This window comes from Lascolabacillus massiliensis, assembly GCF_001282625.1.
GTDB lineage: Bacteria > Bacteroidota > Bacteroidia > Bacteroidales > Dysgonomonadaceae > Proteiniphilum > Proteiniphilum massiliensis.
Genome location: NZ_CTEJ01000002.1, coordinates 233186 through 348528, shown reverse-complemented (window position 1 = coordinate 348528; position 115343 = coordinate 233186). Strand labels below are relative to the sequence as shown.

Here is a 115343-nt window from a genome sequence, read left to right as displayed (position 1 = left end):
GCCTCTAGTCTCCATGATTTCGGGTCACGCTCAGGAGCATCATTACCTGAAGTCATCTCGTAGCGTGTCACAATTGCCGGTTCATTAGTCCTGAACATCATCCATGGAGTTCTGCTGTTACCAGTCAGATATTTGGATTTAATATTTCCGTCAACCAACATGGCAATACCTTCACCTCCACCGGTGTTAAACTGGTCAGATACCTCACCACCAAGAGCAGTTATGTTGATAATAACAGGCTGCACCTCAATGTTAGCCTCTCTGCCAAGTGTTATCTCGTCAATTGAAACAAGATTACTCATGATTGGCCATACGGTGGTTTCGTATGTAAACTTGTAAGGTCCAGGAGGCAGGAACTCAACAGGCAATCCCAGGTCAGCAACAGGAATTGAAAGATCGTTGAAGGTAACGTACTCAACAGAACCTGTAGATGGGTTTGTTTTAATTACCTGATCTGTGATATCAATTACACCTTCTGCATCAAAACCGTTTGGTCCTTCAACCGCATAGTTGATTTTACCTGAGAATCTCATCATAATATTCGATAAACCGATAAAAGAGAGAACCTGCTCATTGTTTTTAGACTCAACAACAATGGTTGGAGGTGTAAGCGACTCAACAAACTCTGCCGATATAGGGAATGCAGTTACTGATGTTGGAACCGATAAGTTGCCATTATTATCCATTGTATAAACAGTAAACTCATAACCGGTACCTGCTGCAAGTCCATCAATCGATACCGAGTCAACCAGCTGATCATAAACTATCTCTGTCTGATCAGCTCCGTAAATAATTTTAATCTTTTTACTCTTCTGATCTCTTGGATTGTCCCAGGCAAGAATTACTCTCTCGTAGCCCGGGTACACTCTCAGACTGTCAATCTTTCCGGAGTAGTTGTATTCTCCGAGATATTGCTTGTAATTATCATCCATGCTTTCACAGGCATAAAAGCCAATCATGGAAATCAATAATAGGGTAAGTATATATCTTAGTTTCATATTTATCATATTTTTATAATGTTACTCCCATCCGGGGATTGGTCCTGTAAGCACTTTATCATCCTCAATAATTGAGCCGTCAGCTTCAGTTCCGAACAGGGTAATCTCTGACATACATCCTGAGTTACCGTTGCCAAACTGCTTGATTGCTTTAAAGCGGAGATAACGGAAGTTCTTAGTGAAACGTGGGTTGTCAGGATAGAACATAAATTCATGTCCTGCTCTTGCCTCATTATTTGCTTCAATAACAGAAGCCGGTTTCACTATACGATATCTGCCAACATATTCCCAATCATCAAGAATACCATCAGAAGCGTCCTGGTCGTTACTTACCCAGATCTCGAAGATCTCAACATTCTCACCGGTGTAAAGCATGCCCCATGCATTACGCTGCCAGATTTTGAAGCGGCTTGCTTTGATCTCTCTACCCATATCAATGTAGTAAGAGAAAGGATAACCTATCTGACCTGTGTTGAAGTAGTTCAGGTTAAGTACAGGCTCATAGTCATACTCATTATCCCAGAATTTCTCGATACGCCCTTCCACGTGCGACATAGGAGCATTCTTCAAACTGTCATTCTGGTAAAGTCTGTCATACTCAGGGAACGGTCTTTGATTAAATGGATTATCATCACTGCTGTAATCCCACTTGTTGCCATACAGAAGCTGATCGCGCAAGAATGCCCACTGATCCTTAGAAATTGGAGCATCGATAAGCGGGGTGATCTGACCGAAATCCACTGCTTCAGTCTCATTACCATATGTGTCTTTGATGTGTACACTTACAGTATGAGGAACACCTGTCAGGTTCTCGATTACAAATCGGTCCTTCTTCAGGTTTGAAGAGTAGATCTGATTCACATCCTTATCTCCAACTTTCACGTTAACTAAAATCTGTACAGTAAGCTGCTGATCATTGGTCCAGTCAACCACAAGAGAAGAGAATCCAGGCTGTACAGTTACAGTCTCAAGGATAGCAGCAGTTGTAGGAATAAGAGGAGTAACATTCATTACAACCGGTTCAGAGTGATTATTATCTCTGTCAACAGAGAACAGCTTCACCTGATATTCCTTTACACTACCAAGACCTTCAATAAAAAGAGTGTCAGCATAAACACTGCTTGTCTTTGAAATTACCTCTCCATTATCAATCTGATATTCCCCCCTAACATAGAGGAAGTCCTCATCTTCTGGAATTGTGTAAGTAAAGTAACCACCACCATTCAGCGGTGTAAACTGCACATCCTTTATCTGAGCAGGCGGAGTCATATCACCACTGGTAGCTTCATCCTGGCAACTATTCAAGAGTGGCAGCAATGCCAGGACAAAAAGTATTGTTATGTTATAAATATATTTCATATTGTTATATTTTATTTGTGCTGTTTTACCATCCCGGATTTTGTACTAAGTTTGGATTTCTGTTCAAATCCCACAATGGAATTGGCATTAAATAATCACGAGGCGTTTGCCAAACACGGTTTTGTAAGGTCATAAGGATATAGAACTGTTCAGGGTCAACACCTGTAGTGTTCCATCCTTTCACCGGAGAGTTGAAATATCTTCCGGCCTCTTTCCATCTTGTTACATCAAAGTAGCGTTTTCCTTCGAAGCTAAGCTCGATTGAGCGCTCAGTATGTATAATGTCGCGAAGACCCTCCTTGGTTGTATGTTTGCCAACGTTTCTTACTATTGATGGATCACTCCATACATCCTCTATATCAGGCAGACCAGCTCTTCTTCTGATTTTGTTAAGAGCATCGTATGCAGGCTGGCCGGGACCGTTAAGCTCATTATATGCTTCAGCATACATCAGATAGAGGTCGGAAAGCCTAAATATCGGATAAGGATATTTCACCACACGTGCCCAGTGGCCGGTTCCGGATTCAGGATGCACAAGCTTCTTAACACCAACACCAGTCCAGTAGAAGTCGGTCGTATGATGAGCACCTCTACCGCCGGGGAACTCGTTATAACGCATCTTTACATCATTTGCGATGTCATGAGTACGCCAGATACTGCGGTCAACAGCCAGCCATGCATAAAAGCGAGGCTCTCTGTTAAGATGAAGTTTGATAGTTTTCTCACCATCCTGCATATAACCCTTATGATAAGTATCATTAGGAACAGTAGTAATTTCCAGTCTGCCATCATATTCATAAGTAATGTCATCCTCAATTGGAACACCATTCTTTGAATAGAAACGCTCTACCATTCTGTAGTCAGCCCCCAGCCACTGCCAAGCATAACCAGCCTGTGTTGGGTCGGCAACCGAACGCATATTAGTTGCATGAGCAAAACCACCCTGACCTTCATAATCAAGTCCTGAATAACCCCAAATTACCTCATCATTCCAAGGCTCAACAATTGAGAATCTTTCATTATAAGCATACTGAATGATTTCTGAAGTAGCGAAATTATCAACATCCCAGAATTTAGGAGTACCCTTGTATTCATAAAGCTTCTTACCGTTTGCTTCAGCAATTTCAATAGCTTCAGTTATTGCGTCAAGTGCATCTTTCCATTTAGATTCGTCATACTGCATCGGGAAGAGCAGCTCACCATTAATACCCTTGAAGTTACTATAGAACTCAGAGTTGCCATTGAAAAGCGGACTTGCTCTTGTAAGCAGTACCTCAGCCTTGATAGCCTTAGCAATCTGCTGATCAACCTGACCAAGGAAAGAAGCATCTCTTGAGATAGAAAGATCACCTTCGGTAAGTACCTCATCTATAAGGCCAACAACATAATTAAAGCAAGAGTCTATGGATTGTCTTTCCTGTCTTACATCCTCCACACTTGAATATGGTTCAAGATTCTCATCAGCAATAACGATTGGTCCATAAAGACGAGTAAGATAATAGTGATAATAAGCCTTAAGAATCTTAACCTGTGCAATCCAGTCCTTCTTCTCCCTTGGAGTCAGGTCAGGCACATCTTCAATATTCTGCAGAAAGATATTACATACCCTGATACCTTCGTAAAGACTATTTGCACCGCCTCCACCTGCCCAGTAGTTAAGTATAGGATCATTAGAGTTATTCAGTCCGCGCATCAATTTAATACCACGGTTTATACCTCTGTTATTTGCATAATCACTGTCGAGACGACCAAGCCACTCATCTCCTGCAAGTGACATGGACTCATGTATCTTTTCGTAATTAGGCATATATCTGTAGCAGGTAGAGAGAGCATTCAGAGCCTTATCCCTGTTTTCGAAGAGACTCCCAACCTCCACTGTGTTATCGGGCACAACGTCAAGGAAATCGCACCCCGTGAAGAGCATCGATATGCCTATTAAACAAATTGTAAATATTTTATATTTCATAATCTATTAAACTTTAAATCTTTATGGTTAAAATGAAACAGTTAAACCAACACTGTAAACCTTCTGAAGAGGATAATTAAACCCTTCACCACCCATTTCAGGATCCCATAATTTGAAATCCGACAAGTTAAACAGGTTCTGACCAGCAAGATATAGTCTCAAGCTTTCAATACCTGTGCTTGGGAAGAAATTCTTAGGCAATGTATAACCAAGCTCAGCATTCTTCATACGTAGGAAACGACCGTTACGGATCCACCATGTAGAGTTGGAAACGTTGTTATTGTCGTTATAAGAAGCAGAAAGTCTTGGCCAGAAAGCCTTAGCAACCGGGTTGTTAGGATTCCAGTGGTCGTCAGCGATATACTGCATAGCATTGCGCTGTTCAACAAAAGGAGCAATGTTATTAGGATTTATAAAGAAAGAAACCCTGTCCTGTCCCTGCATAAAGAATGACAAGTCGAAGTTCTTATATCCTCCTGAAAGACCAAAACCATAAGTGATTTCCGGTACAATAGGATAACCGATATGCACCTGGTCGTCAGAGTTTACTCTACCGTCACCGTTAATATCCTTATACTTGATATCACCTGCACGTACAATACCTCCAAGTTCCTGTCTTGGTGAGTTAGCCACGTCAGCTTCGTCAATAAACAGACGCTCTGCAATATAACCTTTCCATGTGTTGATAGGCCAGCCAATATTGCTCAGATATGACCAACGATATTCAGGTTCTTCATTCTCAATTATTTCGTTGTGTGCATATGTAAAGTTAAAGCGGCCGCTTATCCAAAGATCCTTGTTGAATGAGTGGTTTAGGTCGATAGATCCATCCCAACCGGCACTTTTTACCTCACCCACGTTACCATACACGTTGCTGGTAAGACCCATTGTCTCAGGTAAGTTAGCCCTTGCCTGATAGATCTGCTCACGATTTTCAGTAAAGTACTCAACAATAACTTTCAGAGCTCTGTTTTTGAACAGGTCCATTTCAAAACCAACATTCTGTTTTACAGCAATTTCCCATGTAATCTGTGGGTTTGCATATCTGTTAATGTTGAAGCCACCATAGCTTGAGTTGAAATTGCGTCCCCATCTGTAACCCCATGAACCCGGGTCGATATCAGAAAGGAAGAAGAATCTGTCCTCAGGACCGGCAATCTGGTCGTTACCCACCATACCAAGAGAGTATTTTAGCTTGAACATTGGCATAACGTCCTGCAATGGCTCCCAGTACGACTCGTTAGAAAGAATATAACCAACACCCATAGCAGGGAAGATACCCCAGCGGTGATCGCTTGCAAACTTCTCAGAACCGGTATAGGTTAAACTCATCTCAGCAAGATACCTGTCGTCGAAACCATAGTTAAACCTTGCTCTCATACCCTGTAGTCGCTGTGGAAGCGTACGCTGAATAGATCCGGGATTACCACTTGTGTTCTTGATCTCCTCCTGAGTATAGATAAGAAGACCGCTCACATCATGCACACCGGCAAATCTGCGGGCATAGGTTAAACCACCCTCAAGATAAAGTCTGAATACACCATCTCTCCACTGTTCAGGATCACCAAGAGCGTCAGTACCCCTGCGAACTTCCTGAAGTACATAAGTGTCATTAAATGCATCATAGTTCTTGATATTATACAGATAAGGAGTGTAGCTTCTCTTGCTTTCGTGATAAGAATCACTCTTGATAGAAACCTTACCTCTTGCCATCAAACCTTCTGTAAGCGCATCCAGGTTCTGATCCAGTGAGAACTGTGAAGTAATTCTACCAGTAGATCCATCCTTGTAACCTCTAACCATCTGTGCAAAAGGGTTCATCATAGAACCTGTAGCGTCAGATCCGAAAAGAGTGTGCTTCACATATGCGTGATCCTCATCTGGCAGATAGAACTTAGGGAACTCAACAGGGTTAGAGTTCATAACACTCTTGAATACATCATCAGTATTGTCAAGTGGTCCTGTATAATTCTCAAAAATAGAGTTCATATTGATATCAAAGACAGTAGTTGGCGTCAGGTCCATAGTGATGTTTGCCAATATGTTAAATCTGTCGATATCAATATTGTTCTTAAAGTTGTTCAGACGGTTGTTTTTCAGGATACCCTCCTCCTTATTGTATGAAACAGCAAGGTAGTATCTTACTACTGAACCCCCGCCCGAAACATTAAAGTTGTAATACTGGTTGAAGGCATTAGAATTAAACATCTCGTCATACCAGTTGATATTTGGGTAGGCATACTCATTTAGCCCTTCCATGGTATTCTGAATCTTCTGAGCATTGTAATAAGGCTCCAACAGAGGGTTGTCATTAAACTGTGCCTGGTTGTACAGGTTCATATAAGTTATACCATCAACAGTTTTCTGAACCTTGGTAGGAGTAGAAAGTCGCCCTTCTACCCTGAAAGAGATCTTTGGCGCACCTGCCTGACCTTTTTTGGTTGTTACCATGATAACACCGTTAGCACCCTTTGATCCGTAAAGAGCTGCCGAGGTAGCATCCTTTAATACGGAGAACGATGCAATGTTGTCAGGGTCAACGCGTGCCAGTGCATTTGCGTCAACTTCAAAGCCATCAAGAAGGATAAGTGGACTGCTTGCGTAACCAAAAGTTGTAACACCACGCACAAAGAACTGAGCGTTATCAGCACCCGGCTCACCACTTCTCTGGTAAGAGATTACACCGGCAAGACGACCGGCCAGTGCTGTTGTAAGGTTACTTGAAGGAACCTTTAGTTCGGAAGGACTGATGGTTTCAATTGATGAAACCACACTCTCTTTCTTCTGTGTGGCAAATGCAGTTACAGTTACCTCGTCCAGCATCTCAACATCCTCGAGTAGCTGTACATTGTAAATTGTACCTGAACCAACCTCAATCGTTACAGTTTTCATTCCCAGAAACTGAAAACGTAGTTCTTCACCAGTGGCAGCTTCTATAGTGTAAGCGCCATCAACATCAGTAATCACTCCTCCCTGCCGGCTTGGAACCATTACGGTGACACCCGGTAGAGGATCGTTATTACCATCAACAACAACGCCCGAAATAGGTCTTCTGTTTTGTTGTACAGACTGAACATCAACAGCCGAAGAATTACTGCTGCGTGCTACCGTATTCATTGAGAACAATGAAACCGCAACACATAAAGCAATAATTTTAGGTGTTTTCAAAGTTTTAATTTTACTCATAAAATCGCATTTTACTTTTTTCAATGTTTGTAATTAATATATTAGATTAGAACCTGATTTTTTGACAATTGTAAGTTTTTTAATATGGGTTATTCAGTTGTATTGCGCATTATAATTTGGTTTATTCAATGATTTTCACTTCTTTTGTGTTAAATCGATCACAAAATTATAGAAAAAACATGTTATAAATAAAGAAAAATTAGACGTTTAACATTTAAAATAGATGAATTTGAAATGTCAAAAAACAAAGTAGAATATAAAATGCTATTAATTAATTATATACTATTATAAGAATTAAATTAAAAATTCCACGATGAAAACTAAAAAAAATGCCCTTTACGTACTGTTTGCACTAATACTTACCGGTCTGATTTCCTGTAACCATGGGTTTGATGATTGTACAAATACCATTTATATCAAAAATAACAGTGCCAAATCCATATATGCTGTAAGCACTCTGAAGAAAGATTTCTTTAATTTTAACCCTACAAATGAAAATTATAAAGATGACTTCATGATAGAGCCAGGTGAGACAATAAAAGTTAAAATTGGCATAAAACTACAGTGTTGGGAGCAGACACTTGAGCAGACCGGTGGATATGTGTACATATATGTATACGATGCTGAATATCTTGAAAATCCCGATGTTAGGTGGGAGGATGCACAGAAAAACCATATCAAGTTATATACCCTCAATGTGAATGACCTTCGGGATATGAAGTGGGAAGTAAAGTATCCTTAACAGTTTAAAATCTCCTAATTTTATATATACTATCACTATAAAATATAAATAATATCAATATTAACAAAATATCCTGCTTAGTTAATATACATTTGTGTATTAGAGGTGTTCATATAGAATAAAGAGGTATATCGGTACAAATCAATAAGTTCAATTGTGATGCGACAATATTACAATATAGTATTGGCTGCTGCTGTAACTGCAGTATTAGCACTCTTGTTTTTTAATATCTTTTCTGACAGGTATAAAGAGAGAGAGTATAATAGTTCGTTTGAGTGGCCTGAGGGTAAGAAAATGGGACTGAGTTTAACTTTCGATGATGGTCGCAACTCCCAGATAGATAAAGGAATTCCACTATTCGACAAGTATGGAGTGAAAGGAACGTTCTATGTATCCACACAAAATATCATTGGTAGGACAGAAAAGTGGAGAAGGGCTGCAGCCAACGGTCACGAAATTGGAAACCACACCCTTTCGCATCCCTGCACAGGTAATTTCACTTGGACCATGGGCTATGAGCTGGAGTACTTCACGCTTGACAGAATGAGGGACGAACTGGAGGCCGCAAGTGAAATAATCAGGGACTCGCTGGGTGTTCTTCCGGTTTCGTTTGCATATCCGTGCGGACAAACATTTGTTGGCAGTGGAATAGAGACAAAGAGCTATGTACCTCTTGTAGCCACAATGTTCCAGACCGGCAGGGGATGGCTTGATGAAGGACCAAACGACCCTATGATATGCGATATGGCCCATCTCCTTGGAATGAACATGGATGGCATGTCGTTCAGGGAAGTAAAACGAATGATCGAGTTTGCAAAAAGAACCGGCAAATGGCTGATACTGGTTGGTCACGAAATGGATGTCAAAGGCGATCAGACCACCTATCTCTCAACCCTCGACGCCATTTGCAAGTACGCTACAGATCCAGCCAACGAGATATGGATCGACAATGTACAGAACATCGCATCATACATTTCAGAAAAGCGTAACGATATAATCGTAGCAAAAGCCCTCCATGAGGAGTTTATTACAGAATAAAAAAAGTCTGTCTACAGCAATTATAAACAGGCTTTTCAGCTTAATCACAAACCCCGTCGATTGAGCAGCTCTGACCCTTTGTAACCTCAATCTTGATTTCTGGATTAGCCTCCCTCCATTCCTCATAAGCTTTCTCCAGCGTCTGCAGGAACGCCTGAGGCGGTTGAGCGCCAGAAACAGCATACTTACGGTTAAACACGAAAAACGGAACACCTGTAACACCAATAGCTCGCGCCTCCTGAATATCCTGTCTCACCATATCTGAATACCTCTCATCACTCAGCGAGCTCCTTATTTCAGTCTCGTTAAGTCCCGCCTCCTTACCCAGTTCCAGCAACGTATCATCATCAGCAATATTCCTTCCCTCAGTAAAAAAAGCCCTGAACAGACGCTCCTCAGCAGCATCACCCAGTCCACGCATTTTAGCAAGCTGAAGCACCCTGTGAGCCTTAAACGAGTTAACCATAACCGCTCTGTCGAAATCATATTCCAGTCCCACGCCCTTCGCCATCTGAGTAACATTATTCAGCATACCCTCAACCTGCGGTCTGCCCAACCCCTTACTCACCATAAGATAATCGGTATAGTTTGAGTCCTGAACCTCCGGTAACGAAGGATCCAGCTGAAAACTCTTCCACTCCACCTCAATTCCGTTCTTATTGCTGAACTGCTCAAGGGCAGTCTCAAAATTTCTTTTGCCGATGTAACAAAACGGGCACATCACATCGCTCCATATTTCAATTTTCATATTGATATCTCTTATATTTATTTATTAGCTATGTTTAGAAACAAATTTAACACATCACGAGCAAACTGCAGCTATATAGTTGGAACAGATGCAATCTCCTGCTATATTTGTGATAGATCACAACCAGCCCCACGATTACCTTTCGGTTAACCTTATAGAGTTTGTCTTGACAACATAATTTGTATCAATACAGATAAACAGACTTTCTGCCGTACATAACAGGTACATCGGCCATACCTGGTCCGTACCAACATCATATCTTCTTCAATGCAACTTCATATCCACATTAATAATTTATGAGGATGGACTGGATAATGTAGGTATGAGCAAACCATATCCAAGAAAGACGAAAAGATACTTGATTTAGAGAAGCAGGTTGCTTACTTAAGACGTAGGATATGGGGCAAGTCCAGTGAACGCTTTATAAAAGAAGATCCCCGTCAACGCATGATCGACTTTGAAGGTATAGACCTTTTGCCTGAAGAAAAAGAACTTGCAGAAGCAGCTAAAGCAGATCTAGAAACCTTCAAAGAAAGACGTGTAAAAGAGCGTGTAAAAAGAAAACCTGTACGCAAATCTTTACCTGAGGGTCTTCCACGAGTAGAAGAGCATCTTTATCCCGATGAGGTAAAAGACAGCGCTGATACATTGACAGAGTTAGAACCCGAGATAACTGAAGTTATGGAGTATGAACCCGGAAGATGCTGGGTAAGGAAGATTATACGTCATAAATATGTTGTAAAAAGCAAAACTGAACAGGATTACCAGAAGTCTTCTTCTATTATAACTGCACCACTTCCTGCAAAATACCAACCAATTGCACGCAGTTATGCAGGAGCATCACTCTTGGCGGAACTGATGATAAACAAGTACGTTAATCACCTTCCTTTTTATCGTCAGATACAGATGATGAAGCAGATGGGTGTAAATCTTCCGCCACCAACGGTGAACGATTGGTTCAAGGATACGGCCGACTTGTTGAGACCATTATATTACCGGCTTAAAGAACTTGTCCTTGCTACCGACTATATCCAGGTTGATGAGACCACTGTTCCTGTAATAAACAACGAGAAGCATAAATCCGTAAATGGATACATGTGGATGGTTCGCTCTGCAATGGACAAGCAAGTCTTCTTCCATTATGACAACGGTTCAAGAGCACAGAAGGTAGCATTATCCCTTTTGAAAGACTTCCGAGGTGTAATGCAGACTGACGGGTACAGTGTACTTTCGTGACTGTATGGTATATGTGCTGAGTCATATTCACGTTTATGATGAAGATTACACAGTCCTATACTCCGATGCCGGCTGCATGGACAAGTGGACCAAAAAGAAGAGATTAACCCAGCCCTGCAATCGCTTATTGATGAGTTTGGGTTGGAGGAGGTGTAATAGCTATCTATCTAAACATTATAAATTACAACTGAATAAAAGAAATTACTTTATATTTTGACGTAAGGTGTCAAAATGATTGCTTTGCTTTGCATTTAGGGTAGATAAATTACTGCAAAGGTCATAGATGTGAGAACACTAATAGCAATCGAAAATTCAACATTATGAAGAAGTTTAGAGTCTTATTTATTTCAGTATTTACATTATTTATTACTGGTTGTGAATCTTCTATTGATACTTTAAACAATCAAATAGAAGGGGAAATAGAATATGAAATAAAAGAGGAGAAAGAGGTAAAATAAGAGAAAGAAGAAAATCACACTAAAGGTAGTTCTATTGAAGATTGGGAGGTAGATGCTGATTCGACGGTTTATGAGTTGAAGCCGAGCGGGAAGGGGGTAGTTTAAAAATAAATATGTAGTTTGTTTTACACAACCCATTTAAAGGTGATTTTTATTTCATTCTATTTATAATTTTAGTTAACTTTGGTTTTTTAACATAATTAGATTTGTTGACTAAAGAAAGATTTAATGAATCATAATCAAAACAAGTTTCGTAAACACCCCCTGATTTCGTAAGGATATACGAATGTTATATTTCAGGTATTTACGAAAGTGGTATTTATTGCGTAAATAACACGTTACCAACAATTTTAAAATAAACCATCATGTACATTAAAGCAATCGAAACAGTAGACCAGTTTACTAGACCAGTTCACACGATAACAAGAACTTACGGTGGACTTGTTTCGCCTGGGACGTCAACAATTTTTTTTGTTAATGAAGAAGGTGTAGCAATTACATGCAAACACGTATTAAATATTATTGCACAGGCAGACCCTGTCAATATTCAGTTTAATAATTTCAAAACAGAACGTGACAAGTTGGCAAAAGATGGAAAATTCAAAAAAAATCTATTGGGACTTGAGTTGAAATATAAGTACAAGAAAGAAACTACAGTTCAAATTAAAAATAGCTTCGTCAATTCGGTGGACGTAATTGGTAATATCAAATACCATGCGCATCCAACACTTGATTTAGCTATAATTATTTTTGAAGGTTTCAAACAGAAATTCTATAATTCTTATGCTACTTTCGTAAAAGACCCTAATAAGATAAAACAAGGAAAATCTTTATGTAGACTTGGTTATCCATTTCCAGAGTTTAATAATTTTCAACATAATCCTGCGACTGATGATATTGAATGGACGAATACAGGTAATCCAAATTCTCCAAAATTTCCTTTAGACGGTATCATAACAAGATTTGGTGGTGACGGTAATCAAATAATTTCAATAGAAATGAGTACACCAGGACTTCGTGGACAAAGTGGCGGACCATTATTTGATTCAGAAGGTTTAGTTTACGGTATGCAGTACATGACAAGTCACCTTCATTTAGGCTTCGATATAAAAGACAAAGAAATAATTCATGAAGGAAAAAAGACCAAAGTTTCCAATTACCCTTTTTTGCACGTTGGTCATTGCATTCATGTGGACAGAATTAAAGAATTTTTAACTCAACACAATATAAAATTTTACGAAGAACAATAAAAACTGTTGGTAACATCATGTATAAAACATTGGGGTTTAAGCGGTTGCTTGAATGTTTCTGCCCCGCATCAGCTTTTGTGTCGGTAGACAGTGACGACGCCCGCAATCCCCAACGTTTCATACATGTGACCGTTAGGCGCAATAAGATACCTTAAATAACACTAAAATGACGAACTACATAAAATTTTTCGCTTTCATACTTTTTGCATTCTTTGTGACCTTTTGCAAAGCTCAAGAAGTCATATCAGAGTGGACTGAAAAGTCAGAAAAACTACATCTTCAAAACCGCCAAGACACTGCAACATGGGACGCAGAACTGCTACGAAGAGATATAGAAAGTAACAAAGAGAGGATAGCTAAGCCGATAAGATATGGCGCGTTTCCGGTACCTAAATATGAGTTGCTTGGAAAAGATAGTTTCAAAGGAATAGGTAATGGTGGAAACTTCACAGGTATTGATGTCAATGGCAAAAAAGTTATTTACTCCTATTTTTTAGTAAACAAGAATACCTTAACTCAAAAATTCATTGGGGACAAACCAAATGAAGTTTTTTTTACAATCGTAACCTTGACCGATTTCATTGACACAGTTAATTATACTCATGCAGGGGTGCAAATCATTTCAAGAAATAATCCTGATTACATTGGGCAAGGTTTTTTCAAGACAAAAACTGATGAAATAGATTATATCGCTTTTCTTACTGCAAATAGAGACGAATACGCCATTGTGAACATGCGACTTTTCAACTTAAAGAATGGCAGAATAATTTTAATAGCACCGCAAAAAGATGGCTCACTACGGTCAATGCAATTAGAAACGCCCATTTTGAGCGACAAAGAACTGTCAGACTACATTAATAAAATCTTACAGCAAGACAACGTGAAAATTTTCTTTAACAACGGCAACAATATATAACATGCGCCTAACATTGTATAAGAGCAATAGCAGGGAAGTGGTTAAGTCAAAGTTTGTGCATTTAATAAACTTTGGTGGGCGGACAAATAATTGCTTCGAAATCTGCTACTGCTCTTATACTTGACCGTTGGCCGAAACGGAATCAACATGATTTTAAAAGTAATTACTGAATATTAAATATACATTGATAAAACAATTCCAAATGAACAAGAGACACTCCCTGATTCTTATTAGCCTGTTAATTATTAGCGGTATTTTGGCAGTGGATATAACGGTTTGATTTGTGCCAGTGATATCGGTCTATGTATGCCAGTGTTTTCGGTTCAAACCGGTTCTTCGTCAAATTAGGTGCAGATTATCCTGAGTTGGAAAGAACGTAAGCATTCGGTCTCGTCCGTATTTTTTTGCAAGTTTTCTTAGATTCTTCCAAAAAACCTTTCAAAAACTTGTAAAACATTCGGAGACGATTCGGAGTTTTTAGGAGATTTTTCGTAGATGGTTTAAAGGAAGCAGTTCAGCAAGGTCCATTGTGTAGTCCTGATCATAATCGTGGATATGACTCAGCACATATACCATCCAGTCACGGAAGTTTACATCTGCAGCTTTGCAGCATCCAAGTAAAGAGTATATAACTGCAGCATCTTCTGCAGCGTCATGATTTCCGCAAAACAGGTAATTCTTCCTGCCAAGCGCCAGACCCCTCATACTGTTTTCAGCAAGGTTGTTATCTATGTGATACGGGCATCCAGATGATAGCGACTTAACCTGTGATAGATGTCATAGCAGTTTTGTAAGAAAGGTTCTTATCATCAGCCTCCCTTTCAACTTCGTATAGAAGTCCGATTTGCTCAAGAGCATACTCAGCTCTTTCTCTATCATTTTTTAGTGACTCTTCAAACTTCCGTCTGGCATGAGCCCAGCAACCAAGGGGCAGTACATCTTTCTTGGATATGGTTTGCTCATACGAGGTTTTTAATGCATCAACATCTGTTCGATCTTCAAGCTTACCTTTTAGAAGCATATTCTCCTGATATAAACGGTCGCATTTCTCCAAGAGGAGTTCTAAGAGCTCGTTGGGATTTTCTTTGTTTTCTTGCATCATTAATCTGTTAGATAACGAGAGTAAATAAGTTTGTTCAGCCCACCATGCTCCATGTGCAGGGCCTTCAAACTGGTGCAATGACGATTCAGGAAGATGAAAACATCTCCGCTTCGTACGCTTTGTCCCATCTGATCCGTGACCAATCCGCTTAAAGTGTAAAAACCTTTACGCATATCGGTAGGCTGTGGATACACTATTTCAAAAACATCACCAGAGGCAGGGTCATTATGTTCAAGAACCGGTTTATGCTGAACCTTCCTTTTTGCTGGTAACTGTGTATTTGAACCGGAGAAAACAATCGGCACAAAATCGGACGGTTGTTCTCTAGCTTGGCTCTGTTCAATTAATTTCTTTTTCCAGTAATAAAACTTAGAATGGAGTATGCTCTCATTTGCACAAAAATCTGTAACGGAGAGACCGCTGGATAGGAAGCGATCGTAAACTAATTTAAACTGCTGTATTGACCACATATTTTTTTGAGGACAAATATAGAGGAGATTAACAGTTAAAATAAGACGGGGTAGACCGAATGGTTACGTTTTAATAAACTATTAATCGTACAATGGTTGAATTGAAATGAAACAGCTGAAAAGTGATTAGGTATAGAAGAGTGGAATCGTATTAAGAAAGAGACAGGCATGGAAGGAGGTTTGAGACATACTTATAATGAATAATGGAGAGTTCTTGACCCAGAGAAAGACAAAAAATGATATACGTGTTGGAAAAATTATCAAAAGAATATTATAAACATTTCAGATGAAACAAGACGACATATTAATTAAAGATGGGGTCCTTTATATCTTGATGAATTTGAGGGAGCTGTTTTTAAATTCACAGGTAGAGGAAAAGGCAACTTCTGTGAAGTTAAATTTAAAGGAGGAAAACCTTATAAGGTTGAATGTATAACGAATATTGCAATGGAAGCATATTTAGGTGGAGAAATTATTACCAAAGAGGAATATGAAAAATATTAACAGTACAGCGGACAAGGCTTTTCTCTAAAGGATAGCGTTTGAATCCTCTTAACAATAAAAATTAAAAAAATATTTCCTCTATTTAACAATTTCGTGATTTTTTTTCTAATTTTGGGCCTGGTGCGGTAATTTGTTAGAAAAACATAGGTTAACACACTGAAACAGAGGCATGTGTTGTTTGATGAAAACAAGACATAGGGTCTCATTAATGCAAATATTTCATACTTAAATATATAAATAGAGTTCGTTCTTTAACAAACACAATTAAAATTATGAAACAATCGTTTAAGTTTTTTGTATTAATTCTTAGTGTTGTTTTTTTCTCCTGTTCCGATATTGAGGATTATTGGGTGAAGCCCGAGCTGCCTCAGGATACAGATGTAGCGTTGCTCGATATGTGGGCACACGAAGTTTTATTTGAGGTGGAAAGTAATGGGGAATGGGAGATACAGACGCAGGGCGACTGGTTTTATCTGTTTCCAAATAGTGGTAGTGGTAGAGCTACTGTGAAGTTATGTGTGTTAGAGAATGATTCTGATGTGCGCCAGACGGGTAAGGTTTCTATAATCTCTACTGACGATCCTTCGGTTGTGCAGACTTTCGATGTTGGGCAGAAGTGCGCTGTTGATTATGGTGTGTCAGGTATTTTTGATGATACGCCATCAATCAAGAAGTATGCAATTGGATATGGTTATAACACTTTGAGTGAGTATGCATCTCCCAATGCTGTTACAAAGCAGATTGTACGCTGGAAAGAGATGGATGATAATGGACTTATTCAGTTTAACGCTTCAAGTGCAAGGTTTTATGAGAGAACGGTTAGTGGGTCAAGTCTGGAAGAGTTGGCCGAAAATCTTAGCGCTGCAGTGAATTTTAAAGGTAACTATTGTGGATTTAAAGCTGAAGTTGGTGAAACTTTTAGCTCGGGATCTACTAATAGTGAATTCAACGAATATGCAATCTCCTATATTGAATATAAGGTGACAGATATCAGTCTTATTACTGATATTGCTGATATCAGGGAAAACTGGCTTACTGAAGCTGCAAGGAAGGCTATAAATGGTGAGATAGCAGATTTCAGGGGTACAGAAGGTGTTAAGAAGCTTCTGAGGGAGTATGGAACACATCTGATAACAAAAGCTGATCTGGGTGGCAGACTGAAGTATAATATGACTGTTGATGTTTCTAAGGTGACCGGCTTTTATGATATTAATGGCTATATGAAGGCATCTTATTCAAATGCTTTCGTAAGTTCTGAGGCTTCGGTGGATAAGGAAATTAAGGAGTCGTACGAAAGTAATATAGATCAGACTGATCTTACATTTACAGCAATTGGAGGTGACTCGGCACCGTTGACTAAATCTTCGGATCAAGTTGCAGTAAATAAATGGAAACTATCGGTGGCCGGTTATGATAAAGTTGAAACCAACAAAACTGCCCTGATTGGCTTCGGTTCGGAGTTGGAGGGACTGGTGCCTCTGTATGAACTGGCTTCAGATCCGCAGCGTCAGAAGGATATTAAAGCTGTGATGGATGGAGAAGGGTTTGTTACTATAGAGTATGAGGATAAGAATAATTATGAGATTGTAATTCCAACTTTCAGTGATGAAGCTAATGCTACTCTGGTGAAGGATGTGAAGGATTCAAACAATAGGATAGTAGCTACTATTTGCAATGAGTTTATTCCTGAGATCAACCCCGAAAAGCGTGTTAATGTGATTTACCCTGTAGCAAGTGGTAAAATATTGATGCATGCAGGTTTCTTCCCGGGATATGAGGGTCGCCGCCCCGCAAGAATATCATGGAATGGATCTAATCTTAAGATTGTGGATTACGATAATCTTGAAGAGAAGGAGCATAAAACTATTTATATTGGAGGAGCTACAACAAAAACTGAACTGAATGAAGATCAGACTCCAAAGGGAACTACAAACCATGATTCTTACCTGAATGCTGTTCATTTTAAGGAGGCTTATCATAACTATCCTTTGGTGAAGATTTTTGGTGATATATGGACCAGAGAGGATTACAGAGCTGATAAATATGGTAATGGTAATTCCATGCGTGTAGAACATTTAGATATCAACGACACCCATAAAAAAAGTATTCAGACTCAGGCTTGTGCACTTGGTGCAGCATTCTACTATAAACAGTCGGTGGTGAAAGTTAATGGTTTTGCACCTTCGGGATGGCAGGTTCCTACATCTACACATTATAAGGAGATGCAGGCCATGCTAACGAAATACAACCTGAACTCTGGACTTTCGTTTCGTAATGTGCCTGACAGCCCCGGACATAGTCCTTTGGGCTATGAGGCTCCTGTAACTAAAGATGATGGATGGATAAATATTGATTTATATGCTTTAGCCAGTTCTGTCATATTTCTTCATTACAATTATGGAGGTAATGAGAATAGGTACTGGACAAATGATGGATATCATGTAAGAATAAATAACAGTGGTTTTGCTGTAGAAGCTATCGAAGGCAATTCGAGTGATTACTATGAAGATCCAGCATGCTTCTTGTCGGTAAGGTTGATAAAGAAGAATTGACCTTACTTATATGCCACTGGAATATTCAGGATAGGATACTGTTTATCATTAAGTTTTAACAGCTCTTTAATAGTATCCTTATCCATGAATGCGCGGGGACGACCAACCATGTCTATTGAGGTGCAAAACAGTAATATGTTTTGTGCAACGATACCGGTATCAATTGCAGCCCACTCCAGTTTAAGTGCATCTTCTCCAATCCTGAAGCGTGATATATCAGAAACCAACAGCAGTAATATAGGTGGGTAGGAATCATCTTGCGGTCCGGCAAATATCTTCCTGTTATCACCTTCTACAACCAATTCAAGGGTATGCTTCTGTGCATTATAGATGTAAACACCTGTTTCATTAAATACATAAACATCAACATCCTGTGCGTTAACAGCTGAGGGTGCAGTTCTCTTTCCTTCATCTGGTCGGTTAATCCCATTTGCTGCCCAAAGAAGATCCGACAGGTCCTGAGGAGAGATTTTCTTTGTATCAAATTCTCTTGGTGATGCCCTGTGCCACATAGCATCAATTACAGATTTTCCGCGATCTTTGCTGGGAGGGTTTAACACGATTGACTCACTTTTTTGTGCAAATAGATTTGTCACTAATGAGAAGATCAGGCAAATCAAAACTCCTTTTTTCATGTTTTAATAGTTTTATGTTTGTTGATATTAGGTAATTGTGTTTGTGTTGTTTTATAGTACAATTTTAAAAAATAAAATTTTAAAATGGAAGTCGGGATAAATAATCATTCCTGTTTTGATATAGGTCAGTTATTCAGAAAGAACTCCTAAAGCTTCAGAAAGTGTTGAGACAAAGTTGATAAGTCTCCCCTTATTACTTTCATAAATAAAATTATTAAGACTTTTGCTATTGTATTTTGTGAAATCCCCAACAATAGCCAGTTGAACACGGTAATTGGAAAACTTCTGAAGTATTTCACCTGCAATTCCGGTTTTCAGGTCGAAGAACTCCGGAGTGATGTTCTTCTCGTAGATTATAATCCTATCGAACCCCTGATAATAGAGGTTCCCTAACAGATCTATTCCATCTTCAACCTTATTGATTACATTCGCTTCCGATATCACTTCGGCAATATTTGTATCGTTAATATTGTGGGCTTCAATTTTCATTTTTCGGTCTTTGAATTATGTTTGATACTTAATTAATAAGCGAATGTAGTAATATTTTTTATACCAACTTTTGTTGATTGCGTATTAAGGTACTTCAGACATAGGTAAAGTTTTTGTTTTCTAATACAGATTCTCCATTCATACTGTATGCTACAAGATTTCCCCCTTTTGCCACGCTGTAATCCAGGCAGCAGATATTTTTCTTATATACAAAGGGTTTACCTTTAAGCCAGTAATGTCCAAAGAATACACTTTTATCATGCTCAGTATAATAATCGCTGGACTTCAATTCAGATAATCTAATTGGTTGTTGAGGTAAATTATCAATAGGTAAAACACTAATAGATTTGTAGGTCATTAAGGATGGATCTTCCCACCATTTTATCCTTATCTCAGTTCTTACTGTACCATCTTTATCGGTAAAGGAGAGTCCGGCTGGCATCTTCATCTCCTTGCCTTTTAGAGTCTCATCTATCGCAATGTTTAATTCTGTTCCTTTCTTTACCGACTGGTAAATTAAATCGTCAGTAAGCCTGTCGTCAACAAGTGTTTTTCTTAAATATTTAATATTGTTGTTGTCCCAGCAAGCGTGAACAGCCCTGAAATTGTTTGTCTCGTAATAAAGAGGCAAAGTTTTAAACCACTCCAGGTAATCCTCGTACTCACTTTGACGGTTCTGAAACTGCTTGAGTGTTTCATAATGCTGAATGATATTTTTAATCAGATGTTTTCTGAGGTGACCTCCTTCAGTCTCCTGAAAATGAAAACAGAGAGCGTTGTACTCATGGTTTCCCATCAGGGCAATGGCACTTTCATTTTCAACCATTGCTCTTACAATCTGTAGTGTCTCTCTGATTTTTGGACCCCTGTCGATATAGTCGCCAACAAACAATACTTTCCTGCTTGGATGGGAATATGCTCCATTAACTTTAACATATCCCAATTTTACAAGCAATGCTTCAAGCTTGTCAGCGTGACCGTGAATGTCACCAATAAAGTCTATCATATTTTGACGGTTGTTTTAGTAATAAAAGTTGTGTTTCAGGTGATTAATTAGGTTATATGCAAATATAGTTAATTATTGAATTTAGTGCAAGGGGTTTAGTTTGATAGGATTCTACATTTTCTGTAACATTTGCTGTATGTCTTAGATAATAATTCTATCTTTATACAGATAATTTAATTACTTAATTTCAATATCATTGTAAGTAGTGAATCCAATTTATGGAACACAGTTATTCGCTTGGGAGAGATTGTGAAAAAGGAGTTGGATTGGTGAGATATAGTTATTAAGAATTAAAATATAAATATATCTTTAAGAGATTGCCACCTTAAAAATTATGTATATGAAAAATACAGATTCAGAACTACTTAAAGAATTAAAAAATAAATTTAATGACGAGATTGATGATCGTTTCTATTTACCAAAAGCATACTGGACAGGTAATAAAGAGATGATAAAAGCAATATATCTGGGTTGTGATCCAACTAATACGAAAAAAAACATACAGTTCGATTTTGCCTTTTCTCATGGATGTAATGACAAGTGCTTTGTGCTTTTCAGAAACAAACATTTGAAGCAATTAGAAGCTATTGATCTTAATTGGGATATGGTTTATACTCAAAACCTATGTAGAAACTACTTTAAGTCGGAAACATCAAAAAATAAGATATGGAAATATGCTGCTGAGTTTTGGATTGATTTATTGAAAAAAGAATTAAATAATCTATTCACTGTAAATATTCCTGTACTGTTAACTTCACAGTTATTATTAGATGTTCTATTAATAGAAAAAAAACGCCCAGAAGATTACGATGCACAAATGTTTTATGATCTCAAAACCCAAATTCCAATTAATCCAGAAAAAAATAAACTTGGAAGACCTTTGATCCCTTTTTACAGAGGTGTAAACGGAAGAACTAAAGTCCCTTATATGTTAGAAGTGTATCCTGATTATGCGAAAGAAATTAAAAAAGTTGTGCATATGTACAATTGAGAGGTCAACAAAATACTTTACCAATAAAGAGGAGAACACTTAAACTTTAAAGAACTATTAGAAAAACGTGTATCTTATAGTGCAATAGGAAGAATACTAGGAGTTCATAGACTTACTGTTAGTAGTTTTGTGAAAGAGCATCTGATTTAATGAGATATTGAAAATATTCGGAATAAATGTTATTTTTGTAATATAACTTATAATTCAGACATGAAAGCCAACCAACTTCGAATAAACGATTTTTTACAAAAACCTGACGTTCAATTTGTAATACCAGTTTACCAAAGAAACTATGATTGGACGACTGCACAATGCAGACAGTTACTAAATGATATTATTGCTGTTGAAAGGGATAATAGAGAGAGTCATTTTATTGGCAGTATTGTATATATTCATGATGGGATATTCACTGCAAGTGAAGTAAGTGAATTGCTAATAATAGACGGTCAACAGAGATTGACAACATTAAGTATACTTAATGTAGCATTATACCATTTTGCAAAAGAAAATAATAATGAACAACAAGTAGGTAGATTATATAATAAGTTTATAATAAATCAGTATGTTGAAGATGAGTCAAATAAATTGAAGCTAAAGCAGACTGATAGGAATTCGATAGCTTATAAAGCTATACTTTCGGGCAGGCTTGAAGATATTACTGAATATTCCAATGTAATTGAGAATTATAACTATTTCAGGGATATAATCAATGAATCAAACTTTAAAACTATCATTGATGGATTAAAACGCATCATTTTTGTAGAGGTATCATTGGAAAGAGGTAAAGATGACCCACAACGTATTTTTGAAAGTCTTAACTCCACTGGTTTGGATTTGACTCAATCTGACCTGATCAGAAATTATATTTTAATGGACCTGCCAGCTAAACGTCAAGAGCAGGTATTTAAAAATATCTGGAGTCCTATTGAAGATAATGCCAGGGATAGTGTTAAAGGTACCTCTCTTGTTTCTGAATTTATCAGGGATTATCTGACAATGAGAAATAAAAGAATACCTAGAAAAAATAATGTTTACTTAGAGTTTAGAGAACTGTTTGATAACAAAGATGATGAGTCTTTTAATCAAGAGCTAGAGCAAATCAAATCGTTGTCGTATCATTACAAAAAGTTTATTAACCCTGTAACTGTCAAAGATCAGATAGTTCGAAAAGAGCTTGATTATATCAACAGACTTGAGATTAATGTGGTATATCCATTCCTTCTGCAGGTGTTCGAAGACGAGGATAACGGTTTGCTTTCAAAAGACGAGTTAGTTGCTATTCTTCAATTAATACAAAGCTATACTTGGAGAAGATTTATTGTTGGGTTACCTACAAATGCATTAAATAAGATATTTATGACTCTTTATTCTGAAGTGGATACAGAGAATTATTATGAGTCAATTGCAGTTGCTTTACTAAAAAAGAAGGGGAGTGGTAGGTTTCCTACTGATGATGATTTGAAGTTTGCACTGAAAGAAAAGGATTTGTATAATGTTCAGCCAAAAAATAAATACTACATGTTTGAGAAGTTGGAAAACTACAACAATAAAGAATTTGTAGATACTAATAACGAGTTAATAACCATAGAACATATTTTTCCACAAAATCCGGATTCGAATTGGTCTTCCGAACTTCCAGAAGAAGAGTATCTGTTGTTTAAAGAAAAGTACTTGAATACAATTGGCAATCTTACACTTTCTGGCAATAATGGTGCTTTGGGTAATAGATCGTTCATTGCTAAAAAAATGATGGATTTTAATAATAATGAGCAAGGGTATATATACAGCAGATTATGGTTGAATAAATATTTGTCTTCAATAGATAAATGGGATGTTGCAAATTACAAAAAAAGAACAGAGTTATTGACCGATAGATTTTTTGATGTATGGAAATATCCTGCTGTTGTTTTAGATGAAACAGAGGAGTTTGATGAAGTAAATATATTTGATGCGGATATTCCAACAGGTAAAAAACTTGAGTTCTTTATATTTGAAGACCAGAAAGTAGAAGAAAATACTATATCTCAAATGTATTTATATGTAATAAGAGCTTTACATGAAAAGAATTCACAGTTGTTATTGAATAAACAGGATATATTAAAAATTACCAGAGATTCTAATAACTTTAGATCACCTCAAGAAGTACTTAATGGTTGGTTTATAGAGGCTAATGTTGATAGTAACTCCAAATTTATAATCCTAAAAAAACTTTTGAGGTTATTTGAATTAGATGATGAATTGTATATAAAATATTCATCTGAGAATAACCATAATCCAGTACCAAATCGATATAAAATTAGAAGAAAGTATTGGCAGCAGTTATTGCCTTTGATTAGGGATTATACAGATATCTTCTCTTATTTAAATCCGTCAAATGATAATTGGTTAAACGCTGGTGCGGGAGTTACAGGTATTTCTTATACATTGAATGTAACAAAGAATAATGCAAAGATTGAATTGACAATTTCAACTTCAAACAAAGAGCTGAACAAGCGTTACTTTAAGAAATTATTGAAATATAAAGATCTTATAGAGGATTCATTCGGTAAACAATTGCAATGGAAGGAACTTCCTGAATATAAAGTAAGTAAGGTTCGATTTGAAATGACTGAGTTAAATGTTTTTGATGAATCTCAATGGGGTGAAATTAATGAATTCTTTTTTAAATATTTTCCGCTATTTGAAAATGCGTTCAAACATTATGTTAGTAGTTTGAGATAGTTATTTCGTCCATTCATATCTGAAAAACAAAATGATAACAGAAAAACAATCAATATTTGTTTATTTAAAAACAAATTAAGTTAACTTGCACTTCCTAACTATTATTTATTTTGGCTATGAAAATATCAAGACGTTCTTTTTTGAAGAAAACTTCTGCTACTGTTGCTGCAGGGATGGTTATGCCGTCGTATCTGAGCTCTGCAACTTCTGCTGTATCTGCAAGCGACAGGATTAATGTTGCGCTGATTGGTTGCCGCAATATGGGGTGGAGCAACTTGTCTGATTTTATGAAGTCGGACGAAGTGCGATGCCTGGCTTTATGTGATATTGATAATTCGGTTCTGAACTCTCGCGCAAAGGATCTGGCTTCCTTGCAGAATGAGAAATTTGATCTGTATGGTGATTATAGGCGTATTCTTGATAGAAAGGATATTGATGCGGTGATAATTGGAACCCCGGATCACTGGCATTGCCTGCAGTTTGTTGATGCCTGCAAAGCTGGTAAGGATGTTTACGTTGAGAAGCCTATCGGTAACTCAATAGCTGAATGTGATGTGATGGTTGAGGCTGCAAACAGGTATGAGAGGGTGGTGCAGGTTGGTCAGCAGCAGAGGAGTGCTAATCTTTGGAAGGAGATGATTGAATATCTTGACTCTGGTATATTGGGTGATATTGCACGTATTCATGTGTATGCTAACTTCAATTATGCTGCTATAACCAATAGGGTTCCTGATTCGGAAGTACCGAAAGGTGTTGATTTTGATACATGGCTGGGGCCTGCACCTGACCGTAATTTCAACAGTCAGCGTTTTCACGGTTCATGGAGGATGTTTTGGGATTATGGTGGTGGACTGATGACCGACTGGGGTGTGCATCTGCTGGATATGGCTTTGTGGGCGAAGAGGGTGAAATCGATGCCTCTTTCTGTTCAGGCTAACGGTGGTAATTTCCTTTTCCCTGATGGTGTGCATGAAACTTTTGATACTCAGTCGGTACTTTACCAGTTTGATGATTATATAATGACCTGGGAGAATAATGCGGGCATGGAATTTGGTCCGTATGGCAAAAATTATGGATTGATTTTCACTGGTAGTAACGGTACTTTGGTTGCTAACAGGGACGATTGGCAGGTGTTTCCTAAAGGTGAATCGGTTGCAGAGAAGATTGTGAAGGCGGATTATAAGGATCATAGGGATCATGTTATTAATTTCCTTGATTGCGTTAAGAAAAGGGACAGGAATACTGCATGCTCAATTGAAACGGGCAGCTTGAGTGCTAAATATGCCCAGCTGGGTAATATTGCTGCCAGATTGAGTGGTACATCATTGCGGTATGATGATAAGAAAAGGACTTTTGGCTCTGCTGAGGCTGACAAGTATCTGAAGCCTGTTTACAGAGAGCCCTGGGTGTTCCCAAAGGTATAAGCATAGTTACTTCACGATATTTCATTTTATCGTTTATTTAAATGATATTTTGATATATCGTTATTTTAAACGATATTCGCATTATGATGGCAGTTATTACAGGTTTAGCGTTGTCCTATTAATGGGATGGGATCAGAAAGCAAGAGAAAAGATATTTCGTTTAATTGATGGTAATTGTGAAAAAATGTAATATATTTGACGAATATATTAACAACTAACAACTATGAAAACTTTAATGAATTTAAGCATTAAATGACTTGCTTATATGTGATGTGATGTGTTAAATCATTGAAATTAAATGACACTTTTAAACAATTTCTGGAAAGTGCATACATCCTCTCAAAATGAGATGGTCAAGATAATATATCTATCTTTGCGCCAAGAATTGAAGTTTTTTTGAAATTGCCAAAATATTAGGAGTGAAACCACAAGAATTTTAGAAAGAGATAAAATGACAAGCATAATACAACGACAAGAACTACAAAACAAGATATGGAAAATAGCCAACGAAGTCCGAGGCTCGGTAGATGGATGGGACTTTAAACAGTTTGTATTGGGTACGCTGTTCTATCGTTTCATCAGTGAAAATTTTGCCAATTATATGAAAGGTGGAGATGAAAACATTAATTATGCAAGCCTTTCTGATGATGTGATTACACCTGAAATAAAAGACGATGCGATTAAAACAAAAGGCTACTTCATTTATCCAAGCCAACTTTTTGTAAATGTTGCCAAAACAGCTAACACCAACCCTAACCTAAATACAGACTTAAAAGCAATTTTTGATGCAATTGAAAGTTCTGCCAATGGCTATCCCTCAGAATCCGAAATTAAAGGTTTGTTTGCCGACTTTGACACCACAAGCACTCGATTAGGTAACACCGTTGAAGCCAAAAACAGTACTTTGGCTAAAGTATTGAAAGGAATTGAAGAACTTGATTTTGGAAATTTTGAAGATAATCATATTGACTTGTTTGGTGATGCATATGAGTTTTTGATTTCCAATTATGCAGCCAATGCAGGAAAATCAGGAGGTGAGTTTTTTACACCTCAAAACGTATCCAAACTCATTGCACAATTGGCGATGCACAAGCAAGACAAAGTAAACAAGATTTACGACCCTGCCTGTGGTTCGGGTTCTTTACTGTTGCAAGCTAAGAAGCATTTCGACAATCATATTATTGAAGAAGGTTTCTATGGGCAAGAAGTGAACCCCACCACGTACAACTTGGCTCGTATGAATATGTTTTTGCACAACATCAACTACGACAAGTTTAATATTGCACTTGGAAATACACTCATTGACCCTCATTATGGCGATGAAAAACCTTTTGATGCTATCGTTTCAAATCCTCCTTATTCTATCAAATGGATTGGTAATGATGACCCAACACTAATTAATGACGACCGTTTTGCTCCTGCAGGTGTGTTGGCACCCAAATCAAAAGCTGATTTTGCTTTTGTACTTCATGCTTTAAGTTATTTATCTAGTAAAGGGAGGGCAGCAATTGTTTGTTTTCCCGGTATTTTTTATCGTGGCGGTGCAGAACAAAAAATCAGAAAATATTTGGTAGATAATAACTTTGTTGAAACCGTTATCTCTCTTGCTCCAAACTTATTCTATGGAACTTCTATTGCAGTAAATATTTTGGTGTTATCCAAACACAAAACCGACACTAAAACACAATTTATCGATGCTACTGGTGACGATTTCTTTAAGAAAGCCACAAACAACAACGTGCTGGAAGACAAACACATTAATAAGATAATACAAATCTTTGATAAGAAAGAAGATGTGGCACACGTGGCGATTTTCATTGACAATGACAAAATTGCTGAGAATAATTACAATCTTTCTGTAAGTTCTTATGTTGAAGCCAAAGACACTAGGGAAAAAGTAGATATTGAAGAATTGAATAATGAAATAGCCAAAACAGTGGCTAAAATAAATGCACTGCGTGCTGATATTGATAACATTATTAAAGAAATTGAAGCATGAGTTATTTAGAGAAATTGTTGAATGGTGTTGAGGTGGAGTGGAAGGCTTTGGGGCAAGTTCTTGTACGCACAAAAGGAACAAGTATTACAGCTGGACAAATGAAAATATTGCACAAGGATGGTGCTCCTTTGAAAATATTTGCAGGAGGTAAAACTGTTGCTTTTGTTGATTATAAAGACATACCTGACAAAGACATAAATAGAGAACCTTCTGTTATAGTGAAATCTCGTGGCATCATTGAGTTTGAGTATTATGATAAGCCGTTTTCCCATAAAAACGAAATGTGGTCTTATCATTCCAAAAATGAAAATATTGATATCAAATTCGTATATCACTACCTAAGGATTAATGAGCCTTATTTTCAGAATATTGGTGGCAGAATGCAAATGCCACAAATTTCGACACCTGATACCGATAAATTCCAAATCCCCATCCCGCCCCTCTCTGTTCAAAAAGAAATTGTTCGCATCTTGGATAGTTTCACAGAGCTTACAGCAGAGCTTACAGCAGAGCTTACAGCTCGTAAAAAACAGTATAATTATTATCGGGAGAAGTTGTTAAGTTTTGAAGAGGGAGATGTAGAGTGGAAGACCTTGGGCTGGGTTGGAGAAGTTCGGATGTGTAAGCGAATATTTAAAAACCAAACGTCGGACTCAGGTGATATTCCATTTTTTAAAATTGGAACTTTTGGGAAAGAACCTGATTCATATATTTCACGCGAAACATTCGATGAGTATAGAGAAAAATACAACTATCCTAGAGTCGGTGAAGTTCTAATCTCTGCCAGTGGCACAATTGGTAGGTCAGTAATTTTTAATGGAGAAGAGGCATATTTTCAAGATAGTAATATTGTTTGGTTAGAGAATGACGAAAGTAAGGTCTTGAATAAATATTTATTTTACTTCTATCAAGTAGCAAATTGGAATATTTCAGACGGAGGGGTCATCAAACGTCTTTATAACGATAACATCAAAAACACACAAATACCTATTCCATATCCTAATAACCCTGAAAAGTCTCTTGCTGAACAAGCCCGCATCGTTTCCATCCTCGACAAATTCGATACTCTCACGACTTCAATAAGTGAAGGTCTCCCTAAAGAGATAGAGCTGAGAAAAAAGCAATATGAATACTACCGAGATATGTTACTCTCATTTCCAAAAGATAATCTAAAGGCATAATATGGGACAGTCGTTAACAGTAATAGCACAAACACTAAGAGACGCCGATAAAAAAGTGCAGCTAATCTATGCTTTAATGGCTCTGGTAATACTTGTTTGTTTAGTGAATATAAACAGTTGATAGCCCCAAAAGAACTTGAACAGAATTTACGTCATCAGGTCGAGAATAAATACAAGTACAACGGAACAAAATGTCACAGTATAAAACCATAGCAGAATCAAACAACTTTATTGTGTTGGATAAATTCACCAAGTATACTGAGGTGAATGAGGCACCTGCTGTTTATCAAACCGAGGCAGCACTTGAAAAAGAATTTATTCAAGACCTAATCAATCAAGGTTATGAAAATCCAACAAACATAACTACGCAAAAAGCGATGTTGGAGAATGTGAGAATGCAATTGCAATCGCTTAACAATATGGAATTTTCGGATGGTGAATGGACTCGTTTCGTGGAAGAATATTTGGACAAACCAAGCGATAACCTTGTTGAGAAAACAAGAAAAATCCACAACGACTATATCTACGATTTCGTTTTTGATGATGGGCATATTCAAAATATCTACTTGGTTGATAAAAAAAATGTCACACGAAATAAAGTACAGGTAATATCACAATTTGAACAGAAAGGTTATCATGCCAATCGCTATGATGTAACCATCCTAGTAAATGGTTTGCCATTGGTTCAGGTTGAATTAAAAAAACGAGGTGTTGCTATTCGTGAAGCATTTAATCAAGTTCACCGATACAGCAAGGAGAGTTTAAATAGCCAAAATTCATTATTTAAATACATACAGCTTTTTGTTATTTCGAACGGTACGGATACCCGTTATTTTGCGAACACTATAAAACGTGACAAGAACAGCTTTGACTTTACCATGAATTGGGCAAAAGCTGACAATATGCTGATAAAAGATCTAAAAGATTTTACAGCAACATTTTTTGAAAAAAGAGTATTGTTGAATGTATTGCTAACCTATTCGGTTTTTGATACAAGCGATACACTTTTAATTATGAGACCGTATCAAATTGCAGCTACGGAAAGAATGTTGTGGAAAATTGAAAGTTCATATAAGGCTAAAAACTGGTCTAAGCCAGAAAGTGGTGGTTATATATGGCACACAACAGGTTCCGGCAAAACGCTTACTAGTTTTAAAGCGGCACGTTTAGCCACGCAATTGGATTTTATTGATAAAGTATTCTTTGTAGTTGACCGTAAAGATTTGGACTATCAAACTATGAAGGAATATCAGCGATTTTCTCCCGATAGTGTGAACGGTTCAGAAAGTACAGCAGGTTTAAAGCGAAATATAGAAAAAGACGATAATAGGATTATAGTAACAACTATACAAAAGTTAAATAACCTCATGAAGAGTGAGAGTGATTTAGCGATTTATCAAAAGCAAGTTGTTTTCATTTTTGATGAGTGTCATCGTTCGCAGTTTGGTGAGGCTCAAAAGAATTTAAAGAAGAAATTCAAAAAGTATTATCAATTTGGTTTTACAGGAACACCTATTTTCCCGCAAAATGCTTTAGGTGCAGAAACTACCGCAAGTGTTTTTGGTCGTGAATTGCACGCTTATGTAATAACAGATGCTATTAGAGATGAAAAAGTACTAAAATTCAAAGTTGACTATAATGACGTTCGTCCTAAGTTTAAAAACATCGAAAGAGAACAAGACGAAAAAAAACTGAATGCGGCAGAAAACAAAAAAGCATTGCTTCATCCGGAACGCATCAAAGAAATATCTCAGTACATTTTACAGAATTTCAGAATAAAAACGCATAGGACTCAGGGAAGCAACAAAGGGTTTAATGCAATGTTTGCCGTAAGCAGTGTGGATGCAGCCAAATGCTATTATGATGAATTAAACGACTTGCAAAAAGAGAGCGACAAACCTTTAAAAATTGCGACAATCTTCTCTTTTGCAGCAAACGAAGAGCAGAGTGCAATAGGTGAAATAGCTGATGAGACTTTTGAGCCTTCGGCAATGGATGTTACTGCCAAGGAGTTTTTAACTAAAGCAATCAATGACTATAACGCAATGTTCAAAACAAGTTATAGCGTTGATAGCAATGAATTTCAGAATTATTATCGCGACCTTGCCAAACGTGTAAAAAACAAAGAGGTTGACTTACTCATTGTGGTTGGAATGTTCTTAACTGGCTTTGATGCTCCAACACTAAATACATTGTTTGTTGACAAGAATTTACGTTATCACGGTTTGATTCAAGCCTTTTCGAGAACAAACCGAATTTATGATGCCACGAAGACCTTTGGAAACATTGTAACATTCCGTGATTTAGAGCTAGCAACCATTGATGCTATTACGCTGTTTGGAGATAGTAATACAAAAAATGTAGTTCTTGAAAAGAGTTACAAAGAGTATTTAGAAGGTTTTACGGATATAGCCACAGGAGAAGCTCGTAGAGGTTACATTGAAGTAGTAAAAGAGTTAAATGAGAAATTCCCTAATCCAGACGGAATCGTAAAAGAGAAAGACAAAAAGGAATTTGTAAAACTATTCGGGGAGTATTTGAGAATTGAAAACATTCTACAAAACTACGATGAATTTAACCACCTTAAAGCACTTCATGCAATTGATATAAACAATCCGGAGGCAATTGAAGAGTTTAAAAAGGCTCATTTTGTAACAGATGAGGATATTGTAGTAATGCTGAAAATTGAATTGCTCAATGAGAGGATTGTTCAGGATTACCGTTCAACTTACAATGATATTCGCGACTGGTTAAGACAGGAGAAGAGCGGCAAAGAGTCAGAAGAATCTACAATTGACTGGGACGATGTTGTTTTTGAAGTTGACTTATTAAAATCGCAAGAAATAAACCTTGACTACATTCTTGAATTGATTTTTGAACATAACAAGAAAACCAAAAATAAAGCTGACTTAATTGATGAAATTCGTAGGGTTATTCGTGCAAGCGTAGGCAACAGAGCAAAAGAGAGTTTGGTTGTTGATTTCATTAACGAGACCGACCTTGATACACTTCAAGATAAAGCGAATGTGATAGATTCATTTTTTGTATTTGCTCAAAACAAACAGAAAGCGGAAGCACGGGAATTAATCACAGAAGAAAATCTAAATGAAGAAGCAGCAAAGCGTTACATAACATATTCCTTGAAGCGAGAATATGCAAGCGAAAAAGGAACAGAACTAAATGCGCTTTTACCAAAAATGAGTCCTTTAAATCCTCAATACTTGACAAAAAAACAAAGTGTATTTCAAAAGTTAGTTAAGTTCGTAGAAAAGTATAAAGGGGTTGGAGGCAAATTATAATTAAGCATAGTTATTTCACGATATTTCATTTTATCGTTTATTTAAATGATATTTTGATATATCGTTATTTTAAACGATATTCGCATCATGATAGCAGTTATTACAGGTGATATAATAGCGTCGAGGAAGGTCTTGAATCAGGATGAATGGTTGGTTCCGCTTAAGTCTCTGTTGAATGAATGGGGTAAGAGACCGGGTGACTGGGATCTGGAGAGGGGCGATTTTTTTCAGCTTGAGGTGAAGAATCCGGAGGATGCACTTAAGAGGGCTTTGGAAATTAAGGCTCTTATTAAGAAGGTTGTGCCTCTTGATGTGCGTATGGCTATCGGGATAGGGGTGAAGACCTATTCTGGTGAGTCTATATCGGAAAGTAATGGGGAGGCATTTATATATTCTGGTGAGAAATTTGATATGCTCGACAAAGAGAACATTACGCTTGGGATAAGATCTTCTTTTGGGGATTTTGATGAGGAGATGAATCTATATCTTAAGCTGGCGGGTACCTTTATGAATAAATGGACTGTTCCATCGGCGGAGTTGATGGAGATTGTTCTCAGGAATCCTGATGTGACGCAGGAGGAGATTGGAAAGCGTTTGGGCATTAAGCAGAATTCTGTGAGTGGCAGATGGAACAGGGCTTATGTGAATGAGATTCTTGAGGTGGAAAGGATGTACAGGAAAAAGATTAAAAAATTGCTGGGATGATTATAATAATAAAGCTCTTGCTGGCTCATTTTATAGGGGATTTTATTATTCAGCCTAATGCTTGGGTTGCAGAAAAAGAGCGTATTAAGGCGAAGTCTCTGAAGCTTTATCTGCATGGTTTGATACATGGATTGCTGGTCTTGCTGGTACTTTGGGATTTAAGCTATTGGTTTCTAGCCCTGTTGGTGATGGTTTCGCATATTATTATTGATTCCATAAAGTTGTATGCTCAGAAAGATAGTAACAGACCCGGATGGTTCTTAACAGATCAAGTTTTACATATAATCACTATTTTTGTTCTTTGGATTTTATTCTTTAAACCTGATTTGAATATTATATCATGGTTTGAGAATAGTGATATCTGGATCTATGCATCTGCAATTGTATTCCTGACCTATGTTTCTGCTATTCTGATCAGAGAACTGATGTCTAAATGGACAGAGGCATTGAGTGATAGCATTGAGGAGTCGCTGAGTAATGCCGGTAAATACATTGGTATGCTGGAACGTCTTCTCGTTTTTATATTCATTGTATCTGGTCATTGGGAAGGAATTGGGTTTCTACTGGCAGCAAAATCGGTATTCCGCTTTGGTGATTTAAAAGAGTCGAAAGATAGAAAACTGACTGAATACATTTTGATTGGTACGTTGGTTAGTTTTAGTATTGCATTAGCAGTGGGACTCTTGGTGATGGAGCTTATTAAATTGGTATAATTGATTGATTTATTAAAAATCGGGTTTTATGAAACATACACTATTTTTATTTTTATTCTTAGTTGGAACTATGAGTTTACTATCTCAGGAGAAAGAAATATTGCTGTTCCCAAATGGTGCACCGGGAGAGAATGTGAAGCTTAAACAGGTGGATGATGCCTCTGGCAATAAAGTTGCAGGTTGTCCTGTTTTGCGTGTTGGTAATGTGAGTGAGCCTACATTAACTTTCTATCCGGCTCCAGTGGACAATAATTCAGGTGTGACGATTATTGTTAACCCGGGTGGTGGATATAATATTTTGGCATATAATCTTGAGGGAACTGAGATATGTAAGAGGTTTAACAGCTATGGAGTTAACTGTGTGCTTGTGAAGTATCGTGTGCCTCGCCGTGAGGGACTGGAGAAGCATGAGGCTCCACTGCAGGATGTTCAGAGGGCAATTGCTTATACTCGCTCGCATGCTAAGGAGTGGAATATAAATTCGGATAAGATAGGTGTATTGGGCTTCTCTGCAGGGGCTCATTTGTCGGCTGTGGCAAGCACAAACTACAGCAGTCGCACTTACCCGAGAATCGACTCTTATGATGATGTCAGCCTGCGACCTGATTTTACTGTTTTGGTGTATCCTGCATATCTTTCAGCAGATAATTTTAAAATCTCGCCAGAACTTAAAGTGGATTCAAATACCCCTCCAACTATCCTGATACAGACACAAGATGATAAAAGTTTTATTGATAGTAGCTTGTTTTACTACTATGCTCTGAAGCAGGCAAACGTGCCTGCTGCAATGCATTTGTACCCTTCGGGTGGTCATGGCTATGGAGCAAGAAATACCGGCCATACAGTAAATGAATGGCCTCACAGAGTTTTATCTTGGCTGAGAGATATTAAGATGATTGAGTAGTATAGAGTATTAATGTCGATTGACTGATAAGATTCTATTAAAAAGAAAAAGGTAAGCAAGTTAATCTTGCTTACCTTTTTTAATTACTATATTACCTTTCTTTTAATTATTGCTCAGTATCATATCCTGGGTTCTGTTCAATCAGGTGGTTACTACCCATTGCCTGAATTGGAATTGGGAAGCGGTTGTAGTGAGCTTTACCTGGTCCGTCGGCTGGTTTATCCCACCATGATTCGGTAGTGTATTTGTTCCAGCGGATAAGGTCTGTACGACGACGACCTTCGCCAATGAATTCAATCATCCACTCATCCAGCATTCTCCATTCGTCAAGGTTGCTTGCAGTTACAGGATCCGGATCTCCTTCCGGGAAGTAGCGTTCGCGTACTGTGTTAATTAAACTAGCTGCAGCAGCTTTGTCACCTGCACGTAATTTGCATTCTGCTAACATATAGTAAGCTTCTGCAAGTCTGAATACAGGTATATCAGGATTACCCTTTAATGTTTTCTCTGTTAACCATGGAGTTGGTGAGAACTTAGCCAGACGTACACCTGATGCCTCTTCTCCCCAGCGTGCACCTTCTTTTCCATGGTCTACTTCAGCTCCTGCCTGTGGGGTGATACGTGCAATCTGGTCAACAAGTACCAATACTTCATTAGGTTTAACCTGACGGTTTCCTCCATGACATGCAGCACCTGTTACAGGGTTGATCATCTCTCCAAAATAGAACATACCGCGCCATTTGCCTTCTCCTTCGTATGCATTTAGCTGTTTGCGAACATCATCTTCGTGGAACTTGGCAAAAGGACTTCCCAGGCGGTATGTGCCTTTTGAACTTGGATTGTCGCTTCCATATAAATATGATTTGCCTTCTACGTCGAGTGATGGTACGAGACAGTAACCATTGTTTCTGTTTCCAATCTCTCCATTGCTCCAGTATTCGCCCATTCCGTAGTGATTGGAGTGTGGACCGGTACTTCTTTCGCTGATTGCATTCTGACTTGGTACAGACCAGATTATCTCTGTTGAACGGTCGTTATCAAATCCGAAGATATTTGTCCATTCATTTTCCAATGCATAAGTGCCATACTTTCCATCAATGATATCCTGACAGATTGCTGCTGCTTCAGCATACATATCTTTTCTGATGTATGATTCTGCATTGAAATAGAGACGAGCTTTTAAAAGAGCTGCTGCTGCCTGATTGATAGCACCTGTTTCCTGTGCTCCAAGAACAGTTTTCTTAGGCAACTGTGGAATTGCTTCTGTAAGAAGACTATCGATGAATTCGAATGTTTCAACATCTGTTGCACGTGGCTTAATATCTCCCTGTGTGGAAGTATAAAGAGGTACACCACCAAACATATCAAGTCCGAACCAGTAGAAAAATGCAGATAATGTCTGCAGTTGCATCAATACAGCTTCACGGCTGCCTTCTGGGAATCCGAGAGCATCGAAATCAACATACTGATCGATATCATCCTTGGCACTCCATGCCTGAGCCACACCCATTGAGAATGCTCTCCATGCATCATATACACCGGGAGTAGTAGGAGTAAAATCGTGGTGATACATTCTTAAATAGTTACCTCCATCATACCAGTCATTATAACGTGATGGTACCAACATTTCATCTGTAGTGAACTCCTGAAGCATTATAAAATTTGAGTGTGCCTGATTATCGGCCATACACCATGCCCAGTGAGTGAAAGCGCGTCCCATTCTTTGGTACACCTTTTCTTGCGTGTCAAAGAACAATTCAGGTGTTGATTGCGAATAGTAAGTAGGTTCTACTTCGCATGATTTGAATACGGAAGAGATACCGACTACTGCTAATATTATTATTAATAATTTGTACTTTTTCATAACTGTGCCTTTTAGAAGTTTAACTGAAGACCAAAAGTGAATGTTCTGGTTTGTGGATAGATATTCCCTTTTCTTTCGATACCGGCATCCCAGCCTGTTATGTCAACTTCGGGATTTAAACCAGGGTATTTAGTGAAGGTATATACATTATCTCCTGTGAAGTAGAATCTGATAGAATTGAGCATATCAGTATACTTTCTCAACGCAAGTGTATAACCTAATGACAGGTTCTGAATCTTAAGGAAGGTTCCATCATAAAGGAAATAATCACTTGGAGAAGGACGACCGGTAATATGTCCGTTCTTTTCGATTGCATCGTAAATCATATTACCCTGTGCAACGTTTCTTAAACCATACTCAAGTTCGATTGCGTTATAAATATCGAAATCAATCCAGCTTGTAAGAGTCATGTTGAAGTCCCAGTTTTTATAGCCTAAGTTGTGGGTCCAACCTGCCATTACAGTAGGAGTGAAGTTTTTCTGATAAACGCGGTCATCAACTGTACCATCGTCAGAGAAGATAATATTATCATCTTTATCATAGATCTGGAATCTTCCTTCACTAACTCCTGCATAACGATACATGAAATAGCTTCCTACCTCTACGTTTTCTTCAATTCTGTGAGCATATTCAACCCAGTTGTTGATATAATCACCATTGATGTATGTCTGATCACCCCATAGAGAACCGATGAAAGTTCTGTTGTGAGTTAAATTCAATGATGTATTGTAGTTCCAGTTTCTTCCTCTTACAGGGTTTGCACCAAGTTCAACTTCCCAACCACGGTTGTTCATTGTACCGATGTTTTTATACATGCTTGATTCTGTATTAGGTGGTTGTGGTACCTCTACACTATATATCAAGCCTTCGATATTACGTTTGTATAAATCAATTTTACCATAAATTCTGTTATCAAGTACAGAGAAGTCGAGACCAACGTTCCACTCATGCTTTTCTTCCCAACCTAAGTCTCTGTTAAGATTGGTTGTTGCACCATAACTCATTGCCCAGTTTCCAGTAGGTAATAACCATCTTGTGTCTGAACCATACATTCTTGCTGCATAGTTAGCAGAGAACCCTTCGTTACCTGTGACACCATAAGCAACACGAAGTTTCAGGTCGTTTAGCCAGTCTACATCTTCAAGGAAGCTTTCGTTTGACATACGCCATCCTGCAGATAGTGACCAGAAGTTACCCCATCTGTTGTTTGCTGCAAATTTACTTGAACCTTCGCGGCGAACAGATGCAGTGGCCATATAAGTATCATTGTATGAGTAGTTTGCACGCATGAAATAGGCCAATAGACGCTCAGTAATATTCTTTGATGAACCCATTTGTGCAAGACCTTCAGTTAATCTTGTTCCTTCGCCAAGGTTCCAGAACATAATACGGTCGTTAGTGAAGTTACCGTTACGTGCATAGAAGTTGTCTCCATTTCTTTCGAAATAGCTATAACCTGCAACTGCATTTACAGTGTGTGGTCCAAACTCATTAAGATATGACAGGTAACCGTCGGTATTAAATAGTTCGGTTTTACTGAACTCCATTTCAGCCCAGCCTTTGCGACCTGCTCTGAGCTCTTCACGAGAGAACATTGAGCGGTAGTAATGTCTTTCCCACTGTCTGTTTTCATAAGCAAATGTATGCTGATATGAAAGACCTTCAACAGGGAGGATGTTCAATTTAAGTGATACATCAGGACGGAACCATTTATCCACCCCTTCGTCTGTTTTAAGAGCTGCTTCACCAATTTCGTTCATTTCGGTATTGTCACCAGTTGTCCAGATATTCCATCCGGTCTGGCTGTTTGGGTCGCGAACTGCCTGTGTAGGATTGGCACGCATGATACCTTCTATTGAAGGTTTGTTCTGATTACGTTTTGCCTGTCTGTAGCTTAAGTGTGAAGAAATATCAAGCCATCCGTTAAGCAATTTGAAATCAGTGTTGATACGACCAGCATAGTCTTCACGTTCGTCACCTCTGAGTACACCTCTGTTCTGGTCATACATCAAAGATGCAAATATACGTGCTGTTTCCTGGCCTCCCTGCATAGTAATTATATGTCTCTGAGAAGTTGGGTTGTCACTCAAAGCTTCATCCCACCAGTCGGTTTCATGTCCTTCGTCATTCTTTGCACCTTCGTAAGTTGCAATATAATCTTTTGCATTAAGAAGATCAGGTTTACCGAATGCTTTTTTAAACATTAACTCGCTGGTGTAATTTGTTTGAAGTTTACCTGTAGAAGCTTTCTTGGTAGTAACTAAAATAACACCACCTGTTGCTCTTGTACCATAGATTGCACCTGCAGAAGCGTCTTTCAATACATCGATTGACTGGATCTCTTCAGCTGCAAGAGAACGAATATCTCCACCCGGCATTCCGTCTATAACAATAAGCGGTGCACGTGATGTGTTAATTGAAGCCATACCACGCAACTGGAAAGTGTTTCCGGAGTTAGGACTTGCATTGCCGGACATAACCAATCCGGCAACCTTTCCCTGCAACGCATTGGCAATTGAAGAACCACCCACACCTTTTGGCAGATCGCTTGCAGAGAGTGAGGTAATAGAACTTGTAACCTGTTTTTTCTGCATTGTTCCATAACCAACTACAACTACTTCGTCAAGCAACTCAGTATCAGATGCCATAACGACATCAATTTGATTGCGTCCGTTAACAGGAATGATTTGTGTTACCATTCCAACATAGCTGAACTGCAGCGATGCGTTAGATGGAACATTATTTAAGGTGTAGTTTCCATCAATATCGGTAACAGTACCGATACTGGAATTGTTTTCCACCATAACGGTTGCACCGATAACTGACATACCTGTTGCATCAGTTACAGATCCAGTTACCGTAATGTTTTGGGCAAATAACCCAAAGGATACTGTCCACAATAAGGCAAACAGAAATCCTTTCCATTTGGAATTTGAATGTGATTTTTTCATTCTTTCACAATTTTAAATTAATAATCATTGTTAATACTTCTGGGTATCATATTATGTATTATGATATAAAATGGTTTTCTCTCTTGTCTTTCATTCTTAAAAATATGGGTTATTCATATTTTAGAATTTAAGATTTGATTGATTTTCGGCTTGCGAAGTTAGTGTACTTATACACATTATGCAAATTTTTATTTAATTTCGTGCCCCGACTTGATACACATTTACTTTTAAAAATAATTTTATATATGAAAACAAGAATTACCACGTTATTTTTCCTATTGATATTCATTTCCGGCTCTATTTATTCACAGCAAAAATCTTTTGAGGGCACAGAATCCAAATATCAAAACAGCAATTTCCATGATGTTAAGACATTCTCACATAAGTTTAAGTCTAAAAGACCAAAGAATGTGATTCTTTTGATTGGTGATGGAATGGGGGTGACACAAATTTATGCAGGTGCAACAGCCAATAAGGGTAAACTTTTTCTTGATAACTTCAAACATGTAGGATTCTCCAGAACTCAGTCGGCCAACCGCTACGTTACCGATTCAGCTGCAGGAGGAAATGCAATTGCTACCGGACATAAGACCAATAACTATATGATAGGTAAGGATGCTCAGGGCAATCCTGTTCCCTCAATTTTAAAAATTGCCCAGCAGAATGGTCTGGCAACAGGTATTGTTGTTACAACAAGCATGCTTGATGCTACTCCTGCCAATTTTGTGGCTCATGTTGATCATAGAGATATGATGCCAGAGATTGCAAGCCAGTTTGTATCATCAGATGTGGATGTCTTTATCGGTGGTGGTATTGAGCACTTCAATGATAGGGAAGATAATAGAAACCTGTTAGAGGAGCTTGCCCAAAAGGGTTATCAGGTGTATGACAATATTGAATCGATCAAATCAGTAAAAGAGGGTAAGCTTGCAGGTTTTCTTAAGGAGAACAAGGTAGATGTTAGGGGAAATCAGCTTGAAGAGACTACTGAGGTTGCCCTGGATATTCTGAATAACAGTAAAAAGGGATTTTTCCTTATGGTTGAAGGTTCAGAGATTGATGGAGGAGGTCATGAGAATGATATGAAATTCATGATAGATGAGATGCTTGATTTTGACAGAACTGTTGGAAAGGCGCTGGAGTTTGCTGAAAAGGATGGAAGAACGTTGGTGATTGTTACTGCTGACCATGAGACAGGAGGGGTAACCTTAACCGGTGGGAATATGGAGACAGGCGAAGTTACAGGGCGATTTACAACAGGTGGCCACACAGGAGTAATGGTTCCGGTTTTTGCTTATGGACCTGGTGCCGAATATTTTACAGGTATAAACGAAAATACCTCTTTCTTTAATAAGATCATAAATGTTCTTAGACTGAAAAAATAATCTGCAGGATAGAGATCAAGTCAAACAGATGAAATCAGAGAAGCGGTTGGGGAATGCCTTAACCGCTTTTTTTTTGCTGCATATTCAAAGTTAAAAAATGTAATATTCATTTGTATTAAATGTAACAGTGTTATATTTGCAACATTGTTGCATTACAATTGTTTTTATGATCACAGCAGAAGAGATATTAAGAAGACAGGATTTAAGGAGTACTGCCTGCAGGAAGTTTATAGTCAAGAGTCTACTCGAGAACAACAAAGCTATGTCGGAGAACGAGTTAAAAGGTGAATATCCTGAACTATTTGACAGGGTTACTTTCTATCGCACCTTAATAACTCTTGAAGATAGTGGTGTTATCCATAAGATTGTACTTAACGACAATAGTGTGAAGTATGCTTTGAACAATCATCATCACAATGAAAGTAATCTTCATTCACATTTTCACTGTGAAGAATGTGATGAGGTTATGTGTCTTGAAGGTAAGACAAAATTTGAAGCAGAACTTCCAGATAAGTTTGTTAGCCGCGAAGTATTTGTTGTGATTGAAGGTTGCTGCGCTGATTGTGCAGGCCATGTTAAATAACTATACTCCAATTTAATGAGGTTATCATTATCTTTTATATTACTGTTATTCAGTGTTAGTGCAGTTTTATCGCAGGTAGCAGATATCAGCAAAAGAATTGCTATAAGCGGAACTGTGCATGATGCTGACAATGGTGGTCGAATGGCTGCATCGACTGTTTCATTGCAACCTGCAAACAGACATGTTGAGACCGACAAGGATGGTTTTTTCAGCTTCGGGGATCTGGAGCCGGGGGACTACAAATTATCTGTGCAGTTTATCGGTTATGAGGAATTGACTTTACCTGTTTCGGCAGAAGAGGATACAGTTATTCATCTCTATTTGAAGCCTATTCATTTAACACTTTCGGAAATAATGGTTAGTGGAAAAAAAAGGAGAAATAGAGAGCAAATTTCAGCACTGGCAGTGAGGGAAATTGGGCGGGACTACCTACTAAGGAATAACTCCACTAATTTTGTGCAGACACTTGCTTCTATATCGGGTATCTCATCTATGGATATAGGAGCCGGATTTTCGAAACCTGTAATTCGTGGATTGGGATTCAACCGTATTGCAGTGGTTGATAAAGGAGTGGTACAGCAGAATCAGCAGTGGGGGGCGGATCATGGACTTGAAATTGATCAGTATGATGTTGATAATGTAAGGGTTCATAAAGGTCCAATGTCACTTTTCTACGGTTCTGATGCAATTGGAGGAGTGATAGAGATCATGCCAACGCAAATACCTGATCATGACCAGTTCTGGGGTGATATTACATTGATTGGAAAAAGCAACAACGATCTCCTTGGGACATCAGTTTCAGCAAGTAGAAAAAAAGGGAATATGTTTTATAGAGGCAGGGCAACTATACAGAGTTATGCCGATTATCGTATACCAACAGATACTATAGATTACCTCACCTGGAAAATGCCTGTATATGGGAGACGAATGAAAAACAGTGCAGGGAGAGAGTATAATCTTTCATTTTCTTCGAATTACAGTGATGATAACTTCAGCAGTTGGCTTCACTTGTCGAATGTTAATGCTAAAAACGGATTCTTTCCGGGAGCTCATGGTATACCGGCACTTAACAGGCTGGAACATGATGGTTCATACCGCAATATTGAGATGCCTTATTCTACATCCAATCACCTGAAAGTGATATCGAACAATGAGTGGAATATTAATAATAAAGGCAGGATAAATCTTGATTTGGGATATCAGAACAACCATCGAGAAGAGATGTCGCAGTTTCATACACATTACAGTAACCAGTTGCCACCAGCTGTGGATCCCGATCTGGAAATACAATTTATTTTAAATACTTACACAGCAGGTCTGAGGTATTTGAAAGATGAGGGAGAGAGGTGGTCAAAGATAATAGGTGTATCGGCAGAGTATCAGCATAACAGAGTAGGAGGGTACTCCTTTTTGTTGCCAGAGTTTGACCGGTTATCGGGTGGTGTTTTTTGGCTGAATAGTATTAGGTGGAGCGACAATTTAACACTTACAGGGGGATTAAGATATGATATCGGCAAGCTGGATATTTATAGATTTTATGACTCTGTACTAAGTGAATATTTATTAATGCAGGGATATGATGAGCAGGAGGCTGATCTGTATTCACAACGATCATCAGACATAAGCAGAACATTCAATGATCTCTCCTATTCAGCAGGAATTAGCTATGATTTTAATAAACGTCACTCTTTAAAACTAAATGTAGGCAGCAGTTTCAGATATCCCGGAGCAAATGAGCTATCGTCAAATGGAGTGCATCATGGAGCATTCAGACATGAGATGGGAAATGATGAACTTGAATCAGAAAAAGGGTTGCAATTGGATGCAGATTATCATTTCAGAGGCAAAAAGCTTTCAGTAACACTCAACCCTTTTATTACTTGGTTTAACAACTATATCTATCTGAACCCAACAGGAGAGTGGTCGGTCTTACCTCATGCTGGTCAGATCTACCGCTACAGTCAGTCCGAAGCATTTATGGCAGGTGGTGAAATGATTATAAGATATGATTTTACTAATAATTGGTCGGCTACTTCCGACTTTGAATATCTGTTTAGTGTTAATATGGAAGATAATTACCCCTTACCTTTTACACCTCCCGCAGCAGTTACAACCGACCTCACGTATTCAGATCTGGGCACAGGTTTGATCACACAATACTCATTCAGTTTAGAGAATCGTATGGTAATGGATCAGAACAGGATTTCAAGAAATGAAGAGATCACACCCGGAACCAGTTTATGGAATCTGTCTGCTAATGCACACTGGGATATTGGAGGCAGAAGAATTGTGACTCAGTTCAGGGCAGATAATATATTCAACAGAGCATATCTTAATCACTTGAGTTTTTACAGGAAACTGAATGCTCCCGAGCCGGGAAGAAATATTCAGCTGATTATTAAAATGATGTTCTGAAATGAATGAATGAGTATTGAAATTTAATGATTAGTGTTAATTTATTGTTTTAATGTTCTTGATGTGTTAAAAACAGATATGAAAAGATTTAAGTTTACAAGAGTTGCTTTCTTAGTGATAATTATATTTTCGGGATTTATTTCAGTCTCCTGCGATAAAATAGAAATAGATAATCAGAAGCCGGTTATAAAAGTAATTGAACCTTTTGAGGATGAGCATGTGAAACCTGGTGATGCGGTACATTTTAAGGTGGAGTTTTCGGATAACATAGCACTTGCATCATACAAGGTTGATATACACGGAGCATTTGATAACCATTCACATAATTCGACAGTTATGAGTACACGAGCTGCCACTGACAGCATAGCTTTTGAAAAGACCTGGATGGAGACAGAGTTTATAACTCTTGGTGAATCGCCAATAGCAGGTAAAAAGATTGTCACAGTGGAACATCAGCATATTGTAATTCCAACTACCATACGCAGAACGGTTAATGGGGTAATAGAAGAAATGCCCCTGAGAGAGGGGCATTACCATTTTATTGTTTACTGTACCGATGAATCAGGACAGGAGTCATTTGTTGTAAAAGAGATTTTTATCTCAAATGATGAGGATGGTCATCAACATTAACAGATAAATAAACTGTTATTGATTTGATGTCATGTAAAAGGTGAGCTCTCCACCATTCATTATATCATCATATGTGATAAATTTTTCTGTGTATATTGAACCATTCAGTTCAATCTTTTCGATATACATATTCTCCTCAGACAGGTTTATAGCATCAATTGTGAATGTTTTACCATTATCAAGGTTTAAAGTTGTTTTTGGAAGCTGCGGAGCACCAAATACCAACTCTCCGCTTACAGGATTAACAGGGTAGAACCCCATAGCAGAAAACATGTACCAAGCGGACATCTGACCGCAATCATCATTTCCTATTAATCCATCAGGCTTGTTCTGATAAAAATTTTTGCAGATCTGACGAATCAGTCGCTGAGTATCTTCCGGTCTGTCTAAATACATATATATGTAAGCGATGTGGTGACTTGGTTCGTTTCCGTGGGCGTATTGACCAATAAGTCCTGTTACATCAGATAGTGTGCCTGTTGACTCTTGTTCTGTTGTAAAAAGGAAGTCGAGAACCTTACCAGCTTCCTCCTTTCCACCCAGTAACTCTATAAGTCCCGGAATGTCCTGTAATACATGCCATGTATATTGTAGAGCATTACCCTCGGTATAATGACCACCAATATTTGAGTCGGCATGCGCCAACCGGTAAGGGTCGAAAGGAGTAAGCCACTCACCTTTTGAATCCTTGGGTCTCATACTATTGGTTTCGTTGTCATAGTGATTCTTGTAATAACCTGAGCGATTCATGAAGAATTCATAATCTTCGGTTTTACCCAGCTTCTTTGCCATTAGTGCTGCACAGTAATCATCAAAGCCACTTTCGAGTGTACGTGAAACAGATTCCACCTTAAACAGATCGTATGGATAATAACCATACTTGTCATACTCTTCCCAGCCTGCATTCTTATGCTTGCCCTCGGTCAGAGATTTCTTTATTTCGCTGTAAGCTCTTTCTGCATCAAACCCTTCAAATCCTTTCAGGTATGCATCAACGACCATAGGAATGGAGTGGTTTCCTATCATGGTGAAGGTCTCCTGTCCCATTAAAGCCCAAATTGGCAGATGACCCTTCTGCTCACTGAACTCCAGCATATTGTTTACAAGATCATTGATGATTTCCGGACTCAAAATAGTGTACATTGGAAATGCAGCACGGAAGGTATCCCACTGCGAAAGAGTTGAGTAAAATTTACCAGTTGGTGATTGTGATATCTTTCCATTTGGACCAACATATTTTCCATCCACATCAGCGATATTGTTTGGCTGTATATAAAGGTGGTAAAGAGCAGTGTAGAAGTTGGTTTTATCCTCATCTGTTCCTTCTATTGATACCTTTGAAAGATATCTGTTCCACTCTTTTTTTGCATCCTTATAAACATCATCAAAACTGCGTTCTTTTCCTTCTGCAGCAAGGTTTGACTTTGCACCTTCAATTCCTGTTGTAGACATAGCTACTTTAGTGTTCAGGACTGAGTCGTTGCCCAAATCAAAGTTCAGTATATATCGAGGTGCTTTCTCACGTGGATCCCTCTGTTCAAGAAGCTCTTTCGAGACTATAGGTTTATCGAACTCAATAACGAAGTAATATGTGCGTTCTGTCCATTCACGGCGACGAGTATAACCTGTTATAATATAATCGCTTTCGAAATTCACTACATTTTCAAGCACATGAGTGGATATACGATCTTTACTCCATACCAGTCCACTCTGGAAATCAGCCAGCAGACCAGCTGTTTTATCTGCATTGAATGTATAACGATGAAAGGCAACATGAGGTGCAGTGGTTACTTCAACCTTAACATCGTTGTCGGTAAGTACAACAGAATAATAACCTGGAGTGGCAACTTCGGTTGACTTGTTAAAAGTGCTGCTCAGATCCTCACGTTTTTCACCCGAGAAAGGTTGCAATAGGAGATCGCCGAAATCCACAATACCAGTACCATTTAAACGGTTCTGTGAAAATCCGTTGATTTTTTCATCGTCATAGAAATAACCTGAACAGTAATCCCACGAGAAATTTCCCGTTTCCGGACCCGGTTGCATAAAACCCAAAGGGTAGGTGGCCCCGGGGAATGTATGCCCTGTGAATGCCGTCCCGATAAATGGGTTTACATATTTAGTAAGATCCTCATCTCCATTAATTACATCACTGTTTTGACTTGTACAACCAATACCTGTTATTGTGATGTAAAGAGTCAAAAGGACTAATAACGAAAATAATAATGTTTTTCGCATAACTATATCTTTTCTTTTACCTTAATTAAACCCACAAAGGGACTGTCATTATTCAACCTTTGCTCTTTTGGATTCCCATACAAAATAGATTACCAGTGCAGTAAATGCAACCAGTGCAGCAATTTGTGCTCCAACACCATCAGGATCATTCCACAATCCAAAATTAAGAGCATTTGAGTTTCCTGTAATAAATATTATTAATGCGCCGATTACGCCAAAGAGAGCTGCTCCTGCAATAAAGCCGGAGGAGATAAGTATTGCTCGCTGGTGACGTGCATTGGTTAGCTTTGGATCTTTACCTTTCTTATTAATCATGTGATTAAGTAATCCACCTACAATAAGAGGGGTGTTTAACTGAATTGGAATAAACATACCAAGAGCAAATGCGAGAGGTGATACCCCAAGCCAGTTTACAAGGATTGCAATTACAGCTCCAACTGCAAGCATCATCCAGCTTACGCCACTGCCAGCCATGAGAGGTTCGATGATTGCAGCCATTGCATTTGCCTGAGGAGCAACCATTGGGTTTGGGTTTTCCGGAGATAGTACGAAACCGTAAGCTTCGTTAAGTATATAGATTACAGCACCTACTGTAGCTGCAGATACAAGCGTACCGATAAATTTATATGACTGCTGTTTTGCAGGAGTTGAACCAATCCAGTAGCCTATTTTAAGGTCGGTAACAAACCCACCTGCCATAGAGAGCGCAGTACATACTATACCTCCGATAATGAGTGCACTGACCATACCTTTTGGTCCACCAACACCTACACCAACAAGTATAACTGACACCAGGATAAGAGTCATAAGAGTCATACCAGATACAGGGTTTGAACCTACTATCGCTATGGCGTTAGCAGCTACAGTTGTGAAAAGGAATGAAATAACACCAATTGCAATTAATGCCACAACTGATTGTGTGGGAGTGATTTCTACACCTACCAGAAGAAATGTGAAGACTGCTAATAGGGCAAATAGCAGAAATATAGCAACGACACTCATTTTAAGATCACGATCAGTTCTTTTTGTTGTCTGTTCATGAGAGCCTGTAGCAACTTTTTTCCCTGTTGCCATAGAGAATGCCGTTTTTATTGAATCCGACGATTTGATTATACCAATTATACCCGCCATTGCAATTGCACCGATACCGATATTTCTGACATAGCTGTTAAATATCATTTCTGCAGACATTGCTTCGAAAGGATTAATGCCACCAACTGCAACTGCACCAAGTACACCTATCTCATTTACCAGAGGTACCAGTACAAGCCAGGATAGTAGAGACCCACATACTATAATAAGTGCATATCTTAATCCCACGAGGTATCCGAAACTGAATATGAGTGAGCTTACATTGAATTTAAATACCATTTTGTACTTGTCGGCCAGCACTGCACCTGCAGGAATTATCTTAGATGTAATTACCTCACTCCATAATCTGAATTGAGCAAAGCAAAAATCAAACAGTCCCCCAATAACCCCACTTACTACCAGTAGCTTGGCCTTATTGCCACCTTTCTCTCCTGTCATAAGTATCTCCGTTGTAGCAGTTGCTTCAGGGAATGGCAGTTTGCCATGCATATCCTTTACAAAATATTTGCGGAACGGAATAAGAAACAGGATTCCCAGGATACCACCTAAAAGAGATGCAAAGAATATCTGCCAGAAATTAACCTCAATCTCGGGGTATTTTGCCTGAAGAATATAAAGTCCCGGTATAGTAAAAATTGCACCAGCAACAACTACTCCTGAAGAGGATCCTATTGACTGAATAATTACGTTTTGACCAAGTGCATTTTTCTTTCTTAATGCAGCTGATACACCTACAGCAATAATTGCAATGGGAATGGCAGCTTCAAAGACCTGACCTATTTTAAGTCCTGAATAAGCTGTTGCGGCTGAAAATATTATTGCCATGATTACACCCATTACAAGTGAATAGCCTGTTATCTCTGTAGCAGGTTTATCTGCGGGCAAAATAGGATTATACTCCTCTCCCGGTGCCAATTCCTTGTAAGCATTTGCGGGAAGTTCGGTTACTTTGTTTTCCGGATTTTCTTGTTTTACTTGCTCTTTTGATTCCATTTTTTTAAGTTGTCTTATATCTTAAAATCTACTTTTTATTATGCTGATGATATTCTACAATCTAAACTGGGTGTCTTTATTAAAAAGCCGAAAATACAAAAAAAAACGTAAAGGGTAGATCAGTTGGCTCTTATTTATGTCAAAATTGCTACATTTGTATAATTCTAAAAGTGAGATAATATAATGAATAAAAGACTTTTTCTTACCGCTCTGACGGTAATTTGTTTTTTAACACTGCAGGCACAAAAATATAGTCTGTATGATATTTTGGGAGGTAAGTACTCTGCAAGAGGAGTATCAGCAATAGTATCTTCTGCAGATGGAATGCATTATTATCAGTCGGACCCCGCAAGAACAGCCGTAATTAAGTATGTATATGCAACAGGTGAGGCTGTTGATACGCTGTTCAGTACACGCACTGCCAGGAATTGCAACTTTGATTCATTTCAGGGATTCCTGGTGAGCAGTGATGAAAACAGAGTGCTTGTTTATCGTGACCGGGAACAGATCTACCGACACTCATTTAAAGCTAATTATTACTATCATGATGTGCGCAGGAACATGGTTAGAAGACTGAGTGAACAGCCATCAAAGCAGATGATACCAACTTTCTCTCCTGATGGTAAGATGGTAGCATATGTGATTGATAATGATATTTGGTTGACAAAATTTGATTTTGATACAGAATCGAGAGTAACCACTGATGGTGAACTCAATAAAATAATAAACGGAGCAACTGACTGGGTTTATGAGGAGGAGTTTGTTACGACAAGACTTATGGAGTTCTCTCCTGATAACAGGCTATTGGCGTTTGTGCGCACTGATGAGTCGGATGTTGAAGAGTTTACATTTCAGACTTATGAAGAACAACTTTATCCGGAATATTATAAATTTAAATATCCGAAAGCAGGAGGTAAAAACTCTACAGTTGAGTGTAAGGTTTTTGATATTGAATCACGTGTGACGAGAGTAATGGATGTTCCACTGGATGCTGATGGATACATACCAAGAATTAAATTTACCAATAATCCGGAGCAGCTTGCAGTGATGACATTAAACAGGAATCAGAATAGATTTGATATGTATTTTGTTAATCCAAGGTCGACCGTTGCTAAACTCATATTAAGAGAAGAGAGTAAATATTATATTGACTCGGATTGGCTTAATTCAATCCATTTTATGGATGACAAGTTTACCTATGTTTCGGAAAGGGACGGATACAGCCACATATATATATATGGTATAACCGGTACATTGCAGAAACAGCTTACAAGCGGTAATTTTGATGTCACTGACCTGCTTGCCGTGGATCCAAATACATCGACGGTTTTTTATGAGGCGGCTGATGAATCGCCACTAAGACGTAATATTTACAGGATAAACATAAATAAAGGAGAACCACAGAAAATATCGCAGCAACCAGGGTATAACAGTGCTACATTTAGTGAAAATGGAAAGTATTTTGTAAACAACTGGTCTGATCAAAAAACACCTGCAGTTATAACTTTGCATGATGCATCCGGGAAGCAGCTGAGAGTGCTTGAGGATAATCGGGATGTGCGTGAAGCTTATGCAGCTGCCGGATTTCCTGAGCGAGAAGCCATCACTGTTACTGCAAATGACGGAATTACTAAACTTAACGGATGGATACTGAAACCTGCAGATTTTAATCCTGCAAAAAAATATCCTGTTGTTATGATTCAGTATAGTGGACCAAATTCACAGCAGGTGGTTGACAAATATAATGCTGCATGGTATTATGCTCTATTGAATGAGGGGATATTGGTTGCATGTGTTGATGGACGCGGAACCGGAGCCAGAGGTGAGGAGTTTAGAAAAAGTACCTACCTTAATCTGGGTATTCAGGAATCTGATGATCAGGCAGCGGCAGCCCGTTATTTGGGTTCATTATCATATGTGGATGCTGACCGCATTGGAATATGGGGATGGAGTTATGGCGGTTATAACGTACTTTTGAGTATGAGCAGAGGTAATGGTGTATTCAAGGCGGGGGTGGCAATTGCTCCTGTTACCGATTGGCGCTTTTATGATACTGTTTATACTGAAAGATTCATGCGAACGCCACAGCAGAACAATAGCGGATATGTTAATGGATCTGCAATTACTTTGGCAGATAAACTTCAAGGCAATCTCCTTCTAATTCATGGTACAGCTGATGACAATGTTCATTTCCAGAACTCCATTGAGTATACACGTGCTTTAATAAATGCCAACAAACACTTCGATATGTTTTTCTTTCCTGACAAGAATCATTTTATTTCTGGAGAAAATACATCTCGTTATCTATATGATAAAGTAATTAATTATTTCAAGAACAATCTATAACTTAGGGTAATGGCTTCAAGCAGGATATAAAAATACAGACAAGTATTAAAAGTAATAGGATTATATAGTTAAACAAAAAGATACTTCTGTTGTTATTATTTCACGCTCAAATCACAGAAATATTTAGTAAAAGAATATGCGGTTAGTTTACTTATGCTTGGAGTAACAAAAATAGATAGAATACTTCGAAATCCATCGTTGGGGCTAATACCTGTGTTAGTTTTTTCAATCCTTATTTGCTATATTGATTCACTCATAGCCGTCGGGGTTGCTTTGATATTATCGCTGATAGGATTAATTGCAGTAAAGACAAGAAACAGGCTTATATATGATATCTCTACGCTGACATTTTTGATGGCGTTATTATTATCTTTCACCAGTTTAAGTGATCGATCTGTTTTGAGCAAGTTTGTTGTAGTAGAGACAATATTCGTAATACTTCTTATATTTATTAGATTATCAAAAGGCAGATTACTGACAATAGCAGCCAGAGACAGGGATAAGGCTGCCAAAAATTTGCTTAAGGAGTCGTTTAGGGTGGCATTTCAGTCACAATACAGTCTGACCTTTCATCTACTCCTGATTCTGCTGTATTTTGCAACAGGAAACAGGGAGTATTCGAATACAGCAAATACATTTATAATAAATATAGCTCAGATAATAATCATAGGTCTTATATTTGTTGAAACTACCCGTTTGCATTTGATGCGGAGAAGATTGTTCAGCGAAGAGTGGTTGCCGGTTGTAACAGAGACAGGCCAGGTTACAGGTAAGGTGGCAAAATCAGTAACAACCGACCTGAAAAACAGGTTTATGCATCCTGTTGTAAGGGTTGCACTTATGAGCAAAGGGGAGATTTATTTAAAAGAGCGTGATCAAATGAGGGTTTTAAACCCGGGTAAACTGGATTATCCTTTTGAGAGATATATGCAGTTTAATGATAAGATTGATGATACTGTAAAAAAAATATTTAGAAAAGAGTGTGGTAGTGAAAGCCTTCCTTTAAGATTTTTATTAAAATATACTTTTGAGAATGAGGTTACTAAACGGCTGATATTTTTATATGTTTCTGAAGTTAATGATGAGGAACAGTTGAAAAAATTGAATCTGGAAGGAGGGAAATTATGGACTGCCACCCAAATAGAGGATAATATTGGAACCGGAATATTTTCTGAATGTTTTGAACTGGAATTCGAGTATCTGAAAAATACCCTTCTTTTAGCACAGCGATTCAAAAAAACATTGTAAATCACTTGCACAATTGATTGATTCTTTGTAATTTTGTGCCGTTTTTCACCTGAAGTGGATCGTTATTAAATGATAATCAATGATTTATAAAAGCAATTCAGGTAAAAATTGATATAATAGCGTTAAATTGAATTTAAAAAATTATAATACAGGTAAAAGGAAGTAGAAAATGCCAACAATACAACAATTAGTAAGAACAGGGCGAACTACCCTGAAGGAAAAAAGCAAATCCCGCGCGCTGGATTCATGTCCGCAAAGACGTGGCGTTTGCGTGAGAGTGTATACAACAACACCAAAGAAACCAAACTCAGCGATGAGAAAGGTTGCGCGTGTTCGTTTAACCAACTCTAAAGAGGTGAATGCTTACATTCCCGGAGAAGGACATAACTTGCAGGAACACTCTATAGTATTAGTGCGCGGTGGTCGTGTTAAAGACCTTCCGGGTGTGCGTTATCACATTGTACGCGGAGCTTTGGATACAGCCGGCGTAAATGGTCGTACTCAAAGAAGATCAAAATATGGTGCTAAGCGTCCAAAACCAGGTGCAAAAGCTCCAGCTAAGAAATAATAATTAAAAATAATTACTGTTGATATTTTTGGATTAGGCTACTTATGAGGGTTGAGTAAATAGGTTCAGAGGAATTTATTGAAGACTGATAAAAGGCAACCAAACAACAAAAAATTTATAGCAATGAGAAAAACTAAACCTAAAAAAAGACAGGTATTACCAGATCCTGTATATGGTGATGTAAGGGTAACAAAATTTGTTAACCACCTTATGTATGACGGAAAAAAAAGTCTTTCGTACGACATTTTTTATTCTGCATTGGACACAGTTAAGGCAAAATTGGCCAACGAAGAGAAGTCAGCTCTCGAGATTTGGAAAGCTGCACTCGATAATATAACACCCCAGGTGGAAGTGAAGTCACGCCGTGTTGGTGGAGCTACATTTCAGGTTCCTACAGAAATCAGACCCGAGAGAAAAGAATCAGTTTCAATGAAAAATCTTATTTTGTATGCACGCAAAAGAGGAGGAAAAACTATGGCTGATAAATTGGCTGCTGAGATAATTGACGCATATAACAGTCAGGGGGGTGCATTCAAACGTAAAGAAGATATTCACAGAATGGCAGAGGCTAACCGTGCTTTTGCTCATTTTAGATTTTAACATAGCAAGTAGGTAAAAAAGATGGCTAAGGGTTCAAAAGACACATTAAAATTCACACGCAATATAGGGATTATGGCGCACATTGACGCCGGTAAGACTACTACATCTGAGCGTATCCTGTTTTATACAGGTCTTACGCATAAGATTGGAGAAGTACACGAAGGTGCTGCCACAATGGACTGGATGGAGCAGGAGCAGGAACGTGGTATTACGATTACGTCTGCTGCTACAACTGCTAACTGGAAATATAAAGACAATACATTTAAAATAAACTTAATTGACACCCCGGGACACGTGGATTTCACGGTAGAGGTGGAACGTTCGCTACGTGTACTTGATGGTGCTGTTGCAGCGTTTTGTGCCGTTGGTGGTGTTGAGCCTCAGTCTGAAACCGTATGGCGTCAGGCAGATAAGTATAAAGTACCAAGAATTGGTTATGTTAATAAGATGGACCGTTCTGGTGCTAACTTTTTTGATGTAGTTCGTCAGATAAAAGAGATGCTTGGTGCTAATGCAATGCCAATTCAGATTCCTATTGGAGCTGAAGAGTCTTTTAAAGGTGTTGTGGATTTAGTAACAATGAAAGCATATTACTGGCATGATGAGACAATGGGTGCACAATATGATGTTTTTGACATACCGGATGATCTTATTGATGAGGCAAATGAATGGCATGATAAAATGCTTGAGACCATCGCTGAATTCGATGATCAACTAATGGAGAAATACTTTGATGATCCTTCTACTATCACTGAAGATGAAATAAGAAGCGCTATCAGAAAAGGTACAATTTCAATGCAGATCAACCCTGTAATCTGTGGATCTTCATTCAAGAACAAAGGAGTTCAGACTCTTCTTGATTCTGTTTGTGCATATCTGCCAAGTCCTCTTGATACAGAGTCAATTACAGGTACCGATCCTAGTGATTCTACAAAAGAACTGGTACGTCATGCTGATCCAAGTGAACCTCTTAGTGCTCTTGCATTTAAGATTGCTACTGACCCATATGTAGGACGTCTATGTTTCTTCCGTGTATATTCAGGAGAGATAGAAGCAGGCTCTTATGTATATAATTCTCGTTCAGGTAAGAAAGAACGTATTTCACGTCTTTTCCAGATGCACTCAAGTAAACAAAATCCAAAAGAATTTATCGGTACCGGTGATATCGGTGCAGGAGTTGGATTTAAGGATATTCGTACAGGAGATACTCTCTGTGATGAAAAGAATCCTATCATACTTGAAGCAATGGACTTCCCGGAACCAGTTATTGGTATAGCTGTTGAGCCTAAGACTCAAAAAGATCTTGACAAGCTGTCTACTGGTCTTGCAAAACTTGCAGAAGAAGATCCAACCTTTACTGTTAAAACAGATGAAGAAACAGGTCAGACAGTGATTTCTGGTATGGGTGAACTTCACCTTGAGATCATTATTGATCGTTTAAAACGTGAGTTTAAAGTAGAAGCTAATCAGGGTCGTCCACAAGTTACATATAAAGAAGCTATCACTAAATCTGTTGAACTGCGTGAAACATACAAGAAGCAGACTGGTGGTCGAGGTAAATTTGCCGATATGATTGTTAGAGTTGAACCGGCTGATCCAGACTTTGAAGGTAACTTGCAATTTATTGACGAAGTAAAAGGTGGTAATATTCCTAAAGAATATATTCCATCTATCCAGAAAGGTTTTGAGCGTGCAATGAAAAATGGTGTACTAGCCGGATACTCAATGGATAAACTTAAAGTGACAGTAATTGATGGTTCATACCACGCAGTGGACTCTGACCAGTTGTCATTTGAGATTTGTGCTATGCAGGCATACAAGAGTGCTGTTGAAAAAGCCGGACCTGTATTGCTTGAGCCAATCATGAAGGTTGAAGTGGTTACACCTGAAGAGAGTATGGGTGATGTAATTTCTGACTTGAACAAAAGACGTGGACAGGTTGAGGGTATGGAATCTAACCGTTCAGGTGCACGTGTAGTCAAAGCAAGAACTCCTCTGGCTGAAATGTTTGGTTATGTTACTTCACTGAGAACAATTACTTCAGGGCGCGCAACATCAACAATGTCATTTTCACATTTCGAACCTGTTTCGGCTTCGATTGCAAAAGAAGTTCTAACAGAAGTAGGTGGCCGCGTAGATTTGATCAAATAATATAAATAGATATATGAGCCAAAAAATCAGAATCAAACTGAAATCTTACGATTATAGCCTTGTTGACAAATCAGCAGAGAAAATCGTAAAAACCGTAAAAGCTACGGGTGCAGTGGTAAGCGGACCAATTCCACTACCTACTCACAAACGCATATTTACAGTAAACCGTTCAACTTTCGTGAATAAAAAGTCACGTGAACAGTTCGAACTTGCTTCTTTTAAACGCCTGATCGACATTTACAGCTCAACGGCAAAAACTGTTGATGCACTTATGAAGCTTGAGTTGCCAAGCGGTGTTGAGGTAGAAATAAAAGTGTAAGTTTCAGAGATATTATTAATTAATAACAACTAGAGAAATGCCAGGATTATTAGGAAAAAAAATCGGAATGACTTCCGTTTTCAGTGCCGAGGGAAAAAACATTCCATGCACTGTTATCGAAGCTGGTCCTTGCGTGGTTACTCAAGTGAAGACCGTTGATAATGACGGTTATGATGCTATTCAACTGGGGTTTGTTGATAAGAAAGACAAACATACAACAAAAGCTGAAAAGGGTCACTTCAATAAAGCAGGAGTAACACCAAAGAGACACTTGGTCGAGTTCAAAGGTTTTGGAAACGAATATAAAGCGGGTTCCGAAATAAATGTAGAAATTTTTAATGACACCCCTTACGTGGATGTGATTGGTACATCAAAAGGTAAGGGATTTCAGGGTGTTGTAAAACGTCACGGCTTTTCCGGAGTTGGTGAATCAACTCACGGTCAGCACAACAGATTGCGTGCGCCGGGTTCTATTGGTGCAGCTTCATACCCTGCAAAGGTGTTTAAAGGAACCCGAATGGGTGGACATATGGGTAATGAACGTGTAACCGTTCAAAATTTACAGATAATTAAAGTGATTCCGGAACACAATCTTCTATTAGTTAAAGGATCAGTACCCGGAGCAAAAGGTTCAATCGTAATAATTGAGAAATAAAATGGAATTAGCAGTATATAATATCAAAGGAGAGGTGACAGACAAAAAGGTGACACTCGATGATTCCATTTTCGGGATTGAACCTAATGAGCATGTTATCTGGCTGGATGTAAAGCAATATCTGGCTAATCAGCGTCAAGGTACGCACAAAACTAAAGAGAGAGGTGAATTAGCAGGCAGTACACGTAAGCTGATCCGTCAAAAAGGTGGCGGTGGTGCACGTCGCGGTGATATCAAATCGCCATTGCTGGTTGGTGGTGGTCGTGCTTTTGGTCCTAAACCAAGAGACTATGGTTTTAAGGTAAATAAGAAAACTAAAGCATTAGCACGCAAGTCAGCTCTTTCTCTGAAAGCAAAGAATAGTTCAATTGTAGTTATTGAAGATTTAGAGTTTGATGCACCTAAAACAAAAAGTTTAGTTGAACTTACAAAGAGTCTACAACTTGCTGATAAAAAGCTACTTTTCGTTTTGCCAAGTCAAAATAAAAATGTATATTTGTCGGCTCGAAATTTAGGGAAAGTTAATATTGTAACAGCCTCAGATTTAAACACATATGCAATCATGGATGCAACAAATCTAGTGATTACTGAGTCTTCTGTGGCCGCGATTGACAACCTTTTTAAAGCATAAGGAGAAAAAAAATGAGTGTAATAATAAAACCCATATTCACTGAAAAGCAAACTGCAATTACTGACAAGTATGAAAACCGATATGGTTTTATGGTAGTACCTTCTGCTAATAAGGTGGAGATCAAGAAAGCAGTTGAATCGCTTTACAATGTACATGTTGAAAGCGTGAATACAATGCGTTATGATGGTAAAGAGAGAAGCCGTTATACAAAATCGGGAGTCGTTACAGGACGTACACCTTCATACAAAAAAGCAATCGTTACCTTGAGAAAAGGTGAAACAATCGATTTATTCAGCAATATCTAAAAAGAAATGGCAATACGTAAACTAAAGCCCACTACACCGGGGCAAAGACACAAGATTATCGGTTCATTTGAAAATATCACTGCAAGTGCACCGGAGAAATCTCTTGTTGTCGGTAAAGTAGCTACTGGCGGTCGCAACAATCGTGGTAAAATGACTACGAAAAATGTTGGAGGCGGTCACAAAAGGCGTTTCAGATTTATCGACTTTAAGAGAACAAAAGATGGTATCCCGGCCGTTGTAAAAAGTATTGAGTATGACCCAAACCGTTCAGCAAGAATTGCATTGCTTTATTATGCTGACGGAGCAAAATCATATATACTTGCACCAAACGGTCTAAAAGTTGGTACCACAGTGATGTCAGGAGACAAAGTAGCTCCTGAAGTTGGAAATGCGCTTCCTCTATCTCAAATACCGATTGGTACAGTAGTTCATAATATTGAGCTGAGACCTGGGCAGGGAGCTAAAATGGCACGCTCTGCCGGTACATTCGCACAACTAGTTTCTCGTGAAGAGAAATTTGCGATTATTAAAATGCCATCGGGAGAAGTTCGTAAGATTCTGTCTGCATGTAAAGCTACCATTGGTAGTGTTGGTAATTCGGACCATGCTTTGGAACAATCAGGTAAAGCCGGTCGTTCACGTTGGTTAGGTCGTCGTCCACGCACACGTGGGGTTGTTAAAAACCCTGTTGATCACCCAATGGGTGGTGGTGAAGGTCGCGCATCAGGAGGCCATCCAAGATCAGCCACAGGCTTATATTCTAAGGGCTTGAAAACAAGAGCTCCTAAAAAGCATTCTTCTAAGTATATTATTGAAAAAAGGAAGAAGAAGTAATCTGATTAATTATTAAAAACTATGAGCAGATCATTAAAAAAAGGTCCATATATCAATCTTAAACTGGAAAAGAAGGTTAACGACATGAATGAAAACGGTAAAAAAACCGTTATCAAAACATGGGCACGTGCTTCTATGATATCACCTGATTTCGTAGGGCATACTATAGCTGTACACAACGGAAACAAATTTATTCCGGTTTATATTACAGAAAATATGGTAGGTCATAAATTAGGCGAATTTGCTTTAACACGTACGTTCCGCGGACACGCAGGCAACAGAAAGAAATAAAGATAAATAAAAAAAGAGATGAGTGCTAGAAAAAGAATATCAGCCGAAAAGAGAAAAGAAGCCCGCAAAGAGGTCTCTTTTGCCGTGTTGAAAAACGTTCCTTCCTCTCCGCGAAAAATGCGTTATGTAGCCGATATGATACGCGGAATGGAAGTATTTAAGGCATTGGGTGTCTTAAAGTTTTCCAACAAAGAAGCTTCAGCAAAAGTAGAAAAATTATTATTGTCAGCTATTTCTAACTGGGAGCAGAAAAACGATCGCAAAGCAGAGACAGGCGAACTATTTATAAAAACAATATCTGTGGATGAAGGTACAACTCTTAAGAGACTTCGTACTGCTCCACAAGGTCGCGGTCATAGAATACGCAAACGTTCAAATCACGTTACAATAGTGGTTGACAGAATTAATAAAGAAGAACAAGAACAAAATTAAGTAAGATGGGACAAAAAGTAAATCCGATAGCAAATCGTTTGGGTATCGTCAAGGGATGGGACTCTAACTGGTATGGCGGAAATGATTATGGTGATATTTTGTTGGAAGATAACAAGATCAGAACCTATTTGAATGCCCGTCTTGCTAAAGCAAGTGTATCCCGTATAGTAATCGAGAGAACACTGAAACTTGTAACGATCACAATTTGTACTGCACGTCCTGGTATCATTATTGGTAAAGGTGGACAAGAGGTTGACAAATTGAAAGAAGAGTTGATGAAGATAACCGATAAGGATATCCAAATTAATATTTATGAAATCAAGAAGCCAGAGCTTGATGCAGTAATAGTAGCAAACAACGTTGCTCGTCAGATAGAAGGTAAAATTGCTTACCGCAGAGCTGTTAAAATGGCTATTGCCTCTACTATGAGAATGGGTGCAGAAGGTATTAAGATTCAGGTATCAGGTCGTTTGAACGGTGCTGAAATGGCTCGTTCTGAAATGTACAAAGAGGGTAGAACTCCTCTTCACACTTTCCGTGCTGATATTGACTATGCTCTTGCAGAAGCCCTGACAAAAGTTGGTTTGATTGGAGTAAAAGTTTGGATATGCCGTGGTGAAGTCTATGGTAAGAAGGATCTTGCACCTTCGTTTGCAACTTCTAAAGATAACCGTTCACAAGGTGGCCGCGGAGCTGGTCGTCAGGACGGCGGCAGAGGTGGCAGACGTGGCGGCAGAAGGAATAAAAATAAAGCTTAATAGGATAAGATATGTTACAACCAAAGAAAACTAAATTCAGAAGACAGCAGAAAGGACGAATGAAAGGCTTAGCCAGTCGCGGAAATGAGCTGGCATTTGGTTCTTTCGGTATCAAAGCTCTGCAATCTAAGTGGATTACCGGAAGTCAGATCGAAGCTGCCCGTATTGCTGTGACACGTTATATGCAACGTCAAGGTCAGGTTTGGGTACGTATTTTTCCGGATAAGCCTATCACAAAGAAACCTGCCGAAGTACGTATGGGTAAAGGAAAAGGTAATCCGGAAGGATTTGTTGCACCTGTAACTCCGGGGAGAATTCTTTTCGAGATCGAAGGTGTATCCTTTGAGGTAGCACAAGAAGCATTGCGTTTAGCAGCTCAGAAACTACCTGTTACTACTAAGTTTGTAGTGAGAAGAGATTATGATTATGAACAAAAATCATAAATGAAGATGAAAAATCAAGAAGAATTAAGAGAGCTACCCGATAAAGATTTGAAAGAAAGATTGGATGCTGAGGTAATTGAGTTAAATCAATTACGAATCAATCATACCATTACACCACTGGATAATTCAGGCTTGCTCAGGGAAAAACGCAGAAACATTGCCCGTATTAAAACTGAACTGCGTGCAAGAGAATTGAAAAAAGATCAATAATACAGAGAATGGAAACGAGAAATTTAAGAAAAGAAAGAATCGGGGTCGTTTTCAGTAATAAGATGGATAAAACCGTCACTGTTGCTGTAAAATGGAAAGAGAAACACCCTATATATGGGAAATTCGTTAATAAAACGAAGAAATTTCACGCCCATGATGAGAAGAACGACTGTAACATAGGTGATACAGTGCGTATAATGGAAACACGTCCTTTGAGTAAAACAAAGAGATGGAGAGTGGTTGAAATAATGGAAAGGGCTAAGTAATATGATACAGAGAGAATCCAGATTAACAGTTACCGATAATAGTGGTGCCAGAGAAGTTCTCTGCATAAACGTACTAGGAGGTACAGGAAGACGTTATGCGTCAGTAGGGGATATCATTGTTGTTTCAATAAAGAGTACAATCCCTTCAAGTGATATTAAAAAAGGTGCTGTATCAAAAGCAATCATAGTACGCACGAAAAAAGAGATTCGTAGAGCTGATGGTTCTTACATACGATTCGATGACAATGCATGTGTTCTACTGAATAATGCAGGAGAATTGAGAGGAAGTCGTATTTTTGGACCAGTTGCACGTGAACTCCGTAGTACTAATATGAAGATTGTTTCATTAGCTCCTGAAGTATTATAATCTATTAAGCAATCACAGGCAATGACAAAATTACATATAAAGAAAGGTGATACAGTTTACGTAAATGCTGGCGAAGATAAAGGTAAAACCGGTCGCGTGCTTGAGATCCTTGTAAAAAAGAATCGAGCTATAGTTGAAGGCGTAAATGTTGTATCAAAGCATGCTAAACCCAGCGCACAAAATCCAAACGGTGGAATAGAAAAGAAAGAGGCATCTGTGCATATTTCTAATCTAAATCCTGTAGATCCAAAGACAGGAAAACCAACTCGCGTAGGTAGAAAAGCAGATAGTAAAGGAAAAAATGTACGTTACGCTAAAAGATCAGGGGAGGAATTGAAATGAGTGAAACTACAACAAAATACGAGGTAAGTCTGAAAAATGACTATAAAGAGCGTATCGTTCCCTCATTAATGAAAGAATTCGGCTATAAGTCCATAATGCAGGCTCCAAAACTTGAGAAAATCGTTATTAATCAAGGTTTGGGTATTGCGGTAGCAGATAAGAAAATTATCGAAACAGCTATAAATGAACTTACAGCAATAACTGGTCAAAAAGCTGTCGCTACTGTATCAAGAAAAGATATTTCTAACTTCAAGCTTCGTAAGAAAATGCCAATTGGAGTTCGTGTTACATTGCGAAACGAAAAAATGTATGAATTCCTTGAAAGACTTGTACGTGTAGCTTTACCACGTATACGTGACTTTAAGGGCATTGGTGGTAAACTAGACGGAAGAGGAAATTATACTCTAGGTATAGAGGAACAGATTATCTTCCCTGAGATTAACATTGATAATGTTCCTCGTATTCTTGGAATGAATATTACTTTTGTAACTAATGCTCAAACTGACGAAGAGGGATATGCACTTTTAAGAGAGTTTGGATTACCATTTAGAACAAAACAAAATCAATAGAAAATGGCAAAAGAATCAATGAAAGCCCGTGAGGTGAAAAGAGCTAAAATGGTTGCCCGTTATGCTGAAAAAAGAGCAAAATATATAGCAGAAGGCAATTATGAGGCACTTCAATCTATCCCTAAAAATGCTTCTCCGGTACGTTTGCACAATCGTTGCAAAATAACCGGTCGTCCTAAAGGATACATGCGCCAGTTTGGCCTTTCACGTATCCAGTTCAGGGAAATGGCATCAAAGGGTCAAATTCCGGGAGTTAAAAAAGCAAGTTGGTAAAGCTGAGTAAGTGATTTATCACAATCAGAAATCAATAAATTATTAAATATTGTCCCGATAGGCGGGATCAATTTAAATTATTAGTATATGACAGATCCTATAGCAGATTATTTGACGCGGTTAAGAAATGCAATCCAGGCGAAACATCGTGTGGTTGAGATTCCCGCTTCAAACTTAAAGAAAGATATCACTAAGATTCTTTTTGAAAAGGGCTACATTCTTAATTATAAGTTTGTAGATGACGGACCACAAGGAACAATTATGGTTGCGTTAAAGTATGATCCAATAAACAAGGTAAACGCAATTAAAAAACTTGAACGAATCTCTACTCCTGGTTTACGTAAATATGTAGGCCACAAAGATTTACCACGCGTTCTTAATGGTTTGGGAATTGCAATTTTATCTACTTCAAATGGAGTAATGACAGATAAGGAAGCCCGCGAGCAAAAAGTGGGTGGTGAAGTTTTATGTTACGTTTATTAATTTGAAGGAGATTAAAGTATGTCAAGAATAGGAAAATTACCCATAAAAGTGCCTGCGGGCGTTACTATAACAGTGGGGAAAGATAATGCGGTTACAGTTAAAGGTCCAAAAGGTGAGTTAAGCCAGAAGGTTGAGGGAGGTATGATTATCGAACTTAATGATGGTGAACTTACAATCAACAGACCAGATGAGTCAAAAGAAAGCCGCTCACTGCATGGTTTATATCGTTCTTTATTGAACAATATGGTTATTGGTGTTTCGGAAGGTTTCCGTAAAGAACTGGAATTAGTAGGTGTTGGTTATCGAGTTTCAAACAATGGACAGATTCTCGATTTATCACTTGGTTACACTCACTCTATACTTTTGGAACTACCTAAAGAAATTAAGGTTGAAACTAAGATGGAAAGAAACAAGAACCCTCTTATTTTACTGGAATCTTGTGATAAACAACTACTGGGACAGGTTTGTGCAAAAATACGCTCATTCCGTAAACCTGAACCTTATAAAGGAAAAGGTGTACGTTTTGTTGGTGAACAGGTTCGCCGCAAATCTGGTAAAACAGCAGCTAAATAATTTTACGTAAACACTGAAACGCAATGATAACTAAAAACGAAAGAAGACTTAAAATAAAAACTCGTGTTCGAGGAAAAGTATCCGGTTCTCCCGAGAGACCACGCCTTTCTGTTTACAGGAGTAATAAGCAGATATACGCACAGGTGATTGATGATATTTCCGGCACTACACTTGCATCAGCATCTTCTCTGAAAATTCAGGATAAACTTCCTAAAAAAGAGATGGCTGCTAAAGTAGGTGAAATGATTGCTCAAAATGCAAAAGAGGCTGGAATCGAAACTGTTGCTTTTGACAGAAACGGTTACCTGTATCATGGAAGAATTAAAGAACTGGCTGATGCCGCTCGTAAAGGAGGACTTAAATTTTAACGATTATGGCTAGAGATAATAACAAAGTAAAAACTACAAACGATATCGAGTTAAAAGACCGTTTAGTGGCTATTAATCGTACTACTAAGGTAACAAAAGGTGGACGTACTTTCACATTTGCTGCTATGGTAGTTGTAGGTGATGAAGACGGCATCGTAGGTTGGGGCTTAGGAAAAGCAGGTGAAGTTGCAACAGCTATTGCAAAAGGTGTAGAAGCTGCTAAGAAAAACCTGATAAAAGTACCAATTTATAAAGGTACAATTCCACATCAGCAAACAGCACGTTTTGGTGGTGCTGAGGTGTTTTTGAAACCTGCAGTTACAGGAACAGGAGTAAAAGCAGGAGGTGCTATGCGCGCTGTGCTTGAGAGTGTTGGTATTACAGACGTTCTTGCAAAGTCTAAAGGATCATCTAATCCTCACAACCTTGTGAAAGCCACTATTCTCGCGCTTACTGAATTGAGAGATCCATTAACGGTAGCTCAAAACAGAGGTGTAAGTATGGAAAAAGTATTTAAAGGATAAAAATTAAATCTGAAATGGCTACAATAAAAATAAAACAGACTAAAAGCAGAATCGGTGCTCCTAAAGATCAGAAAAGAACATTGGATAGTTTAGGGCTTACCAAGATGAATCGAGTGGTTGAACATGAAGATAATGCCACAATTAGAGGTCTTATAAATAAAGTTCACCATTTGGTAACTGTAATAGAATAATTGAAGTATAAACGGTTAAAAGATATATAAAATGAATTTATCGAATTTAAAACCGGCTGCAGGTGCTACTAAATCCAGCAAAAGAATTGGCCGTGGTGAAGGCTCGGGTAAAGGCGGTACCTCAACAAAAGGTCATAAAGGACAAAAATCAAGATCTGGCTATTCAAAGAAAGTCGGTTTCGAAGGAGGACAGATGCCATTACAGCGTCGTGTTCCTAAATTCGGATTTAAACCTTTAAAAAGAGTTGAGTATAAAGCTATAAATTTAGAGACTCTTCAGGAATTAGCAGATACACAGAAGTTGACTAAAATTGATACTGAAGTTTTACTGAATGCAGGTTTAATTACTAAGAAGCATTTAGTTAAGATATTAGGTAAAGGTGCGTTGACTTCTAAATTGGAAGTGGAAGCTCATGCTTTCTCTAAAACTGCTGAACAGGCAATTATAACTGCAGGCGGAACCGCTGTAAAACTCTAAAAAAATGGGATTCGTACAAACTGTTAAGAACATATGGAAAATAGAAGATCTCAGACAGAGACTTCTGATAACCCTTGGATTTATTGCCATTTACAGGTTTGGTTCCTTCGTAGTTTTACCAGGTATTAATCCTGAATCACTAGTAGCACTTCAGCAAAATGCAAGCTCCGGATTACTTAGCTTGTTAGATATGTTTTCCGGTGGAGCATTTGCTAATGCATCTATATTTGCACTTGGTATTATGCCTTATATTTCTGCATCTATTGTAATGCAGTTATTAGGTATTGCAGTACCTGCTTTCCAGAAGATGCAACGAGAAGGCGAAAGTGGAAGAACCAAAATTAATCAGTATACCCGTTACTTAACAGTAGCGATTCTACTGATTCAGGGACCTGCATATCTTTATGGTGCTGTAGGTGCAGCCATACCTGGTGGATTCTGGGATTGGGTGTTACCATCAACAGTTATTCTTGCAGGTGGCAGTATGTTTATTCTTTGGCTTGGTGAACGTATAACTGACAAAGGAGTTGGTAATGGTATCTCATTTATCATTCTTATAGGTATTATTGCTCGTCTGCCTCAAGCAATTGTTGCTGAATTCGACAGACTATTGAACGCTCCCGGTGGATTAGTTCTACTATTGCTTGAGCTGTTATTCTTAGTTGCTGTTACAGCAGCTGCAATTATGCTTGTACAAGGAGTAAGAAAAGTACCTGTACAGTATGCTAAAAGAATTGTAGGTAATAAGCAATATGGTGGAGTAAGGCAGTATATACCGCTTAAGGTAAATGCAGCAAATGTTATGCCTATAATTTTTGCTCAAGCATTAATGTTTATTCCAATCACTTTTGCACAGTTTTCTGTTAGTGAAGGTGGAGGCTTTTGGGCAGCATTAATGAACCCGGGAAGTTTCTGGTACAATCTATTATTTGGATTGATGATCATTGCTTTTACCTATTTCTACACTGCGATTACTGTTAATCCTGTGCAGATGGCGGAAGATTTGAAACGTAATAATGGATTCATTCCAGGAGTGAAACCAGGCAAAAAGACAGCTGAGTATATCGATACAATAATGTCGAGAATAACATTGCCCGGATCTTTTTTCCTTGCAATTGTTGCTATACTACCTGCGTTTGCCGGTCTAATGGGAATTAATTCTATGTTTGCCCAGTTTTTTGGAGGTACATCTCTTTTGATTCTAGTAGGTGTTGTACTTGATACTTTACAACAGATAGAAAGTCATCTTCTGATGCGTCATTATGATGGTTTCCTGAAATCCGGAGCTAAAATCAAAGGCAGAACAGGTTCTGCTGCTGTCTATTAATGTTTTTAGTCATATGAATAGCAAAATGATCATACTGAAAACGGACGAGGAAATCGAATTTATGCGCGAAGCAAACCGCTTGGTAGGAATGACTCTCGGTGAGTTATCAAAACATATCAAACCCGGTATTACAACGCTTGAACTTGATAGAATTGCAGAAGAGTTTATCAGAGATCATGGAGCAATTCCTACCTTTTTAGGGTATGGTGGTTTTCCAAATTCAATTTGTACTTCAGTAAACGATCATATAGTTCACGGCATTCCAAATAATATTCCACTTAAAGATGGTGATATTATTTCGGTAGATTGCGGTACTAAATTGCGCGGTTTTTGCGGTGATTCTGCCTATACATTCTGTGTAGGCGAAGTAGATGAAAAGGTTAAAGATCTTTTACGAGTTACTAAAGAATCACTTTACAAAGGAATAGAAAGTGCAAAAGCTGAAGGTAGAATTGGAGATATTGGTTCAACAATACAGGAGTATTGTGAAAAAAGAGGATATTCTGTTGTCCGTGAATTAGTAGGTCATGGAATAGGTAGAGAAATGCATGAAGCCCCCGAAGTGCCAAATTATGGCAGACGAGGTACTGGTCCTAAAATCAGTAATGGTATGTGCATAGCTATCGAGCCAATGATAAATATGGGTGGTAAAAAAGTAGTTTTCGAAAGCGATGGATGGACTGTCAGAACTAAAGACCGAAAACCTTCTGCGCATTTCGAGCATACTATTGCTATTCGTAATGGAAAAGCAGATATTCTTTCAACATTTGAATTTATAAAGGAAACAAACTAAAAACTTAAAGATTAAATAATGGCTAAACAAGCAGCAATAGAACAGGACGGAACGATTGTTGAAGCATTATCAAATGCAATGTTTCGTGTTGAACTTGAAAACGGGCATGAGATCACTGCTCATATATCCGGCAAAATGCGAATGCATTATATTAGAATTTTACCCGGAGATAGAGTAAGAGTTGAGATGTCACCCTATGATCTTACGAAAGGAAGAATTTCGTTCAGATATAAATAAGAGATTAATTTTTATTTAGATCAGTTGTTATTAGTTTTGTAATTATAAACAGTAATAACTGATCGAAAATAAAAATTTAGAGAAACAGAATAATATAGAGTACCTGAATAATCAGGAGAATAACAAGAAACGAGCAAAAATTTAAGCAATATGAAAGTAAGAGCATCTTTAAAGAAACGTTCGGCCGACTGCAAAATAGTTAGAAGAAAAGGCCGTTTGTATGTTATTAATAAAAAGAATCCTAAGTTTAAACAACGTCAGGGATAAAAAGTATATCATTGTAATCTAATAATAAGAATATATATGGCAATAAGAATTGTTGGTGTCGATCTGCCGCAGAATAAAAGGGGTGAAGTTGCCCTTACCTATATTTATGGCATTGGAAGAAGCGCAGCTAACACCATTTTAACAAAAGCAGAAGTTGATAGAGATATCAAAGTAAAAGACTGGACTGACGATCAGGCTGCCCGGATTCGTGAGATTATCTCCACAGAATTTAAAGTAGAAGGAGATCTTCGTTCTGAGGTGCAACTTAACATTAAGAGATTAATGGATATTGGTTGCTATAGAGGAATTCGTCATCGTATCGGATTACCCGTACGAGGACAGAGTACTAAAAATAATGCACGTACTCGAAAAGGAAGAAAGAAAACCGTTGCTAACAAGAAAAAAGCTACTAAATAATAGATAGGTAACATGGCAAAAAGAACAGTTGCAGCTAAGAAGAGAAATGTAAAAGTAAGTGCAGTAGGACAAGCACACATCTCTTCATCATTCAACAACATAATTGTATCGCTTACAAACGAAAACGGCGAAGTAATCAGTTGGTCATCAGCTGGTAAAATGGGATTCAGAAGTTCCAAAAAAAATACTCCATATGCAGCACAAATGGTTGCAGGGGACTGTGCTAAAGTAGCATATGATTTAGGATTGCGTAAAGTGAAAGCTTATGTGAAAGGTCCTGGAAACGGACGTGAATCGGCAATCAGAACAATTCATGGGTCAGGCATTGAAGTTACTGAGATTGTAGATGTGACACCACTACCTCATAATGGATGCCGTCCACCAAAAGCCAGAAAAGTTTAATCAACAGATAATTTAAGTTTCATTTACCTTGAGACTTGAGCTGTGAAATGATTACAATACAGCTTCTCTGTAATCGCGGCTGCACAGTTTAGGCTTCAGAAAAAAAAGTTTAATTGTAAAATGGCAAGATATACTGGTCCAAAATCAAAAATCGCCCGTAGATTTGGCGAACCTATTTTCGGCCCCGATAAAGTTCTTTCTAAAAAGAATTATCCTCCGGGTCAGCATGGGAATTCACGTAGAAGAAAAACCTCTGAATATGGAATTCAGTTACGTGAAAAACAACGTGCGAAATATACATACGGAGTACTGGAAAAACAATTCCGTCGTACTTTTGACAAAGCATCTCGCAGCCGTGGAATTACTGGTGAAGTACTTTTACAGCTGTTAGAGCAAAGACTCGACAACATGGTGTTCCGCTTAGGAATCGCACCTACAAGAGCCGCAGCACGTCAACTTGTTAGTCACCGCCACATTGTAGTAAATGGAAAAGTGGTTAATATCCCTTCTTATACAGTTAAACCAGGGGATGTTGTTGGTGTAAGAGAAAAATCAAAATCGATGGAGGTGATTGTAAACTCTTTAACAGGGTTCAATCATAGTAAATACCCTTGGATAGAATGGGATAACAGCACATCAAGCGGTAAGCTGCTGCATATTCCTGAAAGAGCAGATATCCCGGAAAGTATAAAAGAACAACTCATCGTAGAATTATATTCTAAACAATAATTTCATGGCAATATTAGCATTCCAAAAACCCGATAAAGTAATCATGTTACAGGAGGATACCTTCTCCGGTAAGTTTGAATTTCGTCCGTTGGAACCCGGATATGGCATAACTATAGGCAACGCCTTACGCCGTATTCTACTTTCTTCGCTCGAAGGATTCGCGATTACTTCGGTAAAAATTGACGGAGTGGAGCATGAATTTGCCTCCATACCCGGCGTTATAGAAGATGTGACAGGAATCATTTTGAATCTGAAGAAAGTAAGATTCAAAAGGATAGTGGAAGAGTTCGAAACAGAAAAAGTGAGCATCGCTATTTCGGGAACGGAAGTGTTTAAAGCCGGAGATATTGGTAAATTACTAACCGGTTTCGAAGTTCTTAATCCCGAACTTGAAATTTGTCGTATGAATAAAAAGGCGGAAATACGCCTTGAACTGACAATAAACAAGGGAAGGGGTTATGTCTCAGCTGACGAAAATCGCGAAATGCTTGCAACAGATGATGTACAAGCAATAGCAATTGATTCAATCTTTACTCCTATACGAAACGTGAAATACGAAATCGAGGATTATCGAATTGAACAGAAGACTGACTACGAAAAGCTGGTTATTGAAATAATCACAGATGGTTCAATTGCACCTAAAGAAGCATTAAAAGAGGCTGCTAAAATACTTATTCAGCATTTTGTATTGTTTTCAGATGATAATAAGATTATGCTGGAAACAACAGATACAGAAGGTATTGAAGAGTTCGATGAAGAAGTGCTTCATATGCGTCAGTTACTGAAACGCAAATTGTCTGATCTTAATCTTTCAGTTAGAGCTCTTAACTGTTTAAAAGCTGCTGATGTAGAAACTTTAGGACAATTAGTTCAGCACAACAAGAACGATCTGCTTAAATTCCGTAACTTTGGTAAGAAATCACTAACAGAGCTAGAAGAATTGCTCGATGGACTGAATCTTACTTTTGGTATGGATATCTCGAAATACAAATTAGATAAAGACTAGTTACTACAATGAGACATAGAAAAAGAAATAATCATTTAGGGCGTAAAACTGCACACCGTTCAGCAATGTTGTCAAATATGGCAACTTCGCTTATAATGCATAAACGTATTTTCACCACAGTTCCAAAAGCTAAAGAATTAAGAAAGTTTGTGGAACCTCTGATTACAGTGAGCAAAGAAGATTCAACTAACTCAAGACGTCTTGTTTTCAGCAAGCTGAAAAACAAATATGCCGTAACAGAGTTGTTCCAGACTGTTTCACAGAAAGTTGGAGATCGCCCGGGTGGATACACAAGAATCATTAAAACAGGAAACAGACTTGGTGATAACGCTTCAATGTGCTTCATCGAACTGGTAGACTTTAATGAAAACATGCTAGGCGAAGCTACAACAAAGAAAGCTAAAACACGTCGTTCACGCAGAGGCAAAGGTACAGGTGCAGCTGCAGTTGCAGGAACAAAAGCTGAAGAATCCAAGGAAGTAAAAGAAACCAATAAAGCGAAAAAAACTGAAGCTAAGGCTAAGGTAGAAAAAGCTGAAACCAAGGAAGCAGAAGCAAAATCTGAAGTGGCAACTTCTGAGGAAGTTACTGTAACAGAAGAAGTGAAAGATCAAAAAGCAGAAACTGAATCAAGTGAAGCTAAAGAGGAAGTTAAAAATGAGGTTAAAGAGGACAATGTAGCCGCAGATGACCAAGTTGATACTCCTTCTGAAGATAAAGCTTGATATCTAAGATAAACATTGTGGGTACAATGTCATTCACGCTGAGACCTAAAAGCTCAGTGGATATAGTATCTACAGTGAAGCTGTGATTTTTAAAATGTTAAACATTAAGGAAAGCGCCGCGAGTGATCGTAGCGCTTTTTTCATGGAACAATATCCCGTCTCAGGCGTTGTAACCATAACTTTATTCGATAATATGTTATGAAAAAAAAGATTGTTGTTGCAGGTTGCGGGTTTGGTGGATTACAATTCGTAAACCATCTAAAAAAAAATATGTATGATATCATAGTTTTTGATAAAGTAAATCATCATCAGTTTCCACCTCTGTTTTATCAGGTGGCAGCTTCACAGATTGAACCATCTACGGTATCTTTCCCCATCAGAAAAATCTTCCAGAATAGAAGAGATGTACGCATTAGAATGGCATCAGTAATTTCAGTAAATGATGCTGAAAAGTATATAGAAACATCTATTGGTAGATTTAGTTACGATTATTTGGTGATCTCTACTGGAACAAGTACTAATTTTTATGGTAATAAACAGGTAGAAGAGAATGCACTGGGGTTAAAATCAACCTATCAGTCAATTAACGTACGTAATGAGATATTGCATAATTTTGAAGAACTTCTATATGTCGATAACAAAGAAGGGCATTACAATATCGTAATAGTAGGAGGAGGTGCAACAGGTGTTGAACTAGCAGGTGCATTTGCTGAGATGACAAAAGAGATACTTCCCAAGGACTATCCCAACATAGATAAAAAAAAGGTCAATGTTTATCTATTAGAAGGAGGAACTAACACACTGGCAAATATGAGTCCTTTTGCCCAGAAATACTCTCAGAAACAACTGCGGAAAATGGGAGTAATAGTAAAAACCGGAACCATTGTAACCGATTATGACGGTGAAATGGTTACTCTTAATAACGGAGAGCAGATCCCAACAAAGAACCTAATATGGTCGGCAGGAGTCATCGGTAACTCAATAGGAGGTATTCCTGAAGAATCCATTCTTCGAAATGGACGTGTCAGAGTTGACAGGTATAATAAGGTACAGGGACTTTCAAACGTTTATGCCATAGGTGATGTAGCATATATGGAGACCGAGAAATATCCCAATGGTCACCCACAACTAGCAAATGTTGCCATAGGTCAAGGAAAGAACCTCGCACGTAATTTAATGAGGCAGGATAACTCCAATAAGCCATTGAAACAGTACGAATATCGGAACCTGGGTACAATGGCTACGATTGGTAGAAATAAAGCAGTAGTGGATCTCCCTTTTATCAAATTCAAAGGATATTTTGCTTGGTTAGTGTGGATGTTCCTTCACTTAATGCTTATACTGAGCGTAAGAAACAAGTTAGTAGTCTTTATAAACTGGGCATGGAATTATGTCACTAAGAATAATTCACTTCGACTAATTCTGAAAGACAGCGATTGATTTTTGAGAGAGGTGTATCATTGACTTTATTATCCTCATAAAAAAGAGAGGATAATAAAGTCAACGTTTTATTTATGAATAGTTATGGTTTATAGTATTTCCCATACAAGATAAGCAGATACAAGCCAGTGATTAAGCTTGTCATTAGAGATAGGAGTAGATTCAGGAATACTTATAGTTAATGTGTGATTGCCAGGTTTGATAACCTGCAGATTAATTTCTTCAGGCGTTACATCACTTCCGGGGCACCAGTTGCTACGCGATAAATCAGATGATGCCAGAGGTTCTTCAATCTCTTTTACTTCACGTTTTCCCCCACGACCAATATATGCCATAGGTCTGGTTCTTAGCCATACACCAGAAGTGGGATTAAAACGACGGAAAGAGGCACAGTCGGTTCTCCACGGTGTAAAGTTTAAAATCTCCTCTCCATCAATAGAAAGTATGTTTTTTTGCGGGCGAAACTCATCTCCTCCCGAATGACCACCATGTCCTGTTGTAATATATTTCAATCTAACATTTTTAGCATTCTCAGGTATGTTAAAAGCAATTTCCACATCTCTACGTGAGAATATATCGGGATGACTCTGACCGATATAATAGTTTGTATTAATCAGAGGCTCAACATGAACTTCAGGGCGGAGATCACAAGCAAGAGTACTTTCAGTGAATTTAAGTTCCACATCAACAATATACCCTTCAGGAGTCCATGTATCTATAAATATACCAACATAAGCATCACTTTCGAGAAGTGAAAGCAGGTCAGTTATATCCTGAGTCCACACAACCTCTTTTGCCCAGCCATCAACATATACCGGTCGCCTTTTTGCAGAAGTAGAATCATCATCAGCACTAAAATGGCCAACACCAAAAGGTGTCATAAACCTCATCAGTTCAACTGTAGGATTATAATTTTCACCTCTAACTATGCCTTTAAAGTGTTCATACAGAGTTGTGTCTTGTTGTGGGTAAACATGTCGGTCAGCTGCTATATCAATCATGTTTATTCCTGATTCGGCCGGAATTACGAAACATGAACCTGATTTATCCCATGGATCCCCATTAGAAACCAGAGATATTTTAATCTCAACATTAGTGAAGTTAGTGAATTTTGGAATATCAATTTTTTTCAAAGCAATACGGCCATTACCCAGGTAAACTATATCCCCTTTTTCAACAACACCGTTAGGATATTCAGATGGATTAAAAAGTATTGGAGTATCATTAAAAACTTTCTTATTTATTACATCTTTTGTTCGTTGAGCTAATGAAAGCTGTAAAAATGCCACCAGTAAGATAGTGACCGAAATTAGTCTTTTCATAAATAAAGTGGATAAAAATATTAATTAGAACAAAAGTACAAAAAATCAGTTATATTTGTGTAGCTGTATGTTTAGGGCCAATTCAATAATTTAGAACATATTATAAAATTCATAAAAAGTTATGCGAGTAAAAGACATTCTACAATCTATAGAACAATTAGCCCCTATTTCACTTCAAGAAGACTTTGACAACAGTGGTGTTCAAGTTGGCGATATAAACAGAGAAGCTACCGGAGTCCTGTTAGCAATAGATATCACTGAGTATGTCATAGAAGAAGCAATTTCACTTGGTTGTAATCTGATTATATCGCATCATCCTTTGGCATTCAGACCATTCAAATCACTAACAGGGAAAAATTATGTTGAGCGGTGTTTACTTAAAGCAATTAAAAATGACATTGTTATTTATGCAGCCCATACAAATCTTGATAATGCACTTCAAGGAGTAAACTACAAACTAGCCAGCATGCTTGAACTTGAAAATGTTAAAATACTTCAACCTAAAGAAAAGGCACTTTTAAAGTTTGTTACTACTGTCCCGACTCAACATGCTGAGAGTGTAAGAAATGCCCTTTTTAATGCTGGAGCAGGACATATAGGCAATTATGACAGCTGTAGTTACAATCTCACCGGTGAAGGTACATTCAGAGCAGGCATTGGAGCAAACCCACATGTTGGAAATATAGATGAGATGCATTTTGAGCCTGAAGTAAGAATAGAAACTGTATTACCTGTTATGAAAAAAGAGGAAGTGCTTCGTGCACTTCTTGCTGTGCATCCTTATGAAGAGCCTGTTTATGACCTCTACCCTTTAGAAAATGAGTGGTCGCGTCATGGCAGTGGAGTAGTGGGGGTGCTACCTGAGCCCATGCCAGAGCAGGAGTTTCTCTATTTATTGAAAGATATCTTTAATCTGCCAACAATTCGTCACTCCAAACTTGAGGGTAAAGAGATCAGAGATGTTGCCATTTGTGGTGGTGCAGGCGCTTTCTTAATACCCAAGGCAATTTCTTATGGTGCTGATGCCTTTGTAACTGGTGAAGCTAAATATAACGACTTTTATGATGTTGAAGATCGAATATTACTTGCAGTATTAGGACATTACGAATCTGAGATATGCACAAAAGATATATTTTTTGATGTAATTTCAGGAAAATTTCCTAACTTTGCGATACATAAATCGGCATTCGATTCGAATCCCGTGAAATACCTGTAACAAGAGGCGGTCTGACTAGTTCCCGCTGTTACAGTTAAATGTGGTAATATAACGATCTTCAGTAAGCTCGTAGAATTACTGCATTTTTTGTTTGATATAATAATTGAAATATAAACCGTTCACTTAAAATTCAAATTATGGCTACAAAAAAAGCTAAAGCAGAACAGGAAGTGTCAGTTGAAGATAAATTAAAATCACTCTTCAAATTACAATCCTATTTATCAGAGATTGACCGTATTAAAACGTTGCGAGGAGAATTACCTCTTGAGGTGGCAGACTTAGATGATGAAATTGCCGGATTAGGAACTCGTATCAATAACTTCCAGCTTGAAGTGAAACAGCTTGAAGAAAATACAAAGTTACAGAAGGGAAAGATAGAGACCAGCAAGGCTAAAATTGAGAAATATAATAAGCAACTTGACAATGTGAGAAATAGTAAAGAGTATGATCATCTCTCAAAAGAAATTGAGTTTGAGACGCTTGAAATAGCTCTTTCTGAAAAGCATATCCGTGAGTTTGAACAGGAGATAAACTCAATTAAGGAGCAGATAAAAGAAGCAAATGAGTTGCTGAAAGAAAAAACGGCAGATCTTGAGCACAAGAAAAAAGAGTTGGATGATATAGTTTCAGAAACGAAAGCTAAAGAAGAAAAAATTCGTGAAAAAGCTAAAAAGACTGAAACAACTATTGAACCACGTCTTCTGACTGCTTTTAAACGCATACGTAAGAATGCTCGCAATGGATTAGGTGTAGTACCTATTCAGCGTGGAGCCTGTGGAGGTTGTTTCAATAAGATTCCGCCACAGAAGCAGATGGACATTAAACTTAGAAAGAAAATTATTGTATGCGAATATTGCGGTAGAATTATGATTGACCCGGATATTGCAGGAATTTCTGAATAATAATATTTAGTTGAAATACTGAATTATTTCACTAATTTATTCAGAATTTATGTTATTTGAGTACAAAAAAATGTACCTTTGCAAATTCAATAAGCAGGGTGCTCTAATTTAATACACAGCTTAATTAGAACCTTTTGATTTATAATTGATTGTTCAAAAAAAGTTTAAGAGAAAGGTAATTTATTATAAACTATATGGCTAATCTGATAAATATTAAGAAAGGCTTGCAAATTCCGTTACTTGGAGCTTCTGAAGAAATTTTAAGAGGCAAAGTAACAAGTGAATTTGTGAGAATTTGTCCTGAAGATTTTCATGGCATCACTCCCAAGCTGGCCGTCAAAGTTGATGACAGGGTTAAAGCCGGAAATACTTTGTTTTATTCCAAAGATCATCCCGAGATTTTCTTTGCTTCGCCAGTTAGCGGTGTTGTAACAGAAGTCGTTAGAGGTGAGAAAAGACGCATTCTGAACATTGTAATCAAGGCAGACAGTGAAATCGAGTATGAAGATTTTGGGATAAAAAATGTTTCCTCACTCTCATCTGAGGAGGTTAAACAATCAATACTGGAAGCAGGTATATGGTTCCTTATTAAACAACGCCCTTACGATGTTGTTGCAGTACCGGGAAAACAGCCAAGAGATATCTTTGTAACCGGTTTTGACACTGCCCCTCTAGCACCTTCATACGATTTTATGCTGGAAGGTCAGGAAGCTGACTTACAGACTGGATTGGATGCATTGGCTAAACTTACAAGCGGTAAAGTTTATCTCTCTATCAGCACAAAAACAAAAAGTAAGGCTTTGCGTGATGCAAAAAATGTTGTTATTACTGAATTTAACGGACCTCACCCTGCTGGAAATGTAGGAGTACAGATTAACCATATAAAACCGGTTAACCGTGGTGAAGTTGTCTGGACACTTAACGCTATGGATGTAGCTCTTATTGGAAGACTGTTCAATAGAGGTCGCGTTGATCTCACACGTACAGTAACACTGTGTGGTTCAGAAGTAAAACAGACAGGCTACTATAAAATGTTAATTGGTACTGAGCTTAGTTCAATCTTTAACGGCAATGTAACAGAAGGTATTTCTTTAAGATATATTAGTGGTAACCCATTGACAGGACGTAAGATTGCAAAAGATGGAGTACTTCGTGCTTATGATTCTCAGGTAACAGTAATTCCTGAAGGTGATGATGTGCATGAAGCTTTTGGCTGGGCATCATTATCTCCAAAAAGATACAGTTCAGGAGGCACATATCTGAAATTTAATAAAAAATATAGACTGGATGCTCGTTTGTTGGGAGGACCAAGAGCAATTATAGTTTCTAATGAATATGATAAAGTGTTTCCAATGGACATTTTCCCTGAGCAACTTATCAAAGCCACTTTAGCTTTTAATATTGATAAAATGGAGCAGCTTGGTATTTACGAAGTTGCACCTGAGGATTTTGCTCTATGCGAGTTTGTGGATACATCCAAACTGGAAATTCAGCGTATAATACGAACAGGTCTGGATCTGCTTCGTAACGAGATGGAATAAAGAATAATAACTTATAAATGATATAACTTTGAAAGCGTTAAGAAAGTATCTTGATAAGATAAAACCAAATTTCGAAGAAGGAGGTAAGCTTCATTGGCTATGGTCAACATATGATGCATTTGAAACCTTCCTGTTTGTACCGAACAGAACTTCGAGATCCGGAGTACATATTCACGATGCACGCGACTCGAAGCGTACGATGATTATCGTGATTTTGGCACTTATACCTGCACTTTTAGTAGGTATGTATAATATTGGTCTGCAGCATTACACAGCTGTAGGAATTGAAGCAGACATATTCACGAAATTTATTTATGGTTTGCTTGCCATCCTGCCACAGCTGATTGTGTCGTATGTAGTAGGTTTAGGAATTGAGTTTGCCGTAGCGCAGTTTAAAAAAGAGGAAGTAGCCGAAGGTTTTTTGGTTTCAGGAATTCTGATTCCAATGATATTGCCTGTAGATACACCACTCTGGATGATTGCAGTTGCTACCGCATTTGCTGTAATATTTGCTAAAGAGGTATTTGGAGGAACAGGTTATAATGTATTTAATGTAGCTTTGATAGCACGTGCATTTCTGTTCTTCTCATATCCTTCCAAAATGTCGGGCGACCAGGTATGGGTGCGCACACGTGATACTTTTGGTATGGGTGGAGGACAGGTAATTGATGGATATTCAGGTGCAACACCACTTGGACAAATTAATACCACAGAAGTATCCAGCTTCAGCGACTTTACATTTACAGGAATAACTGGTGAGCCACTTACATTTACCGATATGTTCCTAGGATTATATCCTGGTTCAATTGGAGAGGCTTCTACATTGGCAATATTAATTGGTGCTGCTATATTAATTATAACAGGAATTGGTAGCTGGAAAACAATGCTTTCGGTATTCCTTGGCGGTACGTTCACTGTATTATTACTAAATGTTTTTGCACATAATGCATATATGGAAATGCCTCCTATGTACCATCTGTTACTTGGAGGTTTCGCATTTGGAGCAGTATTTATGGCAACTGACCCGGTTACCTCGGCAAGAACAGAAAAAGGGAAATGGATTTATGGGTTTTTAATAGGTTTACTCGCTGTTACTATCAGAGTATTCAATCCTGGATATGCAGAAGGAATGATGCTTGCAATCCTGTTTATGAATGCATTTGCTCCACTTATCGACTTCTATGTGGTTGATGCCAATATTAAACAAAGATTGAAAAGGGTAACTAATAAAGCATAGCTATGAATAGAGAAAATAATGGTTATACAATTATATATGCTGCGGTGATGGTAATCATTGTAGCATTAGGACTCTCACTTACACACCAGTCGCTGTTAGATAAGCAGATTGCAAATGAGAATATTGATAAAATGCAGCAGCTTTTACGTTCACTAAATATTACTGCTGATGCAAGTGAGGCTGAAGATCGTTATGCTGAGCTCATAACTAATGCCTACTTAATAACAGATGAAGGTGATAAGATAGAAGGTACAGAAGGTACTACCCCTGCTGACCCTGCTTTTTCAACAGAACTTGGTGATCCTGCTGCTCAAGGATTACCCGTTTATGAAGTATCCATTGATGGAAAGAATGTATATATCATTCCAATGAGTGGTGCCGGACTTTGGGGTGCAATCTGGGGATATCTGGCAGTTGAAGATGATGGAAGCACTATTTATGGAGCTGACTTTGGTCACGCTGGAGAAACACCGGGGTTAGGAGCAGAGATTGCTCAAAGCGCATTTGGTAATCAGTTCGTAGGAAAAGAGATCATTAAAAATGGCAACTTTCTTTCTGTTGCTGTGGTTAAACCAGGTCAGACAGATTCACGACGTGATTATGTAGATGGAATCTCAGGAGGTACAATCACAAGTCAGGGTGTTGATAAAATGCTTCTAAACAGTGTGGGTGAATATGAGAATTTTTTGATGAAACTGAATAGAAATTAAGATATGGCATTAAATAGTAAAACTAAAGCGGTATTGTTAGGACCGTTGAGTAAAAATAATCCAATACTTGTACAGGTTTTGGGTATCTGTTCAGCCCTCGCGGTAACATCCAAGTTGGAGCCATCACTGGTAATGGCTATTGCAGTTGTAATAGTTACGTCATTTAGCAATGTTATCATTTCTCTATTACGTAAGACCATACCAAACCGCATACGTATTATTGTACAATTAGTTGTAGTTGCGTCACTTGTTACGATAGTAAGTGAAGTGTTAAAAGCATATTCGTATGATGTTAACAAGCAATTGTCTGTATTCGTTGGGCTTATTGTTACTAATTGTATATTGATGGGTCGCCTTGAGGCATTTGCATTAGGAAATGGACCTTGGCCATCATTTCTTGATGGAATAGGCAACGGATTAGGTTACGGATGGATTTTAGTGGTTACAGGTTTTTTTCGTGAGTTATTAGGATCGGGTGAACTTATGGGGCATCAGGTAATTCCTCAAGCATTTTATGATGCCGGGTATGAGAATAATGGACTTATGATGCTTGCTCCAATGGCAGTTCTTATTGTAGCTTGCATTATATGGGTACATCGTTCGAAGAATAAAGATCTTCAGGAGGAAACCAATTAATTAACAGTAAATAAACAGATATAATATATGGATGCAATTAGTCTGATTGTAAGATCGATATTCGTCGACAATATGGTTTTCGCATACTTCCTTGGGATGTGTTCATTCCTGGCAGTTTCGAAAAATGTAAAAACAGCATTAGGTCTAGGCTTAGCAGTTACATTGGTGTTGGTTATTACTCTACCTGTGAATTATTTACTGGAAAACTATGTTCTTAAAGCAGGAGCATTGGAATGGCTCGGGCCACAATTTGCCAATGTTGATTTAAGTGTTTTTAGTTTACTTATTTTCATAGCGGTGATTGCTGCTATCGTACAGTTGGTAGAGATGGTAATTGAACGATTTAGTCCTGCACTATACTCCTCATTAGGTATTTTTCTCCCACTTATAGCTGTTAACTGTGCTATTTTAGGAGGCTCACTATTTATGCAACAAAGAGAATTCGCCAATATAGGTATGGCAACTGCTTATGCCTTTGGTTCAGGAATAGGTTGGCTTCTTGCAATAGTTGGTATGGCTGCAATCAGGGAGAAGCTTGAATACTCAGATGTACCGAAACCATTGAAAGGACTTGGAATAACTTTCATAGTTACTGCTTTAATGGCAATTGGATTTATGAGCTTTTCGGGCATTAGTATTTAATCAGGAAAAAAGATAATAAACAGATTAAAGTAAAAATTTTAAGCATACAAGTATGAGCATACTAATGAATGTGGGTGGACTAACGATATTGACAAGTGTAATTGTATTCTTGCTAATCATTCTTATACTGGTTATTGTTATTCTTGTCGCCAAACAAAAACTGATACCTTCAGGAAATGTAAAAATCAATATAAACGATGATCCGGAAAAGAAGCTTGAAGTAGCACAAGGAGGAACTTTACTAAACTCACTACAATCAAAGGACATATATCTCTCATCTGCTTGTGGAGGTAAAGGAACTTGCGGTGAATGCCGATGCAGAGTTGTATCAGGTGGTGGAGAAATTCTGCCCACAGAAAAAGGACACTTCACACGTAAAGAGCAAATGAACAATTGGCGTCTGAGCTGTCAGGTAAAAGTAAAAGACGACCTTTCTATTGTTTTACCGGAAGAGATTTTTGGAATCAAGGAGTGGGAGTGTGAAGTTATTTCCAACAGAAATGTGGCATCATTTATTAAAGAATTCGTGGTTAAGCTACCTGAAGGTGAGACTATTGACTTTAAGCCGGGTTCATACAGCCAGATTAGAGTTCCAAAATTTGATGCAATTAAATATTCTAATTTTGATATTGACGAGAAATTTAAACCAGAGTGGGATAAATTTAAGATGTGGGATTTGGTTTGTAAAAGTGATGAAGATACTTCACGTGCTTATTCAATGGCTAACTTCCCCGCAGAAGGTAATATCATAACTCTAAACGTTCGTGTTGCAACACCTCCGTTTGACAGAGCTAAAGGTACATGGATGAATGTTAATCCGGGAATTGTTTCATCATATATTTTCAACCTGAAACCAGGTGATAAGGTAATGATGTCAGGTCCTTACGGAGAATTCCACCCAATTCTGGACAGTAAGAGAGAAATGCTGTGGATAGGTGGTGGTGCCGGTATGGCTCCTCTACGATCTCAGATTATGCATTTGCTAAAGACCCTTAGAATTACAGACAGGAAAATGTCATTCTTTTATGGAGCAAGAGCATTGATAGAAGCATTTTATCTTGAAGATTTTTATGAACTGGAGAGAGAGTTCCCTAACTTCTCATTCCATCTGGCACTCGACAGACCAGACCCAAAAGCTGATGAAGCTGGCATTAAATACACACCAGGATTTGTACATCAGGTGATTTATGATACCTATTTAAAAGATCATGATGCTCCTGAAGATATTGAATACTATATGTGTGGACCTGGACCAATGGCTAACGCCGCACAGCGTATGCTGGACAGCCTGGGCGTTCCAAAAGAGATGATCATGTTTGACGATTTCGGATAGACTTCTCATATCTATTATTATAAAAGCGGTTCTATGATTTTAAAAAGGAACCGCTTTTGCTTTTCTATTAGATTGTAGTATTTAAACTTTTATCAGATCTGCAGGTATAGATATATTATCTTCTGTATCAAGCATAGAATTAATAAGATAAATCCGGTTATAATCCTTCAAATTATTTACCTTAATCTCTTTTTCTGAAATCCTGCCTTCATGAAGAAGTTTTTGACGTTTAGTTCCGTTCAATATAGGAAGATGCGGAGTATACAGTGAATTTTCCTTTTCCAATACTACATTACTATAAGTTGTATCAGTAATATAACCATTTCTGACTATCAATACCTCTTCACAATCTTCTCTTAAACTAAGCAGATCATTAAGAGATCTTCTGTCAGAAAACTTAAAAGTATAATCCGGAGATGCATTAATCAATTTCAAACACTTTATCACCTTTGGTATATACCTTTCGAAAGCAATACTGTTGATCTCATAATGGTAATGTATACTACATTTCACCTTGCAGTTTTCCATGCCAGGTGAAAGCAATTCCTCTAAGTCAGGTAATTCCGGAACATCAAACCTGAAGTAGTCGGCTGTCTTACGCATACGTCTGATGTGTGCATCTAAGTTTTGCACTTTTCCATTTATAAGACAAATTGTTTCCAGAAACATAATTTTATATATAAATAAGAAATATATAAATTTTTAAAAAGGGAGGTAAACTTTTTGTACTGCTTCAGAATACTCCTTGTTAAGTTCACTACCGGCTGTTATCCCCCCTCCACTTCGAAAAACAAGTCCTTCCTCATTTTGTTCTATAAAACGTATTAAAACAAAAGAGTCAAGATTAGCTCCATCAAAATAACCTGCAACACCGGTATAAAATCCCCTGCAACTACTTTCAGACTCTCTGATAAGCCTTAAGGTAGACTCTTTAGGTGCACCCGAAACTGAACCGGCAGGAAGCAGGTTGAAAATTATATCACCAATTTCAGATATATACTTTGTAGACAATGTACCTTCAATCTCAGAACTTACCTGAAGTATTTTGCTTCTGTTTGTTTTAATCTCATCAATATACCTGAAACGGTTTACCTGTACTCTGTGAGCCACGCGACTAATATCGTTTCTTAACAGATCTACTATTGTATTATGTTCTGTAGTCTCTTTTTCATCATTAATAATTAATGTTTCTGCATCAGGAACAGAAGCATCAATTGTACCCTTCATTGGAAATGTATAGATCTTACCATCAGTAATTTTTACAAAACACTCAGGAGAAAAACATACAAATTTATCAGGTATCAAGAGTCTGTAATCAGAGTTACTATGCAAAAATATTTCTTTTAAGTTTAGAGATGTTTTCAGTGGTGTTTCTATTGTCAGGTTTACAAGATAGCTTTCCCCCCTTTTTAACCCGCTCATTACCCTGTTAAAGCGCTTCTTATATTCAGTAAGCTCTTCCGGGAATATTTCAAATTGATAATCGTTGTAATTAATTGATTGTAGAAAATCAATACCATCAAAATTCCCGATACCATTGACATAAAATAGTATATCTCTTTGAGACAAAGGATCAGCAATAAAAAAACCCTCTTTCATCTCGAAATCTACTCCAAACAGGAAGGGTTTTTTTTTGCCTCCTGCATCATTCATTTTAGCTTTTATTATTTCAGTATTAAAGTACATCAAATAAAAATATATCAATTTTCACAATTTCTTCATTAATTATAAACAAAAAGCAAAGAAAACTGTTTTTACTTTTAATTGAGGGATGTTCTATAAATAGTAAAATTTATAACTCTTATTCGGAAGTACTTTCTTAGATCAGAATTCAGTTGAATTATTCTTTAAATAATCTCCATATTTACTTACGAATTACCATATATATGAGTGTATAAGTAATAAATTGGAGTTTTTTAGTGAAGAAATTTGTTGAAATATTTTGTTTGTAAGGTTTTTTACTTTTACTTTGTATTCATCAAACAGAAAATGTTTAGCGTTATGTATCAAAATATAGATATTCTAGTCATTTCTATTCTACTTCTGGAAAAATTCGGAGGGTGAGACTGGCATATCAAAAATAACGACTAAACTAGTAAAAATACAGATAACCTTTCTCACCCGGTGGGAAGGGTTATTTTTTTATTAAAGAAATAAGAAAACAGGTAGAATAAAATGGAACGAATTTATGTTTTTGATACAACATTAAGAGATGGTGAGCAAGTACCAGGTTGTCAATTAAACACAATTGAGAAAATTCAGATAGCTCAGGCTCTAGAATTATTAGGTGTAGATGTAATAGAAGCCGGATTTCCGGTTTCAAGTCCAGGTGATTTCAATTCCGTAGTTGAGATTTCCAAAGCCGTAACCTGGCCTACAATATGTGCACTGACAAGAGCTGTAGAGAAGGATATTGAAGTTGCAGCTGAAGCACTAAAGTATGCGAAACGTAAAAGGATTCATACTGGGATAGGGACTTCAGACTCTCATATAAAGCATAAATTTAATTCCAATCGTGAGGAAATACTGGAGAGAGCTGTAAAAGCTGTAAAATATGCCCGAAATTTTGTAGATGATGTAGAGTTTTATGCAGAAGATGCAGGTCGTACAGACAATGAATATCTGGCAAAAGTAGTTCAGGCTGTTGTTAATGCCGGAGCAACTGTTATCAATATTCCCGATACTACAGGATATTGCTTTCCAGATGAGTATGGAGCAAAAATAAAATATCTGATAGATAATGTAGATCTAAAAAATGCAATACTTTCTACACACTGTCATCAGGATTTAGGTATGGCTACTGCAAATACACTTTCAGGTGTTATAAATGGTGCTCGTCAAGTTGAAGTTACCATAAACGGTATTGGAGAACGCGCAGGTAACACATCTCTAGAAGAGGTGGTTATGGCACTACGAAGTCATAAAGACAGAGGTTTCGACACAAATATTAATTCACAGCACATATATTCAACCAGTCGCCTTGTTTCGAGTTTAATGAACATGCCTGTTCAGCCAAATAAAGCAATAGTTGGTCGAAATGCCTTCGCACACTCCTCTGGTATCCACCAGGATGGTGTACTAAAGAATGTTGAGACCTACGAGATTATCAATCCAAAAGATGTGGGAATAGATGATAATGCAATAGTTCTGACTGCTCGTAGTGGTCGTGCCGCACTTAAGAACCGTCTATCAGTTCTTGGTGTTAAACTTGAATCCGCAGAACTTGATAAGGTGTACGAGAAATTTCTTAACCTGGCAGACAGAAAAAAGAGCATAAATGATGATGACATACTGATGCTTGTTGGGAAAGAAGCCCGTTTGAATCGTATAAAAGTTGACTATCTGCAGGTGGTTTGCGGTATTGGCGTAAGGGATGTAGCAAGCATAGGATTGAATATTGCAGGTGAACATTTTGAAGCAACAGCTTCAGGTAATGGACCAGTTGATGCAGCCATCAGAGCTGTGAAAAGTATCATACGTCGTGAAATGAAGATTCAGGAATTTCTTATCCAGGCAATCGATCGTGGCAGTGATGATATTGGAAAAGTACATATGCAGGTTGAACATAATGACATTGTCTACTATGGATTTGCAGCCAATACAGATATTGTTGCAGCTTCTGTAGAAGCATTTATAGATGCTGTAAATAAATTCGTTGAATAAAATAATTACAATTCAAATAAGAACGAGATAGAAAAATAAAATACAAATAAGCAATTAAATAATATATGAAGACTCTTTTCGATAAAGTATGGGACGCACATGTTGTAACAGAAGTTAAGGACGGTCCCACACAACTATACATAGATCGTCATTTGTGTCATGAAGTGACCAGTCCACAGGCTTTTGCTGGACTTCGTGCAAGAGGTTTAAGTGTGTTCAGGCCTGAGCAAACCACTCTGACAGCAGATCATAATATTCCTACAATGGGCCAGGAGAATCCAATTCGTGATGCTATCTCTCGCTTCCAAGTAGAGACACTTGCAAAAAATGCCCGTGAATTTGGACTTACATATTATGGGCTGGGGAATCCAAAGAACGGTATTGTACATGTTATAGGACCTGAAAACGGGTATACACAGCCAGGTATGACAATAGTTTGTGGTGACAGTCACACATCTACACATGGAGCATTTGGTGCTATTGCATTTGGAATCGGAACCAGTGAAGTGGAGATGGTTTTGGCATCACAATGTATTCTTCAGACACGTCCTAAGACAATGCGCATCAACTTTGAAGGTAAACTTAGTGAAAATGTAGGTGCCAAGGATATGGCACTATATATGATATCGCAACTTACCACAGGTGGTGCAACAGGTTATTTTGTAGAGTATGCCGGTGAAGCTGTACGTAATTTGACTATGGAGCAAAGAATGACTCTTTGTAATCTTAGTATCGAGATGGGTGCACGTGGTGGATTGATAGCTCCAGATGAAACTACATTCAACTACATAAAAGGACGTCAGTTTGCCCCACAGGGTGAGAGATGGGAAGAGGCTTTAGCATACTGGAAGACATTGAAATCTGATGAAGGTGCTGTGTTTGACAAAGAGGTAACATTTGATGCAGGGAAAATTCCTCCAATGATAACCTATGGCACTAATCCGGGTATGGGTATGCCTATTGATGGAACTATTCCTAAACTTGAGGATATTGACAATGCAGGAAAAATTTCTTTCGAGAAATCACTTAAATATATGGGGTTTGAACCAGGAGAGAAGCTTGAAGGTAAACAGATCGACTTTGTATTTCTTGGAAGTTGTACGAATGGTCGTATTGAGGATTTCCGCCAGTTTACAGAATACGTTAAAGGCAAAAAGAAGGCTGAAAATGTCACAGCCTGGCTAGTGCCCGGCAGTTGGCAGGTAAGAAAACAGATAAAGGAAGAGGGGCTTGATCTGATACTTCAGGAAGCTGGATTTGAAATCAGGCAACCAGGTTGCTCAGCTTGTCTTGCAATGAACGATGATAAGGTGCCAGCAGGTAAATATGCAGTATCTACATCTAATCGTAATTTTGAAGGACGACAAGGTCCGGGAGCCAGAACAATATTGGCAAGTCCTTTAGTAGCCGCAGCTGCTGCAGTAAACGGTAAAATAACCCAACCCTAATTTTAGAAATAATGGAAAAATTTAAAACAATAACATCAACATACGTTCCACTTCCGATAGAGAATGTGGACACCGATCAGATTATACCTGCCCGCTTCCTGAAAGCAACTACCAGAGAAGGTTTTGGAGATAATTTGTTTGCCGATTGGCGTTATGATAAAGAGGGAAACCCTAAAGAAGATTTCGTACTTAATGATCCAAAATATTCAGGCGAAGTATTAGTAGCAGGTAAAAACTTTGGTAGTGGAAGTAGTCGCGAGCACGCAGCATGGGCAATAGGTGGTTATGGCTTCAAAGTAGTAGTGTCAAGCTTTTTTGCAGATATATTTAGAAACAATGCTCTTAATAACGGTATACTTCCAGTAGTAATTTCCGATGAATTTCTTAGTGAACTGTTTGACTGTTCAAGAAAAAATCCAAAATCTACAGTTACTGTAAACCTAGAAGCGCAGACAATAGTGAATAATGAAACAGGCCGTACAGAGTCTTTCGAAATAAATGCATATAAGAAAGAGTGCCTACTTAAAGGACTTGATGACATAGATTTTCTTCTGTCCAACAGAGATAAGATACTGGAGTATGAGAAACGCCGAGCATTCTCATATTAAAACCATATAATTTAAACTGTTATAGATATAACAAAGAACTTCAAATAACTGATTGTTTTGCAAGAATCAAGAAAAATAGAGATTATGGATACTACCCTGCGCGATGGAGAACAGACATCGGGAGTATCCTTTGCTGCACAGGAAAAGGTGAGTGTTGTAAGTCTTTTATTAGATGAACTGAAAGTTGACAGAGTAGAGATCGCATCAGCAAGAGTATCAGAAGGCGAGTTCAAATCAGTACAGAAAATGGCTCAATGGGCCACAACACATGGCTATATAGATAAATTGGAAGTACTAGGCTTTGTTGATGGAACAACTTCACTCGAGTGGATAGCCAAAGCAGGATGTAAAGTTGTCAATCTGTTAAGCAAAGGTTCATTAAAGCACTGTACATATCAGTTAAGAAAGTCACCTGAGCAGCATTTAGAAGATGTAAAGAAAAGCATCAACAGTGCATGTGAAATGGGTCTGAAGGTTAACCTTTATCTTGAAGACTGGTCAAATGGAATGCGTGATTCTAAAGATTACGTGTTTAAGATGATGGATGGCCTAAAAGATGAGCCAGTTACCCGCTTTATGCTACCCGATACTTTAGGTATTTTAAATCCGGATGAAGCAGGCAGATTTTGTTCTGAGATGATTGAACGTTATCCTGGTATTCATTTTGATTTTCATGCCCATAATGATTATGATCTTGCAGTAGCCAATGTGTATGAGGCACTTAAGGCTGGAGTTAAAGGCGTCCATGTTACGGTAAATGGTCTTGGAGAGCGAGCCGGAAATGCCCCATTAACAAGTGTTATAGCACTTATTCATGATCATCTGGGATTTAAGACAAATATTGATGAGTCTAAACTCTATAATGTAAGTAAAGTTGTAGAAAGCTATTCCGGAGTAAGAATTCCGAATAACAAGCCACTGATAGGGGATAACGTATTCACTCAGGTTGCAGGAATTCATGCGGATGGTGATAAAAAGAAAAATCTTTACTTCAATGATCTGCTGCCAGAGCGATTTGGTCGCTATCGTGAATACGCATTAGGAAAGAATTCAGGCAGATCCAATATTGTAAAAAATCTCGAAGCACTTGGTATTGAGCTTGATGAAGAAGCAACGAGTAAAGTTACAGCCAGAATTATAGAACTTGGTGATAAAAAGGAAGTAGTTAGTCTTGACGAATTACCATATATAGTATCAGATGTTCTTAAGAATGGTAATGATTTTAAAGAGATTCAGATGTTGAATTACTCCTTGACATTAACTGATGGACTAAGGCCGACAGCCACTGTAAAGATTGGAATAAAGGGTAAAGTTTATCAGGAAACAGCTGCAGGAGAAGGACAGTATCATGCTTTTTCCAAAGCCATGTTCAAGATATACAGAAGTCTGAATAAACCGGTTCCTGAGCTTATAGATTACGAGGTAGTAATACCACCTGGCGGAAAAACAAATGCATATGTGCAAACAGTCATAACCTGGAAGTTTGAGGGTAAAGTGTTTAAAACAAGGGCACTTGATATTGACCAGACAGTAGCAGCCATAAAAGCAACAATGAAGATGCTGAATATGCTTGAAAGCGGCAACATACCAAAAATGAACTATATGGAGTTACCATAAGCTCCAGTAATTCACTTTAAGAGTTAAAACAAATTGGAAAAAAAACAGACATCAAAATATAACTAAAATAATGAAATTGAATATAGCAGTATTACCGGGCGATGGGATTGGTCCCGAGATAATGACACAAGCTTTAAACGTTACGAAAGCAGTTAGTGATAAATTTGGTCATGAATTAACATATAAAGAGGCAGTTGTAGGTGCTTGTGCTATTGATGCAACCGGTAATCCATATCCGGAAGAGACACATGAGCTTTGTATGAATAGCGATGCTGTTCTTTTTGGTGCTATAGGGGATCCCAAATATGATAATGATCCAAATGCAAAAGTGAGACCAGAGCAAGGTTTACTCAACATGCGTAAAAAACTTGGTTTATATGGCAATATACGTCCTGTAATGACTTTTCCTTCACTTATTCACAAATCACCTCTAAGATCTGATTTGGTTGAGGGTGCCGACTTCGTATGTATTCGTGAACTTACAGGAGGAATGTATTTTGGCAGACCTCAGGGAAGAAGTGAGGATGGAAATACTGCATATGATACATGTGTCTATACCCGTGATGAGATAGAAAGAGTTCTTCACCTGGCATATAAATTTGCCGGACAGCGACGTAAAAAACTCACGGTTGTTGATAAGGCAAATGTAATTGCTACATCTAGACTTTGGCGTCAGATTGCTCAGGAAATTGCTCCTCAGTATCCTGATATTGAAACTGATTTCCTTTTCGTAGATAATGCTGCTATGCGAATCATTCAATGGCCCAAAAGTTTTGATGTGATGGTAACAGAAAATATGTTTGGTGATATACTAACCGATGAAGCTTCAGTGATTACAGGTTCAATGGGTCTTCTTCCTTCTGCATCAATTGGGCTTCATACCTCACTCTTTGAGCCTATTCATGGTTCATATCCCCAGGCAGCAGGAAAAGATATAGCAAATCCTCTTGCTATGATTCTTTCAGCTGCACTTATGTTTGAATATAGCTTTAATCTTAATGAAGAAGGAGCCATGATCCGAGAAGCTGTAAATGCAAGTCTTGAAGCAGGTATTGTTACAGAAGATATTGCAGATGGAGGTAAAATATACAAACTAAGTGAAGTAGGTGAGTGGATTACTGAATATATAAAAAACAAGTAAATAGCATAATGAATAATCGTCAAAGAGATATTTCAAAACTGCGCAGTGCAACAAGTACACAAGGTCGCCGCATGGCAGGTGCAAGAGCATTATGGCATGCAAATGGAATGACCAGAGAACAGATGGGTAAACCAATAATTGCCATTGTTAACTCATTTACCCAGTTTGTACCCGGACATGTACATCTGCATGACATAGGTCAGAATGTAAAACGTGAGATTGAGAAATTAGGCTGCTTTGCAGCTGAATTTAACACAATTGCAGTTGATGATGGTATTGCTATGGGGCATGATGGTATGTTATACTCATTACCCTCACGTGATATGATAGCAGATTCGGTAGAGTATATGGTTAACGCCCATAAAGCTGACGCAATGATATGTATCAGCAACTGTGACAAGATAACTCCCGGAATGCTTATGGCAGCAATGCGACTGAATATACCAACTATTTTTGTTTCTGGTGGTCCGATGGAAGCCGGTAAGATTGATGACGAACAGATCGATCTTATTGATGCAATGATTGAATCGGCAGATGATTCAGTAACAGATGAGCGAGTTTCTAAACTTGAAATCTCAGCATGTCCTACATGCGGCTCATGTTCCGGAATGTTTACAGCAAACTCTATGAACTGTCTTAATGAAGCAATTGGACTTGCTTTACCCGGCAATGGTACTATACTGGCAACTCACGTCAATCGTAAGGAATTGTTTGTAAAAGCGGCTAAGCAAATAGTGGAGAATGCAGAGAAGTATTATTTTGAAGGAGATGAATCGGTACTTCCGCGAAATATAGCCTCCCGTCAGGCATTTCTTAACGCTATGACATTAGATATTGCTATGGGTGGATCTACAAACACAATACTGCACACACTGGCAATAGCACATGAAGGAAAAATAGAGTTCAATCTTGATGATATTGAAAATTTATCAAGACGCGTACCTTGCTTATGTAAGGTTGCACCAAACTCTAAAAAATACCATATTCAAGATGTTAACCGTGCAGGTGGAATTATGGGGATCCTTAATGAATTATCAAAAGCTAACCTTATTGATACATCAGTATATCGTGTAGATGGTCTCACACTTGCTGAAGCAATAGAAAAATACGATATAGTAAAAGATTGTCCTGATGCAGAAGCAATTAATATCTATTCGTCTGCACCCGGTAACCGTTTTAATCTTGTTATGGGATCACAGGATGCCCGCTATAAAGAGTTAGATATCGACAGAGAAAATGGTTGTATTAGAAGTGTGAAAAATGCATATACTGTTGATGGAGGACTGGCAATTCTTAGAGGAAATATTGCACAGGATGGCTGTGTAGTAAAAACTGCAGGGGTTGACGAAAGTATATGGAAATTCATAGGTAAAGCAAAAGTGTTTCAGTCACAGGATGATGCATGTGCAGGTATACTAAATGGCAAAGTAGAGGCAGGAGATGTAGTTGTAATTGTCTATGAGGGTCCCAAGGGAGGACCCGGTATGCAGGAGATGCTTTATCCAACATCATACATTAAAGCAAAGCATTTAGGAAAAGAGTGTGCATTGATTACTGACGGACGTTTTTCAGGTGGCACATCAGGATTATCAATAGGACATATATCACCAGAAGCTGCAGCAGGTGGAAACATTGGCTTGGTACGCGATGGAGATATAATAGAAATAGATATTCCTAACAGATCTATTAATTTGAAAGTAAGCGATGAGGAGCTTCAGAATAGAAGACTATTAGAGGAGACAAAAGGAGATAAAGCCTTCAAACCTTTACGAAACAGAAATATTTCAAATGCATTAAAGGTTTACTCTCACTTTGTTAGTTCGGCAGACAAAGGAGCAGTAAGGATTATTTAATATACATCACATTTAGAGTAATTATTATGAACAAAGATATTCAGACTCAATCGACTACGCCCAACGCAAAAAAGCCGGAGGCAGAGGTTATAACGGGAAGTGAAATTTTAATACGTTCACTTTTAGCGGAAGGAGTTGACACATTATTTGGTTATCCGGGAGGTGCCATTATGCCTGTATTTGATGCACTTTATGACCATAAGAATGAAATTAAACATATACTGGTTCGACACGAACAAGGGGCTGTTCATGCAGCACAAGGTTATGCAAGGGTATCAGAGAAAGTAGGTGTAGCACTTGTTACATCAGGTCCGGGTGCTACAAATACAATTACAGGGATTACAGATGCAATGATGGATAGTACACCACTTGTGGTAATATCAGGGCAGGTTAGCTCTGCACTTCTGGGTTCTGATGCATTTCAGGAAGCCGATGTAATAGGTGTTACGCAACCAATCACAAAATGGGCATATCAGGTAAGACGTGTGGAAGATATTGCATGGGCAGTTTCAAGAGCATTTTATATTGCATCCAGCGGAAGACCCGGTCCGGTAGTTCTTGATATTGCCAAAGATGCTCAGATCAACAGTTGCGAATATGCCTATCAAAAGACTACATTTTTACGCAGTTATCAACCTGTACCCGACATAGAGGATGAAAATATAAGAAAAGCGGCTGAATTAATTAACAGTGCTAAAAAACCTCTGGCTCTGATAGGGCAGGGTGTTATTCTTGGAAAGGCAGAAGATGAGATTCGTGCATTTATAGATAAGGCTAACATTCCTTTTGCTTCAACTATTCTGGGCCTATCAGCAATACCAAGCGATCATCCTTTGAATTTTGGAATGTTGGGAATGCATGGTAATGTTGCACCAAATATGATGACCAACGAATGTGATGTTCTGATTGCAATAGGAATGAGGTTTGATGATAGAGTTACCGGGGATCTGAAGACATATGCCAGACAGGCCAAGGTAATTCATTTTGATATTGATATTGCAGAGATGGATAAGAATGTGAAGACAACTGTAAAGGTGGTTGGAGATGCTAAACATACGATCCCACGTGTCACAGATCTACTTGAAAACAGATCACGAGATGAATGGATTTCACAGTTTGATCCTTATGTTCAAAAAGAGTATGACTGCATAATACAAAATGAATTATTTCCAGAAAATGGTGGTGAGATCAAGATGGGTGAAGTTGTCAATAAAGTAACAGAAGCAACCGGTAATCAGGCTGTATGTGTAACAGACGTTGGTCAGCACCAGATGATGAGTACTCGTTATTTTAAATATACCAAATCAAGAAGTATGGTTACCTCTGGTGGTCTTGGGACTATGGGTTTCGGACTTCCCGCAGGTATTGGTGCCAAATATGGTGCACCCGACAGAACTATTTGCATCTTTGTTGGTGATGGAGGTTTGCAAATGACTATGCAGGAGTTTGGTACAATTATGGAATATGACATTGATGTGAAAATAATTCTGCTTAATAATAATTATCTTGGAATGGTACGTCAATGGCAGGAGTTATTTTTCGATGAGAGATATTCAGAAACCCATCTTAAAAATCCTGACTTTATAAAAGTTGCTGATGCATATAATATAAAAGGTCGTAAAGTAACAAAACGCGAGGAGCTTGATGATGCTGTTAATGAAATGCTTAATCATAAGGGAGCATATCTTCTTGAGGTTGTTGTAGAAACAAAAGGTATGGTTTATCCTATGGTACCTGCCGGTGGTAGTGTTACCAATATTTTACTTGGAAACGGACACAAGTTGTAAGACAGGTAACTGTAAATTTTATGAGATGTTTGATAAATCAAATTAAAAATCAATAATAATGGAAGACAATAAAACATTGTATACATTGACCATTTTCTCAGAGAATACGGTGGGTATACTAAACCAGATAACAACAATTTTTACACGCAGACAGTTGAATATAGAAACTCTTTCTGTATCTCCTTCAGCAATTAAAGGTATTCATAAATTTACTATTACAACTTTTTCTAATGATGAGGAGGTAATGAAAAAACTTGTACGTCTTATCGATAAAAGAGTTGATATTCTAAAAGCATATTATAACACAGATGAAGATCTTGTTCACCAGGAACTGGCTCTTTATAAGTTGGCTACTGAAAAAGTACTTGAGCATGGTTCAATTGAATATCTGGTAAGAAAGTACAATGTTAGGATTCTGGAAATCTCTAATGACTGTATAGTCTTTCTAAAAGCAGGTCATTACATTGAAACTCAGAGTCTTTTTGAAGAATTGGCCGAGAAGATTGGTGTTCTACAGTTTGTACGTTCAGGAAGGATAGCTATCACAAAATCAAAAGTTGAGAGATTGAGCGATATGTTGTCGAAAAGGGAACTATCAAATAAGAGTGGAGATAAACAATTAAGCAGTATACATGGTTATACAGATTAAAAATAAGAGATAAAATATTTTAATTAGTAATATTACCAAAACTTATTCTCTACAAGAGTATAAGTGAGACAAAAATCAAACAAAATGGCAAAAATGAATTTTGGCGGAGTAGAAGAAAATGTAGTAACCCGCGAAGAATTTCCTTTGAGTAAAGCTCAGGAAGTGTTAAAGGATGAAATAATTGCAGTTATAGGTTATGGTGTTCAGGGTCCCGGTCAATCGATGAACCTGCGTGATAACGGATTTAATGTAATTGTTGGACAACGTAAAGAAAGCAAGACATGGGACAAAGCAGTAACCGATGGGTGGGTTCCTGGAGAAACTCTATTCGAAATTGAAGAAGCTTGTGAGAGAGCTACAATTATTCAATATCTACTGTCTGATGCTGCCCAGATCGCATTGTGGGATACTGTAAAGAAACATTTGACACCCGGTAAAGCACTTTATTTCTCACATGGTTTTGGAATTACTTATAAAGAACGAACAGGAATAATTCCACCTGCAGATGTAGATGTTATTTTGGTTGCACCAAAAGGCTCAGGGACCAGTCTTCGCAGAATGTTTCTTGAAGGACGTGGTCTGAATTCCAGCTATGCTATATTTCAGGATGCAACTGGCAAAGCGTATGATCGCGTTGTTGCATTAGGAATTGGTGTTGGTTCAGGATATCTATTTGAAACAGATTTTAAACGAGAAGTTTTTTCTGACCTAACAGGAGAGCGTGGTACTTTGATGGGTGCAATTCAGGGATTGTTGCTTGCACAATATGAAGTTCTTCGTGAAAACGGTCATACTCCTTCTGAAGCATTCAATGAGACAGTTGAAGAACTTACTCAATCTCTTATGCCTCTGTTTGCTGAAAAAGGAATGGACTGGATGTATGCAAACTGTTCAACAACTGCACAACGTGGTGCATTAGACTGGATGGGACCATTTCACGATGCTACAAAACCTGTTTTTGAAAAGCTTTATAAAGAGGTGGCAAATGGTAACGAGGCTCAGCGTTCTATTGATAGTAACTCTCAGCCTGATTATCGAGTAAAGCTTGAAGAGGAGCTGAGAGCACTTCGCGAGAGTGAGATGTGGCAAACTGGTGCTGTAGTACGTAAACTCAGACCAGAGAACAACTGATTCAAAGTAAAGTAGTCATAAACATAAAAAAGAGACTAAGTTTAAATCTTGGTCTCTTTTTTTGTTTACCTGATTTAAACATTCAGGCTTAAATTATCTGAGTTATATTCTAGAAAATCTTCTTTTCTTAAATCAGAGGTCTACTCCTCTTTCATAAGATCAAGTTTTTCATCATCTCTTCCACGGTCGTAAAACAACTTTTTAAGTGGATTTTTACGTGCTTCATCATAATTATGGCGATTACGGTATATATCAATTGCCATATATATAGCCTGGCGGAATGATTCATCTGATGCTTCGTTCTTACCGGCAATATCGTATGCGGTACCATGATCCGGCGAAGTGCGAACGATTGGAAGTCCTGCAGTATAATTAACCCCCATATCCATTGCCATTGTTTTAAACGGAATTAAACCCTGATCATGATACATTGCCAGTATAGCATCAAACTCCTTGAACCTTCCACTACCAAAGAACCCATCCGGAGGATATGGCCCTGCACATAATATCCATTCCTCTTGGGCTTCCCTTATTACCGGAGCAATTATTTCATTTTCCTCATTGCCAAGCATACCATTCTCTCCTGCATGGGGATTTAGTCCGAGTACAGCAATTCGAGGGGCATCAATACTGAAATCACGTTTAAGTGTATTATTCAGGGTTCTTATTTTCTCTGCAATAAGTTCTTTTGAAAGTGATGCTGAAACATCTTTAAGAGGAATATGAGTAGTCACTAATGCTACACGCATATTTTGTGTAGCCATTATCATGAGGGCTTTTTCACCTTCTGCTGCGAATCTTTCTTCAAGATACTCAGTGTGACCGGGAAAATTAAATTGCTCACTCTGAATTGAATCTTTATTGATTGGTAAAGTAACCAGAACATCAATCTTCTTTTCCTGCAAATCCTTTACGGCACATTCTAATGCTATGTATGAAGATTCACCCGCTTCTGCTGAAGGTTTACCAATGTCAATGCGAGTTTCATCTTTTACACAATTTAAAAGATTTATCTTCCCCTCTCTTGACTCTTCAACACTATTAATTATATTAAAATTTACTGTATTGTTATTTAGCACCTTACGATGATAGGATGCAGATTTAGATGATCCGTATATTATTGGATTAAATAATTCAAGCAATCGAATATCTGAAAATGTCTTAAACATTATTTCGTATCCAACACCATTGACATCCCCATGTGTAATGCCTACTTTAATTAGCTCTGACATGTATATTTTTTTAATTCTCTTATCTAATTTTTTTTAATTGCTATCCTTCAATAATAGCTTCTTCGGGTTTTGGCAAACTAATGGTATACAATGTGGCCTCAAGATTACGCATTAGGTTTCGTTTATTGCTTTCCGGTGCGTATACATATGTTTCCACAACAATAACCATTCCAGTATTTTCATTCACGAAAGCATGCATAACAAACGGACCTCCCATCATATCTGTTGTCATTTCCCACAATCCTCTCAATTCGGCACGGAATACTCCGTCTACAACAAACCTCCTGTAATCTGGCGGATATGCAGTTGATGTTGACATCTGAGAATCAAATGATCCTTTTATATATTTACCTAATACTTCATTTCGTACTTTAATAAGTGAATCTTTTTCGAAAATAGTTTCAGAGGTGTATGGAAACTGATAAATTACTATATCCTGACGACCTCTTCCAGCATTGTTTGTAGCCCATAGGAAGTTATTAAACTCCTCATAATTCGACAATCCTTTTGGGAAGTGGATGTTAATACCAAACATTTGCTGAGCACGTACAACTGGAATTTTGATCTCACTCTTTAACCATTTTGCGTTGCGTTCAAGCTCCTTTTCGATAAAATAGTTTACGATAACATCTTTATTTTCTGTAACATATTCAGCAAATGAGATGCTGTCAGGTGCCTTTATGTTCATTATTACCTGACCATTTGCATAAGTATCGAGTTCTGCTTCAAGTTTTGGTTGACTGTACATCTCTGAAATTACAGGAATTATTATATTTCTTGCCATCTTAAATGTACTAGTGAAATTTTCAGGTGTAATATGAAGAATCCTGAAGTTTGGCTCAGGTTGCGGTAAACCTTTTGTATTTGAATTAAGCACATCAAATAGAGCTCTTCCTGAAGTTCCCTCCCATGAAGAATCATCCATGATTACCATAACTTCGTTTGTAGCCCCTGAAGCAGAAAAAAAACCACTACCGCCGTTACATGAAGACAAAAAAATAATTGATGCTAAAAGAGATAGTAAACCTACCAGATGTTTCATAATATTTATTTATTGAGATTTCACTAAATTCCACTTTATAAAACAAATATACAATTATTTACGTGGAAAAGAAGCAGTATGGTTTTAATTTATGATAAAAAGTCAACTCTTATTACCAAACTTCGAGGTTGAAAGCATACCGCATGCTGCGAAAATATCTTCACCTCTAGATGCACGAATTGTGCAGATAAAACCTTTTGATGAAAGTGTATCACGAAATTTAATCATGTTTTCATCTGTTGAAGGTCTAAGCTTACTCATAGGAATAACATGGAAACGAATGAGGTTGATTCTGCAATCCAATCCATTAAGCAATTTAGCAAGTTCTCTGGCATAAAGAGGTGAATCATTAACCCCATCAAACATTATATATTCAAATGATAAGCGGCGTTGATGACTCCAGTCATAATCACGTAGAAGGTCTATCACTGAAGTAATTGGAGCAGATTTCTCTATAGGCATTATTGATAATCGCTCCTCCGGTATAGGGTTGTGAAGACTGATTGCAAGGTGGCATCTGCTATCATCAAGAAATCTTTTGAGATTGGAAGTTAATCCAATTGAAGAAAGAGTTATTCTTTTTGGACTCCATGCAAGTCCGTACTCCGCCATTAGCAGTTCAGAAGCTTTCTTTACATTCTTATAATTATCCAAAGGTTCGCCCATTCCCATAAAAACAAGGTTGGTAATATCTTCAGAGTCAGGTACAGAATAAACCTGGTTGAGAATCTCTCCAGCGGTCAGATTGTCTTGCAGGCCCTGTTTACCTGTCATACAGAAATCGCAATTCATACGACATCCTACTTGCGATGAAACACAAATTGTTAATCGGTCATCTTCAGGTATTGTAACAGTCTCAATAAACTTGCCATTGTGAGTTCTGAACAGCATTTTGCGTGTTCCATCAACTGAAGTCTTTACATCCAGAGGGTCAGATCTGCCAATATCAAAATTCTCAGAAAGAATTTCTCTATTTTTCAGCGAGATGTTGGTCATTTCGTCTATTGATTTCACTCGCTTTACATAAATCCAATCTGCTATCTGTTTACCGGTAAACTTAGGGAGGTTTAATTCCAGTACGCTTTCTGTTATTTCGGCAAGCGTCATGCCTAGTAAATATTGTTTTGACTCCATTATGTTCCTTTAATTGAACTACAAAGATACAGAGGATTTTGCAAATATATGCATCGTATAAAAAAAGAGTAAAAAAAACCGGGCGCTTTCACAAGTCCCCGGTTTCAAATTTCTGAAATTTAAAAGTAGAGTTTATATAAATAATCTAATTGCCTGATTTTACTTTTCCTATACCATTTTTTGACACATCTGTTTTCTGTGGTTTACCATAATATGTAATATTACCAATACCATCAGATGACGCTTTTATATATTCAGATGCAAAGCAACTTACATTACCAACACCTTTAGAAAAGACTGTAACACTTTTTGCTTTTAGACGCTCTGCTTCAATATTTCCCACACCTTCAGATTTAATATCTATATTATTTGCTGAACCTTTAAGAATAATATTTCCTACACCTTCAGAGTCAACTTTTATATACCCTGCCTGTAAGTTCTCTGCAGTAATATTTCCCACACCTTCTGAGTCTATGGTAAGTTCAGGAGTATCAAATGTACCTTCTATTACAATATTTCCTACACCTTCATTTTCAATATAAGTGAGGTTGGGTGTAATTATTGTGACTGTTAACCTGTTTGCATTTCTATTTAACCTTTTAAGCAAACGATCCTCCATATCTAACTCCAAAGTACCGTTTGAAATTTCAACCTCTAATAGATTAAGCATTTCTTCACTACCCTCTGCAGTAACTTCTGTGGTTTGACCTTTACGGATAATAATATTACCCACAATTGAAGATTCAATTGCAGTAAAAGCTGTTACTTCAAACTTATCAGTAGCATACCTTGTCTGAGTGCATGCCATAGTACTAATTGAAAGTACAACTGCGATTATTGCTAATTTAATTACTGTTTTCATATTGTTTTTATTTTATGACATAAAAGAAATAAAGTCGGTTACAAAAAATCAATCTTTTAACAATTCTAATATTTTCAATCGGAATGCATATTCATATTTAGCTTGAGCTTCTTCTCCTAATGCTTGTGTTTGATTATTTTTTGCAAGAAACAATTCATAAGAAGTTGCTCGCCCGCTTTCATGCTTTTCTTCCGCAAATCTGTATGCTTCATTGCTGGCTGTAACCGACTTCTTAGCAGCTTCCCATCTGCTCTCAGCTCCAACAGCATTATAGAAAGCCTGTTCAATTCGTTTACGCAGTTCAAGCTTTGTTTTATCCATTTCTAAACGACTGTTCGCAATTGCAATTTGTGCATTTTGAACACTATTCTTTATCTGAAATCTGTTGAATATGGGGATCCTGAGGCTGAATCCGAGTGAGTTACTTATATTGTTTCTAAGTTGAGTAGCAAAAGGATCATTATCCCTGCCATTCATATTATAGTATCCTGTACCTATACTTGCACCGAAGCTTAATGTCGGAAAGTACTGCGATTTTGCCATCAACATTTCCTTTGTGCTGCTTTCGAGCTGATATTGTAAACTTCTGATTTCAGGTCTGTTTACTAGCGCACTTTCATAAACCATTTGAGATGATAAAAGAGGTGTTTCATCAATTAATGCCTCTGCAGGGGGAGAAACAATCTCGAAATCATCAAATTTTTCAAGTTCCATAATCTGTGCAAGATCCAATAATGCCAGTTTATAGTTATTTTCTGCCTGTACACGATTTACTTCCTCTTTGGCAAGCTGAGCCTCAATTTCATACAGCTCTCCCTTTGCCATTTTTCCACTGTTTACCAGTTCAGTGCTTCTTTTTAGATTCTCTCTTGTTGTCTGGATTTGGTTTTCGGCAATAGTAAGCAATTCTCTGTTTAGCAAGGCTTGTAAGAATGCAGTCGACACACTCATTATAATTTCATCCTGTATTCTCTCCAGGTTGGCTTCTGAAACCATCATATCAGCTTTTCGGGCATCAATATTATGCTTCATTCGTAAACCATCAAATAAAGTTATATCAGCAACAATATTGAAATTTGATTGAGATGAGTTTGTATTCTGATAGGTGTTGTCGAGACCAATTGAACGTCCAAAAATAAAGTTGTGACCAGCAGATGCATTAACAGCAGGCAACAGATCAGCACGGGCTTGACTGTATGCTACCATTCGCTGTTGTTTATTCAGCTCTTGCTGTTTGATATCACGGTTATTTTCAAGTGCTATCTCTATACATTCAAGCAATGTATATTGTTGCTGACCCGCTGCTGTAATTAGTGAACCAACAGCAATAAATAGGTATAATAATCTATATCTGAGTTGCATATTATTTTACTTTTGAAACTGTTTTGAGTATAACTTCAAAATAAATATCTATTATTTTCTTTCCTCAATTATCTCTGACCCCCGTATTCTGTCATTTTCTTTAAGTCCTTCAGTTACCTCAATATTTATCCCATCAGATAAACCAATCTTAACAAAATGACGTTCAAATTCTTGTGGTTCTTCATTCTTAACCATATAAACAAATGCAGAATCACCACTGAATTCAAGTGAGCTTTCTGGTATGGTTAATACCTGTTCTCTTTTATCCAATATAATATTTGCATTAGCGCTATATCCAGCTCTGATAAACAGGTCCTCGGGTATTTTAAGAGCCGCTTTCATCTCAAAAAGAATTGCACCGCTTTCTTCTGTTCCTTTTGGAGATATATACTCCAAATTTGCAGGAATTGTACGTCCCTGAATAGCTCCAATTGTAATTTCAATAGGCATACCCGATGTTAAGCGTCCAACTTCAGTTTCATCAATTTTGCCAATAAAGAGCATGTCGCTTAAGTCAGCTACAGATGCAACAGTTGTTCCATCGTTAAAGTTATTTGTCTGAATCACTGAATTACCAACCTTAACAGGTATATCCAGGATAGTACCGTCTACTGTTGATCTGACAAGTGTATTACTTGTCTGTGCTGAACTTTGTGTAATACCTGTTCTTACTAAACTAAGATTATCAGTTGCAGCACGAAGCTCCTCCTCATCGTTCTTATATTGTAGTTCTACCTTTTCAAACTCCTCTCTCGAGATGACATCATTCTGATATAGTTTGAGATCTCTCTCATAGTTACTGCGACTTTGATTAGCAGCAAGTTTAGCCCTTTCTACTCTTGATTCGGCACTACTTAGGTTAACCATATCTGGAACTACTTGAATCTTAGCAATAATATCTCCAGCCTTAACCATATCACCCGCCTCCTTATAAACTTCAGAAATGATTCCTGACATTTGTGGTTTTATAAGAATTTCGTTTCTAGGTTCTACTTTACCAGTAGCTACAGTACTTTTTTGTATGTCACCTTTTTGAGCGGTTACAATTGTGTATTGAACCACTTTAGGTCGTGATTTCTGCCATAAAAACATAAAAGTGGATATTACCAAAAGGCCTAAAAGCACTAATCCAATAATTCTCAAAATTCGTTTCATAAGTTTTATTTAGTTATCTGTTTTTAGTATCAATTATTCTTCACTGATTGCTTCAACCGGTTTAATCATCATAGCTCGCTGTGCAGGGATATATCCTGCAAATGTTCCAATAACAATAAGTATGATTAATGAGATTACTGCCATTGAAAATGAGATTTGCGGATCTTTAAAGAACTGATCACCCTGACTCAAAACGATACCTGTAGCCCTGAGTAGTCCTACTCCTACTATAATTCCAGTTACTCCTGCAATTACAGTAAGTACAACACTTTCACTTAGTATCTGTCCAATGATGTTTCGTGGAGTAGCACCCAAAGCTCGTCTGATACCAATCTCCTTAGTTCTTTCACGTACAGTAACCAACATTATATTACTTACACCTATTGCACCTGCAAACAGTGTCCCCAATCCAACAATCCATATTAATGCTGATATTCCTATCCCAAGGTAGTTGAACATCTTAAACTGTTCTTCTATATTCATAGTAAATACAGCCTCCTTGTCATCCGGCGAAATTTGATGCTGTTGTTTAAGTATTTCAAGAATCTTATCCTGAACTATCTTCACAGGGACACCTCTATCTGCTGTAGCAGCTAAAAAGTGTATTATATTACCTTGATTAAAAGCTTGCTGCATTGTAGAAAAAGGTAGAACAACTGTTTCTTCAGTGCGACCTCCAATGCTAACACCCGAAGTGCTTCTGGCTACACCTATTACCTGAAAGTAAATGCCGTTAACCCTGATCTGTTGACCTGTAGGGTCTTGTCCTTTCTGAAAAAGTACTTCATAAATACGTTCTCCAATTACGCAAACTTTTCTTCTTTCAGCTATATCTATATCATTTACATACCTACCATACAATAGTTTACTTTTTTCTATGAGATCATATTCAGGGTAGCATCCTTTAACTAGATAGGAACCTTTTTTTTCTCCTCTCACCACATTTTCATCACTACCACCGGCAAAAAGCACAGGGGACAAATATTCCAGTTCATCAACACGTTGTTTGATAATTGGGATATCACTGTTTGTCATATTCCAGTTTCTACCTTTCTGAAATCCTTTATATGGAAGTGAAGTTGGAGAAGATGCGAAGAATGCAGAATTGGTTGCAAATCCTTCAACTTGAGAAGATATTCCACTTTCAAGCGCAGATCCTGCACCTACCATTAACACAAGCATAAACATTCCCCAGAAAACACCAAAGGCAGTGAGTACACTTCTGGATTTATTATGAGTTATGGTAATCCAGATCTCTTGTAATCTATCTAAATCGAATATTTTCATTGATTTCTTAAATTTTATTCCTGTCTCATGGCCTCAATGGGCTTCACCTTTACAGCTTTGCGAGCTGGCAGATATCCTGCAATTACACCTGAGATAATAAGTACAATAGTTGCAAAGATTGCATAGCCAATCTCTACTGTTGGATTGGTGAAAACCGACATTTGGGGTTCGTCAGAAACCGGTTGTCCGTTTGCAGCCTGTTCCATGATGAAATTAACAATTTCAGTGAGACCAATACCCATTATTAATCCGATATAGCCAAATATTGTTGTAATTATAATAGATTCAAGTATTATAGTCTTTAATATTGATGATGGCTTGGCACCTATAGCTTTGCGTATGCCAATTTCACGTGTTCTCTCTTTTACAGAGACTAACATAATATTACTAACACCAACTATTCCGGCAATAAGAGTTAATATCCCGATTATAGTTACAAAAAGAGTTATACCGCCAAATATCTTCATTGTTTCAACATACTCTGACTGGGCATTACTAATCCAAAGAGCTTGCTCATCTTCAGGATTGAAATTGAGCCTCCTGCTCATCATGGTTCTCAAAGTTTCATTGAATTTATCATTAGCCTCTTTTGTATTAAGCCCATCAACAGTAAATACAATGTTGTAGAATTTCCCGCTTGGATTAAATATCGACTGGGAAGTTGTGAATGGAATATAGGCTCTTGAACCACCCCAGTCCTCCTTCTTAGAATTTATTCCAACAACTTTAAACATTAGGTTGCCCACCTTTACAGTTTTACCTAAAGCAGATTCACCGGGAAACAATAGATCGGCTATTTTTTTATCAAGTACTATTACCTTGTTATGCTCTTTCATATCGAGGTGATTAATAAAGCGGCCATCACCTGGTTTGATTATTAATTTTTCTATTAACCAATAGTTAGGCATTACCCCCCTTATTTCGTAAGACCCGAATTCATTACCATAAGTAATATTCATAGTGTTGTTAAGTCGTGCTGTTATCAGCCTGCTTTCAGAAACCTCCTCTCTAATAAAATCCACCTCTTCATTAGTGAATGAAAGTTGTCGGTCGGATTTGAGTCCATTATGAGGTATAGAGGTCCTTCCCGGGTATAGATTAACTCGGTTCACAGCTCTTGAACTGAAATTTTGTATTACACCATTTTGCAGACCATTGCCCGCACCAAGCAGAACAATAAGTATGAATATACCCCATGAGACAGACAAGCCTGTCAAGGTAGTACGCATCTTGTTTTTTTTGAGTGTCTCGAATATTTCCTGCAGAAGGTCTATCATAAAGACTGATAATTTAGATTTTGAGTTGTAACATGAATACCATTATCCTTTCTGGTCTCATACTCAATCATACCATCTTTCAGGTGGATAATACGATTGGTGGCTTCAGAAACAGATTTCTCATGAGTTACAATTATGGTAGTAATTCCCTCTTTATTAAGATTAGTTAGTACCTCCATAACCTCTTTAGTCGTTGTACTGTCAAGTGCACCTGTAGGTTCGTCCGCTAATATTATCTTAGGGTTTGAAATCATTGCTCTTGCTATTGCTACACGCTGTTTTTGTCCACCCGACATTTCATTTGGTAAGTGATGAGCCCAATCTTTTAATCCCATTTTATCAAGATGCTCCATTGCAATAATATTGCGTTTTTTGCGGCTTACTTTTTTATAGTAGAGTGGGAGAGCTACGTTTTCGAGAGCATTCTTGAAATTAATCAAATTGAAAGATTGAAACACAAATCCTATCATTTCATTTCTGTAATGTGCAGCTTCGGTTTCTGATAAACCTTTTATAAGGCTGCCATTCAGGTAATAATCACCCGAATCATAAGTGTCCAATATTCCGATAATATTAAGCAAAGTTGATTTGCCTGAACCTGATGCTCCTGTTATGGAAACATATTCACCTTTATCTATTTGTAAATCTATTCCTTTAAGTACGTGAAGTGGGAGTGCTTCGGTGTGATAAGATTTATGTAATTGCCTGATTGTTATCATTCGGCGCTTTAATTTTAAGTTACACTAAATTTTGAATAGTGCAAATGTATGCCAAATATTGTACTATGCAATGCATAATACTATCATTTTTCATCAAAATAACATTATTTAACACAAAAAACCCTATTATTGTCTCTCTTGACAACAATAAAACACTTGTTTCCATTATATAAACAGAAACTTTAATAATATTATTTTGAAAAAGGTGATTTTAACTATCTATAAGAAGGGATCAATTCAAAAGAGTATCCCTGCTCAAGCAACCATTCAATTGAAAGAGGCAAAGCATATCTTAAATTCTTTTCTGCTTTTAGTGAATCATGAAATACAATCACCGATCCGTCACGGGTATACCTTTTTACATTTGCGAGTACCTGCTCAGGTGTCATAAATCTACTATAATCTCGAGTCACCACATCCCACATTATAATTTTATATCCATTTTTCTTCAATAAACCTGGTTGAGGAAAAATCATATGACCATGAGGTGGTCTAAATAGTTGTGAATTTATTAATTTACCGGCATCATTTGTATCACTCAGGAACTTCTTAGGCGAATTTTTCCATCCCTGCATGTGGTGAAAAGTGTGATTGCCGGTTATGTGTCCTTCTTTTATAATCTGATCATATATATGACCATATTTGCGAACATTATCTCCAACACAGAAGAAGGTTGCCTTTATATTATATTTGTTTAATATGCTCAGTACCCAAGGTGTAACTTCAGGTATAGGGCCATCATCAAATGTAAGATATACAGTTTTTTTATCCGGTACTCTAAGTCGCCAGATCGAATTTGGAAATAATAACCTATATAGTATTGGTGGTTGTTCAATTAGCATATAATGAACGTTTATTTAACACAAGAGATGCCAGGTAATATATCACTACACTACCCGGCACTCTTATTATATTTCTACTATTGTGTTGAACTACTATATTGTTCGAGTAATCGAGGATTAAATTGCTTCATTACACCCATTGCTTTTTGCATAATCTCTTCCTCTTCGGCACGACGTATTGTATCATCAGAAGGTACGGAGTAATAACCCCTTACTGCACTATCAGTGATCTCTCTTAAAATAGTATCTCCTACATAAGGAATACCTTTCATATAGTAAACCTGTGCTCTTTGTAATAGGTCATCTGTCAACAGCTTATATTTCTCTTTATCATACTGCTGATAAATATTTTTAACTAGCATTAGCGGACTAACATTATTATATATAATATCAGTCATTGTATTTGCAATCTGTACAGGCTTTAATCTCTCGAACCAGTTTAGGTTTGCATTAATCCTGTTATGGATTTCTGTGATAAGCTCATTTGCTTTTTCATATTCACCAAGCTTGTAGTATGCTCTAGCAAAGATAACACCGTCAGTTCCATATGAAACAGCACTGTCAGGTATCATTGAAGTGATTTTATCGAGAGCTGTCAAAGCTTTCTCATTTTCCCCTGCATCGACTAGAGCATCAACCAAATGAGTGAAATATAACCTGAATGTTGACAACATTCTTCTACTGGTTTGATCCATATAAATATCAGGATCATTTTCAAGACCACCCCATCTGAATTTATTAACCATATTATCGAATGCAGCCTCCAGGTTCACACCATTATTAAGAGGTTCTCCCGGAACTACCTGATAGGCGAGACCATTCAGAGAGAAGTTATGATCCTGCAAATTCATATATAGTGAAGGAGTGATTGTTGTAGCGTAATAGAGTGGTCTATTCCAGTTGTCATCATTAAGATTAGTGAGAAGCTCCAGAACCATCAGTTCATGCCTGTAAACAGCCTGTTTCCCTGAAAGATTTATCAGCATCTTGTCAGTAGGTTTAGCAGCCATATTTTTCCAGTCAACGGCAGAACTGTCAACATCCAGATAAAGGATATCACCAGGAATAACCTGTGTATTACCTGTGTTAAAAGGATTTGCAGGTCGAGAGTTTTCACCTGTCCTTAAATTCTCCATAGTCTGTTTCAGTGAGATTGTATCACGGAACGCGTTTCTGTCGTAATAATTACCATAAGAAACAGAAGGAATCTCACTCTGCCTTAGTACACTTTCAATTTCTTCTTTTGAAATGACAAAAGCCGCACTACCATCATCACCCGAGTATCTTGGGCGAGACCATTTTATTGGTAATGGTTCAGATTCATAAGCAGGCTTTAAAAGCTGATCTATATACCATTCCGTTTGCAGGAAACTCAAATTTGTAACCCTTACATCTGTTCTGAAGCCTTCGGTCTCCTGAACATACCACAGAGGGTAGGTATCATTATCCCCATTTGTAAATAGAATAGCATTTTCTCCTACACTACTCAGATAATTCATTCCTGTGTCACGAGCAAGAGTTCTGCCTGAACGATCATGGTCATCCCAATTCTGAGATGCCATCTGTATTGGAACAAACAAGCAGGCTACAGATGCAACTACAGTAGCAACTCGAGTGTTTTTTATATATTTTTTGAGGAATAGAGATATCCCTGCAACTCCCATTCCAATCCATATTGAAAAAGCGTAGAATGATCCTGCATAGGCATAATCCCTTTCTCTTGGCTCCATGAATGTCTGATTTAGATAAAGAATAATTGCCAGACCTGTCATAAAGAACAGCAGAAATACAACTATAAAGCTCTGCATTCCTCTTTCTTTTAGCTTTAGCTGATATAAAATACCTATGATACCTAATATGAGTGGCAACATATAGTATTTATTCCTTCCTTTGTTATTAACAATATCAGGAGCAATATCATCCTGAGGTCCAAGACCCAGTACATGTTCATCAATAAAGGAAATACCGGTAATCCAGTTACCTGCAGTTATTCCTCCATCACCCTGTATATCATTTTGTCTCCCAGAGAAATTCCACATAAAATATCGCCAGTACATATAATTGAACTGGTAACCAAACATGAACTTCAGATTCTGAAAAAATGAAGGTTTCTTGTTTTGATCTGTAACACCTCCCCATCTCTCATAACCCATAATATGATTCTGAAATGCTGGATTATTAGGGTTTGAATGCATCCTTGGCAGGAGCATTGTATTAGTGTATTTATATATTGGTGAAGTGGTCTTCTCATAACGATCCTTTTCATCAGGGGAATTTTTCACAACCTGTTTATAACTTACACGCTCACCTTCTATAATTGCAGTACCGTCTGCACTTCTCGCTATCTTAGACGCATAAGTTGTACCATGTATCAGCGGAGTCTGTCCATACTGTTCGCGATTCAGGTAGCTTCCAAGTGAGAATATATCTTCGGGTGAATTAAGATCGAGCGGTGGGTTAGCACTTGATCTTATTGGTATCAGAGCATAAGCTGAGAAACCAACTAGAATCACCATGAAGCATGAAATTGATAGGTTTATAAACCTCATGCTTATTTTCTTGGATTTGAAAACTATATATGCGACTGTAGCAATAAGTATTACCCAAAGCCAGGGACTTCCACTTATAAACAATACACCAGTCAAAGCCAGTGTAGCAAAGAATGCAATTCTTGCATTTCTTTCATTACTACTGGAAGATATGGTGTAGTAAAGTCCCATTGTAATTGTTCCAACCAGTATCAGTAAATAAAATAATACTCCTGAATTATATGGTAATCCAAAGCTGTTAACAAACAGAAGTTCAAACCATCCTCCAATTTTAGTGAAACCTGGTATTACTCCCCACATCAATATTATGATAAGTCCAAATGAAACTAGAAGAGCTTTTAAAGCCCCTTTCCAGTTGGCTTTTTCATTTTTCTTAAAATAGTATACAAGAACAATTGCAGGTATACACAACAGATTTAGCAGATGGACGCCTATTGAGAGCCCCATTACATAAGCAATGAGTACTAACCATTTATCTGAGTGTGGTTTGTCTGCATTATCTTCCCATTTTAGAATCAACCAGAATACAAGTGCAGTTAGCATTGATGAAAAGGCATATACTTCACCTTCAACTGCTGAAAACCAAAATGTATCAGAAAAGGTATAAACAAGTGCACCTACAATTCCGCTTCCAATAACTGCGGTAGTTTGACCAGCATTTAAAACAACATCACTGCTTTTTTGTAATAGTTTTCTAGTTAGGTGAGTTATTGTCCAGAAAAGGAACAAAATAGTAAATGCACTCATAAGAGCGGACATAATATTTACCATCATTGCTACCTGCGAAGGATCTTTTGCCAGTTGTGTGAAGAAGTTGCCAACAAGCATAAAAAAAGGAGCACCTGGTGGATGTCCAACTTCAAGCTTGTATGCTGATGTTATAAATTCTCCACAATCCCAGAAACTGGCTGTAGGTTCTATTGTAAGAAGATAAACTGTGGCAGCAATCGCAAAAACCACCCAACCCGAGATGTTATTGATAAGCTTGTATTTAGACATTTTTCTTATTAGTTTTGATTCATGGCATCAACCTGAATCATACAGATTTAATATAAAAAGTGGAGCAAAGATACTTAAATCTCTTTATACGATTGTCTGTTTTGAGAGGATTTTAAGTCTTTCTTATTAAAAAACGTGAATTGCGCCTCTATTCTCCATATATTAATATGCTGATTAATTACCACTTTAATAGTGTAATAATTTTTTTATCGTGTTAATGACTTATTGAAACTGATTTGAGTGAAAAAGTTGTAAATTGATATTTAATAATAGTATAATGATCTTAAAATCGACAAAATGTGTTCTATAACATGTTTATGGTTAATATATTGAAAAACAGAGTTGTAGGTCGAATTTAAGAGGCTTATTCAAATGTTACATGTGAAAAAAGCTAGTCGATAATTTGGAGTTCAAATAATAAAAACTTTACTTTGACATCGATTAAGGAAAAAAATCTGTAATAAAAAAGTTGTTAAGTAGTAGTTTTAATTAAATGCAGGTAACATTAGTAATTCTGAAGCCCTCCGCTATTCAGCGAGCAATACTGGGAGAAGTCATCTCTCGGTTTGAAAAAAAAGGCCTCCAGATTGTAGGAATGAAAATGATTAACCTGTCGGATGAGGTACTGAAGATTCACTATTCTCATTTAGTAAACAAACCTTTTTATGGGCGTATTAAAGATTCAATGCAGGCTAGCCCTGTAGTTGTTATGGCACTAAAAGGAGTTGATGCTGTGAATGTTGTAAGGAAAATCACCGGAGTGACAAATGGAAGAGATGCTCAGCCTGGCACGATCCGGGGAGACTATAGCATTAGTGTCCAGGAAAATATAGTACATGCTTCTGATTCTTATGAAACTGCACAAACCGAATTAGCACGATTCTTTACTACAGATGAAATCTTTGATTATCCGCAAATAAATATTCAGAGTATTTATGCAAACGATGAATATTAATTGCAATAAAAAAGTAATTATATGAAATTTGATATAAAACAAGGTATCGATGGAGATATATAATTTGTTTTCAAAAGCAAGAGTTTTACTACCGGCAGCCTTGATGTTTGTTTCATTAAACTCATTCTCACAAGTTAAACAGGAGTCTGCTGAAAAAAGCAGACCAGAAGTTAATTATAAGCAAGTACATAGTTCAAACTTAAATGAAAAGCAGAGTCTGTTTGCTGATGGACTTAAGCTTAAACTTGATTTGTCTGTACTGGATGATGCTGAAGAGCAAAGAGAGGAATTTAATCCAAATGATATACCTGCTGATGATTTATACGGGGGTATGTGGGAAAACAGATATGTCAATATGTATGGCAGTCTTAAGAATGCGCCGGATACATTTATAGTAGATTTGGATAATTTTACCATGCCTGCTGATGGACACATGACATCCAACTTTGGAAGAAGAGGTAGTCGTCGTTATCACTATGGTATTGATATAAAGGCTCAGACAGGAGACACTATTTATGCTGCATTCGACGGCAAAATCAGAGTTAAGCGTTTTGAAAGAAGTGGTTATGGTTATTATTTGGTTATCAGACATGTGAATGGACTGGAAACAGTTTACGGACACCTTTCAAAGTTTCTGGTTGAAGAGAATGATTTTGTTAAGTCTGGTCAGCCTATAGGACTTGCTGGAAATACTGGACGTTCATTTGGTTCACATCTGCATTTTGAAACACGTTTCTTGGGTAAACCAATCAACCCCAATTTTATTATAGACTTCCCAAATAAAACTGTTCACAAGGATGAGTATCTTGTTACCAATTCAAGTTACAAGAAAACAAATTCCAGCAGCAGATCAGTAATAAGAACATCGGAAGATAGTAATAATTACAAAGAGCCTGAAAATGCTTCCAATAAGTTTGTATCAGGAGAAGTACAGTATCACAGAATACAAAAGGGAGATACATTGGGCGCTATTTCCAAACGTTATGGTACTAGTGTAAGTAAACTATGTACTTTAAACAATATGACTACAAAAACAGTACTGCGTGTAGGTAAATCTATACGAGTCTCATAATAAAATAAAAGGCGTATATGTCTTAAAAAAGGTACAGGATATCAAACTTGTACCTTTTTTTTGTTTATCTTTGTTAGGTTGTTTTACGTTAAAAAATAAATAAAGAGAAATCCAATGAATATAACTAATATTCAGTTCGACGAAGTAGCTGGAATATGTCGCGATATCTTTGCCCGTAAATTACAAGATTATGGAGCCTCTTGGCGAATATTACGACCAACTTCTGTTACAGATCAAATTTTTATCAAGGCAAACAGAATTCGTACACTTGAAACCAAAAAAGAGAAGATGGTTGATGAAGGTATTTTTCCTGAATTCATTGCAATAGTTAATTATGGGATTATCGGACTCATCCAGCTTAAATTAGGATTTGCAGATACTGTTGATATTACAAACGAGAAAGCGCTTGAGTTATATGACGGGTTTCTTGAAAATACTAAACAACTGATGTATGCTAAGAATCATGATTATGATGAAGCATGGCGAAGCATGAGAGTAAGCTCCTACACAGATCTCATCCTTATGAAAATATACCGTACTAAAGAGATTGAGTGCAACGACGGTCAAACGTTGATATCTGAAGGAGTAGATGCAAATTATATGGACATGATAAACTATGCAATTTTTGGATTGATTAAACTTCATTTCCCGGAAGATTGTACCGATTCAAATAAGCAGGTTAATGATCTGCATTGATCGAAAATCAAAATATAAACTAGGAATAATCTATAAGTCAAGATTTTAATCGGGTGAAACAGAAAATTGTTTTAGAAAAAATTATAGTAGAACTGTCCCGAGTGATAGTTGGAGCTACATTTGCATTTTCCGGCTTTGTAAAAGCTGTGGATCCACTTGGTTTCACTTATAAAATGCAAGATTACCTCATCTCTCTTAATCTTGAAGGCCTTTTTTCAATTGCACTCACGTTAGCTATCATAATGGTAGTTGCAGAGTTCGTTTTAGGAGTGTTTCTTCTTCTAGGGATAAACAGTAAAGTGACTACCAGACTTATAGGGTTATTTATGGTGTTTTTTACTCCACTGACTTTTTGGATTGCTTTAACAAATCCTGTTGCAGATTGTGGTTGTTTTGGTGATGCACTGGTTATTAGTAACTGGGTCTCATTCTATAAAAACATCATACTTTTTGCAGGAATTGCTTTTTTGGTAATTAAATGGAAAAAGATTACTCCACTGTTCTCATCAAAAAAAGCTGCGATTGCTTCTTTTTTTATTATTCTATATGGACTGCTCTTTTCTCTGCACAACACTTATAATCTACCAATTATTGACTTCCGTCCATATAAAATAGGAGCAAATATCCCAGATCAGATGTTTGTTGATCCTGATAAAGCAGATATATACGAGACTATATTCATATATAGTAAGGATGGTGTTGAGAAAGAGTTTAGCGAGTCGGATTACCCATGGAATGATTCATCATGGATTTTTATAGATATGGAAACTCGTTTGGTAAAAGAGGGAATAAAACCAGCGATAGAGGATTTCGCAATTGAATCTTTATATTTGGATGAGTCCGGTGAGTGGAATGTAGGGGGAGATATTACAGATTTAATTCTTTCAGATACCACATATACATTCATCATGGTTTCATATTCACTAGAAAAAATGTCTGAAAGGTATCTTCCCAGGTTTAATGATATTGTAAATTATGCTGATGAAAAAGGGTATCCATTTTATCTTCTTACTGCATCATCAACTAACTCTGTAAAAGAGTGGGAGGCTAAGCATAATACTGGAGTTCAGTTTTGTCATGCCGACGAGAGAACTTTGAAAACAATGATTAGGGCTAACCCCGGATTAATGTTAATAAAAGAGGGTACTGTAATCAATAAATGGGATGATAGCAAAGTGCCATCACCTGAAAATCTGTTAATTAAAAAACCTGATCAGGGAAAAGGGACTGAGTTATTAATATCTATAATCCTCTTTTTCGTACCTTTGTTAATTCTTAAGGTGTCATACAGAAAAAAGTAATTGAAATTAATAATAAATTAATTATATAAACATGAGAAAGAATATTGTAGCAGGAAACTGGAAAATGAACAAAACCCTTCAGGAGGGAATTCAGCTTGCAGAAGAGTTAAACGAAGCACTGAAAGGCAAAACTGTAAATTGCGATGTAATTATTGGTACACCATTTATTCATCTTGCAGGAGTAGCAAATGTAGTTGATACAACAAAAATAGGAGTTGCAGCACAAAACTGTGCAGATAAAGAATCTGGTGCATATACCGGTGAAGTGTCTGCAGCAATGGTCGCTTCAACAGGAGCCAAATATGTTATTTTAGGTCATAGCGAACGCAGAGCATATTATCACGAAACCCCAGAAATACTTAAAGAAAAAGTATTGCTGGCTCTTAAAAACGGTCTTACACCAATATTCTGTATAGGTGAAGTGTTGGAAGAAAGAGAGTCTGAAAAGCATTTCGAAGTAGTGAAATCACAAATCGAAGAATCACTTTTTGATCTTTCAGCTGAAGATTTCGGTAAACTAGTTCTTGCTTACGAACCTGTATGGGCAATTGGAACAGGGAAAACAGCCACTCCTGATCAAGCTCAGGAGATGCATGCATTTATCCGTAAGACAATTGCTGAAAAGTATGGCAACGAAGTTGCTGAGAACTGTTCTATACTTTATGGAGGTAGTGCAAATGCAGGCAACGCGAAAGAACTATTCTCAAATCCTGATGTAGATGGAGGTTTAATAGGTGGAGCTTCGCTGGGTGTTGACAAATTCATGCCAATAATTGAAGCTTTTTAATACTTTAAAAGAAATTTATTATACATTTTACCACAGATTCACTATGAGTCTGTGGTATTTATTTATCTTTGTGCGAAGTAATAGAAAAAAAGAATATGAAATATTTCCCAAACCATAGAATTCTTCTTATTGCAATAATTCTTCTATCTGCAGGTGTTAATGCACAAACATCATTACAAAAAAATGAGATTCTTGAAGAGTTGAACAAAGATGTTCAGGGTAAAGGAGATGTTACTGTTTATCAGGATGAGAGTATTTCTCATATACTGGGAAGACCAGTGGGGCCTCCAAGAACTGTATATACAACCGCAGACGGTGCAGTACA

105 protein-coding genes and 3 pseudogenes (2 of these 108 running past the window's edge) are annotated in these 115343 nt (G+C 37.6%); 80 read left to right on the top strand and 28 right to left on the bottom strand.

Annotated elements, in window-relative coordinates:
* The 4 genes in view from BN1354_RS06275 to BN1354_RS06260 are tightly spaced (at most 27 nt apart) and all read right to left on the bottom strand, a layout consistent with a single transcriptional unit that may run on beyond the window.
* Positions 1–998, bottom strand: the 5' portion of a protein-coding gene (locus BN1354_RS06275; RefSeq protein ID WP_197272022.1) for a DUF4998 domain-containing protein. The gene continues 196 nt to the left of window position 1, outside the view; the window shows 998 of its 1194 coding nt (coding positions 1–998); its start codon is at positions 996–998; the stop codon falls past the left edge of the window.
* Positions 999–1019: 21 nt separating this feature from the next.
* The gene (locus BN1354_RS06270) at positions 1020–2357 is read right to left on the bottom strand and encodes a DUF4959 domain-containing protein (RefSeq protein ID WP_045089195.1); all 1338 of its coding nucleotides are present in this window, start codon (positions 2355–2357) and stop codon (positions 1020–1022) included.
* Positions 2358–2382: 25 nt separating this feature from the next.
* The gene (locus tag BN1354_RS06265; protein WP_074010739.1) at positions 2383–4323 is read right to left on the bottom strand and encodes a RagB/SusD family nutrient uptake outer membrane protein; all 1941 of its coding nucleotides are present in this window, start codon (positions 4321–4323) and stop codon (positions 2383–2385) included.
* 27 nt (positions 4324–4350) lie between these two features.
* On the bottom strand, positions 4351–7509 hold the full coding sequence (locus tag BN1354_RS06260; protein ID WP_053826557.1) for a SusC/RagA family TonB-linked outer membrane protein: 3159 nt from the start codon (positions 7507–7509) through the stop codon (positions 4351–4353).
* A 313-nt stretch (positions 7510–7822) separates the two neighbouring features.
* Here BN1354_RS06260 and BN1354_RS06255 point away from each other — a divergent pair, with 313 nt between their 5' ends.
* Positions 7823–8251, top strand: coding sequence for a hypothetical protein (locus BN1354_RS06255; RefSeq protein WP_045089198.1), 429 nt, complete (start codon positions 7823–7825; stop codon positions 8249–8251).
* A 159-nt stretch (positions 8252–8410) separates the two neighbouring features.
* The gene (locus tag BN1354_RS06250) at positions 8411–9289 is read left to right on the top strand and encodes a polysaccharide deacetylase family protein (RefSeq protein ID WP_053826556.1); all 879 of its coding nucleotides are present in this window, start codon (positions 8411–8413) and stop codon (positions 9287–9289) included.
* A 40-nt stretch (positions 9290–9329) separates the two neighbouring features.
* On the opposite strand, the gene BN1354_RS06245 is transcribed toward BN1354_RS06250, so the two are convergent.
* The gene (locus BN1354_RS06245; RefSeq protein WP_053826555.1) at positions 9330–10037 is read right to left on the bottom strand and encodes a DsbA family oxidoreductase; all 708 of its coding nucleotides are present in this window, start codon (positions 10035–10037) and stop codon (positions 9330–9332) included.
* 321 nt (positions 10038–10358) lie between these two features.
* Here BN1354_RS06245 and tnpC point away from each other — a divergent pair.
* The 4 genes and pseudogenes from tnpC to BN1354_RS06230 form a co-directional block, all read left to right on the top strand.
* Positions 10359–11264: pseudogene (gene tnpC, locus BN1354_RS06240) on the top strand (IS66 family transposase); the annotation flags it as partial.
* Between the two features lie 329 nt (positions 11265–11593).
* Positions 11594–11731, top strand: coding sequence for a hypothetical protein (locus BN1354_RS12020; protein WP_157360196.1), 138 nt, complete (start codon positions 11594–11596; stop codon positions 11729–11731).
* A 365-nt stretch (positions 11732–12096) separates the two neighbouring features.
* Positions 12097–12981: a trypsin-like peptidase domain-containing protein gene (locus BN1354_RS06235; protein WP_053826553.1), complete on the top strand. Its 885-nt coding sequence runs from the start codon at positions 12097–12099 to the stop codon at positions 12979–12981.
* A gap of 166 nt (positions 12982–13147) precedes the next feature.
* The gene (locus BN1354_RS06230; RefSeq protein WP_053826552.1) at positions 13148–13897 is read left to right on the top strand and encodes a hypothetical protein; all 750 of its coding nucleotides are present in this window, start codon (positions 13148–13150) and stop codon (positions 13895–13897) included.
* 477 nt (positions 13898–14374) lie between these two features.
* On the opposite strand, the pseudogene BN1354_RS12015 reads toward BN1354_RS06230, so the two are convergent.
* Together BN1354_RS12015 and tnpB are read right to left on the bottom strand one after the other, a co-directional pair.
* Positions 14375–14912, bottom strand: a pseudogene (locus BN1354_RS12015) (IS66 family transposase); the annotation flags it as partial.
* A gap of 86 nt (positions 14913–14998) precedes the next feature.
* A complete protein-coding gene (tnpB, locus tag BN1354_RS06215) occupies positions 14999–15469 on the bottom strand; it encodes an IS66 family insertion sequence element accessory protein TnpB (RefSeq protein ID WP_053826549.1) in 471 nt (156 codons plus the stop codon).
* Positions 15470–15755: 286 nt separating this feature from the next.
* On the opposite strand from tnpB, the gene BN1354_RS12010 reads away from it, so the two are divergent.
* Both BN1354_RS12010 and BN1354_RS06210 read left to right on the top strand, forming a co-directional pair.
* On the top strand, positions 15756–15905 hold the full coding sequence (locus tag BN1354_RS12010) for a hypothetical protein (RefSeq protein ID WP_157360193.1): 150 nt from the start codon (positions 15756–15758) through the stop codon (positions 15903–15905).
* A 340-nt stretch (positions 15906–16245) separates the two neighbouring features.
* Complete coding sequence (locus BN1354_RS06210; RefSeq protein ID WP_053826548.1) at positions 16246–18525, top strand: FISUMP domain-containing protein; 2280 nt, start codon at positions 16246–16248, stop codon at positions 18523–18525.
* 2 nt (positions 18526–18527) lie between these two features.
* Here the strand turns inward: BN1354_RS06210 and BN1354_RS06205 are convergent, their stop codons facing one another.
* The 3 genes from BN1354_RS06205 to BN1354_RS06195 all read right to left on the bottom strand — a co-directional run bounded on the left by BN1354_RS06205 (position 18528) and on the right by BN1354_RS06195 (position 20655).
* Positions 18528–19160, bottom strand: coding sequence for a SagB/ThcOx family dehydrogenase (locus BN1354_RS06205; protein WP_053826547.1), 633 nt, complete (start codon positions 19158–19160; stop codon positions 18528–18530).
* A 129-nt stretch (positions 19161–19289) separates the two neighbouring features.
* On the bottom strand, positions 19290–19649 hold the full coding sequence (locus BN1354_RS06200) for a DUF4180 domain-containing protein (protein WP_053826546.1): 360 nt from the start codon (positions 19647–19649) through the stop codon (positions 19290–19292).
* Positions 19650–19743: 94 nt separating this feature from the next.
* Complete coding sequence (locus BN1354_RS06195; protein ID WP_053826545.1) at positions 19744–20655, bottom strand: metallophosphoesterase; 912 nt, start codon at positions 20653–20655, stop codon at positions 19744–19746.
* A 340-nt stretch (positions 20656–20995) separates the two neighbouring features.
* Between BN1354_RS06195 and BN1354_RS06190 the strand changes: the two genes are divergently transcribed.
* From BN1354_RS06190 to BN1354_RS06150, 9 genes are all read left to right on the top strand, one after another.
* Positions 20996–21646: a hypothetical protein gene (locus tag BN1354_RS06190; protein WP_154904830.1), complete on the top strand. Its 651-nt coding sequence runs from the start codon at positions 20996–20998 to the stop codon at positions 21644–21646.
* 210 nt (positions 21647–21856) lie between these two features.
* Positions 21857–24367, top strand: a complete 2511-nt coding sequence (locus BN1354_RS06185) for a DUF4268 domain-containing protein (RefSeq protein WP_053826543.1) — start codon at positions 21857–21859, stop codon at positions 24365–24367.
* A 116-nt stretch (positions 24368–24483) separates the two neighbouring features.
* Positions 24484–25791: a Gfo/Idh/MocA family protein gene (locus BN1354_RS06180; protein WP_053826542.1), complete on the top strand. Its 1308-nt coding sequence runs from the start codon at positions 24484–24486 to the stop codon at positions 25789–25791.
* A 451-nt stretch (positions 25792–26242) separates the two neighbouring features.
* The gene (locus tag BN1354_RS06175) at positions 26243–27790 is read left to right on the top strand and encodes a type I restriction-modification system subunit M (RefSeq protein WP_053826541.1); all 1548 of its coding nucleotides are present in this window, start codon (positions 26243–26245) and stop codon (positions 27788–27790) included.
* The gene (locus BN1354_RS06170; RefSeq protein ID WP_053826540.1) at positions 27787–28971 is read left to right on the top strand and encodes a restriction endonuclease subunit S; all 1185 of its coding nucleotides are present in this window, start codon (positions 27787–27789) and stop codon (positions 28969–28971) included. Before BN1354_RS06175 ends, BN1354_RS06170 begins: the two co-directional genes overlap by 4 nt.
* Positions 28972–29162: 191 nt before the next feature.
* Positions 29163–32270 (top strand): type I restriction endonuclease subunit R, encoded by a 3108-nt coding sequence (locus BN1354_RS06165; RefSeq protein WP_053826539.1) that lies wholly within the window; start codon positions 29163–29165, stop codon positions 32268–32270.
* Positions 32271–32357: 87 nt separating this feature from the next.
* Entirely contained in the window at positions 32358–32975 is a 618-nt protein-coding gene (locus BN1354_RS06160; protein ID WP_045089268.1) for a hypothetical protein, read from the top strand.
* Positions 32972–33688, top strand: coding sequence for a DUF3307 domain-containing protein (locus tag BN1354_RS06155; protein ID WP_053826538.1), 717 nt, complete (start codon positions 32972–32974; stop codon positions 33686–33688). Before BN1354_RS06160 ends, BN1354_RS06155 begins: the two co-directional genes overlap by 4 nt.
* Before the next feature lie 28 nt (positions 33689–33716).
* Positions 33717–34592 carry an alpha/beta hydrolase gene (locus tag BN1354_RS06150; protein ID WP_053826537.1) on the top strand — a complete coding sequence of 292 codons (876 nt, stop codon included), beginning with the start codon at positions 33717–33719 and terminating at the stop codon, positions 34590–34592.
* A 106-nt stretch (positions 34593–34698) separates the two neighbouring features.
* On the opposite strand, the gene BN1354_RS06145 is transcribed toward BN1354_RS06150, so the two are convergent.
* The gene (locus BN1354_RS06145; protein WP_053826536.1) at positions 34699–36456 is read right to left on the bottom strand and encodes a RagB/SusD family nutrient uptake outer membrane protein; all 1758 of its coding nucleotides are present in this window, start codon (positions 36454–36456) and stop codon (positions 34699–34701) included.
* A gap of 11 nt (positions 36457–36467) precedes the next feature.
* Positions 36468–39407 carry a SusC/RagA family TonB-linked outer membrane protein gene (locus tag BN1354_RS06140; protein WP_082331547.1) on the bottom strand — a complete coding sequence of 980 codons (2940 nt, stop codon included), beginning with the start codon at positions 39405–39407 and terminating at the stop codon, positions 36468–36470.
* Between the two features lie 245 nt (positions 39408–39652).
* On the opposite strand from BN1354_RS06140, the gene BN1354_RS06135 reads away from it, so the two are divergent.
* From BN1354_RS06135 to BN1354_RS06120, 4 genes are all read left to right on the top strand, one after another.
* Positions 39653–40792, top strand: coding sequence for an alkaline phosphatase (locus BN1354_RS06135; protein WP_053826535.1), 1140 nt, complete (start codon positions 39653–39655; stop codon positions 40790–40792).
* Positions 40793–40958: 166 nt separating this feature from the next.
* The gene (locus BN1354_RS06130; RefSeq protein WP_231623082.1) at positions 40959–41375 is read left to right on the top strand and encodes a Fur family transcriptional regulator; all 417 of its coding nucleotides are present in this window, start codon (positions 40959–40961) and stop codon (positions 41373–41375) included.
* A gap of 15 nt (positions 41376–41390) precedes the next feature.
* Positions 41391–43790 carry a TonB-dependent receptor gene (locus BN1354_RS06125; RefSeq protein ID WP_082331546.1) on the top strand — a complete coding sequence of 800 codons (2400 nt, stop codon included), beginning with the start codon at positions 41391–41393 and terminating at the stop codon, positions 43788–43790.
* Between the two features lie 78 nt (positions 43791–43868).
* Positions 43869–44420 (top strand): DUF4625 domain-containing protein, encoded by a 552-nt coding sequence (locus BN1354_RS06120; protein ID WP_053826534.1) that lies wholly within the window; start codon positions 43869–43871, stop codon positions 44418–44420.
* Positions 44421–44435: 15 nt separating this feature from the next.
* Here BN1354_RS06120 and BN1354_RS06115 read toward each other — a convergent pair whose 3' ends face one another.
* Together BN1354_RS06115 and BN1354_RS06110 are read right to left on the bottom strand one after the other, a co-directional pair.
* A complete protein-coding gene (locus BN1354_RS06115) occupies positions 44436–46658 on the bottom strand; it encodes a GH92 family glycosyl hydrolase (RefSeq protein WP_053826533.1) in 2223 nt (740 codons plus the stop codon).
* A gap of 48 nt (positions 46659–46706) precedes the next feature.
* Complete coding sequence (locus BN1354_RS06110; protein WP_053826532.1) at positions 46707–48743, bottom strand: OPT family oligopeptide transporter; 2037 nt, start codon at positions 48741–48743, stop codon at positions 46707–46709.
* A 183-nt stretch (positions 48744–48926) separates the two neighbouring features.
* On the opposite strand from BN1354_RS06110, the gene BN1354_RS06105 reads away from it, so the two are divergent.
* The 36 genes and pseudogenes from BN1354_RS06105 (at position 48927) to BN1354_RS05935 (ending at position 72311) form a co-directional block, all read left to right on the top strand.
* Complete coding sequence (locus tag BN1354_RS06105; protein ID WP_053826531.1) at positions 48927–51089, top strand: S9 family peptidase; 2163 nt, start codon at positions 48927–48929, stop codon at positions 51087–51089.
* A 153-nt stretch (positions 51090–51242) separates the two neighbouring features.
* The gene (locus BN1354_RS06100; RefSeq protein WP_053826530.1) at positions 51243–52337 is read left to right on the top strand and encodes a hypothetical protein; all 1095 of its coding nucleotides are present in this window, start codon (positions 51243–51245) and stop codon (positions 52335–52337) included.
* Positions 52338–52506: 169 nt separating this feature from the next.
* Positions 52507–52905, top strand: a complete 399-nt coding sequence (gene rpsL / locus BN1354_RS06095) for a 30S ribosomal protein S12 (protein WP_053826529.1) — start codon at positions 52507–52509, stop codon at positions 52903–52905.
* A gap of 123 nt (positions 52906–53028) precedes the next feature.
* The gene (gene rpsG, locus BN1354_RS06090; protein ID WP_045090835.1) at positions 53029–53505 is read left to right on the top strand and encodes a 30S ribosomal protein S7; all 477 of its coding nucleotides are present in this window, start codon (positions 53029–53031) and stop codon (positions 53503–53505) included.
* Positions 53506–53526: 21 nt separating this feature from the next.
* Positions 53527–55656 carry an elongation factor G gene (fusA, locus tag BN1354_RS06085; protein WP_053826528.1) on the top strand — a complete coding sequence of 710 codons (2130 nt, stop codon included), beginning with the start codon at positions 53527–53529 and terminating at the stop codon, positions 55654–55656.
* A 13-nt stretch (positions 55657–55669) separates the two neighbouring features.
* A complete protein-coding gene (rpsJ, locus tag BN1354_RS06080; protein WP_019541341.1) occupies positions 55670–55975 on the top strand; it encodes a 30S ribosomal protein S10 in 306 nt (101 codons plus the stop codon).
* Positions 55976–56012: 37 nt separating this feature from the next.
* Entirely contained in the window at positions 56013–56630 is a 618-nt protein-coding gene (gene rplC / locus BN1354_RS06075; RefSeq protein ID WP_053826527.1) for a 50S ribosomal protein L3, read from the top strand.
* Position 56631: 1 nt separating this feature from the next.
* Positions 56632–57261: a 50S ribosomal protein L4 gene (gene rplD / locus BN1354_RS06070; RefSeq protein ID WP_053826526.1), complete on the top strand. Its 630-nt coding sequence runs from the start codon at positions 56632–56634 to the stop codon at positions 57259–57261.
* 11 nt (positions 57262–57272) lie between these two features.
* Positions 57273–57566, top strand: coding sequence for a 50S ribosomal protein L23 (rplW, locus tag BN1354_RS06065; RefSeq protein ID WP_053826525.1), 294 nt, complete (start codon positions 57273–57275; stop codon positions 57564–57566).
* Between the two features lie 6 nt (positions 57567–57572).
* Complete coding sequence (rplB, locus tag BN1354_RS06060; RefSeq protein WP_045089283.1) at positions 57573–58400, top strand: 50S ribosomal protein L2; 828 nt, start codon at positions 57573–57575, stop codon at positions 58398–58400.
* 21 nt (positions 58401–58421) lie between these two features.
* Positions 58422–58691, top strand: coding sequence for a 30S ribosomal protein S19 (rpsS, locus tag BN1354_RS06055; RefSeq protein WP_045089284.1), 270 nt, complete (start codon positions 58422–58424; stop codon positions 58689–58691).
* Positions 58692–58709: 18 nt separating this feature from the next.
* Positions 58710–59123: a 50S ribosomal protein L22 gene (gene rplV, locus BN1354_RS06050; RefSeq protein WP_045089285.1), complete on the top strand. Its 414-nt coding sequence runs from the start codon at positions 58710–58712 to the stop codon at positions 59121–59123.
* A 5-nt stretch (positions 59124–59128) separates the two neighbouring features.
* Positions 59129–59881 (top strand): 30S ribosomal protein S3, encoded by a 753-nt coding sequence (gene rpsC / locus BN1354_RS06045; RefSeq protein WP_045089286.1) that lies wholly within the window; start codon positions 59129–59131, stop codon positions 59879–59881.
* A gap of 11 nt (positions 59882–59892) precedes the next feature.
* On the top strand, positions 59893–60324 hold the full coding sequence (gene rplP, locus BN1354_RS06040; RefSeq protein WP_045089287.1) for a 50S ribosomal protein L16: 432 nt from the start codon (positions 59893–59895) through the stop codon (positions 60322–60324).
* A 6-nt stretch (positions 60325–60330) separates the two neighbouring features.
* Entirely contained in the window at positions 60331–60534 is a 204-nt protein-coding gene (gene rpmC, locus BN1354_RS06035; protein WP_394331728.1) for a 50S ribosomal protein L29, read from the top strand.
* Between the two features lie 8 nt (positions 60535–60542).
* Positions 60543–60800 (top strand): 30S ribosomal protein S17, encoded by a 258-nt coding sequence (gene rpsQ, locus BN1354_RS06030; RefSeq protein ID WP_045089289.1) that lies wholly within the window; start codon positions 60543–60545, stop codon positions 60798–60800.
* Position 60801: 1 nt separating this feature from the next.
* Positions 60802–61167, top strand: coding sequence for a 50S ribosomal protein L14 (rplN, locus tag BN1354_RS06025; RefSeq protein WP_045089290.1), 366 nt, complete (start codon positions 60802–60804; stop codon positions 61165–61167).
* Between the two features lie 21 nt (positions 61168–61188).
* Positions 61189–61509: a 50S ribosomal protein L24 gene (gene rplX / locus BN1354_RS06020; RefSeq protein WP_045089291.1), complete on the top strand. Its 321-nt coding sequence runs from the start codon at positions 61189–61191 to the stop codon at positions 61507–61509.
* Positions 61506–62078 carry a 50S ribosomal protein L5 gene (rplE, locus tag BN1354_RS06015; RefSeq protein ID WP_045089292.1) on the top strand — a complete coding sequence of 191 codons (573 nt, stop codon included), beginning with the start codon at positions 61506–61508 and terminating at the stop codon, positions 62076–62078. The genes rplX and rplE overlap by 4 nt, the downstream gene beginning before the upstream one ends.
* Before the next feature lie 3 nt (positions 62079–62081).
* A complete protein-coding gene (gene rpsN / locus BN1354_RS06010) occupies positions 62082–62351 on the top strand; it encodes a 30S ribosomal protein S14 (protein WP_045089293.1) in 270 nt (89 codons plus the stop codon).
* Positions 62352–62438: 87 nt separating this feature from the next.
* The gene (rpsH, locus tag BN1354_RS06005; protein ID WP_045089294.1) at positions 62439–62834 is read left to right on the top strand and encodes a 30S ribosomal protein S8; all 396 of its coding nucleotides are present in this window, start codon (positions 62439–62441) and stop codon (positions 62832–62834) included.
* 18 nt (positions 62835–62852) lie between these two features.
* Complete coding sequence (gene rplF, locus BN1354_RS06000) at positions 62853–63407, top strand: 50S ribosomal protein L6 (protein ID WP_053826524.1); 555 nt, start codon at positions 62853–62855, stop codon at positions 63405–63407.
* A gap of 23 nt (positions 63408–63430) precedes the next feature.
* A complete protein-coding gene (gene rplR, locus BN1354_RS05995; RefSeq protein WP_045089296.1) occupies positions 63431–63775 on the top strand; it encodes a 50S ribosomal protein L18 in 345 nt (114 codons plus the stop codon).
* A gap of 5 nt (positions 63776–63780) precedes the next feature.
* Positions 63781–64299 carry a 30S ribosomal protein S5 gene (rpsE, locus tag BN1354_RS05990; protein ID WP_045089297.1) on the top strand — a complete coding sequence of 173 codons (519 nt, stop codon included), beginning with the start codon at positions 63781–63783 and terminating at the stop codon, positions 64297–64299.
* A gap of 14 nt (positions 64300–64313) precedes the next feature.
* Positions 64314–64490, top strand: a complete 177-nt coding sequence (rpmD, locus tag BN1354_RS05985; RefSeq protein WP_045089298.1) for a 50S ribosomal protein L30 — start codon at positions 64314–64316, stop codon at positions 64488–64490.
* A 31-nt stretch (positions 64491–64521) separates the two neighbouring features.
* Positions 64522–64968 (top strand): 50S ribosomal protein L15, encoded by a 447-nt coding sequence (rplO, locus tag BN1354_RS05980; RefSeq protein WP_045089299.1) that lies wholly within the window; start codon positions 64522–64524, stop codon positions 64966–64968.
* A gap of 4 nt (positions 64969–64972) precedes the next feature.
* Positions 64973–66295, top strand: a complete 1323-nt coding sequence (gene secY / locus BN1354_RS05975; RefSeq protein WP_045089300.1) for a preprotein translocase subunit SecY — start codon at positions 64973–64975, stop codon at positions 66293–66295.
* Between the two features lie 25 nt (positions 66296–66320).
* On the top strand, positions 66321–67088 hold the full coding sequence (map, locus tag BN1354_RS05970; protein WP_045089301.1) for a type I methionyl aminopeptidase: 768 nt from the start codon (positions 66321–66323) through the stop codon (positions 67086–67088).
* Positions 67089–67106: 18 nt separating this feature from the next.
* Positions 67107–67325 carry a translation initiation factor IF-1 gene (gene infA, locus BN1354_RS05965; protein ID WP_045089302.1) on the top strand — a complete coding sequence of 73 codons (219 nt, stop codon included), beginning with the start codon at positions 67107–67109 and terminating at the stop codon, positions 67323–67325.
* 150 nt (positions 67326–67475) lie between these two features.
* Positions 67476–67592 carry a type B 50S ribosomal protein L36 gene (gene ykgO / locus BN1354_RS11845; RefSeq protein WP_042278928.1) on the top strand — a complete coding sequence of 39 codons (117 nt, stop codon included), beginning with the start codon at positions 67476–67478 and terminating at the stop codon, positions 67590–67592.
* A gap of 36 nt (positions 67593–67628) precedes the next feature.
* A complete protein-coding gene (gene rpsM, locus BN1354_RS05960) occupies positions 67629–68009 on the top strand; it encodes a 30S ribosomal protein S13 (protein ID WP_045089303.1) in 381 nt (126 codons plus the stop codon).
* Between the two features lie 12 nt (positions 68010–68021).
* Entirely contained in the window at positions 68022–68411 is a 390-nt protein-coding gene (rpsK, locus tag BN1354_RS05955) for a 30S ribosomal protein S11 (protein ID WP_045089304.1), read from the top strand.
* Between the two features lie 120 nt (positions 68412–68531).
* Entirely contained in the window at positions 68532–69140 is a 609-nt protein-coding gene (rpsD, locus tag BN1354_RS05950) for a 30S ribosomal protein S4 (protein WP_045089305.1), read from the top strand.
* A 4-nt stretch (positions 69141–69144) separates the two neighbouring features.
* Entirely contained in the window at positions 69145–70146 is a 1002-nt protein-coding gene (locus BN1354_RS05945) for a DNA-directed RNA polymerase subunit alpha (RefSeq protein ID WP_053826523.1), read from the top strand.
* A gap of 8 nt (positions 70147–70154) precedes the next feature.
* Positions 70155–70634: pseudogene (gene rplQ / locus BN1354_RS12195) on the top strand (50S ribosomal protein L17); the annotation flags it as partial.
* Between the two features lie 435 nt (positions 70635–71069).
* A complete protein-coding gene (locus BN1354_RS05935) occupies positions 71070–72311 on the top strand; it encodes an NAD(P)/FAD-dependent oxidoreductase (protein ID WP_045089307.1) in 1242 nt (413 codons plus the stop codon).
* A gap of 89 nt (positions 72312–72400) precedes the next feature.
* Here the strand turns inward: BN1354_RS05935 and BN1354_RS05930 are convergent, their stop codons facing one another.
* On the bottom strand, positions 72401–73633 hold the full coding sequence (locus BN1354_RS05930) for a PNGase F N-terminal domain-containing protein (protein WP_053826522.1): 1233 nt from the start codon (positions 73631–73633) through the stop codon (positions 72401–72403).
* A 121-nt stretch (positions 73634–73754) separates the two neighbouring features.
* On the opposite strand from BN1354_RS05930, the gene BN1354_RS05925 reads away from it, so the two are divergent.
* The 8 genes from BN1354_RS05925 to nqrF all read left to right on the top strand — a co-directional run bounded on the left by BN1354_RS05925 (position 73755) and on the right by nqrF (position 81850).
* A complete protein-coding gene (locus tag BN1354_RS05925; RefSeq protein ID WP_053826521.1) occupies positions 73755–74849 on the top strand; it encodes a Nif3-like dinuclear metal center hexameric protein in 1095 nt (364 codons plus the stop codon).
* Positions 74850–74986: 137 nt separating this feature from the next.
* Positions 74987–75751, top strand: a complete 765-nt coding sequence (locus BN1354_RS05920; RefSeq protein WP_045089309.1) for a zinc ribbon domain-containing protein — start codon at positions 74987–74989, stop codon at positions 75749–75751.
* A 194-nt stretch (positions 75752–75945) separates the two neighbouring features.
* Positions 75946–77292, top strand: coding sequence for a Na(+)-translocating NADH-quinone reductase subunit A (locus tag BN1354_RS05915; protein WP_053826520.1), 1347 nt, complete (start codon positions 75946–75948; stop codon positions 77290–77292).
* A gap of 28 nt (positions 77293–77320) precedes the next feature.
* Positions 77321–78529, top strand: a complete 1209-nt coding sequence (locus BN1354_RS05910; RefSeq protein WP_045089311.1) for an NADH:ubiquinone reductase (Na(+)-transporting) subunit B — start codon at positions 77321–77323, stop codon at positions 78527–78529.
* A gap of 2 nt (positions 78530–78531) precedes the next feature.
* Complete coding sequence (gene nqrC, locus BN1354_RS05905; protein ID WP_045089312.1) at positions 78532–79239, top strand: NADH:ubiquinone reductase (Na(+)-transporting) subunit C; 708 nt, start codon at positions 78532–78534, stop codon at positions 79237–79239.
* A 3-nt stretch (positions 79240–79242) separates the two neighbouring features.
* Positions 79243–79875, top strand: a complete 633-nt coding sequence (locus tag BN1354_RS05900) for an NADH:ubiquinone reductase (Na(+)-transporting) subunit D (RefSeq protein ID WP_045089313.1) — start codon at positions 79243–79245, stop codon at positions 79873–79875.
* A gap of 27 nt (positions 79876–79902) precedes the next feature.
* A complete protein-coding gene (gene nqrE / locus BN1354_RS05895) occupies positions 79903–80517 on the top strand; it encodes an NADH:ubiquinone reductase (Na(+)-transporting) subunit E (RefSeq protein ID WP_045089314.1) in 615 nt (204 codons plus the stop codon).
* A gap of 52 nt (positions 80518–80569) precedes the next feature.
* Positions 80570–81850 (top strand): NADH:ubiquinone reductase (Na(+)-transporting) subunit F, encoded by a 1281-nt coding sequence (gene nqrF, locus BN1354_RS05890; RefSeq protein WP_053826519.1) that lies wholly within the window; start codon positions 80570–80572, stop codon positions 81848–81850.
* Between the two features lie 81 nt (positions 81851–81931).
* On the opposite strand, the gene BN1354_RS05885 is transcribed toward nqrF, so the two are convergent.
* Positions 81932–82519, bottom strand: coding sequence for an aminotransferase class IV (locus BN1354_RS05885; protein ID WP_053826518.1), 588 nt, complete (start codon positions 82517–82519; stop codon positions 81932–81934).
* A 33-nt stretch (positions 82520–82552) separates the two neighbouring features.
* A complete protein-coding gene (locus BN1354_RS05880) occupies positions 82553–83536 on the bottom strand; it encodes an aminodeoxychorismate synthase component I (RefSeq protein WP_053826517.1) in 984 nt (327 codons plus the stop codon).
* Positions 83537–84025: 489 nt separating this feature from the next.
* On the opposite strand from BN1354_RS05880, the gene BN1354_RS05875 reads away from it, so the two are divergent.
* The 9 genes from BN1354_RS05875 to ilvC all read left to right on the top strand — a co-directional run bounded on the left by BN1354_RS05875 (position 84026) and on the right by ilvC (position 95747).
* Positions 84026–85513: a 2-isopropylmalate synthase gene (locus BN1354_RS05875; RefSeq protein WP_045089318.1), complete on the top strand. Its 1488-nt coding sequence runs from the start codon at positions 84026–84028 to the stop codon at positions 85511–85513.
* A gap of 65 nt (positions 85514–85578) precedes the next feature.
* Positions 85579–86961 (top strand): 3-isopropylmalate dehydratase large subunit, encoded by a 1383-nt coding sequence (gene leuC, locus BN1354_RS05870; RefSeq protein ID WP_053826516.1) that lies wholly within the window; start codon positions 85579–85581, stop codon positions 86959–86961.
* Positions 86962–86972: 11 nt separating this feature from the next.
* A complete protein-coding gene (leuD, locus tag BN1354_RS05865; protein ID WP_053826515.1) occupies positions 86973–87569 on the top strand; it encodes a 3-isopropylmalate dehydratase small subunit in 597 nt (198 codons plus the stop codon).
* A gap of 84 nt (positions 87570–87653) precedes the next feature.
* Complete coding sequence (locus BN1354_RS05860; protein ID WP_045089321.1) at positions 87654–89186, top strand: alpha-isopropylmalate synthase regulatory domain-containing protein; 1533 nt, start codon at positions 87654–87656, stop codon at positions 89184–89186.
* Between the two features lie 70 nt (positions 89187–89256).
* Positions 89257–90327, top strand: a complete 1071-nt coding sequence (gene leuB, locus BN1354_RS05855; RefSeq protein WP_045089322.1) for a 3-isopropylmalate dehydrogenase — start codon at positions 89257–89259, stop codon at positions 90325–90327.
* Between the two features lie 8 nt (positions 90328–90335).
* Positions 90336–92180 (top strand): dihydroxy-acid dehydratase, encoded by a 1845-nt coding sequence (ilvD, locus tag BN1354_RS05850; RefSeq protein WP_045089323.1) that lies wholly within the window; start codon positions 90336–90338, stop codon positions 92178–92180.
* A 26-nt stretch (positions 92181–92206) separates the two neighbouring features.
* A complete protein-coding gene (gene ilvB, locus BN1354_RS05845; protein WP_082057344.1) occupies positions 92207–93967 on the top strand; it encodes a biosynthetic-type acetolactate synthase large subunit in 1761 nt (586 codons plus the stop codon).
* Positions 93968–94025: 58 nt separating this feature from the next.
* Positions 94026–94616, top strand: a complete 591-nt coding sequence (gene ilvN, locus BN1354_RS05840; RefSeq protein ID WP_045089324.1) for an acetolactate synthase small subunit — start codon at positions 94026–94028, stop codon at positions 94614–94616.
* A gap of 84 nt (positions 94617–94700) precedes the next feature.
* Positions 94701–95747 carry a ketol-acid reductoisomerase gene (gene ilvC, locus BN1354_RS05835; RefSeq protein WP_045089325.1) on the top strand — a complete coding sequence of 349 codons (1047 nt, stop codon included), beginning with the start codon at positions 94701–94703 and terminating at the stop codon, positions 95745–95747.
* A gap of 140 nt (positions 95748–95887) precedes the next feature.
* On the opposite strand, the gene pdxA is transcribed toward ilvC, so the two are convergent.
* From pdxA to BN1354_RS05780, 11 genes are all read right to left on the bottom strand, one after another.
* On the bottom strand, positions 95888–96979 hold the full coding sequence (gene pdxA / locus BN1354_RS05830) for a 4-hydroxythreonine-4-phosphate dehydrogenase PdxA (protein WP_053826514.1): 1092 nt from the start codon (positions 96977–96979) through the stop codon (positions 95888–95890).
* A gap of 40 nt (positions 96980–97019) precedes the next feature.
* On the bottom strand, positions 97020–98021 hold the full coding sequence (locus BN1354_RS05825; protein ID WP_045089327.1) for a DUF4837 family protein: 1002 nt from the start codon (positions 98019–98021) through the stop codon (positions 97020–97022).
* 102 nt (positions 98022–98123) lie between these two features.
* The gene (gene rlmN / locus BN1354_RS05820; protein WP_053826513.1) at positions 98124–99155 is read right to left on the bottom strand and encodes a dual-specificity RNA methyltransferase RlmN; all 1032 of its coding nucleotides are present in this window, start codon (positions 99153–99155) and stop codon (positions 98124–98126) included.
* Between the two features lie 145 nt (positions 99156–99300).
* Positions 99301–100017, bottom strand: a complete 717-nt coding sequence (locus BN1354_RS05815; protein ID WP_053826512.1) for a head GIN domain-containing protein — start codon at positions 100015–100017, stop codon at positions 99301–99303.
* Positions 100018–100065: 48 nt separating this feature from the next.
* Entirely contained in the window at positions 100066–101379 is a 1314-nt protein-coding gene (locus BN1354_RS05810) for a TolC family protein (RefSeq protein ID WP_053826511.1), read from the bottom strand.
* A gap of 51 nt (positions 101380–101430) precedes the next feature.
* Positions 101431–102534, bottom strand: a complete 1104-nt coding sequence (locus tag BN1354_RS05805) for an efflux RND transporter periplasmic adaptor subunit (protein ID WP_053826510.1) — start codon at positions 102532–102534, stop codon at positions 101431–101433.
* 33 nt (positions 102535–102567) lie between these two features.
* Positions 102568–103815, bottom strand: a complete 1248-nt coding sequence (locus tag BN1354_RS05800) for an ABC transporter permease (RefSeq protein ID WP_053827221.1) — start codon at positions 103813–103815, stop codon at positions 102568–102570.
* Between the two features lie 20 nt (positions 103816–103835).
* Positions 103836–105098 (bottom strand): ABC transporter permease, encoded by a 1263-nt coding sequence (locus BN1354_RS05795; RefSeq protein ID WP_053826509.1) that lies wholly within the window; start codon positions 105096–105098, stop codon positions 103836–103838.
* Positions 105095–105817 carry an ABC transporter ATP-binding protein gene (locus BN1354_RS05790; protein ID WP_045089333.1) on the bottom strand — a complete coding sequence of 241 codons (723 nt, stop codon included), beginning with the start codon at positions 105815–105817 and terminating at the stop codon, positions 105095–105097. Before BN1354_RS05790 ends, BN1354_RS05795 begins: the two co-directional genes overlap by 4 nt.
* Positions 105818–106032: 215 nt before the next feature.
* The gene (locus BN1354_RS05785; RefSeq protein ID WP_053826508.1) at positions 106033–106659 is read right to left on the bottom strand and encodes a polysaccharide deacetylase family protein; all 627 of its coding nucleotides are present in this window, start codon (positions 106657–106659) and stop codon (positions 106033–106035) included.
* Positions 106660–106736: 77 nt separating this feature from the next.
* Positions 106737–110207 (bottom strand): glycosyltransferase family 117 protein, encoded by a 3471-nt coding sequence (locus BN1354_RS05780; RefSeq protein WP_053826507.1) that lies wholly within the window; start codon positions 110205–110207, stop codon positions 106737–106739.
* Between the two features lie 493 nt (positions 110208–110700).
* Here BN1354_RS05780 and ndk point away from each other — a divergent pair, with 493 nt between their 5' ends.
* From ndk to BN1354_RS05750, 6 genes are all read left to right on the top strand, one after another.
* Positions 110701–111162 (top strand): nucleoside-diphosphate kinase, encoded by a 462-nt coding sequence (ndk, locus tag BN1354_RS05775; protein ID WP_045089336.1) that lies wholly within the window; start codon positions 110701–110703, stop codon positions 111160–111162.
* A gap of 49 nt (positions 111163–111211) precedes the next feature.
* Positions 111212–112234 carry a peptidoglycan DD-metalloendopeptidase family protein gene (locus BN1354_RS05770; RefSeq protein ID WP_053826506.1) on the top strand — a complete coding sequence of 341 codons (1023 nt, stop codon included), beginning with the start codon at positions 111212–111214 and terminating at the stop codon, positions 112232–112234.
* Positions 112235–112348: 114 nt separating this feature from the next.
* The gene (locus BN1354_RS05765) at positions 112349–112930 is read left to right on the top strand and encodes a DUF1599 domain-containing protein (protein WP_045089338.1); all 582 of its coding nucleotides are present in this window, start codon (positions 112349–112351) and stop codon (positions 112928–112930) included.
* A 53-nt stretch (positions 112931–112983) separates the two neighbouring features.
* The gene (locus BN1354_RS05760) at positions 112984–114231 is read left to right on the top strand and encodes a BT_3928 family protein (RefSeq protein ID WP_074010738.1); all 1248 of its coding nucleotides are present in this window, start codon (positions 112984–112986) and stop codon (positions 114229–114231) included.
* Positions 114232–114262: 31 nt separating this feature from the next.
* Positions 114263–115018 carry a triose-phosphate isomerase gene (tpiA, locus tag BN1354_RS05755; RefSeq protein WP_053826505.1) on the top strand — a complete coding sequence of 252 codons (756 nt, stop codon included), beginning with the start codon at positions 114263–114265 and terminating at the stop codon, positions 115016–115018.
* A 95-nt stretch (positions 115019–115113) separates the two neighbouring features.
* Positions 115114–115343, top strand: partial view of an SPOR domain-containing protein gene (locus tag BN1354_RS05750; RefSeq protein WP_045089341.1) — the start only. It continues 280 nt past the right edge of the window; the window shows 230 of its 510 coding nt (coding positions 1–230); its start codon is at positions 115114–115116; the stop codon falls past the right edge of the window.

Coding starts and splice junctions, on each gene's coding strand:
- BN1354_RS06270 (WP_045089195.1), bottom strand. CDS start 2,357: ATGAAATATATTTATAACATAACAATACTTTTTGTCCTGGCATTGCTG.
- BN1354_RS06265 (WP_074010739.1), bottom strand. CDS start 4,323: ATGAAATATAAAATATTTACAATTTGTTTAATAGGCATATCGATGCTC.
- BN1354_RS06260 (WP_053826557.1), bottom strand. CDS start 7,509: ATGAGTAAAATTAAAACTTTGAAAACACCTAAAATTATTGCTTTATGT.
- BN1354_RS06255 (WP_045089198.1), top strand. CDS start 7,823: ATGAAAACTAAAAAAAATGCCCTTTACGTACTGTTTGCACTAATACTT.
- BN1354_RS06250 (WP_053826556.1), top strand. CDS start 8,411: ATGCGACAATATTACAATATAGTATTGGCTGCTGCTGTAACTGCAGTA.
- BN1354_RS06245 (WP_053826555.1), bottom strand. CDS start 10,037: ATGAAAATTGAAATATGGAGCGATGTGATGTGCCCGTTTTGTTACATC.
- BN1354_RS12020 (WP_157360196.1), top strand. CDS start 11,594: ATGAAGAAGTTTAGAGTCTTATTTATTTCAGTATTTACATTATTTATT.
- BN1354_RS06235 (WP_053826553.1), top strand. CDS start 12,097: ATGTACATTAAAGCAATCGAAACAGTAGACCAGTTTACTAGACCAGTT.
- BN1354_RS06230 (WP_053826552.1), top strand. CDS start 13,148: ATGACGAACTACATAAAATTTTTCGCTTTCATACTTTTTGCATTCTTT.
- tnpB (WP_053826549.1), bottom strand. CDS start 15,469: ATGTGGTCAATACAGCAGTTTAAATTAGTTTACGATCGCTTCCTATCC.
- BN1354_RS12010 (WP_157360193.1), top strand. CDS start 15,756: ATGAAACAAGACGACATATTAATTAAAGATGGGGTCCTTTATATCTTG.
- BN1354_RS06210 (WP_053826548.1), top strand. CDS start 16,246: ATGAAACAATCGTTTAAGTTTTTTGTATTAATTCTTAGTGTTGTTTTT.
- BN1354_RS06205 (WP_053826547.1), bottom strand. CDS start 19,160: ATGAAAAAAGGAGTTTTGATTTGCCTGATCTTCTCATTAGTGACAAAT.
- BN1354_RS06200 (WP_053826546.1), bottom strand. CDS start 19,649: ATGAAAATTGAAGCCCACAATATTAACGATACAAATATTGCCGAAGTG.
- BN1354_RS06195 (WP_053826545.1), bottom strand. CDS start 20,655: ATGATAGACTTTATTGGTGACATTCACGGTCACGCTGACAAGCTTGAA.
- BN1354_RS06190 (WP_154904830.1), top strand. CDS start 20,996: ATGAAAAATACAGATTCAGAACTACTTAAAGAATTAAAAAATAAATTT.
- BN1354_RS06185 (WP_053826543.1), top strand. CDS start 21,857: ATGAAAGCCAACCAACTTCGAATAAACGATTTTTTACAAAAACCTGAC.
- BN1354_RS06180 (WP_053826542.1), top strand. CDS start 24,484: ATGAAAATATCAAGACGTTCTTTTTTGAAGAAAACTTCTGCTACTGTT.
- BN1354_RS06175 (WP_053826541.1), top strand. CDS start 26,243: ATGACAAGCATAATACAACGACAAGAACTACAAAACAAGATATGGAAA.
- BN1354_RS06170 (WP_053826540.1), top strand. CDS start 27,787: ATGAGTTATTTAGAGAAATTGTTGAATGGTGTTGAGGTGGAGTGGAAG.
- BN1354_RS06165 (WP_053826539.1), top strand. CDS start 29,163: ATGTCACAGTATAAAACCATAGCAGAATCAAACAACTTTATTGTGTTG.
- BN1354_RS06160 (WP_045089268.1), top strand. CDS start 32,358: ATGATAGCAGTTATTACAGGTGATATAATAGCGTCGAGGAAGGTCTTG.
- BN1354_RS06155 (WP_053826538.1), top strand. CDS start 32,972: ATGATTATAATAATAAAGCTCTTGCTGGCTCATTTTATAGGGGATTTT.
- BN1354_RS06150 (WP_053826537.1), top strand. CDS start 33,717: ATGAAACATACACTATTTTTATTTTTATTCTTAGTTGGAACTATGAGT.
- BN1354_RS06145 (WP_053826536.1), bottom strand. CDS start 36,456: ATGAAAAAGTACAAATTATTAATAATAATATTAGCAGTAGTCGGTATC.
- BN1354_RS06140 (WP_082331547.1), bottom strand. CDS start 39,407: ATGAAAAAATCACATTCAAATTCCAAATGGAAAGGATTTCTGTTTGCC.
- BN1354_RS06135 (WP_053826535.1), top strand. CDS start 39,653: ATGAAAACAAGAATTACCACGTTATTTTTCCTATTGATATTCATTTCC.
- BN1354_RS06130 (WP_231623082.1), top strand. CDS start 40,959: ATGATCACAGCAGAAGAGATATTAAGAAGACAGGATTTAAGGAGTACT.
- BN1354_RS06125 (WP_082331546.1), top strand. CDS start 41,391: ATGAGGTTATCATTATCTTTTATATTACTGTTATTCAGTGTTAGTGCA.
- BN1354_RS06120 (WP_053826534.1), top strand. CDS start 43,869: ATGAAAAGATTTAAGTTTACAAGAGTTGCTTTCTTAGTGATAATTATA.
- BN1354_RS06115 (WP_053826533.1), bottom strand. CDS start 46,658: ATGCGAAAAACATTATTATTTTCGTTATTAGTCCTTTTGACTCTTTAC.
- BN1354_RS06110 (WP_053826532.1), bottom strand. CDS start 48,743: ATGGAATCAAAAGAGCAAGTAAAACAAGAAAATCCGGAAAACAAAGTA.
- BN1354_RS06105 (WP_053826531.1), top strand. CDS start 48,927: ATGAATAAAAGACTTTTTCTTACCGCTCTGACGGTAATTTGTTTTTTA.
- BN1354_RS06100 (WP_053826530.1), top strand. CDS start 51,243: ATGCTTGGAGTAACAAAAATAGATAGAATACTTCGAAATCCATCGTTG.
- rpsL (WP_053826529.1), top strand. CDS start 52,507: ATGCCAACAATACAACAATTAGTAAGAACAGGGCGAACTACCCTGAAG.
- rpsG (WP_045090835.1), top strand. CDS start 53,029: ATGAGAAAAACTAAACCTAAAAAAAGACAGGTATTACCAGATCCTGTA.
- fusA (WP_053826528.1), top strand. CDS start 53,527: ATGGCTAAGGGTTCAAAAGACACATTAAAATTCACACGCAATATAGGG.
- rpsJ (WP_019541341.1), top strand. CDS start 55,670: ATGAGCCAAAAAATCAGAATCAAACTGAAATCTTACGATTATAGCCTT.
- rplC (WP_053826527.1), top strand. CDS start 56,013: ATGCCAGGATTATTAGGAAAAAAAATCGGAATGACTTCCGTTTTCAGT.
- rplD (WP_053826526.1), top strand. CDS start 56,632: ATGGAATTAGCAGTATATAATATCAAAGGAGAGGTGACAGACAAAAAG.
- rplW (WP_053826525.1), top strand. CDS start 57,273: ATGAGTGTAATAATAAAACCCATATTCACTGAAAAGCAAACTGCAATT.
- rplB (WP_045089283.1), top strand. CDS start 57,573: ATGGCAATACGTAAACTAAAGCCCACTACACCGGGGCAAAGACACAAG.
- rpsS (WP_045089284.1), top strand. CDS start 58,422: ATGAGCAGATCATTAAAAAAAGGTCCATATATCAATCTTAAACTGGAA.
- rplV (WP_045089285.1), top strand. CDS start 58,710: ATGAGTGCTAGAAAAAGAATATCAGCCGAAAAGAGAAAAGAAGCCCGC.
- rpsC (WP_045089286.1), top strand. CDS start 59,129: ATGGGACAAAAAGTAAATCCGATAGCAAATCGTTTGGGTATCGTCAAG.
- rplP (WP_045089287.1), top strand. CDS start 59,893: ATGTTACAACCAAAGAAAACTAAATTCAGAAGACAGCAGAAAGGACGA.
- rpmC (WP_394331728.1), top strand. CDS start 60,331: ATGAAAAATCAAGAAGAATTAAGAGAGCTACCCGATAAAGATTTGAAA.
- rpsQ (WP_045089289.1), top strand. CDS start 60,543: ATGGAAACGAGAAATTTAAGAAAAGAAAGAATCGGGGTCGTTTTCAGT.
- rplN (WP_045089290.1), top strand. CDS start 60,802: ATGATACAGAGAGAATCCAGATTAACAGTTACCGATAATAGTGGTGCC.
- rplX (WP_045089291.1), top strand. CDS start 61,189: ATGACAAAATTACATATAAAGAAAGGTGATACAGTTTACGTAAATGCT.
- rplE (WP_045089292.1), top strand. CDS start 61,506: ATGAGTGAAACTACAACAAAATACGAGGTAAGTCTGAAAAATGACTAT.
- rpsN (WP_045089293.1), top strand. CDS start 62,082: ATGGCAAAAGAATCAATGAAAGCCCGTGAGGTGAAAAGAGCTAAAATG.
- rpsH (WP_045089294.1), top strand. CDS start 62,439: ATGACAGATCCTATAGCAGATTATTTGACGCGGTTAAGAAATGCAATC.
- rplF (WP_053826524.1), top strand. CDS start 62,853: ATGTCAAGAATAGGAAAATTACCCATAAAAGTGCCTGCGGGCGTTACT.
- rplR (WP_045089296.1), top strand. CDS start 63,431: ATGATAACTAAAAACGAAAGAAGACTTAAAATAAAAACTCGTGTTCGA.
- rpsE (WP_045089297.1), top strand. CDS start 63,781: ATGGCTAGAGATAATAACAAAGTAAAAACTACAAACGATATCGAGTTA.
- rpmD (WP_045089298.1), top strand. CDS start 64,314: ATGGCTACAATAAAAATAAAACAGACTAAAAGCAGAATCGGTGCTCCT.
- rplO (WP_045089299.1), top strand. CDS start 64,522: ATGAATTTATCGAATTTAAAACCGGCTGCAGGTGCTACTAAATCCAGC.
- secY (WP_045089300.1), top strand. CDS start 64,973: ATGGGATTCGTACAAACTGTTAAGAACATATGGAAAATAGAAGATCTC.
- map (WP_045089301.1), top strand. CDS start 66,321: ATGATCATACTGAAAACGGACGAGGAAATCGAATTTATGCGCGAAGCA.
- infA (WP_045089302.1), top strand. CDS start 67,107: ATGGCTAAACAAGCAGCAATAGAACAGGACGGAACGATTGTTGAAGCA.
- ykgO (WP_042278928.1), top strand. CDS start 67,476: ATGAAAGTAAGAGCATCTTTAAAGAAACGTTCGGCCGACTGCAAAATA.
- rpsM (WP_045089303.1), top strand. CDS start 67,629: ATGGCAATAAGAATTGTTGGTGTCGATCTGCCGCAGAATAAAAGGGGT.
- rpsK (WP_045089304.1), top strand. CDS start 68,022: ATGGCAAAAAGAACAGTTGCAGCTAAGAAGAGAAATGTAAAAGTAAGT.
- rpsD (WP_045089305.1), top strand. CDS start 68,532: ATGGCAAGATATACTGGTCCAAAATCAAAAATCGCCCGTAGATTTGGC.
- BN1354_RS05945 (WP_053826523.1), top strand. CDS start 69,145: ATGGCAATATTAGCATTCCAAAAACCCGATAAAGTAATCATGTTACAG.
- BN1354_RS05935 (WP_045089307.1), top strand. CDS start 71,070: ATGAAAAAAAAGATTGTTGTTGCAGGTTGCGGGTTTGGTGGATTACAA.
- BN1354_RS05930 (WP_053826522.1), bottom strand. CDS start 73,633: ATGAAAAGACTAATTTCGGTCACTATCTTACTGGTGGCATTTTTACAG.
- BN1354_RS05925 (WP_053826521.1), top strand. CDS start 73,755: ATGCGAGTAAAAGACATTCTACAATCTATAGAACAATTAGCCCCTATT.
- BN1354_RS05920 (WP_045089309.1), top strand. CDS start 74,987: ATGGCTACAAAAAAAGCTAAAGCAGAACAGGAAGTGTCAGTTGAAGAT.
- BN1354_RS05915 (WP_053826520.1), top strand. CDS start 75,946: ATGGCTAATCTGATAAATATTAAGAAAGGCTTGCAAATTCCGTTACTT.
- nqrC (WP_045089312.1), top strand. CDS start 78,532: ATGAATAGAGAAAATAATGGTTATACAATTATATATGCTGCGGTGATG.
- BN1354_RS05900 (WP_045089313.1), top strand. CDS start 79,243: ATGGCATTAAATAGTAAAACTAAAGCGGTATTGTTAGGACCGTTGAGT.
- nqrE (WP_045089314.1), top strand. CDS start 79,903: ATGGATGCAATTAGTCTGATTGTAAGATCGATATTCGTCGACAATATG.
- nqrF (WP_053826519.1), top strand. CDS start 80,570: ATGAGCATACTAATGAATGTGGGTGGACTAACGATATTGACAAGTGTA.
- BN1354_RS05885 (WP_053826518.1), bottom strand. CDS start 82,519: ATGTTTCTGGAAACAATTTGTCTTATAAATGGAAAAGTGCAAAACTTA.
- BN1354_RS05880 (WP_053826517.1), bottom strand. CDS start 83,536: ATGTACTTTAATACTGAAATAATAAAAGCTAAAATGAATGATGCAGGA.
- BN1354_RS05875 (WP_045089318.1), top strand. CDS start 84,026: ATGGAACGAATTTATGTTTTTGATACAACATTAAGAGATGGTGAGCAA.
- leuC (WP_053826516.1), top strand. CDS start 85,579: ATGAAGACTCTTTTCGATAAAGTATGGGACGCACATGTTGTAACAGAA.
- leuD (WP_053826515.1), top strand. CDS start 86,973: ATGGAAAAATTTAAAACAATAACATCAACATACGTTCCACTTCCGATA.
- BN1354_RS05860 (WP_045089321.1), top strand. CDS start 87,654: ATGGATACTACCCTGCGCGATGGAGAACAGACATCGGGAGTATCCTTT.
- leuB (WP_045089322.1), top strand. CDS start 89,257: ATGAAATTGAATATAGCAGTATTACCGGGCGATGGGATTGGTCCCGAG.
- ilvD (WP_045089323.1), top strand. CDS start 90,336: ATGAATAATCGTCAAAGAGATATTTCAAAACTGCGCAGTGCAACAAGT.
- ilvB (WP_082057344.1), top strand. CDS start 92,207: ATGAACAAAGATATTCAGACTCAATCGACTACGCCCAACGCAAAAAAG.
- ilvN (WP_045089324.1), top strand. CDS start 94,026: ATGGAAGACAATAAAACATTGTATACATTGACCATTTTCTCAGAGAAT.
- ilvC (WP_045089325.1), top strand. CDS start 94,701: ATGGCAAAAATGAATTTTGGCGGAGTAGAAGAAAATGTAGTAACCCGC.
- pdxA (WP_053826514.1), bottom strand. CDS start 96,979: ATGTCAGAGCTAATTAAAGTAGGCATTACACATGGGGATGTCAATGGT.
- BN1354_RS05825 (WP_045089327.1), bottom strand. CDS start 98,021: ATGAAACATCTGGTAGGTTTACTATCTCTTTTAGCATCAATTATTTTT.
- rlmN (WP_053826513.1), bottom strand. CDS start 99,155: ATGGAGTCAAAACAATATTTACTAGGCATGACGCTTGCCGAAATAACA.
- BN1354_RS05815 (WP_053826512.1), bottom strand. CDS start 100,017: ATGAAAACAGTAATTAAATTAGCAATAATCGCAGTTGTACTTTCAATT.
- BN1354_RS05810 (WP_053826511.1), bottom strand. CDS start 101,379: ATGCAACTCAGATATAGATTATTATACCTATTTATTGCTGTTGGTTCA.
- BN1354_RS05805 (WP_053826510.1), bottom strand. CDS start 102,534: ATGAAACGAATTTTGAGAATTATTGGATTAGTGCTTTTAGGCCTTTTG.
- BN1354_RS05795 (WP_053826509.1), bottom strand. CDS start 105,098: ATGATAGACCTTCTGCAGGAAATATTCGAGACACTCAAAAAAAACAAG.
- BN1354_RS05790 (WP_045089333.1), bottom strand. CDS start 105,817: ATGATAACAATCAGGCAATTACATAAATCTTATCACACCGAAGCACTC.
- BN1354_RS05785 (WP_053826508.1), bottom strand. CDS start 106,659: ATGCTAATTGAACAACCACCAATACTATATAGGTTATTATTTCCAAAT.
- BN1354_RS05780 (WP_053826507.1), bottom strand. CDS start 110,207: ATGTCTAAATACAAGCTTATCAATAACATCTCGGGTTGGGTGGTTTTT.
- ndk (WP_045089336.1), top strand. CDS start 110,701: ATGCAGGTAACATTAGTAATTCTGAAGCCCTCCGCTATTCAGCGAGCA.
- BN1354_RS05770 (WP_053826506.1), top strand. CDS start 111,212: ATGGAGATATATAATTTGTTTTCAAAAGCAAGAGTTTTACTACCGGCA.
- BN1354_RS05765 (WP_045089338.1), top strand. CDS start 112,349: ATGAATATAACTAATATTCAGTTCGACGAAGTAGCTGGAATATGTCGC.
- tpiA (WP_053826505.1), top strand. CDS start 114,263: ATGAGAAAGAATATTGTAGCAGGAAACTGGAAAATGAACAAAACCCTT.